At 35.8% G+C, this 114052-nt stretch carries 134 protein-coding genes, 2 pseudogenes, 3 riboswitches and 1 other annotated feature (2 of these 140 only partly in view); of the genes and pseudogenes, 42 read left to right on the forward strand and 94 right to left on the reverse strand.

The features are described 5' to 3' along the window. The 3 genes from AC3WTA_RS07745 to AC3WTA_RS07755 all read right to left on the reverse strand — a co-directional run. A protein-coding gene (locus AC3WTA_RS07745; RefSeq protein WP_000552069.1) for an acetyl-CoA C-acetyltransferase crosses the window boundary here: on the reverse strand, positions 1-923 show its 5' portion. The gene continues 253 nt to the left of window position 1, outside the view; only the first 923 of its 1176 coding nucleotides appear in the window; it begins with the start codon at positions 921-923; its stop codon lies off the left edge, out of view. Between the two features lie 139 nt (positions 924-1062). Continuing rightward, entirely contained in the window at positions 1063-1512 is a 450-nt protein-coding gene (locus AC3WTA_RS07750; RefSeq protein WP_000540530.1) for an NUDIX hydrolase, read from the reverse strand. 110 nt (positions 1513-1622) lie between these two features. Next, positions 1623-1916 (reverse strand): DUF3928 family protein, encoded by a 294-nt coding sequence (locus AC3WTA_RS07755; RefSeq protein WP_000288329.1) that lies wholly within the window; start codon positions 1914-1916, stop codon positions 1623-1625. 160 nt (positions 1917-2076) lie between these two features. Here AC3WTA_RS07755 and AC3WTA_RS07760 point away from each other — a divergent pair, with 160 nt between their 5' ends. Continuing rightward, positions 2077-2694: an ImmA/IrrE family metallo-endopeptidase gene (locus tag AC3WTA_RS07760; protein ID WP_000371616.1), complete on the forward strand. Its 618-nt coding sequence runs from the start codon at positions 2077-2079 to the stop codon at positions 2692-2694. Between the two features lie 15 nt (positions 2695-2709). Here the strand turns inward: AC3WTA_RS07760 and AC3WTA_RS07765 are convergent. The 4 genes and pseudogenes from AC3WTA_RS07765 to AC3WTA_RS07780 all read right to left on the reverse strand — a co-directional run. After that, positions 2710-2846, reverse strand: a pseudogene (locus AC3WTA_RS07765) (DNA-binding protein); the annotation flags it as partial. A gap of 8 nt (positions 2847-2854) precedes the next feature. After that, positions 2855-3619, reverse strand: coding sequence for a DUF1129 domain-containing protein (locus AC3WTA_RS07770; RefSeq protein WP_001167270.1), 765 nt, complete (start codon positions 3617-3619; stop codon positions 2855-2857). Positions 3620-3632: 13 nt separating this feature from the next. Next, a complete protein-coding gene (locus AC3WTA_RS07775; protein WP_000952900.1) occupies positions 3633-4400 on the reverse strand; it encodes a DUF1129 domain-containing protein in 768 nt (255 codons plus the stop codon). Continuing rightward, positions 4400-4732 (reverse strand): PadR family transcriptional regulator, encoded by a 333-nt coding sequence (locus AC3WTA_RS07780; protein ID WP_000107987.1) that lies wholly within the window; start codon positions 4730-4732, stop codon positions 4400-4402. The genes AC3WTA_RS07775 and AC3WTA_RS07780 overlap by 1 nt, the downstream gene beginning before the upstream one ends. A 195-nt stretch (positions 4733-4927) precedes the next feature. On the opposite strand from AC3WTA_RS07780, the gene AC3WTA_RS07785 reads away from it, so the two are divergent. Beyond that, positions 4928-5704: a 3-hydroxybutyrate dehydrogenase gene (locus AC3WTA_RS07785; protein ID WP_000258444.1), complete on the forward strand. Its 777-nt coding sequence runs from the start codon at positions 4928-4930 to the stop codon at positions 5702-5704. 94 nt (positions 5705-5798) lie between these two features. Here the strand turns inward: AC3WTA_RS07785 and AC3WTA_RS07790 are convergent, their stop codons facing one another. The 4 genes from AC3WTA_RS07790 to AC3WTA_RS07805 all read right to left on the reverse strand — a co-directional run bounded on the left by AC3WTA_RS07790 (position 5799) and on the right by AC3WTA_RS07805 (position 9412). Further along, positions 5799-5936, reverse strand: a complete 138-nt coding sequence (locus AC3WTA_RS07790; protein ID WP_000393342.1) for a YvrJ family protein — start codon at positions 5934-5936, stop codon at positions 5799-5801. Between the two features lie 67 nt (positions 5937-6003). Then, positions 6004-7065 (reverse strand): S-methyl-5-thioribose-1-phosphate isomerase, encoded by a 1062-nt coding sequence (gene mtnA / locus AC3WTA_RS07795; RefSeq protein ID WP_492332858.1) that lies wholly within the window; start codon positions 7063-7065, stop codon positions 6004-6006. Then, positions 7062-8243 (reverse strand): S-methyl-5-thioribose kinase, encoded by a 1182-nt coding sequence (mtnK, locus tag AC3WTA_RS07800; protein ID WP_000542694.1) that lies wholly within the window; start codon positions 8241-8243, stop codon positions 7062-7064. Before mtnK ends, mtnA begins: the two co-directional genes overlap by 4 nt. Positions 8244-8334: 91 nt before the next feature. After that, positions 8335-8477: riboswitch (SAM riboswitch) on the reverse strand. A 71-nt stretch (positions 8478-8548) separates the two neighbouring features. After that, entirely contained in the window at positions 8549-9412 is an 864-nt protein-coding gene (locus AC3WTA_RS07805; RefSeq protein ID WP_000869877.1) for a carbon-nitrogen family hydrolase, read from the reverse strand. 14 nt (positions 9413-9426) lie between these two features. Between AC3WTA_RS07805 and AC3WTA_RS07810 the strand changes: the two genes are divergently transcribed. The 6 genes from AC3WTA_RS07810 (at position 9427) to AC3WTA_RS07835 (ending at position 14446) form a co-directional block, all read left to right on the forward strand. Then, entirely contained in the window at positions 9427-10605 is a 1179-nt protein-coding gene (locus AC3WTA_RS07810) for a pyridoxal phosphate-dependent aminotransferase (protein ID WP_000765522.1), read from the forward strand. Positions 10606-10669: 64 nt separating this feature from the next. Next, a riboswitch (SAM riboswitch) is annotated at positions 10670-10775 on the forward strand. Positions 10776-10839: 64 nt separating this feature from the next. Next, a complete protein-coding gene (gene mtnW / locus AC3WTA_RS07815) occupies positions 10840-12084 on the forward strand; it encodes a 2,3-diketo-5-methylthiopentyl-1-phosphate enolase (RefSeq protein WP_070169105.1) in 1245 nt (414 codons plus the stop codon). Continuing rightward, the gene (mtnX, locus tag AC3WTA_RS07820) at positions 12081-12740 is read left to right on the forward strand and encodes a 2-hydroxy-3-keto-5-methylthiopentenyl-1-phosphate phosphatase (RefSeq protein ID WP_000027482.1); all 660 of its coding nucleotides are present in this window, start codon (positions 12081-12083) and stop codon (positions 12738-12740) included. Before mtnW ends, mtnX begins: the two co-directional genes overlap by 4 nt. Further along, the gene (locus tag AC3WTA_RS07825) at positions 12737-13375 is read left to right on the forward strand and encodes a methylthioribulose 1-phosphate dehydratase (RefSeq protein ID WP_000811321.1); all 639 of its coding nucleotides are present in this window, start codon (positions 12737-12739) and stop codon (positions 13373-13375) included. The genes mtnX and AC3WTA_RS07825 overlap by 4 nt, the downstream gene beginning before the upstream one ends. After that, positions 13353-13865, forward strand: a complete 513-nt coding sequence (locus tag AC3WTA_RS07830; protein ID WP_000057317.1) for a 1,2-dihydroxy-3-keto-5-methylthiopentene dioxygenase — start codon at positions 13353-13355, stop codon at positions 13863-13865. Before AC3WTA_RS07825 ends, AC3WTA_RS07830 begins: the two co-directional genes overlap by 23 nt. A 305-nt stretch (positions 13866-14170) precedes the next feature. Further along, entirely contained in the window at positions 14171-14446 is a 276-nt protein-coding gene (locus AC3WTA_RS07835; RefSeq protein WP_000054671.1) for a hypothetical protein, read from the forward strand. A gap of 51 nt (positions 14447-14497) precedes the next feature. Here the strand turns inward: AC3WTA_RS07835 and AC3WTA_RS07840 are convergent, their stop codons facing one another. From AC3WTA_RS07840 to AC3WTA_RS07855, 4 genes are all read right to left on the reverse strand, one after another. Next, the gene (locus tag AC3WTA_RS07840; protein ID WP_070169106.1) at positions 14498-14830 is read right to left on the reverse strand and encodes a DUF3909 family protein; all 333 of its coding nucleotides are present in this window, start codon (positions 14828-14830) and stop codon (positions 14498-14500) included. A 5-nt stretch (positions 14831-14835) separates the two neighbouring features. Continuing rightward, positions 14836-15714, reverse strand: a complete 879-nt coding sequence (locus AC3WTA_RS07845; RefSeq protein ID WP_098828591.1) for an NAD(P)-dependent oxidoreductase — start codon at positions 15712-15714, stop codon at positions 14836-14838. Positions 15715-15718: 4 nt separating this feature from the next. Beyond that, positions 15719-16855 carry a serine hydrolase gene (locus AC3WTA_RS07850; RefSeq protein WP_000591954.1) on the reverse strand — a complete coding sequence of 379 codons (1137 nt, stop codon included), beginning with the start codon at positions 16853-16855 and terminating at the stop codon, positions 15719-15721. Between the two features lie 90 nt (positions 16856-16945). Further along, complete coding sequence (locus AC3WTA_RS07855) at positions 16946-18238, reverse strand: GGDEF domain-containing protein (protein WP_001023200.1); 1293 nt, start codon at positions 18236-18238, stop codon at positions 16946-16948. A gap of 330 nt (positions 18239-18568) precedes the next feature. On the opposite strand from AC3WTA_RS07855, the gene AC3WTA_RS07860 reads away from it, so the two are divergent. The 3 genes from AC3WTA_RS07860 (at position 18569) to AC3WTA_RS07870 (ending at position 20251) form a co-directional block, all read left to right on the forward strand. Next, positions 18569-19186 (forward strand): nitroreductase family protein, encoded by a 618-nt coding sequence (locus AC3WTA_RS07860; protein ID WP_000180385.1) that lies wholly within the window; start codon positions 18569-18571, stop codon positions 19184-19186. Between the two features lie 290 nt (positions 19187-19476). Then, complete coding sequence (locus AC3WTA_RS07865) at positions 19477-19695, forward strand: hypothetical protein (RefSeq protein ID WP_000100492.1); 219 nt, start codon at positions 19477-19479, stop codon at positions 19693-19695. Between the two features lie 196 nt (positions 19696-19891). Further along, positions 19892-20251 (forward strand): DUF3915 family protein, encoded by a 360-nt coding sequence (locus tag AC3WTA_RS07870; protein WP_000468021.1) that lies wholly within the window; start codon positions 19892-19894, stop codon positions 20249-20251. An 85-nt stretch (positions 20252-20336) separates the two neighbouring features. Here the strand turns inward: AC3WTA_RS07870 and ptsP are convergent, their stop codons facing one another. The 4 genes from ptsP to glcT form a co-directional block, all read right to left on the reverse strand. Continuing rightward, complete coding sequence (gene ptsP / locus AC3WTA_RS07875; protein WP_000174214.1) at positions 20337-22049, reverse strand: phosphoenolpyruvate--protein phosphotransferase; 1713 nt, start codon at positions 22047-22049, stop codon at positions 20337-20339. After that, the gene (gene ptsH / locus AC3WTA_RS07880; protein ID WP_000411080.1) at positions 22049-22312 is read right to left on the reverse strand and encodes a phosphocarrier protein HPr; all 264 of its coding nucleotides are present in this window, start codon (positions 22310-22312) and stop codon (positions 22049-22051) included. The genes ptsP and ptsH overlap by 1 nt, the downstream gene beginning before the upstream one ends. Before the next feature lie 136 nt (positions 22313-22448). After that, positions 22449-24512 carry a PTS glucose transporter subunit IIABC gene (gene ptsG, locus AC3WTA_RS07885; protein WP_000473170.1) on the reverse strand — a complete coding sequence of 688 codons (2064 nt, stop codon included), beginning with the start codon at positions 24510-24512 and terminating at the stop codon, positions 22449-22451. A gap of 339 nt (positions 24513-24851) precedes the next feature. Then, positions 24852-25700 (reverse strand): glucose PTS transporter transcription antiterminator GlcT, encoded by an 849-nt coding sequence (gene glcT / locus AC3WTA_RS07890; RefSeq protein WP_001067320.1) that lies wholly within the window; start codon positions 25698-25700, stop codon positions 24852-24854. Positions 25701-25865: 165 nt separating this feature from the next. Here glcT and AC3WTA_RS07895 point away from each other — a divergent pair, with 165 nt between their 5' ends. After that, the gene (locus AC3WTA_RS07895) at positions 25866-26672 is read left to right on the forward strand and encodes a Cof-type HAD-IIB family hydrolase (RefSeq protein WP_000594232.1); all 807 of its coding nucleotides are present in this window, start codon (positions 25866-25868) and stop codon (positions 26670-26672) included. 70 nt (positions 26673-26742) lie between these two features. Here AC3WTA_RS07895 and phnF read toward each other — a convergent pair whose 3' ends face one another. From phnF to AC3WTA_RS07925, 6 genes are all read right to left on the reverse strand, one after another. Continuing rightward, complete coding sequence (phnF, locus tag AC3WTA_RS07900; RefSeq protein WP_002194085.1) at positions 26743-27474, reverse strand: phosphonate metabolism transcriptional regulator PhnF; 732 nt, start codon at positions 27472-27474, stop codon at positions 26743-26745. Next, positions 27404-28192: a glucosamine-6-phosphate deaminase gene (gene nagB / locus AC3WTA_RS07905; protein ID WP_001024217.1), complete on the reverse strand. Its 789-nt coding sequence runs from the start codon at positions 28190-28192 to the stop codon at positions 27404-27406. The genes phnF and nagB overlap by 71 nt, the downstream gene beginning before the upstream one ends. Before the next feature lie 4 nt (positions 28193-28196). After that, a complete protein-coding gene (gene nagA, locus AC3WTA_RS07910; RefSeq protein WP_002096336.1) occupies positions 28197-29339 on the reverse strand; it encodes an N-acetylglucosamine-6-phosphate deacetylase in 1143 nt (380 codons plus the stop codon). Between the two features lie 207 nt (positions 29340-29546). Continuing rightward, a complete protein-coding gene (locus tag AC3WTA_RS07915; RefSeq protein ID WP_001257291.1) occupies positions 29547-30449 on the reverse strand; it encodes a ComEC/Rec2 family competence protein in 903 nt (300 codons plus the stop codon). Between the two features lie 78 nt (positions 30450-30527). Beyond that, positions 30528-31100 carry a segregation/condensation protein ScpB gene (gene scpB / locus AC3WTA_RS07920; protein ID WP_000375162.1) on the reverse strand — a complete coding sequence of 191 codons (573 nt, stop codon included), beginning with the start codon at positions 31098-31100 and terminating at the stop codon, positions 30528-30530. Between the two features lie 158 nt (positions 31101-31258). Further along, a complete protein-coding gene (locus AC3WTA_RS07925) occupies positions 31259-32002 on the reverse strand; it encodes a segregation/condensation protein A (RefSeq protein WP_001199757.1) in 744 nt (247 codons plus the stop codon). Between the two features lie 169 nt (positions 32003-32171). On the opposite strand from AC3WTA_RS07925, the gene AC3WTA_RS07930 reads away from it, so the two are divergent. Further along, positions 32172-32267 carry a YjcZ family sporulation protein gene (locus AC3WTA_RS07930; RefSeq protein ID WP_000510194.1) on the forward strand — a complete coding sequence of 32 codons (96 nt, stop codon included), beginning with the start codon at positions 32172-32174 and terminating at the stop codon, positions 32265-32267. Between the two features lie 97 nt (positions 32268-32364). Beyond that, on the forward strand, positions 32365-32883 hold the full coding sequence (locus AC3WTA_RS07935; protein ID WP_000283580.1) for a DUF309 domain-containing protein: 519 nt from the start codon (positions 32365-32367) through the stop codon (positions 32881-32883). Between the two features lie 20 nt (positions 32884-32903). Here the strand turns inward: AC3WTA_RS07935 and ribT are convergent, their stop codons facing one another. The 3 genes from ribT to AC3WTA_RS07950 form a co-directional block, all read right to left on the reverse strand. Next, on the reverse strand, positions 32904-33272 hold the full coding sequence (gene ribT, locus AC3WTA_RS07940; protein ID WP_000908397.1) for a GNAT family N-acetyltransferase RibT: 369 nt from the start codon (positions 33270-33272) through the stop codon (positions 32904-32906). Between the two features lie 67 nt (positions 33273-33339). Then, complete coding sequence (locus tag AC3WTA_RS07945) at positions 33340-33522, reverse strand: hypothetical protein (RefSeq protein WP_033657732.1); 183 nt, start codon at positions 33520-33522, stop codon at positions 33340-33342. 222 nt (positions 33523-33744) lie between these two features. Next, complete coding sequence (locus AC3WTA_RS07950) at positions 33745-34182, reverse strand: peptidylprolyl isomerase (RefSeq protein ID WP_000853785.1); 438 nt, start codon at positions 34180-34182, stop codon at positions 33745-33747. A gap of 187 nt (positions 34183-34369) precedes the next feature. Between AC3WTA_RS07950 and AC3WTA_RS07955 the strand changes: the two genes are divergently transcribed. Next, positions 34370-35236, forward strand: coding sequence for a DUF1002 domain-containing protein (locus AC3WTA_RS07955; RefSeq protein WP_000850512.1), 867 nt, complete (start codon positions 34370-34372; stop codon positions 35234-35236). A gap of 31 nt (positions 35237-35267) precedes the next feature. Here the strand turns inward: AC3WTA_RS07955 and AC3WTA_RS07960 are convergent, their stop codons facing one another. The 14 genes from AC3WTA_RS07960 to dacF all read right to left on the reverse strand — a co-directional run bounded on the left by AC3WTA_RS07960 (position 35268) and on the right by dacF (position 45889). Next, complete coding sequence (locus AC3WTA_RS07960; protein ID WP_002096335.1) at positions 35268-36071, reverse strand: Cof-type HAD-IIB family hydrolase; 804 nt, start codon at positions 36069-36071, stop codon at positions 35268-35270. A gap of 95 nt (positions 36072-36166) precedes the next feature. Continuing rightward, positions 36167-37639: a spore germination protein SpoVAF gene (gene spoVAF, locus AC3WTA_RS07965; RefSeq protein ID WP_000165598.1), complete on the reverse strand. Its 1473-nt coding sequence runs from the start codon at positions 37637-37639 to the stop codon at positions 36167-36169. Then, positions 37626-38195, reverse strand: coding sequence for a stage V sporulation protein SpoVABEA (gene spoVAEA, locus AC3WTA_RS07970; RefSeq protein WP_001254417.1), 570 nt, complete (start codon positions 38193-38195; stop codon positions 37626-37628). The genes spoVAF and spoVAEA overlap by 14 nt, the downstream gene beginning before the upstream one ends. 5 nt (positions 38196-38200) lie before the next feature. Beyond that, positions 38201-38551, reverse strand: coding sequence for a stage V sporulation protein AE (gene spoVAE, locus AC3WTA_RS07975; protein ID WP_000345909.1), 351 nt, complete (start codon positions 38549-38551; stop codon positions 38201-38203). Positions 38552-38554: 3 nt separating this feature from the next. Then, on the reverse strand, positions 38555-39571 hold the full coding sequence (gene spoVAD, locus AC3WTA_RS07980; RefSeq protein WP_001241142.1) for a stage V sporulation protein AD: 1017 nt from the start codon (positions 39569-39571) through the stop codon (positions 38555-38557). Positions 39572-39584: 13 nt separating this feature from the next. Then, positions 39585-40043 (reverse strand): stage V sporulation protein AC, encoded by a 459-nt coding sequence (gene spoVAC / locus AC3WTA_RS07985; protein WP_000147732.1) that lies wholly within the window; start codon positions 40041-40043, stop codon positions 39585-39587. Positions 40044-40057: 14 nt separating this feature from the next. After that, complete coding sequence (spoVAB, locus tag AC3WTA_RS07990) at positions 40058-40474, reverse strand: stage V sporulation protein SpoVAB (protein WP_000572950.1); 417 nt, start codon at positions 40472-40474, stop codon at positions 40058-40060. Then, positions 40467-41087, reverse strand: coding sequence for a stage V sporulation protein SpoVAA (gene spoVAA / locus AC3WTA_RS07995; protein ID WP_000438359.1), 621 nt, complete (start codon positions 41085-41087; stop codon positions 40467-40469). Before spoVAA ends, spoVAB begins: the two co-directional genes overlap by 8 nt. A gap of 116 nt (positions 41088-41203) precedes the next feature. Next, positions 41204-41302 (reverse strand): methionine/alanine import family NSS transporter small subunit, encoded by a 99-nt coding sequence (locus AC3WTA_RS08000; protein ID WP_000016829.1) that lies wholly within the window; start codon positions 41300-41302, stop codon positions 41204-41206. After that, complete coding sequence (locus AC3WTA_RS08005) at positions 41302-42828, reverse strand: sodium-dependent transporter (RefSeq protein ID WP_000450093.1); 1527 nt, start codon at positions 42826-42828, stop codon at positions 41302-41304. The genes AC3WTA_RS08000 and AC3WTA_RS08005 overlap by 1 nt, the downstream gene beginning before the upstream one ends. Before the next feature lie 137 nt (positions 42829-42965). Further along, the gene (sigF, locus tag AC3WTA_RS08010; RefSeq protein ID WP_000350733.1) at positions 42966-43724 is read right to left on the reverse strand and encodes an RNA polymerase sporulation sigma factor SigF; all 759 of its coding nucleotides are present in this window, start codon (positions 43722-43724) and stop codon (positions 42966-42968) included. A gap of 12 nt (positions 43725-43736) precedes the next feature. Continuing rightward, positions 43737-44177 (reverse strand): anti-sigma F factor, encoded by a 441-nt coding sequence (gene spoIIAB / locus AC3WTA_RS08015; protein WP_001243399.1) that lies wholly within the window; start codon positions 44175-44177, stop codon positions 43737-43739. Beyond that, complete coding sequence (gene spoIIAA / locus AC3WTA_RS08020) at positions 44178-44528, reverse strand: anti-sigma F factor antagonist (protein WP_000059133.1); 351 nt, start codon at positions 44526-44528, stop codon at positions 44178-44180. 170 nt (positions 44529-44698) lie between these two features. Then, complete coding sequence (gene dacF, locus AC3WTA_RS08025) at positions 44699-45889, reverse strand: serine-type D-Ala-D-Ala carboxypeptidase DacF (RefSeq protein WP_000831989.1); 1191 nt, start codon at positions 45887-45889, stop codon at positions 44699-44701. Between the two features lie 166 nt (positions 45890-46055). Between dacF and AC3WTA_RS08030 the strand changes: the two genes are divergently transcribed. Genes AC3WTA_RS08030 through AC3WTA_RS08050 form a run of 5 tightly spaced genes read left to right on the forward strand, consistent with a single transcriptional unit; the run spans position 46056 to position 50556 of the window. Further along, positions 46056-46475: a GntR family transcriptional regulator gene (locus AC3WTA_RS08030; protein WP_000548040.1), complete on the forward strand. Its 420-nt coding sequence runs from the start codon at positions 46056-46058 to the stop codon at positions 46473-46475. Next, positions 46441-47322 carry an ABC transporter ATP-binding protein gene (locus AC3WTA_RS08035; RefSeq protein ID WP_000922145.1) on the forward strand — a complete coding sequence of 294 codons (882 nt, stop codon included), beginning with the start codon at positions 46441-46443 and terminating at the stop codon, positions 47320-47322. Before AC3WTA_RS08030 ends, AC3WTA_RS08035 begins: the two co-directional genes overlap by 35 nt. Next, entirely contained in the window at positions 47312-48376 is a 1065-nt protein-coding gene (locus tag AC3WTA_RS08040) for an ABC transporter permease (protein ID WP_492332859.1), read from the forward strand. The genes AC3WTA_RS08035 and AC3WTA_RS08040 overlap by 11 nt, the downstream gene beginning before the upstream one ends. 12 nt (positions 48377-48388) lie before the next feature. After that, positions 48389-49453, forward strand: coding sequence for an ABC transporter permease subunit (locus tag AC3WTA_RS08045; RefSeq protein WP_000486554.1), 1065 nt, complete (start codon positions 48389-48391; stop codon positions 49451-49453). Positions 49454-49491: 38 nt separating this feature from the next. Then, positions 49492-50556, forward strand: a complete 1065-nt coding sequence (locus AC3WTA_RS08050; RefSeq protein WP_000499417.1) for an ABC-2 transporter permease — start codon at positions 49492-49494, stop codon at positions 50554-50556. A 17-nt stretch (positions 50557-50573) separates the two neighbouring features. Here AC3WTA_RS08050 and AC3WTA_RS08055 read toward each other — a convergent pair whose 3' ends face one another. Both AC3WTA_RS08055 and AC3WTA_RS08060 read right to left on the reverse strand, forming a co-directional pair. After that, positions 50574-51119, reverse strand: a complete 546-nt coding sequence (locus tag AC3WTA_RS08055; RefSeq protein ID WP_000820923.1) for a hypothetical protein — start codon at positions 51117-51119, stop codon at positions 50574-50576. A 102-nt stretch (positions 51120-51221) separates the two neighbouring features. Beyond that, the gene (locus AC3WTA_RS08060; protein ID WP_001003312.1) at positions 51222-51641 is read right to left on the reverse strand and encodes a MarR family winged helix-turn-helix transcriptional regulator; all 420 of its coding nucleotides are present in this window, start codon (positions 51639-51641) and stop codon (positions 51222-51224) included. Positions 51642-51801: 160 nt separating this feature from the next. Between AC3WTA_RS08060 and AC3WTA_RS08065 the strand changes: the two genes are divergently transcribed. After that, positions 51802-52473 carry an SIMPL domain-containing protein gene (locus tag AC3WTA_RS08065; protein ID WP_001161444.1) on the forward strand — a complete coding sequence of 224 codons (672 nt, stop codon included), beginning with the start codon at positions 51802-51804 and terminating at the stop codon, positions 52471-52473. Positions 52474-52607: 134 nt separating this feature from the next. Continuing rightward, the gene (locus tag AC3WTA_RS08070; protein WP_000676235.1) at positions 52608-53897 is read left to right on the forward strand and encodes an NCS2 family permease; all 1290 of its coding nucleotides are present in this window, start codon (positions 52608-52610) and stop codon (positions 53895-53897) included. A gap of 32 nt (positions 53898-53929) precedes the next feature. Here the strand turns inward: AC3WTA_RS08070 and corA are convergent, their stop codons facing one another. The 9 genes from corA to spoIIM form a co-directional block, all read right to left on the reverse strand. Then, complete coding sequence (gene corA / locus AC3WTA_RS08075) at positions 53930-54892, reverse strand: magnesium/cobalt transporter CorA (RefSeq protein WP_002008459.1); 963 nt, start codon at positions 54890-54892, stop codon at positions 53930-53932. Positions 54893-54954: 62 nt separating this feature from the next. Next, the gene (locus tag AC3WTA_RS08080) at positions 54955-56259 is read right to left on the reverse strand and encodes a pyrimidine-nucleoside phosphorylase (RefSeq protein WP_001243077.1); all 1305 of its coding nucleotides are present in this window, start codon (positions 56257-56259) and stop codon (positions 54955-54957) included. A gap of 7 nt (positions 56260-56266) precedes the next feature. Then, a complete protein-coding gene (locus AC3WTA_RS08085; protein WP_001078443.1) occupies positions 56267-57088 on the reverse strand; it encodes a purine-nucleoside phosphorylase in 822 nt (273 codons plus the stop codon). Between the two features lie 12 nt (positions 57089-57100). Continuing rightward, on the reverse strand, positions 57101-58285 hold the full coding sequence (gene deoB, locus AC3WTA_RS08090) for a phosphopentomutase (RefSeq protein ID WP_492332860.1): 1185 nt from the start codon (positions 58283-58285) through the stop codon (positions 57101-57103). A gap of 442 nt (positions 58286-58727) precedes the next feature. Continuing rightward, positions 58728-59468, reverse strand: coding sequence for a FixH family protein (locus AC3WTA_RS08095; protein WP_000733672.1), 741 nt, complete (start codon positions 59466-59468; stop codon positions 58728-58730). A 146-nt stretch (positions 59469-59614) separates the two neighbouring features. Beyond that, positions 59615-60505 (reverse strand): site-specific tyrosine recombinase XerD, encoded by an 891-nt coding sequence (gene xerD / locus AC3WTA_RS08100; protein ID WP_000390083.1) that lies wholly within the window; start codon positions 60503-60505, stop codon positions 59615-59617. 6 nt (positions 60506-60511) lie between these two features. Next, a complete protein-coding gene (locus AC3WTA_RS08105; protein WP_001250432.1) occupies positions 60512-60742 on the reverse strand; it encodes a YqzK family protein in 231 nt (76 codons plus the stop codon). Positions 60743-60845: 103 nt separating this feature from the next. Beyond that, positions 60846-61301, reverse strand: a complete 456-nt coding sequence (gene fur, locus AC3WTA_RS08110) for a ferric iron uptake transcriptional regulator (protein ID WP_000392657.1) — start codon at positions 61299-61301, stop codon at positions 60846-60848. Between the two features lie 106 nt (positions 61302-61407). Further along, a complete protein-coding gene (gene spoIIM, locus AC3WTA_RS08115) occupies positions 61408-62025 on the reverse strand; it encodes a stage II sporulation protein M (protein ID WP_240515220.1) in 618 nt (205 codons plus the stop codon). 155 nt (positions 62026-62180) lie between these two features. On the opposite strand from spoIIM, the gene AC3WTA_RS08120 reads away from it, so the two are divergent. Further along, on the forward strand, positions 62181-62732 hold the full coding sequence (locus tag AC3WTA_RS08120) for a GNAT family N-acetyltransferase (protein ID WP_000803489.1): 552 nt from the start codon (positions 62181-62183) through the stop codon (positions 62730-62732). Positions 62733-62756: 24 nt separating this feature from the next. On the opposite strand, the gene AC3WTA_RS08125 is transcribed toward AC3WTA_RS08120, so the two are convergent. Continuing rightward, positions 62757-63296, reverse strand: a complete 540-nt coding sequence (locus AC3WTA_RS08125; RefSeq protein WP_000067040.1) for an NUDIX domain-containing protein — start codon at positions 63294-63296, stop codon at positions 62757-62759. Positions 63297-63370: 74 nt separating this feature from the next. Here AC3WTA_RS08125 and mciZ point away from each other — a divergent pair, with 74 nt between their 5' ends. Further along, positions 63371-63499, forward strand: coding sequence for a Z-ring formation inhibitor MciZ (gene mciZ / locus AC3WTA_RS08130; RefSeq protein WP_000870295.1), 129 nt, complete (start codon positions 63371-63373; stop codon positions 63497-63499). 53 nt (positions 63500-63552) lie between these two features. After that, a complete protein-coding gene (gene lolS, locus AC3WTA_RS08135; protein ID WP_000747222.1) occupies positions 63553-64467 on the forward strand; it encodes an aldo/keto reductase in 915 nt (304 codons plus the stop codon). 29 nt (positions 64468-64496) lie between these two features. On the opposite strand, the gene AC3WTA_RS08140 is transcribed toward lolS, so the two are convergent. The 3 genes from AC3WTA_RS08140 to AC3WTA_RS08150 all read right to left on the reverse strand — a co-directional run bounded on the left by AC3WTA_RS08140 (position 64497) and on the right by AC3WTA_RS08150 (position 66304). Next, complete coding sequence (locus AC3WTA_RS08140) at positions 64497-65324, reverse strand: aldo/keto reductase (RefSeq protein WP_000548002.1); 828 nt, start codon at positions 65322-65324, stop codon at positions 64497-64499. A gap of 121 nt (positions 65325-65445) precedes the next feature. Beyond that, positions 65446-65970, reverse strand: coding sequence for a GrpB family protein (locus tag AC3WTA_RS08145; RefSeq protein WP_001227181.1), 525 nt, complete (start codon positions 65968-65970; stop codon positions 65446-65448). 70 nt (positions 65971-66040) lie between these two features. Then, entirely contained in the window at positions 66041-66304 is a 264-nt protein-coding gene (locus AC3WTA_RS08150) for a YqkE family protein (RefSeq protein WP_000727565.1), read from the reverse strand. A gap of 202 nt (positions 66305-66506) precedes the next feature. On the opposite strand from AC3WTA_RS08150, the gene AC3WTA_RS08155 reads away from it, so the two are divergent. Further along, positions 66507-68096 (forward strand): bifunctional metallophosphatase/5'-nucleotidase, encoded by a 1590-nt coding sequence (locus tag AC3WTA_RS08155; RefSeq protein WP_000265544.1) that lies wholly within the window; start codon positions 66507-66509, stop codon positions 68094-68096. A 122-nt stretch (positions 68097-68218) separates the two neighbouring features. On the opposite strand, the gene AC3WTA_RS08160 is transcribed toward AC3WTA_RS08155, so the two are convergent. Next, positions 68219-68695 (reverse strand): ribbon-helix-helix domain-containing protein, encoded by a 477-nt coding sequence (locus AC3WTA_RS08160; protein ID WP_000151919.1) that lies wholly within the window; start codon positions 68693-68695, stop codon positions 68219-68221. Between the two features lie 121 nt (positions 68696-68816). Between AC3WTA_RS08160 and AC3WTA_RS08165 the strand changes: the two genes are divergently transcribed. Together AC3WTA_RS08165 and AC3WTA_RS08170 are read left to right on the forward strand one after the other, a co-directional pair. Next, complete coding sequence (locus AC3WTA_RS08165; RefSeq protein WP_000898977.1) at positions 68817-69815, forward strand: alpha/beta fold hydrolase; 999 nt, start codon at positions 68817-68819, stop codon at positions 69813-69815. A gap of 131 nt (positions 69816-69946) precedes the next feature. Beyond that, on the forward strand, positions 69947-71266 hold the full coding sequence (locus AC3WTA_RS08170) for a Na+/H+ antiporter family protein (RefSeq protein ID WP_000994824.1): 1320 nt from the start codon (positions 69947-69949) through the stop codon (positions 71264-71266). A gap of 23 nt (positions 71267-71289) precedes the next feature. Here the strand turns inward: AC3WTA_RS08170 and AC3WTA_RS08175 are convergent, their stop codons facing one another. After that, positions 71290-72153, reverse strand: coding sequence for a LacI family DNA-binding transcriptional regulator (locus tag AC3WTA_RS08175; RefSeq protein WP_000201359.1), 864 nt, complete (start codon positions 72151-72153; stop codon positions 71290-71292). A gap of 99 nt (positions 72154-72252) precedes the next feature. After that, entirely contained in the window at positions 72253-72735 is a 483-nt protein-coding gene (locus AC3WTA_RS08180) for a GNAT family N-acetyltransferase (protein WP_000262552.1), read from the reverse strand. An 81-nt stretch (positions 72736-72816) separates the two neighbouring features. On the opposite strand from AC3WTA_RS08180, the gene AC3WTA_RS08185 reads away from it, so the two are divergent. Then, positions 72817-73740, forward strand: a complete 924-nt coding sequence (locus tag AC3WTA_RS08185) for an alpha/beta hydrolase (protein ID WP_000819227.1) — start codon at positions 72817-72819, stop codon at positions 73738-73740. A gap of 10 nt (positions 73741-73750) precedes the next feature. Here the strand turns inward: AC3WTA_RS08185 and AC3WTA_RS08190 are convergent, their stop codons facing one another. Then, entirely contained in the window at positions 73751-73996 is a 246-nt protein-coding gene (locus AC3WTA_RS08190; RefSeq protein WP_000360793.1) for a DUF2552 family protein, read from the reverse strand. A gap of 286 nt (positions 73997-74282) precedes the next feature. Between AC3WTA_RS08190 and AC3WTA_RS08195 the strand changes: the two genes are divergently transcribed. The 5 genes from AC3WTA_RS08195 to ribH all read left to right on the forward strand — a co-directional run bounded on the left by AC3WTA_RS08195 (position 74283) and on the right by ribH (position 78556). Beyond that, positions 74283-74489 carry a CDGSH iron-sulfur domain-containing protein gene (locus AC3WTA_RS08195; RefSeq protein WP_001151582.1) on the forward strand — a complete coding sequence of 69 codons (207 nt, stop codon included), beginning with the start codon at positions 74283-74285 and terminating at the stop codon, positions 74487-74489. Positions 74490-74678: 189 nt separating this feature from the next. Next, positions 74679-74822, forward strand: a riboswitch (FMN riboswitch). A 309-nt stretch (positions 74823-75131) separates the two neighbouring features. Then, the gene (gene ribD, locus AC3WTA_RS08200) at positions 75132-76244 is read left to right on the forward strand and encodes a bifunctional diaminohydroxyphosphoribosylaminopyrimidine deaminase/5-amino-6-(5-phosphoribosylamino)uracil reductase RibD (RefSeq protein WP_000131967.1); all 1113 of its coding nucleotides are present in this window, start codon (positions 75132-75134) and stop codon (positions 76242-76244) included. After that, a complete protein-coding gene (gene ribE, locus AC3WTA_RS08205) occupies positions 76226-76870 on the forward strand; it encodes a riboflavin synthase subunit alpha (protein ID WP_000493850.1) in 645 nt (214 codons plus the stop codon). Before ribD ends, ribE begins: the two co-directional genes overlap by 19 nt. 12 nt (positions 76871-76882) lie before the next feature. After that, positions 76883-78076 carry a bifunctional 3,4-dihydroxy-2-butanone 4-phosphate synthase/GTP cyclohydrolase II gene (gene ribBA, locus AC3WTA_RS08210; RefSeq protein ID WP_000468993.1) on the forward strand — a complete coding sequence of 398 codons (1194 nt, stop codon included), beginning with the start codon at positions 76883-76885 and terminating at the stop codon, positions 78074-78076. 18 nt (positions 78077-78094) lie between these two features. Next, the gene (ribH, locus tag AC3WTA_RS08215; RefSeq protein WP_000230900.1) at positions 78095-78556 is read left to right on the forward strand and encodes a 6,7-dimethyl-8-ribityllumazine synthase; all 462 of its coding nucleotides are present in this window, start codon (positions 78095-78097) and stop codon (positions 78554-78556) included. Positions 78557-78585: 29 nt separating this feature from the next. On the opposite strand, the gene AC3WTA_RS08220 is transcribed toward ribH, so the two are convergent. From AC3WTA_RS08220 to AC3WTA_RS08255, 8 genes are all read right to left on the reverse strand, one after another. Further along, positions 78586-78906, reverse strand: a complete 321-nt coding sequence (locus AC3WTA_RS08220; protein WP_000549778.1) for a hypothetical protein — start codon at positions 78904-78906, stop codon at positions 78586-78588. Between the two features lie 181 nt (positions 78907-79087). Then, a complete protein-coding gene (gene bioB, locus AC3WTA_RS08225; protein WP_000815839.1) occupies positions 79088-80086 on the reverse strand; it encodes a biotin synthase in 999 nt (332 codons plus the stop codon). A gap of 1 nt (position 80087) precedes the next feature. Further along, entirely contained in the window at positions 80088-80897 is an 810-nt protein-coding gene (gene bioC / locus AC3WTA_RS08230) for a malonyl-ACP O-methyltransferase BioC (protein ID WP_000608936.1), read from the reverse strand. Further along, positions 80863-81603 (reverse strand): alpha/beta fold hydrolase, encoded by a 741-nt coding sequence (locus tag AC3WTA_RS08235; protein WP_000661270.1) that lies wholly within the window; start codon positions 81601-81603, stop codon positions 80863-80865. Before AC3WTA_RS08235 ends, bioC begins: the two co-directional genes overlap by 35 nt. Beyond that, positions 81600-82787: an 8-amino-7-oxononanoate synthase gene (gene bioF / locus AC3WTA_RS08240; RefSeq protein ID WP_492332861.1), complete on the reverse strand. Its 1188-nt coding sequence runs from the start codon at positions 82785-82787 to the stop codon at positions 81600-81602. Before bioF ends, AC3WTA_RS08235 begins: the two co-directional genes overlap by 4 nt. Then, positions 82753-83481: a dethiobiotin synthase gene (gene bioD, locus AC3WTA_RS08245; protein ID WP_001013034.1), complete on the reverse strand. Its 729-nt coding sequence runs from the start codon at positions 83479-83481 to the stop codon at positions 82753-82755. The genes bioF and bioD overlap by 35 nt, the downstream gene beginning before the upstream one ends. Beyond that, positions 83481-84869 carry an adenosylmethionine--8-amino-7-oxononanoate transaminase gene (gene bioA / locus AC3WTA_RS08250; protein WP_000217829.1) on the reverse strand — a complete coding sequence of 463 codons (1389 nt, stop codon included), beginning with the start codon at positions 84867-84869 and terminating at the stop codon, positions 83481-83483. Before bioA ends, bioD begins: the two co-directional genes overlap by 1 nt. Positions 84870-84991: 122 nt before the next feature. Continuing rightward, positions 84992-85348, reverse strand: a complete 357-nt coding sequence (locus AC3WTA_RS08255) for a hypothetical protein (protein WP_000726893.1) — start codon at positions 85346-85348, stop codon at positions 84992-84994. A gap of 142 nt (positions 85349-85490) precedes the next feature. After that, positions 85491-85711 (forward strand) — a binding site (T-box leader). A gap of 277 nt (positions 85712-85988) precedes the next feature. On the opposite strand from AC3WTA_RS08255, the gene nhaC reads away from it, so the two are divergent. Next, positions 85989-87362 (forward strand): Na+/H+ antiporter NhaC, encoded by a 1374-nt coding sequence (gene nhaC, locus AC3WTA_RS08260; protein ID WP_000253740.1) that lies wholly within the window; start codon positions 85989-85991, stop codon positions 87360-87362. 50 nt (positions 87363-87412) lie between these two features. Here the strand turns inward: nhaC and cpdB are convergent, their stop codons facing one another. Continuing rightward, a complete protein-coding gene (gene cpdB, locus AC3WTA_RS08265) occupies positions 87413-89737 on the reverse strand; it encodes a bifunctional 2',3'-cyclic-nucleotide 2'-phosphodiesterase/3'-nucleotidase (RefSeq protein WP_000748626.1) in 2325 nt (774 codons plus the stop codon). 362 nt (positions 89738-90099) lie between these two features. On the opposite strand from cpdB, the gene AC3WTA_RS08270 reads away from it, so the two are divergent. Beyond that, positions 90100-90879: a GDSL-type esterase/lipase family protein gene (locus AC3WTA_RS08270; RefSeq protein ID WP_000755831.1), complete on the forward strand. Its 780-nt coding sequence runs from the start codon at positions 90100-90102 to the stop codon at positions 90877-90879. A gap of 74 nt (positions 90880-90953) precedes the next feature. After that, positions 90954-91400, forward strand: coding sequence for a MarR family winged helix-turn-helix transcriptional regulator (locus AC3WTA_RS08275; RefSeq protein WP_000445818.1), 447 nt, complete (start codon positions 90954-90956; stop codon positions 91398-91400). A 24-nt stretch (positions 91401-91424) separates the two neighbouring features. Here the strand turns inward: AC3WTA_RS08275 and AC3WTA_RS08280 are convergent, their stop codons facing one another. The 7 genes from AC3WTA_RS08280 to argC form a co-directional block, all read right to left on the reverse strand. Beyond that, positions 91425-91631 (reverse strand): hypothetical protein, encoded by a 207-nt coding sequence (locus AC3WTA_RS08280; RefSeq protein WP_000291951.1) that lies wholly within the window; start codon positions 91629-91631, stop codon positions 91425-91427. A gap of 58 nt (positions 91632-91689) precedes the next feature. Further along, positions 91690-92250, reverse strand: a complete 561-nt coding sequence (locus AC3WTA_RS08285; protein WP_033657731.1) for a DUF2062 domain-containing protein — start codon at positions 92248-92250, stop codon at positions 91690-91692. Positions 92251-92429: 179 nt separating this feature from the next. Continuing rightward, the gene (gene argF / locus AC3WTA_RS08290; protein WP_000108893.1) at positions 92430-93380 is read right to left on the reverse strand and encodes an ornithine carbamoyltransferase; all 951 of its coding nucleotides are present in this window, start codon (positions 93378-93380) and stop codon (positions 92430-92432) included. Between the two features lie 12 nt (positions 93381-93392). Further along, complete coding sequence (gene argD, locus AC3WTA_RS08295) at positions 93393-94553, reverse strand: acetylornithine transaminase (RefSeq protein ID WP_000200520.1); 1161 nt, start codon at positions 94551-94553, stop codon at positions 93393-93395. Continuing rightward, positions 94550-95317, reverse strand: a complete 768-nt coding sequence (argB, locus tag AC3WTA_RS08300) for an acetylglutamate kinase (RefSeq protein WP_001286780.1) — start codon at positions 95315-95317, stop codon at positions 94550-94552. Before argB ends, argD begins: the two co-directional genes overlap by 4 nt. An 11-nt stretch (positions 95318-95328) precedes the next feature. Then, entirely contained in the window at positions 95329-96552 is a 1224-nt protein-coding gene (gene argJ / locus AC3WTA_RS08305) for a bifunctional glutamate N-acetyltransferase/amino-acid acetyltransferase ArgJ (protein WP_000598466.1), read from the reverse strand. A gap of 10 nt (positions 96553-96562) precedes the next feature. Further along, positions 96563-97600, reverse strand: coding sequence for an N-acetyl-gamma-glutamyl-phosphate reductase (gene argC / locus AC3WTA_RS08310; RefSeq protein WP_000861234.1), 1038 nt, complete (start codon positions 97598-97600; stop codon positions 96563-96565). A 224-nt stretch (positions 97601-97824) separates the two neighbouring features. On the opposite strand from argC, the gene AC3WTA_RS08315 reads away from it, so the two are divergent. Then, positions 97825-98010: a YqzH family protein gene (locus AC3WTA_RS08315; RefSeq protein ID WP_001003210.1), complete on the forward strand. Its 186-nt coding sequence runs from the start codon at positions 97825-97827 to the stop codon at positions 98008-98010. Positions 98011-98040: 30 nt separating this feature from the next. Here AC3WTA_RS08315 and AC3WTA_RS08320 read toward each other — a convergent pair whose 3' ends face one another. Further along, a complete protein-coding gene (locus AC3WTA_RS08320) occupies positions 98041-98835 on the reverse strand; it encodes an SDR family oxidoreductase (RefSeq protein WP_000147808.1) in 795 nt (264 codons plus the stop codon). A 9-nt stretch (positions 98836-98844) separates the two neighbouring features. Next, the gene (locus AC3WTA_RS08325) at positions 98845-99798 is read right to left on the reverse strand and encodes an MBL fold metallo-hydrolase (RefSeq protein WP_000125143.1); all 954 of its coding nucleotides are present in this window, start codon (positions 99796-99798) and stop codon (positions 98845-98847) included. A gap of 165 nt (positions 99799-99963) precedes the next feature. Between AC3WTA_RS08325 and proI the strand changes: the two genes are divergently transcribed. After that, positions 99964-100803, forward strand: a complete 840-nt coding sequence (gene proI, locus AC3WTA_RS08330) for a pyrroline-5-carboxylate reductase ProI (protein WP_000027261.1) — start codon at positions 99964-99966, stop codon at positions 100801-100803. A 52-nt stretch (positions 100804-100855) separates the two neighbouring features. Here proI and sdaAA read toward each other — a convergent pair whose 3' ends face one another. From sdaAA to rnz, 4 genes are all read right to left on the reverse strand, one after another. Further along, positions 100856-101734, reverse strand: a complete 879-nt coding sequence (gene sdaAA, locus AC3WTA_RS08335) for an L-serine ammonia-lyase, iron-sulfur-dependent, subunit alpha (protein ID WP_000489470.1) — start codon at positions 101732-101734, stop codon at positions 100856-100858. A gap of 18 nt (positions 101735-101752) precedes the next feature. Next, on the reverse strand, positions 101753-102412 hold the full coding sequence (gene sdaAB / locus AC3WTA_RS08340; protein ID WP_000877441.1) for an L-serine ammonia-lyase, iron-sulfur-dependent subunit beta: 660 nt from the start codon (positions 102410-102412) through the stop codon (positions 101753-101755). 45 nt (positions 102413-102457) lie between these two features. Beyond that, positions 102458-102595 (reverse strand): hypothetical protein, encoded by a 138-nt coding sequence (locus AC3WTA_RS08345; RefSeq protein WP_164083070.1) that lies wholly within the window; start codon positions 102593-102595, stop codon positions 102458-102460. A 561-nt stretch (positions 102596-103156) separates the two neighbouring features. Further along, on the reverse strand, positions 103157-104080 hold the full coding sequence (gene rnz / locus AC3WTA_RS08350; protein ID WP_000397450.1) for a ribonuclease Z: 924 nt from the start codon (positions 104078-104080) through the stop codon (positions 103157-103159). A 189-nt stretch (positions 104081-104269) separates the two neighbouring features. Here rnz and AC3WTA_RS08355 point away from each other — a divergent pair, with 189 nt between their 5' ends. Beyond that, positions 104270-104521, forward strand: coding sequence for a DUF3932 family protein (locus AC3WTA_RS08355; protein WP_000656495.1), 252 nt, complete (start codon positions 104270-104272; stop codon positions 104519-104521). Positions 104522-104610: 89 nt separating this feature from the next. Here AC3WTA_RS08355 and AC3WTA_RS08360 read toward each other — a convergent pair. Together AC3WTA_RS08360 and AC3WTA_RS08365 are read right to left on the reverse strand one after the other, a co-directional pair. Next, positions 104611-104688, reverse strand: a pseudogene (locus tag AC3WTA_RS08360) (DNA polymerase IV); the annotation flags it as partial. Positions 104689-104778: 90 nt separating this feature from the next. Beyond that, positions 104779-106017, reverse strand: a complete 1239-nt coding sequence (locus AC3WTA_RS08365) for a DNA polymerase IV (RefSeq protein ID WP_001208848.1) — start codon at positions 106015-106017, stop codon at positions 104779-104781. Between the two features lie 143 nt (positions 106018-106160). On the opposite strand from AC3WTA_RS08365, the gene AC3WTA_RS08370 reads away from it, so the two are divergent. Continuing rightward, positions 106161-106361, forward strand: coding sequence for a hypothetical protein (locus AC3WTA_RS08370; RefSeq protein ID WP_000843272.1), 201 nt, complete (start codon positions 106161-106163; stop codon positions 106359-106361). A gap of 44 nt (positions 106362-106405) precedes the next feature. Here the strand turns inward: AC3WTA_RS08370 and AC3WTA_RS08375 are convergent, their stop codons facing one another. Both AC3WTA_RS08375 and AC3WTA_RS08380 read right to left on the reverse strand, forming a co-directional pair. After that, entirely contained in the window at positions 106406-107524 is a 1119-nt protein-coding gene (locus AC3WTA_RS08375; RefSeq protein ID WP_000609806.1) for a tripeptidase T, read from the reverse strand. A gap of 127 nt (positions 107525-107651) precedes the next feature. Beyond that, positions 107652-108197: a GNAT family N-acetyltransferase gene (locus AC3WTA_RS08380; protein WP_033657628.1), complete on the reverse strand. Its 546-nt coding sequence runs from the start codon at positions 108195-108197 to the stop codon at positions 107652-107654. Positions 108198-108386: 189 nt separating this feature from the next. Between AC3WTA_RS08380 and prli42 the strand changes: the two genes are divergently transcribed. Then, positions 108387-108479, forward strand: a complete 93-nt coding sequence (prli42, locus tag AC3WTA_RS08385) for a stressosome-associated protein Prli42 (protein ID WP_000549038.1) — start codon at positions 108387-108389, stop codon at positions 108477-108479. A gap of 77 nt (positions 108480-108556) precedes the next feature. On the opposite strand, the gene AC3WTA_RS08390 is transcribed toward prli42, so the two are convergent. The 7 genes from AC3WTA_RS08390 to AC3WTA_RS08420 all read right to left on the reverse strand — a co-directional run. Continuing rightward, positions 108557-108796, reverse strand: a complete 240-nt coding sequence (locus tag AC3WTA_RS08390) for a DUF3894 domain-containing protein (protein ID WP_000281162.1) — start codon at positions 108794-108796, stop codon at positions 108557-108559. 133 nt (positions 108797-108929) lie between these two features. Continuing rightward, entirely contained in the window at positions 108930-109490 is a 561-nt protein-coding gene (locus tag AC3WTA_RS08395) for a L,D-transpeptidase (protein WP_001146549.1), read from the reverse strand. Positions 109491-109505: 15 nt separating this feature from the next. After that, entirely contained in the window at positions 109506-110474 is a 969-nt protein-coding gene (locus AC3WTA_RS08400; RefSeq protein WP_000472675.1) for an aromatic acid exporter family protein, read from the reverse strand. A 324-nt stretch (positions 110475-110798) separates the two neighbouring features. Then, a complete protein-coding gene (locus tag AC3WTA_RS08405) occupies positions 110799-112217 on the reverse strand; it encodes an RNA-guided endonuclease TnpB family protein (RefSeq protein ID WP_241043315.1) in 1419 nt (472 codons plus the stop codon). A gap of 344 nt (positions 112218-112561) precedes the next feature. Beyond that, complete coding sequence (locus tag AC3WTA_RS08410) at positions 112562-113284, reverse strand: amino acid ABC transporter ATP-binding protein (RefSeq protein WP_309529196.1); 723 nt, start codon at positions 113282-113284, stop codon at positions 112562-112564. Then, entirely contained in the window at positions 113277-113936 is a 660-nt protein-coding gene (locus tag AC3WTA_RS08415) for an amino acid ABC transporter permease (RefSeq protein ID WP_001046922.1), read from the reverse strand. The genes AC3WTA_RS08410 and AC3WTA_RS08415 overlap by 8 nt, the downstream gene beginning before the upstream one ends. Before the next feature lie 36 nt (positions 113937-113972). Next, a protein-coding gene (locus AC3WTA_RS08420) for a transporter substrate-binding domain-containing protein (protein ID WP_000735469.1) crosses the window boundary here: on the reverse strand, positions 113973-114052 show its end. 700 nt of this gene lie beyond the right edge of the window; only the last 80 of its 780 coding nucleotides appear in the window; its start codon lies off the right edge, out of view; the stop codon is at positions 113973-113975.

Raw genomic sequence — 114052 nt, forward strand, 5'->3', positions numbered from 1 at the left:
TCTTCTAATGACCAATCTACTTTTTCTAACCCTTTACGAATTGCTGGTGCTGGCCCAATACCCATAATTTTCGGATCTACTCCAGCTACTGAATATCCAACAATTCTAGCTAACGGTTGTAAGCCTTTTTCTTTCGCTTTTTCTTCGCTCATTAATACTAGAACCGCACTTCCATCATTAAGGCCAGATGCATTCCCTGCCGTTACAGATCCATCTTTACGGAAAGCTGGTTTTAATCCTGCTAATTTTTCCGCTGTAATATCTGCACGTGGATGTTCATCCTTCGAAAATACTATTTCTTTTCTACGTTCTTTTATCGTAATAGGAACAATTTGCTCGTCAAAATATCCAGACTCGATTGCTTGCAGTGCCAATGTATGACTACGAAGCGCAACTTCATCTTGTTCCTCTCTTGTAATTTCATATTGGTCAACTAAATTTTCAGCCGTTTCACCCATCATAATATGGTGAATCGGATCTTCTAGTACTTCCCACACCGTATCACGAATTTCTCCGTGCTGTAGACGTTGTCCCCAGCGGTGCTGTTTTAATGCATAAGGGCTTGAACTCATTGCTTCTACTCCACCTGCAATAACAACATCACTTACACCTAATTGAATTTGCATTGCAGCTGACATAATTGCTTGCATACCTGAAGAACATTGGCGTTGGATTGTATAACCCGTAACTGTGTCAGGAAATCCTGCCGCTAATGCAGCTGTTCTTGCAGTATTTGCTTCATCAGTTCTTTGAATACAATGACCTAAAATTACTTCATCAACTTCGTGTGGTTCTACCCCGCCTCGTTTTACAGCTTCCTGAAGTACAGGAACCGCTAATTCTACTGGCGTTACATTTTTTAGCGCTCCTCCAAAAGTTCCAATTGGCGAACGAACTGCAGCTGTAATAACAACATTATGCATTTTGCACTTGCCCCTCTCTTATGTACCCTAGTCAGTTTTTAGGTGAAATTCCATAAGATGTATGTCTACATCTATCATACTATAAACATACTAAAAAATCAAAATATTTAATATAATAAAAATAGAAGGAATTAACCTTCTATTCTGTTAATGCGTATAAAAATTTTTGTAAAATTTTCTCTGTCGTTTCATTCAATTTCGGTAACTTATCTACTGGAAAATATTGAAGCTTCAACCCTTCATGATCGAGCCTTAATTCTCCACTCACATGATGCCCCTGATACAGATGAATGACATTAAAAATTTCATCTCCATTTGGATAACGGAAATATACTTCCTTTCCTGAAAGGACACCAAGAAATTGCATTATTTTTGCAGTTAACCCCGTCTCCTCGAATAATTCTCGACGAGCAGTTTCTTCCGTCGTTTCTCCTAGTTCCATCGCGCCGCCAGGTACACCCCAATCATATGTATCTGAACGATATTGAAGCAATACTTCTTGATTATCATTTAATATAATTATTGCTGACCCAACAAGAATAAGTGGTCTTGTACCAACGACTTTGCGTAACTCTTCAATATACCCCATTATGTAAAATCTCCTTTCCTCACCCTCCCTTATCATAACAAAATTTTTCTCCTTTTGTTGATGTAATTTCCAAGAAAAAAAAGGAAGCTTTCGCTTCCTTTTTTTCATTCTTATTTCTTAAAACTTTCATATTTTACAGCTTCAAAAGCTTCTTCAATTTCATCATTACGATAATGCACGTATGTAAAACGCCCTAATTCTACTAATCTTGCTATTTCTTGTAACGCTTTATGTTGCTCATATGTTTCCCCCAGCTTAATATGTACATAAAACTTCATTAATGGATGTTCATATAAAGGTTCTCCCACCTCTACATATACATCTTCCACACCTTGCACAACTCTTACATAACTTGCAAATTGATAAAGAGCTTCTCTGTCTGAAACGATTTTTAATGTATACATATATTCTCCCCCTTTTCTTTACTATATCAAAAAGATGATCACACCATGTTATAGAACTATGAAATTTTTTCGACTTGTAATAAACAAGGCGTTTATCCATACATAGGAGCTTTTTTCCACATATATTATAAGAAGAATTTTTTCAGTTGAGGTGTTCCTTATGGATCCATACGTCAATATATGTATTTGCATTACTCCAGGCGCCGATATTTCTGATGACCGTATCGCAAAAGATTTAGCAGTTGCAGAGTCAATTTGGCACCCGATTACATTTCAAATTACAGACGTAATTATTTTAAATGAACTTTTCCGTTTTTCTGACCGTGAAATTAGTTATAAAAATTCTATTCAAAGTCAGGAAAAATTAGCATCCTTTTTCCAGACTTGTGTAAATGAAGCACCTGAATGCGACCTTTACATTTGTTATATTGGCAGTGATTATTTCAAAGAAACAGCCGTAATTGCCTGCGCTTACTCTTTAGCAAAACAACAGCAACTTACTGGTTATATCGTTTTAACAAATTCGGCTGCCCCCATGAAAAATATATATACGCTCGCTCACGAAATCGGTCATATTTTATTTACAAGACGTGTTCACGGAAAACTTACTCACGCAGATCCTCATTCTCCAACTGGCTCGGAGCACCATCCCTCTCCAACAAATCTTATGTATCCGATAGTCCCACGCCCTGAAAATGTCCATATTCAGTCACTATTAACGAACGAACAAAAAGCACTCTCTTTACAAAGTGCTTTATTGCAAAGAAAAAAACAGTAACCGTCACGTTACTGTTTAAAACAACCTATTCCAATCAACAAACGAAAGCCCGGCTGCAAAGGATACACTATACACCAAAACGGCATCCCTCTAAAAATCAAAATATAGTATTTCTTTGGAAATAATTTTTTGTATATCCAGAGCAGCCACTTTTTTTGAACTACTCGTTTACACTTTTTCTCTCTTCAATTTTTAAAGACCATCTCATTAATCCATATATACTTCCATACATAAGTAATATCTTTGCAATTCCCCAAAATACATTTTTTTCTTCTAATTCTTTAAATATAAACATAATCGTTAAAGGAACAATTAGCACCAAAACACCCATCCAACCAAGGACATACACTTCACCAACGAAAAGTAATAAAAAGATACTTGCTGCTAATATATATGTTTGTATTGTCGACAATTGCAAAATAGGTGTCCCGTACCATTTATCAATAAACATCAATAATACTAATAATAAGATGGGAACCATTACTATTACGTAAATAATTCCGAACTCTACAAACTTATTTTTAAAAGAAGACATTCTAAATGCAACAATGGTTCCAATAATCGTAATGATTAAGACGATAGGATAGCCAATTAACTGTATATTCGTTAGTGTAAATTGCTGATTCGGATTATTAAATAAAATATGAGTTAATATCCAATACCCGCCAATACCAATTATCATGGCAAGAATACTCTTTATACTCCCGCCTTTATCCTTATCCATTTCTTTCGCTAATTCTTCCGCATATTCTTTTGGTGAATCACCGAATATATCACTTACCGTCTTTCCCTCTTTCTCGCCTTCTATTAAATGAAGTTCTGCATCTTCTAGAAAGGCGTCCACATCTTCTTCTTTCATTCCTTTTGTTATTAAATACACTTTCGTATCGATTAAAAACTTTTCTCCTTCTTTAGAAATCTGCATGATAACCCCTCCCTCATTTAACCGTTACTCTTCTATTCGTCTTCATCATAATTTCAAGGAAAATTAAAATAAACAAACTTCCGTATAAACATATAATTTGAAATAAAATTGGCACGAGATCCTCTGATGTAAATGTTTTAAACAGTAACATAATCGAAAGCGGAATAATTAAATATAAGTTTTTAAACCATCCTTCAAAATACATATTTATCGCTACTGTGATAAGAAAAATAGCTCCAGCTAATATATAACTTTGCGTTTGGGTGAATGTAAACATTTTTGTAGGATATATTACATCTAATATCGTAACAACCCCTATTAAAAACATCGGCGCAATCATAACTAAAAACCACATAGAAAACCACGTTTTTGTAAAACTTGTTACGAATGTCATTTTACGAAGTAAAAAATTGGGACCCATTACAGCTACGATCAATGTAAAACTATACCCAACGCACTGAATAAGTGAAATCTGTAACATTCCGTTATTCACTATTAAAATAGAAGCAATAATCCAAAACGATACGATATTCATTACTGTAAAACCAATTTGCTTCCACGTTTCCTGTCTATCCCTTTCCATTACTTTTACAAGTTCATTTGCATATTCTTTCGGTGAGCTTCCGAAAATATCTTCTACACTTTTCCCATCACTCTCACCCTCAATTAAATAGAGTTCCGCATCTTCTATAAAATTTTCAATATCGCTTTCTTTCACACTCTTTGCCGCTAAAAATAATCTCATTTCTAATAAAAAATTTCGTGCTTCACTTGATAACATTATTTTTTTCTCCCCTTCCCTTCAAGTAGACGCTCTACACTACTTTGCATCGCTTCCCAGCGATCCATAAATTCATTAAGTGCTTCCTCACCTTTTTCTGTTAATGTATAATATTTCCGCTTTGGACCAGATGGAGATTCCTTCATTACACTTGTTATTAATCCTTCCTTTTGCATTCGTATTAATAACGGATAAATACTTCCCTCACTCGCCATAGTAAAGCCATACTTCGCTAGCTTTTCACTCATTTCATAACCGTATATTTCACCTTCAGAAATAATAGCAAGTAAGCATCCTTCTAAAATCCCTTTCAGCATTTGACTTGTCGACATAATTCAAATCCTTCCACTATCTTGTTTTACAAGATAGATAAGTGTAAGTATCTTGCTTTACAAAATAGTATAGCAGAGACTATTTTGCAAAACAAGATAGCTAACGATATTTTTCCAAATCTTTGCAGGATTTTTATAAACCACTCTCTAAATAGAGCAATATGAGAATTTTATTATGAAGGGATGTTTTTCATCATGGTCACAAATCGAGTTGTTTTTTTAACAGGCGCTGCAAGTGGCATTGGTTATGAAATGGGAAACGCTTTTGCAAAAGAAGGTGCAAAAGTTGTGATTACCGATCGTCTTGAAGAACGTGCAAAAGAAGCTGCTGAACAATTACAAAAAGAAGGCTATCAAGCTATCGGTTTAAAATGTGATGTTACATCTGAAGAAGAAATTACCGCTGCAATTTCTCAAACCGTTACGCATTTCGGTTCATTACATATATTAATTAACAACGCAGGAATGCAGCACGTTTCACCAATTGAAGATTTTCCAACTGAAAAGTTCGAACTACTTATTAAAATTATGCAAATCGCTCCTTTTATCGCAATTAAGCATGCCTTCCCAATCATGAAAAAACAAAAGTATGGCCGAATTATTAATGTAGCCTCCATTAATGGCCTCGTTGGATTTGCAGGAAAATCCGCCTACAATAGCGCGAAGCATGGCGTAATCGGATTAACAAAAGTTGCAGCTTTAGAAGGCGCTACTCACGGAATTACCGTTAATGCGCTTTGTCCTGGTTATGTCGATACCCCACTTGTACGTAATCAACTACAAGATTTAGCTACTACACGAAATGTACCACTTGAAAATGTTTTAGAAGATGTTATTTATCCACTTGTACCACAAAAACGCTTATTGCAAGTACAAGAAATCTCTGATTATGCTATGTTTTTAGCGAGTGAAAAAGCAAGAGGTATAACTGGACAAGCCGTTGTTATCGATGGTGGTTATACTGCTCAATAAAGTGAAGGCTTTTACTTCCCATTAATGCGAGGTAAAAAATAAAGTTTGCTCACGAAGAGCAAACTTTATTTTACTTTCTATCGCGAGGACCTTCCTACTTTAGTAATTGTTTAGGGAGTTTCTCGATTGCAACAATTACCCCATCTAATTTACTTTCAATACGATGGAGTAAATATAATGTTACAACAATCGGAAACCCTACATTACCTATCATCCTGATCCACTCTTCCATCTTTCTCTCCCCCTTTCATTATATAAATAAGAGTACGAAATACATTTAGGCATAAAAAAACAAGCTATTATGTATTAGCTTGTCTTTCAAATAATGATGCAATTTCCCGTTTATAATCTCCATGTATGATGCCTTTTTCAGTAATAATACCTGTAATTAATTCATTCGGTGTTACGTCAAATGCAGGATTATAAACATCAGTTCCAATTGGCGCCACTTGTTTTTCAAAAATTTTCGTAACTTCGGTTTCATCTCTTTCTTCAATAACAATTTCTGTACCTATTTGTTTCGTAATATCAAACGTAGATAACGGAGCTGCAACGTAAAATGGAATATCGAAATACTTTGCTAATATAGCTAAATTCATTGTTCCGATTTTATTTGCTGTATCTCCATTTGCGACAATTCGGTCCGCTCCTACAATAATTGCGTTTATTTCTTTCGTTTGAATAGCATGCGCTGCCGTATTATCTGTAATAAGTGTTACATCAATATTTGCCTGTTTTAATTCCCATGTCGTTAAACGCCCGCCTTGTAAAACCGGTCTCGTTTCACACGCATACGCATGTAAACGTACACCTTTTTCTTTCCCAATATAAAACGGTGCTAATGCAGTACCATATCTAGCAGTTGCAATACTTCCAGCGTTACAAATTGTTAAAATGTTATCACCGTCTTTAAAGCATGTTAATGCATGTTCTCCAATACTCCGGCATACCGCTTCATCTTCTTGCTGAATGAGAAGTGCTTCTTCTTCTAATATTTTTTGTGCTTCTTTTATTTTAGTAATTTCTCGAATGGATTCTCTCATACGATCGATTGCCCAAAATAAATTGACTGCTGTCGGGCGTGACGTTCCTAAATAATTACAATCTCTATTAAACTTCTTTTGAAATTCTTCCATATGTACAGTATTATATTTTTTTGATGCAAGCGCCAAACCAAATGCAGCTACAATTCCAATTGTAGGTGCTCCTCGTACTTCTAGCATGACAATACTTTTCCATACCTCTTCAATCGTCGTTAATGTTTTGTATTCTGTACTATGCGGCAACTTTGTTTGATTTAATACTGCAATGGCATCACCTTTCCAACTGACAGACCTCGGAACAGTAACAATTGTACTCATGCTTTTACCCCTCCAGAAACTGTCTGTTGAAATAACGTTCGGAACAGTTGAATGTCAGCGCTCTTAGATTCATATTTTATTAGTTCTTTACCTAAGGATAGCGCTTGTTTTTTAGCTTGGATTCTCGTTTCTTTATTTGCTATTTCATCTAAATCAGCTACATGTGCTAAACCAATTGTTCTACGTATAAGCTCACATCCAGCAAATCCAACGGCATCCGTAAAAATATTTTGCAAAATAATTGGCAACCATTGTTTCTCTTTCGTATATGCTTCTACGCCTTCTCCAATCCATAATTTCGTAAAAGCTTCTACAAAATAACTCCATGTTTTCTCAATATGGAAAAATAGCACACTTCTTTTTTCCTCTTCACGGGATAGTGCATTTAATAATAAATTTGCAATAAATTGACCAAGGTCAAATCCAAATGGACCGTATGTTGCAAATTCTGGATCAATTACTTTCGTTTCAGCAGGTGATGAAAAAATACTACCAGTATGTAAATCACCATGAATAAGCGCTTCTTTTCTTGTTAAGAACTTATATTTATATTGCGCGACTTTTAATTTTAAATTTTTGTCACTCCACAGTTCATCCACCGCTAGTTGTAACTCTGGTTCATAATCATTCGTATCATAATGACTAAACGGATCTGTAAACACTAAATCTTCCGTAATTTTACTAAGATCTGGATTAACAAATTCACTATCTAACACTCTTTTCTCTTCTGATTGTAAACCGAAATCTGAAGTATAAAACAAAACATGTGCTAGAAAGCGACCAATATGTTGGGATAAAAGTGGGTACTCCTCTCCATCTATTAATCCTTTTCTTGTAATTGTTAGCCTTGATAAGTCTTCTATGACCGTTACTGCTAACTCTTCATCATGACTGTACACTACCGGCACATATTCCGGCACATACTTCGCAAAAATTTGTAATGCTTTACTTTCAATCGTCGCTCTTTTTATAGACAGTGGCCAGCTCTCACCAACTACTTTCGCATATGGCAGTGCTTGTTTTATTATAATAGACTTCTCTCCATCATCTAATTTGAACACGTAATTTAAATTTCCATCTCCAATTTCATGACAAACTACATTTGCTTTCTTTTCAAAATAACCGTGTTCTTTCGCATATTGTATAGCTGTTGTTTCAGTTAATGAATAATATCCCATCGTCTTCTCCCCCTTTTTTAAATTCAGAGGTTTTTCTGACGTAGAAAAACCTCTTTCCACAAAGAAAGAGGTTTGAAGTTTATCTTCTCCCCTCTTATCTGCCAGAAAGGTTTACTTTCTGCTGGAATTAGCACCGTGCCTTTTGGCGTAAATAAACGCCCCATTTCACAATGGTATTACGGTCGGTTGCTGGGCTTCATCGGGCCAAATCCCTCCACCTGCTCTTGATAAGAGTTGTATAATTTTTTGAATTTTTAACTTTATGTTGAAGACTATACCAAGAATAAAAATCACTTGTCAATATTTTATTTGTATAATTCTGGACGACGATCTGCAAAAACTGGAATTCCTTTGCGTACTTCTTTAATTTTCTCAAAATGAAGCTCTCCAAATAAAATTGATTCTTCTTCATTCGCTTCTACAACAACTTCGCCCCAAGGATCGACAATTAAAGAATGACCGGCAAACTCATTATTCGGATCCTTTCCTGCCCTATTACATGCAACAACATAACACTGATTTTCAACTGCTCTTGCTTGCAATAGCAAACGCCAATGAGCTAAACGAACCAATGGCCATTCTGCTACAACAAATAAAACTTTTGCACCTTTAGCAGTATGAACACGCATCCACTCCGGAAAACGAATGTCATAACAAATTGTACCGGCGCACTCTACATCATCTAGCTTAAATTCACCTGTACTATTTCCAGCGATTAAATATTTATGTTCATCCATAAGCTGAAATAAATGTACTTTACTATATTCATTGACTAGTTCTCCTTCCTTGTTTACCACATACATTGTATTTGTAACACCTTGCTCTGTTTGCTTCGCTATAGACCCACCGACAATATGTACACCATATTGCTTCGACCATTCTTTCAGCTTTTCTTTCGTTTGCAATCCATCCCTATCTGCAATTTCAGTAAGCCTCGTTAAATCATATCCCGTTGTCCATAGTTCTGGTAAGACAATAACGTCTGGTCTTTCCTTCATCGCTTCGCTTATTTTATTTTTAGCATTCTCAATATTTTTTTCTACATCTCCAAAGACAATGTCCATTTGAATACATGCGACTTTCATTTTGTCAGCCCCATTCATAATTTTTTCTTTACAAAATACTGGAAAGATTATATCATTTGTCACTAGAATTGTAACAACTTTCAAAAGAGGTGGAAAGTATGAAATTATTTCAACCTTCTGAGATAGTAACATCATTGCCAACACAATTTTTCGCTTCACTTGTTGCAAAAGTTAACAAAGTCGTAGCAGCTGGTCACGATGTTATTAATCTTGGTCAAGGTAATCCAGATCAACCAACACCGCAGCATATCGTAAAAGCTTTACAAGATGCTGCTGAAAAGACCATTCATCATAAATATCCGCCATTTCGCGGACACGAAAGTTTAAAAGAAGCCGTGGCAACATTCTATCAACGCGAATATGATGTAGTAGTAAATCCAAAAACAGAAGTTGCTATTTTGTTTGGTGGAAAAGCTGGATTAGTAGAATTACCACTTTGTTTTACAAACCCTGGTGATACTATTCTCGTTCCAGATCCAGGCTATCCAGATTATTTATCAGGAGTTGCTTTAGCAAAAGCACAATTTGAAACAATGCCGCTTATTGCAGAAAATAATTTTTTACCAGATTATACAAAAATTGATGCCACTACCGCTGAGCGTGCAAAGTTAATGTTTTTAAACTATCCAAATAATCCTACCGGTGCTACTGCATCAAAAGATTTCTTTGATGAAACCATTCATTTTGCTAATAAACATAATATATTAGTCATTCATGATTTTGCTTACGGTGCTATTGGATTCGATGGTCAAAAACCTGTTAGTTTCTTGCAAGCAGACGGTGGTAAAGATACAGGTATTGAAATTTACACTCTATCGAAAACTTTCAATATGGCTGGATGGCGCATCGCTTTTGCTGTAGGGAATGAAAGTGTGATTGAGACAATTAACTTATTACAAGATCATATGTATGTTAGTATTTTTGGTGCAGTTCAAGATGCTGCCCGCGAAGCACTATTAAGTTCACAGTCTTGCGTAATAGACCTTGTAAATAGTTACGAATCTCGAAGAAACGCTCTTGTTTCAGCTTGTCACTCAATTGGTTGGAATGTAGATATTCCAACAGGCTCATTCTTTGCATGGCTTCCTGTTCCGAAAGGATATACATCTGAGCAATTTTCTGATATTTTACTAGAAAAAGCACACGTTGCAGTTGCTCCTGGTGTTGGATTTGGTGAACATGGCGAAGGATATGTCCGTGTTGGTCTCTTGCATACAGAAGATAGATTACGAGAAGCCATTAATCGAATTGATAAATTAAATTTTTTCAAAAAATAATTGACAACATGAAAAATATCTGACAAAATTCAGTTATCTTAAAAATTTAAACATTTCTAAATACTTCTTATCAAGAGCAGGTGGAGGGACGAGCCCGACGAAACCCGGCAACCGATCTACAATTGTAGACACGGTGCTAATTCTCGCAGCATTATGCTGACAGATAAGGAGCTGGTTGTAAAAAAACCTCTCCTTAGCTGAGAGGTTTTTTTATTTAACTAGGAGGTTTTAACAATGAGCGGAATTATAGCAACGTATTTAATCCATGATGATTCACATAACTTAGAAAAAAAGGCCGAGCAAATTGCACTCGGTTTAACAATTGGCTCTTGGACTCATTTGCCACACTTATTGCAAGAACAATTAAAACACCATAAAGGCAACGTCATTCATGTTGAGGAACTAGCTGAACAAGAACATACCAATTCGTATTTACGTAAAAAAGTTAAACGCGGGATTATTAAAATCGAATATCCGTTATTAAACTTCAGTCCGGACTTACCAGCAATTTTAACAACTACATTCGGAAAGCTATCACTTGATGGTGAAGTGAAATTAATCGACTTAACATTTTCAGACGAGTTAAAACAATATTTCCCTGGTCCAAAATTCGGGATAGATGGTATTCGAAATCTTTTACAAGTGCATGAGCGTCCCCTTTTAATGAGTATTTTTAAAGGAATGATTGGACGAAATATTGGTTATTTAAAAACGCAATTACGCGATCAAGCAATTGGTGGTGTAGATATAGTAAAAGATGATGAAATATTATTTGAGAATACATTAACACCACTTACGAAACGCATTGTATCTGGAAAAGAAGTTTTACAATCCGTATATGAAACATACGGACATAAAACGTTATATGCCGTAAATTTAACAGGACGAACTTTTGATTTAAAAGAAAATGCGAAACGCGCAGTGCAAGCTGGGGCAGATATTCTATTATTTAACGTATTTGCTTACGGACTAGATGTACTACAATCACTTGCAGAAGATGATGAAATCCCAGTTCCTATTATGGCACACCCTGCTGTAAGTGGTGCTTATTCAGCATCCAAGTTATATGGAGTTTCCTCTCCATTATTACTAGGAAAGCTACTACGTTATGCTGGGGCTGACTTTTCATTATTCCCATCTCCATACGGAAGTGTTGCTCTAGAAAAAGAGGAGGCTCTTGCTATCTCAAAATATTTAACTGAAGACGATGCATTTTTCAAGAAGAGTTTTTCTGTTCCGTCTGCTGGTATTCACCCTGGTTTCGTTCCCTTTATTCTACGAGATTTCGGTAAAGATGTTGTTATTAATGCTGGCGGCGGGATACATGGACATCCGAGTGGAGCGCAAGGGGGCGGTAAAGCTTTCCATACTGCAATTAATGCTACTTTGCAAAATACACCACTCCATGAAGTAGATGACATAAATTTGCATAGTGCACTTCAAATATGGGGAAATCCCTCTCATGGGGTGAAATTATGAGTATTCAAGTATTTTGTGATTTCGATGGCACGATTACAAATAATGATAACATTATGTCCATTATGGAAAAATTTGCACCACCAGAAGCCGAAGAAGTAAAGAATAGAATTTTATCACAAGAGCTGTCTATTCAAGAAGGTGTTTCTCAATTATTTCAATTAATACCTACTAGTCTACACGATGATATGATTCAATTTTTAATAGAAACTGCTGAAATCCGTAGTGGTTTTCATGAATTTATACAATTTGTAAATGAAAATAACATTTCTTTTTACGTTATATCAGGTGGAATGGATTTCTTCGTCTATCCACTCTTACAAGGAATCATTCCAAAAGAGCAAATTTACTGTAATGAAACAGACTTTTCAAATGAATTCATTACAGTTAAGTGGCCTCATCCTTGTGATCATCATTGTCAAAATCATTGCGGATTATGCAAATCATCTTTAATCCGTAAATTAAGTGATACGAATGACTTCCATATTGTGATTGGAGATTCAATTACTGATTTACAAGCTGCGAAACAAGCAGATAAAGTATTTGCTCGCGACTTCCTTATTACAAAGTGTGAAGAGAATTATATTGCTTATACACCGTTTGAAACATTTCACGATGTTCAAACCCAATTAAAACATTTGTTGGAGGTGAAATCATGAAACAACTTTTTCGTCAATGGTATGACTTAAGCGAGATAAAAAAAGAATTAACAACACGAAATTGGTTTCCAGCAACGAGTGGTAATATTTCTATAAAGGTTAGTCATGAGCCACTTACTTTTCTTATTACAGCAAGTGGTAAAGATAAAACAAAAACTACTCCAGATGATTTTCTATTAGTAGATCATCTAGGGCTTCCCGTATTAGAGACTGAATTACGCCCTTCAGCAGAAACAATATTGCATACACATATTTATAACAATACGAATGCTGGGTGCGTACTTCATGTTCATACAACTGATAATAATGTCATCACAAATTTATATAGTGATGCAGTCACCCTTCAAAATCAAGAAATTATTAAAGCTCTCGATATTTGGGAAGAAGGTGCAACAATTCACATTCCTATTATCGAAAACCATGCCCATATCCCAACGCTTGGAGAAAACTTCCGAAAACATATACAAGGAGATTCGGGAGCAGTATTAATCCGTAACCACGGTATTACCGTATGGGGCCGAGATAGCTTTGATGCAAAGAAAAGATTAGAAGCTTATGAGTTTTTATTCCAATTTCATATAAAACTATTATCAATTCAAGGAGGCGTTTCTAATGGCGCAAATTCGTATTCATGAAGTAAATACTCGCATCGAAAATGAAGTAGAAGTATCTAAATTTCTACAAGAGGAAGGCGTTTTATATGAGAAATGGAATATTTCTAAGCTTCCTACTCATTTAAATGAAAATTATTCGTTAACAGATGAAAACAAGGCTGAAATATTAGCTGTGTTTTCAAAAGAAATCGCTGATGTTTCAGCGCGCCGAGGCTATAAAGCACATGATGTAATTTCACTTTCAAATAGCACACCTAACCTTGACGAATTATTAATTAACTTCCAAAAAGAACACCATCATACCGATGATGAAGTTCGCTTTATTGTTAGTGGTCATGGCATCTTTGCTATTGAAGGAAAAGATGGGAAATTCTTTGACGTTGAACTTGAGCCAGGCGATCTCATATCTGTTCCTGAAAATGCAAGACATTATTTTACCTTGCAAGATGATCGTCAAGTTGTAGCTATTCGTATTTTTGTTACAACTGAAGGCTGGGTTCCAATTTATTAAGGTAGTTAGTTGAATAAAAGGACTTGGATCCCCTTTTCCAACCTTTTATTCACTCTACATATATACATCCTCCTATGGAACAGGCTTATTTCAAAAAGTGAAATAAGCCTGATTTTTTATTTTCTCAAACATATGAGTCCTTCTATGCCAAAACAATCTCCCCTTCTATTTTTTAAGCAAATTTTTCAACACTTTTTGAACATTTATTGAACTTTTTTTGATTTTTTCTGAAAATTCTGTTTTGTGTATGATATACTACAATTAAATAAAAAGGAAAAGAATATCGCAAACAGAGGGGGATAATCATGAGTTTACTTATCGCACTTATACTAGGGGTTACGTGTGGAGCACTTCCTGTTATTCTAGGAGCTATTATGGAAGAGTTGGAAGTTGGTGTTTTAGGTTTTGTCGCATCTTGTGTAAGCGCTTTATTTTTTGGCTTATTCGGTGCTATTCCTGTTTCAATTCTGTGTGCATTTTATATAGTACGCCATGCTCGTGCAAAACAATTCGGTCCTAATCACATCGCGCAAGTTATTCCATTTCCAATCGAACGATGCCGCAGAGCTTCTAGCTTATAATTATAAAAATTAAATATACCTAAATAAATAAAAGTCCTCAAATGAGGACTTTTATTTATTTTCTTCTAGAAATTGAAACAATTCTTGTAAGTGCAAGGCGTCTTCACTATAGCTAACAGATACGTGACATATACCGTCAATCTCTGCTTGCATATAAAGATCAACCCCATCTCGATCATATTTCAATGCCAAATAAAACTCCATTTCTTCTAACATCTTTTTTGAAGTTCGAATAACATAATGCCCCTTCTCATCTCTTCCATATTCGAATTCCGGCCCAAAATCATATTTTTGTTTAAAAGCTTCTTTTTGTTTTTCACTAATTTGTATACAAGTTGCTCGTTGTACATTATCAATCATCTCATCAAATCTTTGTAGATCCATCTCATTTACCCCTTTATGTATTTTTTGTATAACACTTGTGTTCCGCTATTCTCTTCCCCATCTTTTATTAACTCCTCATACAATTGCTTCGCCAAACTTAAACCTGGTACTGGTAATTGCAATTTTTCAGCCTCATCTAAAGCTATCTTCATATCTTTCATAAAGTGCTTTACATAAAACCCTGGTTCAAAATCTCCCTTTAACATTCGAGGAGCTAAGTTACTCAATGACCAACTACCTGCTGCTCCCGTTGAAATACTTTCTAATACTTTATCCGGATCTAGTCCAGCTTTTTTTGCATAAGCAACAGCTTCACATACTCCAATCATGTTAGAAGCAATCGCAATTTGATTGCACATTTTCGTATGTTGTCCACTTCCAGCTGGTCCTTGCAACTGAATGTTTGTTCCTAGTTTTTCAAATAACGGTAAACATTTTTCATATATTTCTTTTTCACCACCGACCATAATTGCGAGCCTTGCTTCTTTCGCACCAACGTCTCCTCCAGATACAGGCGCATCTAACGTATATACATTCTTACTTTTACCGGTTTCATTAATACGTTTTGCCAATGTTGGTGTAGATGTCGTGAAATCAATTGCTATCGTACCTTCATTTGCATTCTCCAAAATCCCATCTATCCCAAAGTACACTTCTTCTACATCATGTGGATATCCAACCATAGTCATTACAACATCAACTTGCTTCACTAACTCTTTCGGTGTATCACACCAATTCGCACCATCTTGCACTAAAGAGTCTGTCTTCATTTTCGTTCTATTATATACATATACTTGATAGCCGTCTTGCATTAAATGACGCACCATACTTTTTCCCATTACACCAATACCGATGAAACCTATTGATACATTTTTACGTTCCATTTTCTCATCCCCTTTGTTCTAATAAATCACTTACCATCTTTCGAAACTCATTATTAAAATCATCATCTATACTATTTTTCACATTTGAAAATAATATAACAAAAGTGCCTTTTTCTTTATTAAAATTATTGAAAGTGTTCCAACCAGATAGTACACCATGATTATGAAAATAATCCGGATATATGTAAAAACTATATGCATATTTTCGTTCTGTTGAAGGTGAAAACATCGCTTGTCTACTTTGTTCAGAAAGAAGTTTCCCATTTATAATCGCTTCGTCTAACTTCTTCATATCGCCAACTGTCGTATACATCTCACCGCATCCGTATAACCACTCCATTAACAATTTTTGTGCAGGTTCAAGTACATTCTCTTTCTTTACATATCCTTTAGTAAAATGCTGATCTCCCTGAGCCATATTTCCCATACCAGATTCATGCATTTCTGCTTTAGTAAATATATTTTCTTTTATGTAATCTCCTAAAGGTTTTTTTGATATGCTTTCTATAATATAGGCAAGCACCATATAATTATAATCTGTATATCTCCAACCTGCGCCTGGTGGAAATTCTAACTTTTGACTTCCAATCCAATTTACTAAATTTATACGAGAAGCTGCATTCACTTTCCCTTTTCCGCTTTCTGGTAAACCTGATGTGTGTGTTAACAAATGATATAAGGTGATATTTTTATCTACCGGAAAAGAGGGAATATATTTATTTACATTATCTTGAATATTTAACTTCCCTTGTTCCTGCAGCTGTAAAATAGATGTGGCCACGACTGTTTTCGTAATAGAACCGACACGATATTTTGTTTGAGGCGTATTTTCTATCTTATTTTGAACATCAGCATATCCATATCCTTTATTCAATATAACATGCTCTTTATCTGTTACTAAAACTGTTCCATTAAATTGCTTTCCTATTAAATATTGATCTAACTTTTGAGATATACTAGCATAATCAATTTGTTGTTCTTCTTTTTCTTCTATATTCTCTTGTACTTCTGATTCAATAGTAGGATTCACCTTAGTTGTTAATACAGTGCTTTCCTTTATATTGGGATTATAGAGAAAATAGTATACTCCACCACAAACTACAGCAGACAGCGAAGCCATCGTCATTATTTTTTTTATCATGTTGTTCCTCCATAATTCCTTCGTCCAAAATCCCCCCCACATTCTATTATCAAACAATAAAAAAAAATCGCAACAATTTGTTGCGAAAAATCACTTTTTTTCTTTTCTATATACACACACTTGATTTTTTCCATTTTTTTTCGCTTCATATAATGCGATATCCGCTCGTTGCATTAATTCTTCTCTTGTAATCCCTTGTTCATATAACGCGACTCCAAAACTCGCTGTTAATTTCGAAATTCCGGAGAAATGCTTTGTTTCAATGAAAAATCGTAATGATTCCGCAACCTGAAATGCTTCTTTTTCTACTGTATTCGTTACTAATATAATAAATTCTTCTCCTCCCCACCTTGCAAATACATGTTGCTGCTCCACTTTAGATTTCATAAGCTCTGCAAGCTGAATTAGTGCTAAGTCACCAAAATCATGGCCATATGTGTCATTTACTGTTTTAAAATTATCTATGTCAAATAAAATAAGTGCTATTTTTTCATCGTTACGCATTGCATTATCCCATTCTGCCTCTAGTATTTGTTGGAACTTCAAACGATTATAAATCTCTGTTAACGAATCTATCATAGCAAGCCTTTCTTGTTCTTGATAGATTTCATCTAATTCTGTAATCTCTGTACACTTCACAATAAATCTTGATAAATCTTCTGGCAGTGGTGTCGCACGCAATAAAAAAGTTGACACTTCCCCTTCATAATTAGACATCTTAATTCTTCTATCATATGATAATGTATCATCTAACCATGTTATATCATGAGTTGTTGAATAGTATCCGTTTTCTCTAATAAAATGTTCAGCAAATACTAAATGTTGCTCACGATAGGCAAATAAATTTTCATATCCGAAAAACTCTAAAAAATTTGTATTACAATCAACAATCTCATCGTCTTCTACTATAAATAATAGATCATTTTGAAAATCAAACATCGTTTGAAGTAGTTCTTGTTGCAAACTTACTTGCCGCACTAAAGAAAGCTGATACAAACTCTTATTCACTTCCTCTAACACCATTTGTGGAGTCACAGGAGCTATCACAATATTACGTATTCCTAACGTAAGCACCTCTGTAAACTCACTGGTTATCTGTTGATCCCAAATGACAATAAAAGTACTCTGTGGATTATACATATTCTTTATATATTTTATTTGAGAAAAATCTGTTACATACATAATTACAATATGTGGTTTTGTTCTCTGAAACAATAATTCTCCTTCTTCAAAACTATTTGCTATAAACATACATTTTGGATGAATATTTTCTATCGTTTGTTGATGTGTGCATCCATTTTCTATATAAAGGACATTTAACTGAAGATCTTGTAATACATTTTGGAAAACCGTATTCTCTAATAAAAAATGTAGTATGTTCATCACTAGTCTTCACTCACTTCATATATCTTGTTCTACTGCATTCCTCACAAACATTTTATAAAAAGACTGTTCTCTAAATACTTTAATGAGTGAGGGATACATATTAACAAGCTAATTGAGAATGCTCTCTTCGCTTTTTCTCTATAAATTCCTTTTTTAGTGTATGATGATAGGAATTGTATCGTTTGTATGAATGCCCTAGCTTCCTCTTTAAAACTTGACAATTAAAATAAAGATATTATATTCTTAAATTCGACAACTTACAAAATGTAAGTAGAATATATTACATGTATTTTTTTATAATTTGATATGTTACTTGGAGGATATATAATGACAAACGACAACTTTTTTAATGTTCTATACGAACGCACATCTACACGTGCATTCAACCCAGAGAAAGAAATTTCATCTACAGAGTTACACGAGATTTTAAAGGGAGCTGCTCAAGCACCTTCTGCTTGGAACTTGCAGCACTGGAAATTCCTTGTATTCCAAGGTGAAGATGTACAGAAACGATTGCATCCAATTGCTTATAACCAGCAACAAATACTTGATGCTTCTGCTGTAGTCGCTATTTTAGGTGATTTAGAAGCTTATAAAAACGTTGAACCCGTTTATGGTCCAATTGTAGAACAAGGATTTATGAAAGAAGAAGCAAAAGAGCGCTTAGCTAAAAATATTGAGTCTGCATATGCTCGTGAGCAATTCCCAAGAGATGCAGCCTTTTCAAATGCATCTTTAGCAGCAATGCAACTTATGCTTGCGGCTAAAGCAACTGGCTGGGATACTTGTGCTATTGGTGGTTTCAACCCACAAGCACTTACAGAAGAATTCAATGTTTCATCTCGTTACGTACCAATTATGCTTATTACAATTGGTGAATCAACTTTAAAAGGTCATCCTGCACCACGAATGAGCGTAGAACAAGTGAGTGAATGGGCAAAATAATAAAGTGAACCTTTAATCAATGTGAGGGGCTTACTGCCTGTTAATACGGGATAAAAAAGAAACGAAGGTAATTTCATTACCTTCGTTTCTTTTTCTTCTGTCACACACCCGTAATATTACAATGTATTATTCGACATCTATACATAAAAAAATAGTAAATTTCATGCTATTCCCATACACATAAATGGCGTTTCGTGTCGAATTTTGTTAAAGCATCGAAATATAACCGTGTGTTTTTGTTACAATTATGATACAATGATAACAAATAGATAACAAGAGAGGGATTTTCATTGAGTTCATACGGAAGCTTTATCGCACTTTTAAGTTACATAGTAACTGTACTACTGTTATATTTTATTGGCGATGCTACAAACATATCAGTGTTACAATTCCCAAAAGAAGAAACGTTCCAATTAGACGCAGAAAAACATACTGCAAGATCCATTGCACCACTACTCTTAGCTCTCCCTGTATATATCATCGTTTTATATAAAAGTAAAAAAGTGTAAAGCCTACCTATTTCATTCATTTCGGTGGTCTTTACACTTTTTTGTGATATTCCCCCTATTTTAAACATCATTCCGTACTAAACACCCAGCTATTCTTTTAAAATGAGAAAATCCCCCAGAAAAAATTCCACTCTCTGTCCAGTCACTCACTACCGAACTTACATAGATTATAAGTGTGAAGGGGGTGATGAGGATTATGTTTGGATCATTTGGATGCTGTGATAACTTTAGAGACTGTCATCATCATGAAAGAGAGCACAACCATCGTGAGAAAGAGAGAGAAGAAATTAGACCACAACGACCTGCTGTATGTAACGTACTTGCAAATCTTTCTATAGGCACTGAAATTTCACTTCTTAAACTAAAAGGAAATGGAACATTCCGCAATTTAGTTTTTGAGGGGTTCTGTAACGGTATTGCTCTATTCTCTGCATTAAGAAGAGATAACGACAAAGACAACAACAAAGATGATAAGAATGGAAACAATCGTAATGACGATAGATTTGAAGGGATTCTACGTGTTTGCCCAGAAGATGTTATCGCGATTGCTCTTTAAGAGAAGTTTAATCAATAAAATCACCTAAGGTATGTGTAATAAAAAAACCTGAGACCGATTTCAAATCGGCTCAGGTTTTTTACTATTATATACTTTTAACTAATTCAACAACTTCTTCAGCAGTTGACATCATTAATGCTTTTTCTGCTAATGTTTCCATTTCTGCTTTTGACAACTTGCTTAGTTGTGTTCTTGCAGGAAGAATAGATGTTGCACTCATACTGAACTCATCTAAACCTAATCCTAATAATAATGGGATAGCAAGTGAATCTCCCGCCATCTCACCACACATACCAGCCCATTTGCCTTCTTTATGAGCCGCATCAATAACCATTTTTACAAGACGTAAAATAGATGGGTTATATGGTTGGTATAAGTAAGCTACTTGTTCGTTCATACGGTCTGCAGCCATTGTGTATTGGATTAAGTCATTTGTTCCGATAGAGAAGAAATCAACTTCTTTTGCGAATTGATCTGCTAATACTGCTGAAGCTGGGATTTCAACCATCATACCCACTTCAATAGAATCAGAAACAGTTGTACCCGCTTCTACAAGTTTCGCTTTCTCTTCTAATAAGATTGCTTTCGCTTGACGGAACTCATCAAGAGTTGCAATCATTGGGAACATAATTTTTAAGTTACCGTATACGCTAGCACGAAGTAATGCACGAAGTTGTGTACGGAACACATCTTGCTCATCAAGGCATAAGCGAATTGCACGGTATCCTAAGAATGGGTTCATTTCTTTTGGTAAATGTAAGTATGGAAGCTCTTTATCTCCACCGATGTCAAGTGTACGAACAACAACAGGTTGACCTTCTTTTACACCTTCAAGAACTGCTTTATACGCTTCGAACTGCTCTTCTTCTGTTGGAAGATTGTCACGGCCCATGTATAAGAATTCTGTACGGTATAAACCAACGCCTTCTCCGCCATTATCGATAATACCTTGTACATCATTTGGTGTTCCGATATTTGCAACAAGCTCAACGTGATGTCCATCACTTGTTACAGTAGCTTGGTCTTTTAATTTTGCCCATTCAGTTTTTTGCTCTTCAAATTTCGCTTTCTTTTCTTCAAAAGAACGAAGAGTTTCTTCTGATGGATTTACAATTACTTCTCCATCTAAACCGTCGATGATTACGATATCGCCGTTTTGGATTTTCTCCATAACAACTTTCGTACCAACAACTGCAGGAATTTCCATAGAACGAGCCATAATTGCAGAGTGAGATGTACGTCCACCGATATCAGTTGTAAAACCTTTTGCATACTTACGGTTTAACTGAGCTGTATCAGATGGTGTTAAATCTTCAGCAATGATGATTACTTCTTCAGAAATTGTACCAGGGTTTGAGAAGTTAATTCCTAGTAAATGTGCAAGAACGCGTTTTGTTACGTCACGAATGTCCGCAGCACGTTCTTTCATATATTCGTTATCCATGTTTTCAAACATAGAAATAAACATGGATGCAACTTCATCCATTGCAAATTCAGCATTTACTTTTTCACTATTTACTTTATCTTTTACTGGGTTTACTAGTTCTGGATCATTTAACACTAATAAATGTGCTTCAAAGATCGCAGCTTTATCAGCCCCCAGCTCAGCAAAAGCATGGTCCTTAATTGCTTCTAATTCAGTTTTTGCTTTCTCAAGCGCAGCGTCTAAGCGTGCAATTTCAGCAGCTTCGTTTGTAATTGATTTCTTTTCGATGTTAAATTCAGGATTCTCAAGTCTGAAAGCCTTTGCAATAGCAATCCCACTTGATGCAGCGATCCCTTGAATGTTAAGAGTCATTATTCTCCTAATCCTTCGTTTTTCATAGTTTCTTCGATAGCTGCTAGTGCTTGAGCTGCATCATCACCATTTGCAGTGATTTTAATTTCTGCGTTTTGTTGAATGCCTAAAGACATAACGCCCATGATTGATTTTAAGTTAACGTTTTTTCCGTTATACTCTAAGTTAATGTCAGAACCAAATTTGCTTGCAGTGTTTACAAGTAGAGTTGCTGGACGAGCATGAATTCCTGAGTCGCTAGTTACTTTAAAGATTTTTTCCATGATAATTTATCTCCTTTAAATTACAGTATTTTTTTAGTTGTATAGACGTGAGTACTACATCATCTATTGTATATAATAGGCGATGTTCGGTCAACCACATCGCCTATTATAATTATAAACATTTTGCGTCAAATTCCTACTGAATGTCAATAATAGCGTTTTCGCCCTTCTTAACATTTCCATCTTTTTTCAATTCGACTTGTTGTCCTTGTTGTAAATTCGTAAAGACAATTGGTGTAATGATAGATGGTGCATTTTCTTTTACAAATGCAAGATCTACTTTTAATAATGGTTGTCCTTGTTTCACTTTGTCGCCTTGTGCTACAAGTGCTTCAAAACCTTCACCATTTAATTTTACAGTATCAATACCGAAGTGGATTAAAATTTCTTTTCCACCTTCAGATTGAATACCAATTGCATGCTTTGTAGGGAATACGTTGACGATCTCACCGTTAACTGGAGAAACTACTGTTCCTTCTGTTGGCTCGATTGCAAATCCGTCTCCCATCATTTTTCCTGAGAATACTTGATCAGGTACTTCTGTAATCGATAAGATTTTCCCTTCAATTGGTGATACGATTGTTTCGTTTTCATCAACTTGTTTAGGAGTTTCTTCTACCTTTACAGGCTCTTCTTTTTCAACATGAGGTGTACGACCTGACATAATATCATGAATTTGTGATTTTAATGTGTCAGATTTCGGTCCAAAAATAGCTTGAATGTTATTTCCAACTTCAAGTACACCAGCTGCTCCAAGCTCTTTTAAGCGATCTTTGTTTACATTCTTTTGTTCGTTAACTTGAACACGTAAACGAGTAATACAAGCGTCTAAAGAAGCAATGTTTTCTTTACCACCAAGTGCTACTAATACTTCACGTGGAAGTTCTCCTGCTTCTGTTTTACCTGCGCCGTCATTCGCATTTGCTACTTCACGACCAGGTGTTTTTAAATCCCATTTACGGATTGCAAAGCGGAATCCGAAGTAGTAAATAACTGCTAGTACAAGACCAACAATAATTACCCACCACCATGCTGTACGGCCTGGTAGTACACCGAATAACATAAAGTCGATTAAACCACCAGAGAATGTCATACCAATTTTAACACCTAAAATTTGCATTGTCATAAATGATAGACCAGCGAATACTGCGTGAATTCCGAACAGTACTGGTGCTACGAATAAGAATGAAAATTCAAGTGGTTCTGTAATACCTGTTAAGAAAGATGTTAATGCAGCAGAGCCTAAAATACCAGCTGCTAATTTTTTATTTTCAGGACGTGCTTCATGGTACATTGCTAATGCTGCTGCTGGAAGACCGAACATCATGAACGGATACTTACCAGTTGTAAATGTACCTGCTGTTAATTCTACACCGTCTTTTAACTGTGCCATAAAGATTTTTTGGTCACCACGGATTAATTCGCCAGCTGCATTTGTATACTGACCGAATTCGAACCAGAACGGTGAATAGAAAATGTGATGTAATCCAAATGGAATTAATGAACGTTCAATTAAACCGAATATGAATGCTGCTAATGTTCTATTTGCATCAATCATTTGATGTGAGAACGTATTTAAGCCACCTTGAATGTATGGCCAAATGAAACACATGATTATACCTACTACTAAAGAGAATGTTGCAGTCGCAATCGGTACGAAACGCTTACCTGCGAAGAAACCTAAATATGATGGTAATTCAATGTTGAAGTATTTATTGTAGCAATATGCCGCTACTATACCGACGATAATACCACCAAACACTCCCGTTTGTAGCGTTGGAATTCCTAATACGTTTGCATATGCTGGATCTGCAAATCCAATTTTTACTGGATCTGCTCCAGAACTTGTTACTTTCACTAGCTTATCTACTTCTAAGAACACACTCATCGTTTTGTTCATAATTAAGTAGCCGACGAATGCTGCTAATCCAGCTACTCCGTCTCCACCAGCTAAACCAATTGCTACCCCAACTGCGAATAATAATGCAAGGTTAGCGAAAATAATATCACCAGATTGTTCCATAATTTTTGCTACCATTACGAACCAATCTGCTTTTAAAGCAGGAATAACATCTGTTAACTGTGGATTTTGAAATGCATTACCAAATCCAAGTAAAATACCTGCTGCCGGTAAAATCGCTACTGGAAGCATTAACGCTTTTCCGACTTTTTGAAGAACACCAAAGATCTTCTTAAACATGGAAACCCTTCCTCTCTTATCTATATTGATACCTTCCGACAAACGCCAAAAAGACATGAGGAAAAAAAGATAGAACGATAGCTATACAAAGGGTAGTATAACCCTTTCTCTAGCTTACATTCCTTACTTTTCTCCACTCATGCCTGATCGGATCAGTAACACGTGTCAAAAATAGGTTTACGTATAAGTTCACTATAATTAAGGCAAACGTTTTCGTTACTTACCTTAATGTGTTTGTCGAAATTTGTATAACTTTGCAATAGTTATTATACATAACTATTGTAAGCGATTCAATGATTTTTTTTAACGTTTTCATTTTAGACAAAAATATATGTCTTTTTACACATGCTCTGCTTTTACTAAGCGCTGCAGGTGCATCGTTAAATATATGCTCTCTGCTTCATACACAGGAAGTTGCAATTCTTTTTGCATGACCTTAACTAGCTTCCAAGCTAAATTATAACAGACAGGATATTCTGCCTTTAATAAATCAGCAAAACTTTGTGATTCCTCTACTTTTTCCCCTTTTTTTACCCGTTCAATTGCATATTGTAAATGACGGATAAGGCGTAAATAGTGAATACTTTCTTGGTCTAATGTAATTAGTAAGTTTGTCTCAATTAAAGATACAAGTTGTGCAATGAGACGGGAATTTTGATTAACTGAAGATAAATCTGAATTTGTAAGCGAACTGTAAATATGGAGTGCAATAAAACCAATTTCTCCTTCTGGCAATGTAATTTGTAAACGAGAATTTAAAAGGTCTACAACACCTTCAGCAATTTCATATTCCTCTGGATAGAGCATTTTCGTTTCAACTAAAAAAGGATTATCAATTGTAAGTCCTTGTTTTAACCGCTTAATCGCAAAAGAAATATGATCTGTTAAAGCGATATGAATATGTTCATTCAATGGTGATTTTGCTTTTTCTTGAATGTAGAACATAATATCATTCATTAATTCAATTAGTTTTTCACTCACATGCGGCACTAACAGTTTGTATTGTTCACGATCACGTTCATTTTTTAAAACAAACATTTTTTCAATTTGTTCTTGCTCCAATACATCTTTCGCTTTTTTCCCAAATCCAATTCCTTTACCGATCACTACTACTTCCTCATGTTCAGGATGGCTAGCAATGATGACATTATTATTTAAAACTTTTTTAATTTCTAGATAATTATTCATATAACACCACCCTCGTACTTAAATAGCCTGCTTTTATGTTACAGAACATTCTTCTTTGTCGTCAATGTAAAACATCTACCATTTCATAAAAATTCGTTTTTTAGACATGTTTATATATGATGCGTATAATGTAAGAGCAACTGTACATAGAAAGGAGATAACAACATGATTAAAATGTTTGTAAGTGATATCGATGGTACAATGATGCAACACGGAGGGTTAATTGACGAACAGGATATTGTAGCACTTCGTAGTCTTGCTGAGCAAAATGTTATTCTTTGTTTCGCTTCTGGCCGATTGGATAATGAAATTGCAGACTTAATGAAAGCTGTAAATACAAATTTCCATCGTATTAGTGTAAATGGTGTTTTCGTGTACACACATGAAAACAAGCAACTATTATCCGCAACATTCGATTCGAGTATTCTACCTGATCTGTTAGCAATGACAAATGAAGATCCTTATTTTCGTTATGTAAGTGATGAGCATAATTATTACATTGAAGAGAAAACACCGTTCATTCATGAGCTTGAACAACAAGTAACGATGACTTCTGTTGAAGAACCGCATCTATTACAGAAAATTGATGATACAATTTTCCCAAATAAAATCTCTGTCGGTGGAACAAAGGAAAGCTTACAACTCCTTCAGAAAAAAATTGATGAAAAATTCCACGGAAAAGTTAGTACATTCATTTCAGCAGAACAATGTTTAGATGTAATGCCACCTAATATTAGTAAAGGGGCTGCTATTTCTGTTTTATTAAAAGAGTTTCAACTACAACCAGAGGAAATTGCTTGCATAGGGGATTCTTATAATGATATCCCGATGTTTTCTTTAACTCCTCACAGTTTTGCTATGTCTCAAGCAGATGAAGCAGTAAAAGAACACGCTCACTATGTAGTAAATACAGTTAAAGATGCTGTTAACCACGTAATTACTCATAATAAAAATACGACTCACTCCTTGTAAGGATGAGTCGTATTTTTTCTTTACATGTTAAACAATTTGACATTAACTGTACTTCACAAACTGAAATATATTATTTGTTACGTGCGATGTTTGTAATAAACTTATAACGATCCCCACGATAAATACATTTCACATACTCTAACGGTACTTCACCTTCTGAATATGACCATTGACGCATTACAAGCACTGGCGCCTTTTTAGGAATATGCAGATGTTCAGCTTCATTATCCGTTGCAATTGAAGCTTCAATTGATTGAGTAGCGCTAACAAGTTTAAAGCCCAGTTTTTTCTCTAAATGTTCATATAAAGATTGTTGCAATATTTCTTCGTTAATATCTTTTACAAGAGCTGGCGACAAATATGTCGTCTCAAAAGCAATCGGTTCATCATCAGCTAAGCGTATACGCCTCACTTCATAAACCGACTCTCCCTCCTGTATTCTCAACCGGTCTGCTATTTTCGCAGTAGCTGGAACTAGGCGGAAACTAAGTAATTGACTACTTGGGTTCATCCCACGAGAAATCATATCTTCTGTGAATCCCGTCATTCCTTGCAATTTTTGTTCCACTTTCGGAAGTTGGACAAACGTACCAATTCCACGTTTCCGATATAAATAACCTTGTTCCACTAAATTATTAATCGCCTGTCTGATTGTCATACGACTCACTTCGAACTTATCGCAAAGTTCATTCTCAGATGGGATTTTATCTCCCGGCTTCCATTCGCCGTCCTCAATTAGCTGTTTCACCCACTCTTGAATCTGATAATAGATCGGAAATGGTGAATACTTGTCGATGTTCATCAGCAATCGCCTCACTGCATAAAGATAGAGCTTCTTGATCAGCGATTACGGTTACATTCGGATGACGTTGTAAAACTGTAGCAGGACACGCTTCGCTATATTCACCTTGCAATAATTCTTTCACAGCTTCTGCCTTTTTAGAACCGATAGCAACAAGTAGAATTTGTTTCGCTTTCATAATGCTTCCAATTCCCATTGTAATCGCATGCGTTGGCACATCTTCTTCTTTTTCGAAGAAGCGAAGGTTTGCTTGGCGTGTAGATTCTGTTAATTCAACAATGTTTGTTGGAGAATTAAACAGTGTTCCTGGTTCGTTAAATCCGATGTGACCGTTTTCACCGATTCCAAGAATCTGTAGGTCAACTGGGTTAGCAGCTAGAATGCCCTCGTAACGTTTGCACTCTACCTCTAAATCACTTGCCATCCCGTTTGGTACATAAGTTTGTTTAAATGGAAGATGATCAAACAACTGTTCTTGCATGAAATAGTGATAGCTGTTTTTATCTTCATGTGGTAAATTTACGTACTCATCTAAGTTTACAGTGGTTACACGGCTTGTATCAAGTTTATTTTTTCGCATTTCTGCATAAATACCTAATGGAGAGCTTCCTGTAGCCATTCCTAATGTTGGATTTTCTTTTGTTTTTACAACTTCTTCAATTAATTTATAACCTGCTTCTGCTAGTTCTTTTGGAGTTTTTACAACAAGAATATTCATTTAATTACTTCCCTTCCTTCATATGAATTCCTAAACGAACCGTATCATATACATGTAAATCTTCATTCATCACAACAAAGTCTGCATCTTTTCCTACCGCTAATGCACCTTTATGATTTAATCCAAACTCTTCTGCTTGGTTAATTGATGTCATCAGTACTGCATCTTCGATTGAACAACCTGTAAATTCAATTACATTTCGGAAAGCTTGATCCATTTTTAGAATACTACCAGCTAACGTTCCATCTTCTAATCGAGCACTACCATCTTTTACATGTACTGGCTGTCCGCCAAGCTCATATAATCCATCTTCAAGACCTTTTGCACGCATTGCGTCAGTAATAACACTTACTTTTTTCGGTCCTTTTAATTTATATGCTAATTTCACCATATCAGGGTGAATATGAATACCATCTGTAATTACTTCAACCATTACATCTGGATTTAATAACACATGACCAACAACTCCTGGTTCTCGGTGATGTAATCCACGCATTTGATTGTATAAATGCGTTGCATGTGTAATGTTTCTATTTTTTAGTTGCGCATCAATTGCATCTGTATGCCCCATTGTGCCAACAACACCAGTTTCAGCAAGATACTGCTCAAACTCTAACGCACCTTCTTCTTCAGGTGCATATGTTACTAATTTAATTAGATTCCCGCTTGCTTCCTGCCATTGTTTAAATTGTTCAATATTCGCAGGAACAATATGTTCAAGTGGTTGTGCACCTGCACGTTTTTTAGAAACATACGGTCCTTCTAAGTGAATATATTCGAAATGTGCTCCTTTTTCTTTCGCTTCCTTCGCCGCATGTAGTGCCGCTTCGATTGCTTCTGGAGCTTGTGTCATTGTTGTTGGAAAGTAAGTTGTAACTCCTTCTTTTAACATTTCTTTACCTAGAGTTACTAATCCATCGCTATTTGCATCCATCGCATCAATATCGTACCCACCATGAATATGAACATCAATCATACCTGGAATCACAATCTTCCCTGCCGCATCTAAAACCGCTTCATTTTCTTGTGATACATATTGAGCCATCAAACCAATTTCTTTAATTGTTTCTGCGTAACGAATAAATCCGTTTTCCACTACTTCTTGACCTGTATAAATTTTGGCATTGATGACAACTTGCGTTTTCATTTTCATCGATCCTTTCCCATGAAATACCTACTTGTTATTATTACCTTATTCGCCTAATTCCATCTTAATATATGCACGAGTAGTTGTCTAGACATTCGAATAAAATTTCCTCTTTGTTTAACAAAAAGGAAACTTAGTACGTCTCTTGCAATTATAATATATGTTATTCAGTTTTCCAAAAAGGGAGAATATCCCCTATCATATTTCTCACTTAAGTAATGGCATTAATCCACTAGAGCCTATTGTAATATGCTCGCCGTCTGTTTCCATTTCTACTGTACGTTTGTTTGTTCCATATATCATTATACCATGCTGTTTTAAGCGTCTTACTACACTTTGATGCGGATGTCCATACGGATTTCTGCTTCCATATGAAAGAATTGCAAACTGTGGTTCTACTTTCTTTATAAACATTTCACTTGTTGAAGTATAGGAGCCATGATGTCCCACCTTTAACACATCTGCATGTACATCAAATTGCTTTAATATTTCAGTTTCCGTCCGCACATCAGCATCACCCATTAGTAAAAAATCCGCTTTTCCGTATCGTACCTTTAACACAATTGAAGATTCATTATTTTCGTCTTTTGATTTCCCATTGTTTAATACTTGTATGGAAACATGCGGATCTAGCGGTATGTATTGTCCCTCTTTTACTGAAACGAAAGGAATTCCTCTTTTTTTAATATGATTCCGGTATGTGTGATACGTAAAAGAACTATATGTTTTTCCACTATCTAATATAAGTGCTACCGGCATTTGCTCTACAATCGGAATGAGTCCTCCAATGTGATCCATATCAGGATGCGTACTGACGATAGCATCTAAATGGTTAATCCCTTTTTCGATTAGTTTTTGAATGATAACCTCACCTGCTTCATAAGGTCCCCCATCAATTAACATCGTTTGTCCATTTGGCAATGTAATAAGTGTCGCATCACCTTGCCCAACTTTAAAAAAACTCACTTTCATTTTACCAAAATGTTGCCGCTGCATATGTAAAGGAGACGCGGTATGAATAGACATCATATATCTTTTGGCCGATGCACTATTTAAAGAAAAGCATAACAAAACAGAAACTAACAATAAAATACTTCGCATACTTCTCATAACTCGTCTCCTTTTTTCAATTAGTATGGCACGGTATATAATTGATATACAAAAAAAGCTTAGCAAAATGCTAAGCTTTTATTTCGATATCTCCTGTAAAGAACCAAAGAATAAATCTGCTTCATTCATTTGTTCATTCTCTTCAGAAAGTGCCGGTAAATCATCTAATGTTTTCAATCCAAATGTATCCAAAAATTCTTTCGTTGTTCCATATAAAATAGGACGCCCTGGACCTTCTGCTCTTCCCATTTCTTTTATAAGTAAGTGTGAAACTAACGTTTGTAACGCCTTATCGGTTTTCACCCCTCTAATCTCTTCCATTTCAGTCCTTGTAATAGGTTGACGATATGCCACAATCGCTAACGTTTCTAAAGCAGCCTGAGAAAGTGAAGCAGCTGTTGGGATATCTATTAATTTTTGATAGTACGAAGCATGTTCTTTCTTTGTAGCAAAACGATATACTTTTGCATACTGTACAATTTGCAAACCGCGGTGTGCACCTTCACATTCTTTTTGCATTTCTTCTAAAATATCGATTACTTCATTTCCTTCAATTTCAAGCACTTTCGCTATTTGTTCTGGATAAATCCCTTCATCACCAGAAACAAATAAAAGCCCTTCAATGATTGATTTCTGTTCTTTTCTATCCATTTTACGAGCTCCTTCCTCCAATTTTCTCCATAAAAATACACATCAAAAAACCGAATCACAATTAATGCGTTCGGTTCAATATTTTTTCTCTTGTTCCAAACGATACATTCAAACCTAGCATGAGATATATTATTTCCATCCCATTTTCCATACTAAATCTATGCAGATTTAGTAGAGCTTGATACGAAAATTTCATCAAAATTATGTTCTTGTTCAATTATGATTTGTTGATTTTTCATAAGCTCAAGAACCGCTAAAAATGTTACAACCATTATTTCCCTTTCATCATCAACAAACAAATCATAAAAACTTTGACGACCACCTTGTATTTCTAACTGTTTTAAAATATCAATCATGCGCTTTTCAATTGGTATTTCTTGACGAGTAATACGTGTTGTTACAGGTTTCTTTGCTTTTTTACGGCGCATTAATTTTTGAAATGCCGCTAGCATATCATATAACGTAACATCAAGAGGCAAGTTTGTCTCCTCTTCTTGTTGTAACGATGTAAAATCAATTGGCGGACGTGTATATAGCTGTGCTCTTTCTTGTTCTCTTTCTTTTAGCTCAGTAGCAACTTGCTTATATTTCTTATATTCAATTAACCTCTCCATCAATTCTTGACGAGGATCATCTATAAAGTCATCACCGTTATCAAGTACATCTTCTTCATGTTTCGGCAACAACATTTTACTTTTAATTTGTAATAAAGTCGCAGCCATTACTAAATACTCACTTGCAACATCTAATTGTAGTTCTTTCATCGTATGAACATAAGATAAATATTGCTCTGTAATTTCCGCTACAGGAATATTATATATGTCAATTTCATAACGATGTATTAAATGTAACAATAAATCTAAAGGCCCTTCAAAAGCCTCTACTTTAAAATTATACTGCACAAAGCATCCCACCACATTTTTTCTATAACAACATAAGTATAGAGCATACTCATGTTCTATCCAACCTTTTTAAGAAATTTAATTAAAAATAGACCTATGCCTATATCATCATGCCCACCGCTTCATATGATAACAGTGTAGTAAGAACAATGTAGGAGGTCAAAAAACTATGGGTCACGTTGATTGCGGTTTTAGCGGTGGGTTCGCATTACTTGTTGTATTGTTTATTTTACTAATTATTGTAGGGGCAGCTTGCTTCTGCTAATATGAACAATAACGACTAGGGACAATTCCCTAGTCGTTTATTGTTTATATTTCTATGATACACTTGTATTTATAACCGTTAAACAGGGGTGAAGAAAATGTATCCTACCGAATACATCCAATTTTTAATTCATTTTCACGGAGATTATGATTATTTTGAGTGCCACGAAATACTGGAAGAATATTGGAAAACAAAACCGAGAGAAAATCGTGATAATTATTTAGTCGGTCTTATTCAAATTGCAGTTTCTTTATACCATCAAAGACGCTCTAACTGGAATGGCGCAGAGAAAATGATGAAAAGCGCCATAAAGATTTTAGAAATAAACAGTGCACCTTTACTACGTTTGGGAATAAATCAGACACAACTTCTATGCTTACTCCAGGATAGATTGCAATCTATACAGAAAGAAGAGAGTTTTACACCGTTATTTTTACCATTATCGGATACAGCATTAGAAAAGCACTGCATGGAATTATGTCAGAAACAAAACCTTCCTTGGAAAGACGTGAATGCTACTTCTAATGAATATATAATACATAAGCACACATTACGTGATCGAACAGAGGTCATCGCTGAACGAAACGAACAATTACAAAAAAGAAAGCAGAGATAATAAACTACTTATCTCTGCTTTCACGAATGTATATTTTGTTCTAGCCCTTTACACTTTTTGCAAAAACTTGCTGTTTGCTCATTTCCGCAAATTGTAAACTCAAGAAATTTACTCTTTAACTCTTGAACCATCTTCGTCCCAATACCCATATGACGGTGAGACGGGTTCACACTCAAATGCTGAATTTCCAACACTTGATTCTCTTTTTTTACAATCCCCATTATCCCAACAAAATCTTCGTTTTGTTTCCACAAATACAATTGCCAATCATCCTTTGCTTCATAATCTTTCATAGTCAATTGTAATGTTTTTACATCTTTTTCAGTTGGCATAAATGAAAGAAGCCCCATTGCAATCTTTTCATAACTTTTTTTAAAACGAATTAACATAACCCTTATCCCTTCTTACAAAAGTTACAAACTATTAATCCCCTCAACCACTCTTTTCATATCACATTCATTTTACAATATTTTCAACAGAGTGAGAAGGGCCTAAAACAACTTGATAATCATACAAAGCCAAAAGAAGAAAGTCAAATATATGTTTCAGTACTATTTTTTCTAAGTAGATTAAAGAAGAAACGCTGTTATATGAAAGCAAAAAGAAACATCCACCGCTCATTACCACTTCAATATTCATCACCTGAGAGCAAATGAATTCTAGCAAAATTAATGTAATAAAAATATTTCTTGAAACATGTAATTTAATGTATTCTATGTAATTTGTTAAAATTTTGTTCTTATAGGCGCCATATTTTCTCTTCAATACAGTCAGTACTACTTGTATCATGTACTGCAAACGAAATACCCATTCCTATTAAAAAAACAAAAAAGAGAGCCATAGCTCTCTTTTCCCATTAACTTATTCTTCCCAAACTTTAACTTCTTTCATTACATCGCCTTGACGCATGTTTAATACTGTTTCAATACCGCTTGTTGCTTTACCGAATACAGTATGTACACCATCTAAATGCGGTTGTGGCTCATGAACAACAAAGAATTGGCTACCGCCTGTATTACGGCCAGCATGAGCCATAGAAAGTGAACCTACAAGATGTCTATGAGGATTTCCATCAGTTTCACATGGGATAGAGTAACCTGGGCCACCTGCACCTGTTCCTGTTGGATCTCCACCTTGGCTTACGAAGCCAGGAATAACGCGGTGGAATGTCACACCATCATAAAATCCTTGCTCTGCTAGTTTTTTAAAGTTTTCTACTGTTTTTGGTGCCTCTTCTGGGAAAAATTCTAAATCGATTTTTTCACCATTTTCCATTAATATGTATCCTAAAGTTTTCATACGTATATGTCTCCTTTCAACTATCTCAGCACTATATTACCACATTCATGACTAGAAACAAAAAGAATCCGACAATCTAGATACTTCTTTTTCGAAATGTGGAAAAAGCTAGGTGACAAATAAGAAATATATACTATAATAACTGTGTTGCCCGAAAATTTTAGAAAGAGAAAGGGAGCGATTTTTCGTGAAAACGAAATTACTAGCTCTGCTATTGGCTGTAACGGTATTTATGATGCCAACAGCTTCGTTTGCAGACATCATCGAAGGAGAATCAATTGTTACACTAGGAGAAAACTTGTCTGAACAACAAAAACAAGATCTGTTAAAAGAAATGAAAGCACCAAAGGATGCTACAATCATTACTGTGTCTAATGCGGAAGAACATAAATTTCTAGAAGGGATTGTTCCAAAAGCGCAAATTGGTACGAGAGCAATTTCCTCTTCTATGATTACATACACAAAACCAGGGTCTGGTCTCATTGTACGTTCAAAAAACATTAATTCGATAACAGATGCAATGTACACAAACGCACTTATTACAGCAGGTGTGAAAGATGCAGAAATTCAAATTACTGCACCATTTAAAGTTTCAGGAACTGCTGCTTTAACCGGTTTAATGAAAGCCTATGAAACAACATCGAACAAAGCAATTCCTGAGGAAGTAAAAAAAGTAGCCAATGAAGAAATGGTGCAAACAGCCCAGCTCGGCGATAAAATTGGTGAAGAAAAAGCAGTTCAACTTGTTGCAAAAATTAAAGAAGAAATTGCCAAAGAACAGCCAAAAACGACTGAAGATTTACGTTCATTAATTCAAAAAATTGCGGATCAACTTGGCATTACATTAACGGATGAACAGTTAGATAACTTAGTTGCGCTATTTGATAAAATGAAAAATCTTAATATCGATTGGAATCAAGTTGGCAGTCAGTTAAATAAAGCAAAAGAACACGTTTCTGCCTTTTTAGGATCTGAAGAAGGGCAAGGTTTCCTAGATAAAGTTAAAGATTTCTTCTCAAGTATCATTGATTTTGTTAAATCGTTATTCAAGTAAAAAGAAGCTCGTCAGTGACGAGCTTCTTTTTTTATACAAGTAATGGCAATTTCATAACAGCTTCTTCGACCGAACGAACAATATGATTTGCCTTCTCCTTCACATATGGATGAGCATGATGTAGAGTAAATGAATGCGGAGTTACTTCAAACATAGAAATATCATTGAAAGAATCTCCAATGCATGCAACTTCATTTGCTTCAATTTGTAAATGTTCCATTAGTCGCCTTAAAGCACTCCCTTTACTTACTCCCCTTGGCATAATGTCAACATAGCGTTTACCCGACATAAAAACTTCCGCTTCGCTCTGAAATGTATCTCGTAACTCTTGATCTAATGCTGCAATTGTCTCTTCTTCCCCAAAAACAAACAATTTCGCAGGATGTACAGTCTTACCAAATTCCTCTTCTAATGCTTCTATTTCAGCAATATGCACGCCCATATACGTTTCAAAAGTATGATGATGTTCATTCTTTCTTTTTGTATACCGTTGCTCATTTGCACAAACAATATCTGCTAGTCCCTTTTTATGGATATATCGATATATTTCCTGGGCAATCCCATCTTCAAAACTTGATTCATGAAATATTTTTCCATCCGGCAGTAACATCGTTGCTCCATTTAAACTAGTTGTGTAATACGGGAATGCAAACCTATTTACGACTTCATCAATTCGATGAGTAAAGCGGCCAGAGGCAAAACAAATATTTGTCCCTTTTTCAGCTAACCAACAAAGTGCACGTTCATCTTCTTTTTGCATATGATTCACATTGTAAACGAGCGTATCATCTAAATCACTTACAAATAATTTAATCATGTCCTCTTCCCCTTCCATACACAATATCTACTCTAAGTGTACACAAAAAATGTTTGATTTTTGTTAAAAAACAATAAATTTTCGATAAAAAATAAGCAGGAGATTAATCCTGCTTATTTTTGCCTTCTTACATTTTGAGGTTTTACAATACTTGGGCGCACTTTTAAACTAGACATCGTTGGACGGAGTAGAATTTTTGTTAACGCTCCCCAATCAAATGGTAAAAACGGCCATAAATACGGTGTTTGTAAACTTTTTATAGACGTTAAAAATAAAATCAATATCGTCATTCCAACCACAAATCCCATTTCATGAAATATACCTGTCAAAATAATGACAAATAGCTTTCCGACTTTATTCCCAAGCCCTAATTCATAACTCGGTGTTGCATATGCTCCGATCATAGAAACTGCTACGTATAAAATTACTTCTGGTACAAACAAACCTACATCAATGGCAATTTGACCAATTAATATGGCAGAAATTAATCCTGCTGCAGACGACAATGATGTCGGTGTATGAATGGCAGCCATCCTTAAAAATTCGAGTCCGATTTCGGCCATCAAAATTTGTAATAAAATTGGTAAATGCGTCATCTTGTTCGGTCCAATGAAAGCAAGACTTTCCGGTAAAAGAGTTGGATCAAAAACAAACACTAACCAAAATGGCAATAAGAACAGTGAAAATATAACACCTAAAAAACGTACCCAACGTAAAAATGTACCTACAGCTGGATTTTGCCTAAACTCTTCTGCATGCTGTAAATGATGAAAATATGTTGTCGGTGTAATCATAGCACTTGGCGATGTGTCAACGAGTACTAACACATGTCCTTCTAATAGATGATTTGCTGCTACATCTGGTCTTTCTGTATATCGAATAAGCGGGAAGGGATTATAGCCTTGTTTAACTACAAATTCCTCTATCGTTTTATCCGCCATCGTAATCCCGTCTACTTCAATGTTATTTAATTCTTGTTTTATAATTTTAACTAAATCCGGATTTGCAACATCTTGTACATATGTAATACAAATATCCGTTTGTGATCTATCTCCTACTCGAATCATTTCATTTCGAAGACGTGGGTCACGTATCCTTCTACGAATTAACGCTGTATTTACAACGATATTTTCAACAAATCCATCCCTTGCACCACGTACTACCTTTTCTGTATCTGGTTCTGTCGGCGTCCGGCCCGGATAACTACGAACATCTATTGCAAACGCTTCTGTTTCACCTTCCACAAATATAACGATGAGTCCTGATAATACTTGAAGCATTACCTCATCCATCGTTTTCACTTTGCTTACTTGTTGATGGATTAAACGATTCTCTAAAAGCTTCACTGTATCTTCTTCTACATCCCTTATCTCATTTGTATCCACCGCTTCTTCTAAAATAGGGATAATATAATTTGTATCACAAAGTCCATTTACAAATAACACACCAATTTCTTTATTCAAAATTTGAAATTTACGAATGCCAACGTCGTATGTAACACCCAGTCCAGCTGTTTGCTTTAAGTAATTTTCATTATCACTTATGAAAGATGAAATAGGGATTTCCACTTTTTTAGGTTTCGTCATAAAAACCACTCCTTTCCAAAATTAATTGAATCGCTTTTCTAGTAATAGGTGATCCTCTCTCCCATTCATCGTTTCCACACATCTTACCAATATCACCAACTCCCACAATGACAGGAACATTCAGATCATCTAAACAATAAATTGTATCTCCGCTAATTCTGCCAATTTCACCATCTGGAAGTCCAAATTTATCAACACCGTATTCGGTTAAATTCCCGTTCCGATCTACACTGACATCTACACGTGCCCATTCCCAATGATGTGTATTAGACGCTACTGCCAAAATCCCCAGTACATCAATTTGTTTATGTGTGGCTACATATTTTAAAGCCTTTTCACCAGATCCTTCTCCAATAAATCCACTGTCATCAAACATGACAAATACAGGGTCATATGGCGTTTGCATAATAAGCTCAACAACTTTCTTCCCTGTCAATTTGGTTGGATTACTTTGTGATGCTGAAATACACCTTCCCCCAAATTCCTTCGTTAAAAGCTCAATTGTCCGCTTTGCATATTCATCTCCATCTGTGACCAAAACAACCCTTCGTCTCATTTGATTTATCCTTTCGGTTTACATATAAGTGCTACAAAAAATGAAAATAAAATCGCTGCAGAAATGCCTGCAGACGTTAAACTAAACATACCCATACCAATCCCAATATATCCGTGTTTTTCTGCCGCATGCATTGCCCCATGTAATAGTGAATGTCCAAAACTTGTAATAGGAACTGTCGCACCAGCACCAGCAAACTTTATAAGCTTATCGTACAATCCGAATCCATCTAAAACTGCTCCTATAACTACAAAGGTAGCCATTAAATGGGCTGGTGTTAACTTTGCGAAATCTAACAATACCTGTCCAATTACACAAATGGCACCTCCTACAAGAAATGCATATATAAAATCCACAATTCACTCTCCCTTCACTCTCTCAAATACGACACCATGTGCAATTGTTGGAATGGTTTCTTTCTGCTGCATCATCATCGGACTTAATAACGCGCCAGTAGCAACGACAAAAATTCGTTGTAAATTCCCTTTTTGCATCTCGCTTAATAAATGACCATATGTGACAACAGCTGAACAAGCACAACCACTACCACCGGCAAATACTTCTTCTTGACCGGAATCATAAATCATTAATCCGCAATCATTATATATATGCCCAAGATCATAACCTTCTTCCAGTAACAGTTGTTTTGCGATTGGTGTCCCAATAGCTGATAAATCACCGGTAACAATCAAATCATAATCTGCTGCACTCCTCTTCAAATCTTCAAAATGTTGTTGAATTGTATGAGCAGCAGCAGGTGCCATCGCCGACCCCATATCTAAAGGATTCGCAATCCCTAAATCTTGCACTTTTCCAATCGTAGCTGCCGTAATTTTAATGGCACTTTTTTCTTTACTAATTAATATGGATCCCGCACCTGTAACAGTGGAATTTGCTGTTCCTGGTTTTTGTCCCCCATACTCTGTTGGATAACGGAACTGTCTTTCAGCCGTTGCATTATGACTACTTACCGTCGCTAAAACACGATTTGCGAATCCACCATCTATAAAGGCTGATCCAACCGCTAAAGTCTCCATCGAGGTTGCACAAGCGCTAAACATCCCTAAAAAGGGAATCCCCCACTTACGCGCAACATAATTTGCTGTCACTGTTTGATTTAATAAATCACCTGCTAAAAAGAAATCAATTTGTGATGTCTTTACATTTCCTTTTTGCAAGACTTGTTGAATTGAATCTGACATTAATCTTCGTTCAGCAAGTTCCCAGTTTTCCTCTCCGCAATGTAAATCATCATATGAAATATCAAAATCCTTCCCAAGAGGGCCTTCAGCTTCTTTTGGACCAACAGCAGTACCGGTTGCATTCACATAAATATCATTTTGAAATACCCACGTTTGTTTTCCAGTCAACCTCATACTAGCCCCTCCTTTAAGACATAAAAATGTTAAAAGTATATCTTATTAATCCAATAACGTATGCACCAACGACCCCAAAAACGATAACACTTCCCGCTAGCTTAAACATATTTGTAGCAACTCCAAGCACAATTCCTTCACTCTTATGTTCTAGCGCAGCGCTCGCCATAGAATTCGCAAATCCCGTAACAGGTACGGCCGATCCCGCTCCAGCAAATTGACCGATTTTATCATATACACCACAACCTGTTAAAATCGCCGATAATAATACAAGCGTTGCAACTGTCGGATTTCCTGCCTCTTGTTCACTGAAATGAAAATAATGTATATAAAATTTCATTAATACTTCTCCGACAGTACAAATGAGTCCACCTACAAGAAATGCCTTGACACAATTTAGGAAATAGTTTGGTTTTGGATGGTACTCCTTCACTTTATTTATGTAATCATCCTTTAGTTTTCGCCCTGTCATTTATATATTGCCTCCTACTTTACGAAATAAATCCAGTGAAACAATGAGCCTATTACTTTGCCAAGTACAAGAGCAACGAGTAAAACAACGATTTTCCCTTCTACCCCTACTCGTTTCGCTAAAATAGGTAAAACATTTAACACTTCTGTTAATGCAGCTGCAAGCATTCCAATGAATGTGCCACAAAATAGTCCTAATATAACAAGCCAATATTGCGATGTTTGAAATGTAATGTTTTTCAAACTACACCAAGCTCCTGTTAACGTACCTGCAATAACTGCCCACTCAAAATATTGAATGTGCTTTCCACTTCTCGTTAATTGAGCTAGTCGGGGGATTATACCAAGTACAGCTAAAAATGCGACATATCCGCTACCTACTGCAATTCCTCCCGCTAAACCAATTAAAATAACAAGCCCAGACTCAATCATCGGCAAGTTGTTTCATATTGTCCTTGTTTTCATGAACAATTACATATTGGTCAAGTGACTGCTGGTATTGGAACATCTCCACTTCTAACGGACTCGGCTCTTCATTAATTCGCTTTTGAAATACATGATTAAAAAATAAAACCATACCTAACCCAAGACCTACTGAATAAGGAATTTGAAATAGAAGTGGTTGTGCCTTAAATTCTCCCGTAATCATGTAATATAACCGCTGGTGTACTTGTTGCATACTTACATCTTCATGGAAATAAATGATCGCAAGAGCCGCTCCAATAAAAAGTAACAACCATACAAGTCCGAAGAAAATCGGATGTACTTTCTTTTTTTCATATATAATTTCAACAAGAGTTTGTCCAGAACCGAGTAAATTAATTTGTATATGAGCCGCTTTTTGTTGAATAATCTCAATAATTTTCATAACATCAATTACAACATGCGTCTTATCATGCGCTGTTATTTTGTAAACTACCTCATTCTGTAATGACTCAACTACCATAGCATCTCCGGCAAGTTGAGCGACATCACCCAGTTTCACTTCATACGTAGGAGAAACTTTTAATCGATTACGCATTTTAATATAAATTGTTTGTTCCAATTTCCATTCACCTCTTCACTCTTCCTCGTAGTTGTAGTATGGTTATTGAATTTTTTTCTAATACAATTTTTTCATAAAAAAACATCTGTACCGTTTCGGTACAGATGTTTTTTAGTTTATGCCTTTTTCTTAAATAAATTTGCAATACTTAATGCGAGTCCTCCCCAAATGACTACCATACCAATAACCATCATCATAATCGCTGATCCGCTCATTATGAAACACCCCGATCTTTCCATTCTTTTTCAAGCTTAGCAGAATCTGAATGTATTTGTGCATTCCATTTCTTTATACTAATGATTAGTGCAACGATAAGGAACGCTGCTGCAATTGACCAACCATATGTTACGATAAACTCCGTTGGATAATCTCCGTAGTTCTTTTTAATATTTTGGATTGTCCCATCAATTAACATGTATCCTAACATAAGCGGGGTAATAACGAGTAAACTCACTCTCCAAAACGTCCCTAACTTAATATCAGATACGAAGTTTGCGTGATTTTGATAAACTGGTAAACGGCGTAGAATGAGCCCTATCGTAACTACTTCCACTAATGCAATTGAAATTAACCCGAAGTTATTAGCGAAATAATCAACAACATCTAGGAACATAAGCCCACCACGTGTTGCAAAAACAAGAGACACTAGTACGAGAAGCGTTCCCATAATTCCAATTGTTTTTTGGCGGCTTAAGCTGAACTTTTCAGATACGGCCGCAAAACATACTTCCGCAAGCGAAATGAGGGATGTAATTCCGGCAACCGTTAATGATAAGAAAAACAATACGCCAAATAACGGTGACATCGGTAATTCATTAATAATTTGCGGGAATACTACGAATGCAAGTCCTACACCAGCACTTGCTACTTTATCAACTGGTACTCCCATATTGTTTGCCATAAATCCAAGAGCTGCAAAGACCCCAATCCCTGCTAATAATTCAAATCCTGAGTTTGCAAAGCCAGTAATAAAGGCATTATTTGTTGTATCTGAGTTTTTCGGTAAATAACTAGAATACGTAATCATAATTCCAAATGCTAAAGATAAGCTAAAGAAAATTTGACCATAAGCAGCAAGCCATACCTTCCCATCAAAAATACGACTCCAATCTGGTTTGAAGAATGCATCTAATCCTTGCATCGCACCTTCCATCGTCACTGCACGAACTACGATAATAAGGAACATAACAACTAGTAAAGGAATGAAAATGCGGTTAACCACTTCGATTCCTTTTTTAACTCCTTTGAATGCAACACCAAGCACAATAATCCAAACGAGAGCTAATGGAATCAATACTTCCGGCACAAGCCCCCCAAACTGCCCTGGCTTATCTGCAACATGTAAGTACTCTTTAAATAAAAATGATTGCGTGTCTTTCCCCCATGCTCCAGTAATTGCAAAGTACGTATATGAAATAGACCAAGCAATAATTACTGCATAATATGTTGAAACGATAAATGTTACACACATTTGCCACCATCCGATGAATTCAGCACGCGGACTAATACGGAAGAACGTAAGTGGCGCTGAACCACGGTGACGATGCCCAAGAGCAAATTCAAACGCCAATAATGAAATACCAGTCGTTAATAATGCGAATAAGTACGGTAAAAAGAATGCGCCTCCCCCATTTTCATACGCTGTATAAGGAAAACGCCATATGTTTCCTAATCCAACGGCAGAGCCGACCGCTGCGAAAATAAATCCAGCCCTCGTTCCCCATTGTTGCCTCGTTTCCATATTTTCTTCCCCCTTTGTGACAAGTTCATACTTGGATTATATTTTAAATTTACTATACCACCAATAAATTCTGTTAATTTTTACAAAAGTTTACAATCCCTACTAAATTAAAGTCATAAAAAAAATCGAATAGATAGCTATTCATCTATTCGATCTTTCATCTGTTTTAATATTTTCTTTTCAAGTCTTGAAACTTGTACTTGCGAAATGCCTATTCGTTCCGCTACTTCTGATTGGGTTTGATCTTTATAGTAGCGTAAATACACGATTAAACGTTCTCTATCATCTAATTCTCTAATTGCTTCTTTTAAAGCAATTTTATCAAACCATTTCGTTTCAGATTGATCTGCAATTTGATCTAAAATAGTGATTGGATCCCCGTCGTTTTCATACACCGTTTCATGTATGGATGAAGGAGCTCGACTCGCTTCTTGCGCCAGAACAACTTCCTCTGGCGTTAGTTCTAACGCTTCGGCTACTTCATTAATCGTTGGGGCCCTTCCAAATTCTTTCGAAAGCTCGTCTCTCATCTTTCGAATTTTATTTCCTGTTTCTTTTAAAGATCTACTTACCTTCACTGATCCATCATCACGTAAAAATCGTTGTATTTCTCCAATAATCATTGGAACTGCATATGTTGAAAATTTCACGTCGAAAGATAAATCAAATTTATCTACCGATTTTAATAGCCCAATACATCCAATTTGAAATAAATCGTCTGGTTCGTACCCTCGATTAAGAAAACGCTGCACAACCGACCATACGAGACGCATATTACTTTGAACGATTGTATCTCTCGCTTGTTGATCTCCATCTTGACTTTGTTGAATTAACGCTTTTAGCTCGTGGTCCTTTAACTGAGGTTTCTTCTTCTCATTTTTGACCTCTATGTCCATAGGCTATTCTCCTTAATTGCATAGAGCGTTACTATTTGATAAGTATTTTGTCAAATGGATTGTTGTCCCGAAAGATTCGTTTGAAATAACTTCTACTTCATCCATAAAATTTTCCATGATAGTAAATCCCATTCCGGAACGCTCTAATTCAGGTTTAGTTGTAAAAAGGGGTTGCCTTGCTTCATCTAAATCAAAGATGCCAATCCCTTCATCTCGAATCGTGAGTTTCACCATTGCTTCTTCCAAAATTACAGAAATATAAACAACACCTTCTGCATTTCCTTCGTACCCATGAATAATTGCATTCGTAACTGCTTCTGACACAACTGTTTTAATCTCCGTAAGTTCTTCCATCGTTGGGTCTAGTTGCGCAATGAAAGCAGCTACTGTAACGCGAGCGAACGATTCATTTTGACTTAATGCTGAAAATTGAAGGTTCATTTCATTTCTCATTTATGCCACCCCCAACGTCGCGAGCGCATGCGCTTCACTTTCTTCTAAACGAACAATTTTAAATAAGCCCGACATTTCAAATAAACGTTTAACAGGCGGTGAAATTGCACAAACAACCATTTCTCCACCTAATCCCTTTACATGCTTATATCGGCCTAATATAACACCTAAACCAGAACTATCCATAAACGATAAGTTCTCTAGGCTCAAAACAATATGATGAACACCATGTGTCTCAATCATATCTGTTACTTTCGTTCGCAACTCTTCAGCAGTATGATGATCTAATTCACCCGCTAGTCTCACACATAGGACGTCACGTTTTACTTCTAATTGCATGGAAAGACTCACACGATTTCCTCCTTATGCTCAAACTTTACTCATTTACATACATAAAGATTTTCGTGATACAACATAAGAATCCTTCCTGCTGACAAAAGAAGAACTATTTCGCCATAAAGTGAAACGATTCAGCAATTATTTACTTTCATACGAATAGAAAAGCGGCAAAATATTTGCCGCTATTTTGATGTTGAAAACATCCCAAAACTTCTTTTAAATAACTCCCACCAGCTCGCTGCAGCAACATCTTCTTTTGCTACAATTGTTTGTTTTAATAAAACATCTTTATCTTTTTTAATAACTAGTGTACCGAGCGCGTCACCTTTTTTAATCGGCGCTTTCACTTTCTTTTCAGCAATTACTTCTTGCTTTACTTTGTCCATATTTTCGCCCTTCTTCATAAGAAGAGACACATTGTCTGACGCAACTAAATCTACTTTTTCTTTTTTCCCTTTTCCTACTTGTACAGTCTTAATTTTTTCGCCTCGTGTATACATTTTTTTTGTCATATATTGTCCAAATGCGTAGTCAAGAAGCTTTGTTACTTGGTTGTTCCGTTCTTTCGATGTAGGTGCTCCCATAACAACTGAAATAACACGCATCCCATTCTTTTCAGCCGATGCTGTTAAACAATATTTTGCTTCTGTCGTAAAGCCCGTTTTCACACCATCTACTCCAGGATAAAAACGTACTAACTTATTCGTATTCACGAGCCAAAACTTCTTATCCGTATCTTCACGTAAATAGTCTTCGTATTTACCTGTATATTTGCGAATAAGTGGGTACTTCATCAATTCTTTTGCCATTATAGCCATATCATTTGCTGTGGAATAATGCTCTTTAGCCGGAAGACCTGTTGGATTTTGAAAATGAGTGTTTTTCAGTCCTAAGTCTTTCGCTTTTTTGTTCATCATATTTACAAAACCTTCTTCTGAACCAGCGATATGCTCTGCTACTGCAACAGACGCATCATTTCCAGATGCAATGGCAATACCCTTTAGCATTTCATTTACAGTCATCTCTTCCCCAGGCTCTAAAAAGATTTGTGATCCACCCATTGAAGCCGCATGCTCACTTGCTCTAACTTTATCGGTCAGTTTTAGTTTTCCTTTTTCAACTTGTTCCATAATTAATAGCATTGTCATAATCTTCGTCATACTAGCAGGTGGTAATTTCTCATTTGGATTTTTATCAAACAAAACTTTACCTGTATCTTGTTCAATTACAATTGCTGACGACGCTTGTTCCGCTAACTTCGGCGCTGTTTCTTCTGTTTTCTCCTGCTTCGTCTTCTCAGATTGTGCGAAACTAACTGAAGTACCAGAAAGCAATAACATGAAACAAACAAGTATTCCAAAAACTCGCTTCATGACTAACCCTCCATTCTATATCAGACCTATTTTTTCCAATTTTTTATTTTTTAATACCATATTTTTCTAATATTTTCAGTTGACAAATACATTCACCACCTATATTGTATTAATTGTATTACATACAGTAGTACACTTAATACAAGTCAGAAAGGAGACATTGCTCTTGCATATTCAACTTGATCCAAGAAGCAACACTCCGATATGGGAACAAATTGTTCAAAATATAAAAGAACTCGTATTGAAGAACATGTTAGCTCCAAGTGACAAACTACCTTCTGTACGCGAACTCGCTTCTTTACTCGTTATAAACCCAAACACAGTGAGTAAAGCGTACCAAGAGTTAGAGCGACAAGGGATTATTGAAACATTAAGAGGAAAAGGAACATTTGTATCCCAATCGATTACCCCAACATTAGACGAAAGGAAAATCGCTATGGTTGAAAAGCAATTTCATCAATTACTATTAGAAGCCTCTTATCTTGGTGTTACGAAAGATAAAATTCATGATTGGATAGATTCATACTATAAAGAGATTGGAGGAAATACGGATGCTGAAAGTGACAAGCTTGAAGAAAACAATTGATAATCAAACGATTTTAGATGATGTTTCTTTCACATTACAAAGAGGAAGTATCATCGGATTACTCGGAAGAAACGGTGCAGGGAAAACAACTTTATTACGAACGATGGTCGGTATTTTAGACCCTGATGCCGGGACTGTTACATATGAAGATACAAACATTCATCAGTGTCCTGAAATAAAGCAAAAAATTGTATATGTCCCTGATTCTACTAACATACTAAACGGATATACGGTAAAAGAAATTGTAAAGTTTTACAAGCAAGTTTATACCGCATTTGATGAAGCGTATTTCTATGAACTGTTAGAACGTTTTAACTTACCAAACAAACGAATTCGTAGCTATTCAAAAGGAATGAAAGCATTGCTTGCCATCATTTTAGCCGTTTCTACAAAAGCAGAATATATCATTTTAGATGAACCGACAAATGGACTTGATCCTATCGTTAAACGGCAGATTCTCCAATTTCTCGTTGGAGAAGTTGCAGAAAAAGAGATTACCATTTTTATCTCAACTCACCATTTAGATGAAGTGGAACAAATTGCGGATACAATTATTATATTAAAAGGCCATACTATATCTTCTATTACATCACTAGACGATGCCAAATCACGATTTGCAAAAATACAAGTAGCTTACGAACGTTCATTACCTCAAAAACTAGAAAACTTAAGCAATATTAAAATATTAAATCAAACAGGTAAAGTATTTACAATCTTAATTGAGGGAAATGTGGCTACAACACTGGAGAAGTTTTATAAAGAACAACCTATACTCATTGAAGAATTAACAATGTCACTTGAAGATGTCTTCGTTACGACACTGGAGGAGGATGGGTATGTTTCATAAGGCGTTGTGGACGTGGAATTGGAAGCGCGGGAAATATGCTGTGTTGCTATTCTTCTTTAGTTCGCTTTACCTTTTATCTTTAGGATACTATAGAAGCGCTCAGATGGAACTCGATAAATATTACGAATTACAAGAAAAAGGGAAACAGTATTATTATTTTTATACCTTTTCTTCAGGAGAAGGTAATAGTTTTTTGTTAACTGTTCTTATCATTGCTTTAGCCTGCTTATTGATAGGATGGGAACGTAGCAACCAATCTAATACACTACTTATGACGATGCCGATTAAAAGAAAACATGTTTTCTTATCTAAATGGGCTTTCGGTTCCTTTTGTATTGTAAGCTCGTTACTTATAAATTGGATTCTTATGTATGTTATTTATAGAACAACCATTCATTTTGATTACCAATCATTCAGTCCGTTTCATCGATACTTTCTTTATGCAATTGTTTCTTATGTTGCAGTCTATACAGCTGCTCTATGTATCGGTACTTTTACTGGAAGCATTGTTTCGCAGGTCATTTTTTGCATTCCATGGCTACTAATGGGGCTTACATTTATTCCACTAGTGTACACTTTTACGCTAAACCATTTAGAGGCTACCAATACTAAAAGTAATAAATTAGATCAACAACTTTATGAATTCAATCAAAAAACAAATATAGTTGCACCAATTTATCGCTTTTCTATTGATTATAACTATCATCCAGAACACCTTGAGAAGGAAAACGATCCAGCTACTTTAAGAAATCCAGTATCTCATAAATATTATTCAGCCAAATCGATGTTTGTCCCTATTCTCTATACGATTTTTTACTTACTACTTGGAACATATTTATATATGCGATCACCAAATGAAAACAGTCAAAAGATATTTATTTTCCAAACACATTTAAAAATATGGATATGGGGGACAACCATTTACTTTTCACTACTAGGTGGCTATAAAATCAATCAATTTTATTTCTTACCTAACTACTATATCAGTTTGTTTCTCGCTGGAATCATTACTTATGTTGTATTATCACGCCTAACAAATTATAAAGTTTTTTAAAGGAGAGATCCTATGTTTCAAAAAGCACTATGGCTAAGAACATATCAACAAAGTAAATATGTTGTATGGTTATTTTGGCTCGTCAGCTTCTATACTTTGTCATATTACTACTATATGACTTCTATTCAACAGCAACACTTTCTAAATGACAATAAAAAATGGAACTATGTATATCATTATCACTTTGATTTAACACTTCTAGATCCTGTCATGCTGTTAGGTAGCGTACTGATCATTCTAGCTTGTACGTTAATTGGATGGGAAAGACAAAATAACGCTAGCGACTTGTTATGGTCTATGCCCTTTAAGCGTTCACACCTTTATATAACAAAGTGGTTGTTTGGAATCTGTAATATTGCCGCTGTTGTCATTTTAAACTGGGGGCTATTTGCTATTATGAAAAGGTTGACTTTTCATAATAAATATCAAGTATTTTCCCCGTTTCATAGTTACTTTATATATATGTTAATTGTATTAATCGCTATTTATACACTCGCATTATGCGTAGGAACAATAACTGGGAATATTATCTCGCAAGGATTTCTCACTGCCGTTATATTCATCTTCCCATTATTACTTCCACCACTTATATCAGGAGTCATCGCTGTTCACTCGAATGTCGACTTTCATGAGAAGAATGGCCGTATACATGATGTTATGGAAAACATACGTATTTCTGGTCCAGCAGAAGATTTTAATATTAACTTTAATTATGATCCACAAAGCGCTTATACCGATCAAAATGGAGTACGTCATAACGAACCAAACTTTACAAAGATTCCGCCGGCAAAAACATTGATTGCACCTATCGCACATATCATTATTTTATTACCACTCGGTATATATTTATATGCCCGTTCAGTCAATGAGCGAAATGGTAACTACTTATTATATCCAAAACTGCAAAAAGTAGTATTGACTTGTGCAATTTTCTTTGGTGGGACCATTGGAGGTTTAATGTTAAGTGGCGCGCAGTCATTGCCTAGCTTTTACATCGGATTTTTAGTTACTAGTTTAATTATGTATTTCTTCCTGCCAAAAATATTAAAATGGAAGTTTACTTGGAATATTAACTAAATTCAACATAATCACATGTTGGGCATTGGAGGAATAACATGTTTTATAAGGCTTTATGGTTACATCATTACAAGCAAAGTAAGTACATTCTTTTACTCTTTGCTTGTAGTAGTTTTTGGTTTTTACCTATTAGCTATTTTAATGATTTACAGATTCAACTAACAAGTCTTTCAGCAAACCAAGATAACTATTTCAGCTATAGTTTAAATGGGGATACTCTTATCATCCCCTTCATTCCAACTTTCATATTACTCGCTTGTTCATTAATAAGTTGGGAAAAACGAAATCAAACAGATCATCTGTTATTCGCAATGCCATTCACGAGAAAAGAACTTTTTCTTTCTAAATGGCTGTTCGGGACAATTGTAATTATATTCATAATGAGCCTTAATATCATCTTAATGTATTTTATCCTAACGGTTAATCTGTTTAACCAATATCAATCCTTCGGGCCAATACTTACATTATTATGTTATGTTACCATTACATGGATTGCGATTTTTACAATAGCAATTTTTATAGGAACAATTGCTGGTAATGTCATTTCACATAGTATATTAAGCTTAGTTTTTATTATATTACCATCTGGACTAAGTATGTTGCTGTTTCATTTCACTTGGATTCACACAAATATATCTACAACTGAATTTTTCCTTAAGAAGGCGAATTACACATCATATGTAGAGAACATTGAAGTTTTTGCACCTACTAATAATACTTATATATCTTATACATTTAATCCAAAAGTAAAAGAAGTAAACATTAATAATCTAAAAGAATCCGTTACGGTGCAACACCAATTCCAGCCCATCTGGAAACTTATCACTCCGATTCTATATATTCTTTTTCTTTTACCATTAGGAGTATTTTTCTATAATCGGACAAAAAATGAAAATAACGGTAAACTATTATTATTCACTAAACTACAACGTCTATTTATACCGTGTGTCACGATATGTTTCGCACTATTAGGAGGCTGGTTAACAGGTGAAAAAAATGATCCAATATTAAGTTATTACGCTGGATTCCTAATAATAGGAGTATTTAGCTATGTAGTACTTAACTATTCCATAAATAAAAAATTTTTACTTCGCACGAAATAACCTCCTTCAAAAGGAGGTTATTTCACATTCTCTCTTCTTTTCCCATACTCTTTTTCTTGCTTCGTTCCAAATCCATCACCATTTGCCACGATTTGATCTGTTGGAGCAACTATGCTTTCAGCAATTCTCCATTCTCCCCCTTGTTGAATAAACACTTGCATAAAATAATTCATGCCATTTAACTGATATGGATTTTCCTTTTTCACTTCATAACGTGCTGCAACATAATACACTTGCACATTCTCAGCCTCAAACTTAGAAATATATTGTGATAATCTAGGGATGTACTGTGATGCTTTCTGAAGTGGAAGCTGTTTTACTTTTATAAGAGAAGACTTTGTCACATTGCTTATCGTATCTTCATGCCGAATGTTATCACTATGATGAAATAAAATAGCATTCTGCATTGAACGGATCCATAGCTTTGAATATAAAACAGGTTGCTTATTTGAAATATGTTGTAATTCTTTTTGAACGACTTGAAGAGGCGTAGCCGCATCCGCGAACTGATTAAAGCAGAAAAAACTTCCAATCATAATGAAAAGCGTACAAATACGTTTCATAATTTTTCACTCCGATTCTTTTTAATTAAAGTATTGGAGTTTCAAAATATTTTTATTCAAAAGAAAAAGGATAGGAAAGCTTTCGCTTCCTATCCTCATTTATTATAATACGCGGCCAAATAAATCTAAAACCATTTCGATTTCTTGGTCGCTCCAACCTTTAAATCTCTCTTTATAATATTCTTTACGCACAGCTTCAAGTTTTTCAGTTACTTCTCTTCCGTGTTCTGTAATTTCTAGGTACACGATACGACGGTCTGAATTTGAACGCTTTCTTTCTACAAACCCTTTTCGTACGAGACGATCAGTAACAGCTGTAATATGACTGGAGGTTACGTTTACTTCACTCGCAATTTGCGAAGCCATCTGTGGACTGTTTAAAAATAACGCGCGTAATACAGAAAATTCATTGTATGGCATATGTTCTGCAAAACGTGTATTAATATCATTTTGTAATAAACGTATCATCTTTCGGAATGATCCGGATAACTCTAAAATCAGTGTTTCTCTTTTTTCGTTCACTAGCCTCGTCCCTTTTTTATCATATTTACACATATTATAATCTATAAATACCTATGTTGTATATGCTTTCTTCCCTCAACATTCTCATTTATGTAACTTTTTTCATATAAATTTCTTTTTTGTTCACACATATACATATAAATAAGGATGGTGATGGAAGATGCAAGGTGGAATGAATCCTTATTTACACAACGTACGCACAGCTAATACTGGTAAAGAAGCGACTATTACTGTACAAGGTGAAGGTGTTGTCAAAGCAAAACCCAATGTTGTTATATTAACGATTGGTATTCGTACAGATCATAAAAATGTAAAACAGGCACAAGAAGAGAATGCAGTGCAATCAAAACAATTATTGGATGCACTAAAACAACTAGGTATTGCCGACAAAAATATAGAAACCATTTCATATACAATTACGCCCCAGTACGAATATGTAAATGATAAAGCATTATTACAAGGATATCGTGTGGAACATTTGTATGAAATTACCGTTTTAAATGTACAAAAAGCAGGGGAAGTATATGATATAGCCGTTTCAAATGGAGCAAACTTAGCAAAAGGGTTACGTTTTCGAATATCTCATCCAAATAAATATTATGAGCAAGCTCTCATTCAAGCTCTGCAACAAGCGGTAGAAAAAGCTCGTGCTATTGCGAGTACATACAATTTAAACATTAATCCTGTTCCACTCTCATTCGTTGAAGAATCTGCCCAATTACCACGGGAAGTGACGTCCTATGCTACTTTACATGCGCAAGCAGCTCCGCCCATTCAATCAGGAGAATTAGAAATCATTTCAACAATACGAGCGATTTTTACGTATTTATAAATAATTTCTTTTATAAGTAAACGTTATCATTTTCCTTGTTGTAAAAACATGATGTTCTGATATAATAAAGGACGGTGAGCTCTTACGAAAGAGATATCACGGGTGGGAGAGGGATATGAAAAAGAAGGTTTAACATGAAAGGAATACTTGAAAGAACATTTAAATTAGGTTTACACGAAACATCACCAAAACAAGAAGTTTTAGCTGGAGTTACGTCATTTTTCACGATCGTATATATTATGATTGTAAATGCATCAATTTTATCGGATGCTGGCATTCCTCTTGAAGCTGGAATTTTAGCAACTGTTTTCAGTTCATTTGTCGGATGTCTGCTCATGGCATTTTGGGCAAATGCACCTGCTATTCTTGTCCCTGGTATGGGCGTAAATGCATTCTTCACGTACACTGCTGTGCATACGCTCGGATTAGCTTGGCAGGAAGCATTAGCAGCTGTCTTCATCTCTGGTATTATTTTTGCAATTGCTGCGTTTACACCAATCGCTCGCGTGCTTTCAGTATCGATTCCAAAGTCATTAAAGGAAGCTATTACTGTCGGCATCGGATTATTTTTAGCATTTATCGGATTGCAAAAAGGTGGTTTAGTCGTTTCGAATCCAAATACTGCTGTTGCAATGGGTAAATTAAGTAACCCTGTCGTTCTTGCGACACTACTTACTCTTATCGTTGCACTTGTACTATTTATTCGTAACGTACGTGGAAACTTTTTATGGACGATTGCAATAGGAACTGGTATTGCATGGCTATTTGGTCTTGTTGATACAAGTCAAATCGGAAATAGTTCATTCTCATTCGCTAATTACGGCGATGTGTTTGGAGCTATGTCATTTGGCAAACTTTCTTCCTTACCGTTTTGGATTGCAACATTCTCCTTAAGCATGGTGCTTATTTTTGAGAACATGGGACTTCTGCACGGTTTATTAGAAGATGACCGTAAATTCCCACGTGCTTACCAAGCCAATGCAATTTCAGCAATGACATGTGGTCTATTTGGCACAAGCCCTACTGTATCAACAGTAGAAAGTGCCGCAGGTATTACTGCAGGTGGAAAGACAGGTCTGACGTCTATCGTTACAGGGTTGTTATTCTTTGCATCACTGTTTGTACTTCCGTTTGTGAAACTAATTCCTGATAGTGCCATTGCACCAATATTAATTATTATTGGCGGCCTGATGATTACAAGCATTCAACAAATTCCTCTGAACGATTTTTCAGAAGGATTTCCAGCGTTCTTAATTATCGTCATGATCCCGCTCACATATAGTATCGCTGATGGCATTGCGTTCGGATTTATTGCTTATCCTATCTTAAAAATTGCTCTTGGAAAGCGTAAAGAAGTCGCACCGTCTATGTATATCGTTACATGCTTATTCTTAGCCATGTTTGTATTACATGCTATTGGTTAAGTAAAAACACCGAGGAATTTTCCTCGGTGTTTTTACTTAAACCACCCTTTTTTATAAAACCAAGCCATCATCCCACCGCCAATTAGCGCCATTAGAAGTAGACAAATAAAATAACTATATTGTCCACCAAGCTCTGGCATATGCGTAAAGTTCATTCCGTATACTCCCGCAATAAATGTTAATGGCATGAAAATAGTCGAGAATACAGTTAATGTTTTCATAATGTTATTCATATGATGTGAGTTTAATGAAAAATAGCTATCCCGAATATCTGCCGTTAACTCGCGGCTTGCCTCAATCATTTCTGTTAGTTTAAGCAAATGGTCATGTATATCTTTAAAGTAAATCTCATGATCACTTATACCGTAAAAACGAGTCGAATTTAAAATACGATACAATAAATCACGCATCGGAATGATTGTGCGCCTTAGCTTCGATAAATCTGCACGTATATCAAATACTTCTTCTAATACACTTCCTGCTGTCTCACCCGTTAAATTATCATCAATTGCATTTAAATGATCCTCAATGTAATATACAGGCGCAAAATAGTCATCTACAATTTGGTCGATAATTGTATGAGCTACGTGTAAAGGACTATTTTTAATACGCTTCTTTTCTCCAAGTGTTTTCCATACTCTTTCGATTGCATTGTTATGAGAAAAGTGGAAAGAAACAATAAAACGATCACTAATAAATAAATCGATCTCGTGCGGTTCTAATCCATCCTCACCAAATGCATGAAGAACTAAAAAGTTATATCCATCATAAAAATCAACTTTTGGCCTCTGTACATATTCTATACAGTCTTCAATTGCAAGGGGATGGAACTTAAAATGATCTTGCAAAATGTATGTATACTCTTCTTTCGTTGGCTTATATAAATCTAGCCAATACCATACAATATGGTCTTTCGTTGTTTCTTCTAGCGAAACATCATATAATACTTCATCTGTTTTTGTTATTGCACAAATTCTAATCATAATTTCACCCATTATTATTATAAACAAAAAATAGCAAAAAAAGCCAAGGAGAAATACTCCTTGGCCCTTTTTTATTATTCAGTAACGATGCCGTGCACTAATGTTGGTGCATCTACATGTTCGTTAGCAATCTTCATGTTCTCATAAATTTTTGCTTTTACATCTTCCACATTTTCACGGTTTGCGTAAATTGTAACAAGGGATTCACCTTTTTTCACGCTGTCCCCTACTTTTTTGCGAAGCATTAAGCCAACTGCTAAATCAATTTCAGATTCCTTCGTCGCACGTCCTGCTCCTAAAAGCATTGCTGCTGTTCCGATTTCATCTGCAACGATTTCTGATACATAACCGTCTTCCTTCGCTTCTACTTCAATTTTAAACTGTGCTTGTGGTAATTTAGAAGGATCATCAACAACAGAAGCATCGCCGCCTTGCGCTGATAAGAACGTTTTAAATGATTCTAGCGCTTTACCGTTGTTCATTACTTCAATTAATTTCTCACGTGCATCTTCTAAAGATGAAGCTTGTCCAGCAAGGTATACCATTTGACTTCCAAGTGTTAAACATAACTCTTCTAAATCTTTCGGCCCCTTACCTTGTAATGTATCAATTGCTTCTTGTACTTCAAGTGCGTTACCAATCGCCTCACCAAGTGGTTGACTCATATCAGAAATAACAGCCATCGTATTACGACCAACGTTATTACCAATGCGCACCATTGCTTCTGCTAAACGTTTTGCATCTTCATCTGTTTTCATAAATGCACCTGCTCCAGTTTTTACATCAAGAACAATTGCATCTGCACCAGCAGCAATTTTTTTACTCATAATCGAGCTTGCAATAAGCGGAATTGAGTTTACTGTTGCCGTTACATCACGAAGTGCATATAACTTTTTATCGGCAGGTGTTAAGTTTCCACTTTGACCAATAACTGCGATTTTGTTTTCATTTACAAGTCGCATGAATTCATCATTTTCGATTTCAACATGGAATCCTGGAACTGCTTCTAATTTATCAATTGTACCACCAGTATGTCCTAACCCACGTCCAGACATTTTTGCAACCGGTACACCTAAAGCGGCTACTAATGGACCTAACACAAGTGTTGTTGTATCACCAACACCACCTGTTGAGTGCTTATCTACTTTTACCCCTTCAATAGCTGATAAGTCGATTGTATCACCGCTATTTACCATTGCCATCGTTAAATCAGCACGTTCTTGATCGTTCATATCTTGGAAGAAAATTGCCATTGCAAGTGAACTTACTTGATAATCAGGAATATCACCATTCGTATATCCTTCAACAATAAAGTTAATTTCTTCTGTCGTTAATGCATGTCCGTCACGTTTTTTTGCAATTAGGTCCACCATTCTCATTGTGAGGTCACCCCTTCATTTGTTTTACGATTGCTTTTACTAATGCTAAGAAGTTAGCTTTAACACGTTCTGTCGTTTCAATTACTTCATCGTGGTGAAGTGGCTGATCTAAAATACCAGCTGCCATATTTGAAATACAAGAAATACCAAGTACTTTCATACCAGCATGACGCGCTACAATTACTTCTGGTACTGTAGACATACCAACTGCATCTCCGCCAAGTGTACGAAGCATACGAATTTCAGCAGGTGTTTCATATACAGGACCTGTCATTCCAACGTATACACCTTCTTGTACTTTAATATTTAAGTCCGCTGCAACTTGTTTCGCCATTTCACGAAGTTCTGGTGTATATGATGTAGACATATCAGGGAAACGCACACCCATTTCAGAATCATTCGGTCCGATTAATGGATTTGTACCCATGAAGTTAATGTGATCTGAAATTAACATAAGATCGCCTGGCTCAAATGATGTATTTACACCACCAGCTGCATTTGTTACAACAACTGTTTCTACACCTAGTTCTTTCATAACACGAACTGGGAATGTTACTTTTTGCATGTCGTATCCTTCATAGAAGTGGAAACGTCCTTGCATTGCTACTACTGTTACACCTTGAAGTGTACCGAATACTAGTTGACCTGCATGACCTTCTACAGTTGATACTGGGAATTCAGGGATTTCACTGTAAGGTACTGTTACTGCGTTCTCGATTTCATCTGCTAATACACCTAGTCCAGATCCAAGGATTAGTCCTACTTGTGGCGTTTCTTGAAATTTCTCTTTTAAGTATGAAGCTGATTTTGTAATAAGTTCACGATTCATTTGTTTATCCCCCTATTTCTTTAGCTCGTTTAAGAAGCTTGTTCCGTGTTCTGGCATTTTCACGCCGAAGTTTTCTGCTACCGTTGCACCAATATCAGCAAATGTTTGACGAATTGATAATTCTTGTCCGCCATCTTTCATGCTTGGGCTATATGCTAATAACGGTACATATTCACGTGTATGATCAGTACCGTGGTGAACTGGATCATTACCGTGGTCTGCTGTAATTAATAATAAATCATCTTCTTTTAGTTTTTCGAATACTTCTGGAAGACGTGCATCATAGTCTTGCAGTGCTTCTCCATATCCTTGTGGATCACGGCGGTGACCGAATAATGCATCAAAGTCAACTAAGTTTAAGAAGCTAAGACCTGTAAAGTCCATGTTTAATGTATCTACAAGCTTATCCATTCCATCCATGTTAGACTTCGTACGAAGTGATTCAGTTACACCTTCACCATCATATATGTCAGAGATTTTACCGATAGCAATAACATCGTAGTCACTATCTTTTAATTCATTCATTACCGTACGGCCGAATGGTTTTAACGCATAATCATGACGGTTTGGTGTACGTGTGAATTTCCCTAGTTCTCCAACGAATGGACGAGCGATAACACGACCTACCATGTACTTCTCATCTAACGTTAATTCACGTGCAATTTTACAAATTTTATATAACTCTTCAAGTGGCACTACTTCTTCGTGTGCTGCGATTTGTAATACGCTATCAGCAGAAGTGTAAACGATTAAAGATCCTGTTTCCATTTGTTCTTGACCAAGTTCATCAAGAATCTCAGTTCCAGAAGCTGGTTTATTACCGATAATTTTACGACCTGTTTTTTCTTCTAATTCATCAAGTAATTCTTTTGGGAATCCTTCAGGGAACACTTGGAATGGTGTATCAATGTAAAGACCCATGATTTCCCAGTGTCCTGTCATTGTATCTTTACCAGTAGATTTCTCTTGCATTTTTGTATAATATCCAAGCGGTTTTTCTACTTTAGAGATACCTTTCATTTCACGAATGTTACCAAGACCTAACTTCACCATATTTGGCATTTGTAATCCATTCATATGTTCAGCAATGTGACCAATTGTGTCAGAACCTAAATCACCAAATTGCTCAGCATCCGGTGCTTCGCCGATTCCTACAGAGTCCATTACGACTAGGAATATACGTTTATATTTATTCATAACTGCGACCTCCTATAAGTTCAGTTCTACTTCTTGTAGTATGTTCAAAACGCTATAAAGTGAAACTGTTCTCCATAAGAATTCTCTTTCGTTCTCATTGTCAAACAGTACTTCTTTAATTGATTCTCTAACCTATTTCGTTTACTTTGAAACGACTCAAAAACATTTCTAGTTTTTTCTAAGTCAGATGTCAGACATCTGATACTGATATCATAACATGTTTACGCTTTCTTTTTAATACATTTTCGTAGAATTTCTCATTTTCTTCACACTTCTATTGTAATCCATTATGCAAATAAGTGCTAATTATTTTATGATTTATTTCTTCATATAAAGTGAAACTTTGATTAGCAGGAGTTTAGTTCTTCTCCACTGATTATTAGCCCTCATCAATTGGATGTTTACAGAATAAAAATAAAAAGCAGCTCTAAAGAGCTACTTTTTATTTTACTTCTACTGTTTCTTCTTTATGTTCATGTAGTTCGCCTTTTTTAACATGAACTTTCACTTTGTAAGAACCGTTTTCTTTGAAAGTATGTTTCGTTTCATACTCTCCTTTATTTCCTTCTTTCGCTGGAATAAATTCGTGTTTTTCAACACCATCTTTCCAAATCTCAAGTTGTACTTCAGCACCAGTTAACGCTTCTTCTTTTTGTTTTAAATGAACTTTCATAGTTGATTCAGCATTTGCTTTTATATCACCAGCCATAAGATGGATCATTGTATCGCTTTTATGATCGCCATGCCCTGCACCGTGATCACTATTTTCTTTTTTCGCATCTTCTACTTTCGCATTTCCTACAGCCACTTTTACTTCTGGCATAACATGCATTTCACGTGCATTTGTGTGAGCGATAATATGGTATACTCCATCCGTCTCGAACGTTTTCTCTACTGCATAAACACCTTTTCCTTTATGCTTCCCATCTAACATCTCGTGATTTTCGTCGCCATCTTTCCAAATTTCAAACTTTACATCATCAGCATCTGTTACTTTTTCTTTTCCTTGTGTAACAAGTGCTTGTACTTCTGTTTTTTCACCAGGTTTAATTTCTTTCGGATTTGTTTGAACTGCTACTTTTACAGCTTCTAGTTTCTGTTCTTTTTTCGGTTCTTCTTTGTTTGTATTACAGCCAGCCAATGCTAGCATCGCGATAAATAAAGTCATAATAAGTTTTTTCATCATCATTTCCTCCTTCATATCTTATTTAGTATAGAGGAAATACATTGTAATATTCTAGTCTTCTGCTGAAAACAATGTACGAAATGTTTGTGAAGTTTTTGTGAAGTACTATAGCCTTTTGAATCTATGAAAAAAGAGCATAGTAACTATGCTCTCGGATGAAACTGTTTATATACATCTTTTAATCTAGCTTTTGAAACATGCGTATAAATTTGCGTCGTTGAAATATCTGCATGTCCTAGCATTTCTTGCACAGCACGCAAGTCTGCTCCATTTTCTAATAAATGCGTAGCAAAAGAATGGCGCAACGTATGCGGTGTAAGCTCTTTTTCAATATTTGCTTCTTTCGCCAATCGTTTTAAAATTTTCCAAAATCCTTGTCTTGATAATCGATTCCCATGATGGTTTAAAAAGAGTGCATCTACTACTTTTTTACCCATCAATTCTCTTCTTCCCTTTTCAATATACTTTTGAATCGCTTCCGTCGCTAAACTTCCTAGTGGAATAATTCTTTCTTTATTCCCTTTCCCTATGCAACGAACAAATCCCATCGTTAAATGTACATCTTCTAAATTTAAGGCAATTAATTCCGAAACACGAAGTCCTGTTGCATAAAGTAACTCTAGCATCGCTTTGTCACGAACCCCAAAAGCACTCGTCATTTTTGGCGTCTGAAGTAACGCCTCTACTTCATCGATTGATAGTACTTTCGGTAATTTCCGTTCTCCTTGCGGCGTTTCAATATGTACGGATGGGTCGTGCTCTACCGCTCGTTCACGAAGTAAGAATTGGTGAAACGAACGAATCGATGCAATATGACGTGCTAATGTTTTCGAAGATTTTCCGTTTTCTTTTAAGTGCTGCAGAAAATTAACAATGTGCAAGCGTGTCACTTCATGAAAGCTTTTCGCCTGTTCTACATTTTGCAAATACTTTACATAACTTTTTAAATCACGTTCATAAGATACTACTGTATTTTTCGCTAGCCCTTTTTCGACAACCATATAATGAATAAAATCTTTTAATTGATCTTCCAATCTACACTACTCCCCATTTTCATAGAAAAACATCATTCTATTTACGAAAGCATCCTTTGCCGGCTCTTCATTCCCTGATACTTTTTCTACAGTCTCTTCTTTTGGTTTTTCATAACGATGATAACTTTCATATTCTTCATTTATCCATAGTATAGCGAAATAAAACAAAATCGTACAACTTGTAAATAATAAAAATACTTTTATCCCATCAAAAGTTAATTTTAAAGCTCGGCGCATTGTAAATTCCTCCAAAATATAAGTTATTACAACATATGCCAAGCTTTCACCAATTTATACCTTATTCAAATAAAAAACCTCTTCCTAGATAAATAGGAAAAGGTTATTTTTCATCCGTTTCATTTTCTTGACAATTTTTACAAATCCCATGGAATGTTAAACGATGATCTTTCACCTTAAAGCTCCAGTCACGTTCTACTTTCCTTTCCACTTCACCAAGTAAATCTTCTTGTATTTCTTGTACAGCACCACATTGTGTACAAATCAAATGATGGTGAAAACGCTGCGCACCTTCTTGGCGTAAGTCATAGCGTGAAACACCGTCTCCGAAGTTAATCTTATCGACAACTTTTAACTCAGATAATAGTTCTAAAGTTCGATAGACGGTTGCTAATCCGATCTCTGGCGACTTTTCTTTTACAAGGAGGTAAACATCTTCTGCGCTTAAATGATCTTCTTCATTTTCTAGCAGCACACGAACTGTTGCTTCACGTTGCGGTGTTAATTTGTAGCTCGCTGCATGTAATTGCTTCTTAATTCGTTCAATTCTTTCTTCCATTCGGTACTACTCCCTCCTCGCCACTCTTACACCATTATATCAGAAGAAGGGCTTCTGTCAAAAGAAAAACAATAAAAACAAATTGATAATTATTCTCAAAAAGTATTTATTGTTTATTAATAGCCTCAACGACTTCTTTCATTAAAACTGGTGATGCATAAGCTTCTACACTAGAAGCAAGAGCTAACACCGCTCCAATTACAAGAAAGAAGCATGTATAACGAATTAATAATGGTAATAATGGCTCGGTTATTTTCCTGATAAATTGATGCCTAATCATGCGTAAGGAAAAGCTTGCGGCAATTGTTGTCATAACGAGAAATACTGGAATAATAATGAGGTTTTGTGGCAATACAGAAACGAATGATAATAATAATCCATTCCATCCATGCTGACTGACTAAAAAACCTACTGTAAATCCGACAACTACTCCTTTTACAAATAATAAAATAAAAATAAGTGGCAATCCAATAATTGAAATCCCCAAAATCCAAATAAATCCAATGTATTTTAATTGCGAAAAGTAACTTTCTCGAAACATTTCGCTCGCAATAGCAAATTCTCCTTTAGAAACTTGTCCAAAAAAACGTTGTAAATAAAATGATAAATCTTGTTTTTGATTTAATTGTAAACTATTTACAAGAATGGCCCCAAATATTACTCCCATCAATAATAAAACAGCGTTAAATATATATAATGAAGAGTTTTCCTGTATGTGAGACATTACACGGTCTTGCCAAGTTTTTCTCCACATTTTTCTTCCCTCCGTTCACACTCTTACTAAAAATGTATGAAAGAAAGAAAAAAGTATGACGAATTAACATTGAAATTCCGCTCTACTTTGCTAAACTAAAAAGTAGAGAATAGGAGGGATTTCTCTTGAAACCATTATTATTAGATTTTCCAACATTATTTCAAACTGAACGCTTACAAGTTCGTAAGCCATTTCCAGGTGATGGTGCAGAAGTGTATGAAGCAATCCAAGCTTCTCTAGAAGACTTAGTACCGTGGATGCCAATTAACGCTGAAACAGAAGAAAGTGCTGAAGAAATCGTTCGTAACGCTCACGGGCAGTTTTTACTTCGTGAAACACTTGATTTTCACTTATACGATAAAGTATCTGGTACATTCATCGGAGCTATAACGCTCAAGCCTGAAAACTGGGATATTCCAAAGTTTTCACTTCACTTCTGGCTGCATAGCGCTTATACAAAACAAGGCTATATGACTGAAGCCATTAAAGGTGCCATTCAATTTGCCTTTGATAAGCTAAGTGCTAGAAGAATTGAAATTCGTACTGATGCAACAAATGCAAATGCATGTAACCTAGCAGAACGTTTAGAATTTATTCTAGAAGGTACAATGGAAAATGATTTCATAGCACCAGATGGTAGCTTACGTGATGCACGCGTATACGCAAAAATCAATTAAAAAACACTCGCCTTTGGCGAGTGTTTATTTTTGTAGTTGTAAGTATTGTACTGCAAACATCGTCTTCGCATCATGAATACGAAGATCTTTCATAAGAATAATCGCTTCTTCTAACGATACTTCCATCAATTCCACGAATTCATCTTCATCTAACTCGGCTTTATTTTCTTTTTTCGTCAAACCTGTCGCTTTATATACATATAAAATTTCATCTGCAAATCCTGGAGATGTATAGAAAGAAGTAATAAGCTCCATATTTTCACATACATATCCTGTTTCCTCTTCTAATTCACGAACTGCTGTCACCTCAGGTTTTTCACCAGGTTCTAACTTGCCGGCCGGAATTTCTATAATCGCCTTTTCAAGCGCTTTACGATACTGCTCAACAAGCACAATTTTCCCCTCATCAGTAATAGCAATAATAGCAACTGCACCAGGGTGATTTACAATTTCACGTTTACTCATTGCTCCATTTGGTAATACTACATCATCAACACGAACTTTTATAACTCTACCATCAAAAATCGGCTCAGTTTTTACTGTTCTCTCTGCAAGATTACTCATACTACTTCATCTCCCTGTTCTATTTCCTATTCTTTCCTCATACATTTTACCACATTGAAAGGAGCGTGATAGAAATGAAAGTTTATATTTTACCAAATCGCGTCACTTTAGTCGGAAAAGCATGGCAAATCCGCCATAAACTAAAACAATATGGCAAAGAGTATACAACTGTACAAGAGTGGATTACAGCAAATAAAAAGTAAACGTTTGTCAACCTCTTTTTCCTTTCGTACAATAAAGGTAAGGAGGTTGACCTATGAAAAAACGTCAATTAGGAAACTCAGATTTGTTTGTTACAGAAATGGGCCTTGGCTGCATGTCTCTTGGTACATCTGAAACAGAAGCTATGCGTATTATCGATGAAGCAATCGATTTAGGAATCAATTTTTTTGATACAGCGGATTTATATGATTATGGATTAAACGAAGAATTTGTTGGAAAAGCCTTAAAAGGGAAACGAGACCAAATTGTTCTTACAACAAAAGTTGGAAATCGATGGACAGAAGAAAAAAACGGGTGGTCTTGGGATCCTTCTAAAAATTACATAAAGGCTGAAGTGAAAGAAAGTTTACGTAGACTTCAAACTGATTATATTGATCTTTATCAACTTCACGGCGGGACGATTGAAGATCCAATAGATGAAACAATTGAAGCCTTTGAAGAATTAAAAAAAGAAGGTATTATTCGCCATTACGGTATTTCTTCTATACGTCCAAACGTTATCCGTGAATATGCTAAACGTTCAAATATCGTTAGTGTGCTAATGGAATATAGCCTTTTAAATCGTCGCCCTGAAGAATGGTTCCCACTTCTAAGTGAACATCAAATTAGCATTATTGCTCGTGGGCCACTTGCAAAAGGAATTTTAACTGACAATAATGCAAGAAAGATAGAAAGAGTAAAAGAAAAGAATTACCTTTCTTATTCTTACGATGAATTATATGCGACACTCGCGAATGTAAAAGAAATAATCGGAGAAAGCTCTTTAACAGGAACAGCTATTCAATATTGCTTACATAACGAAACTGTTGCAGCTGTTATACCTGGTGCAAGCTCTATCCAACAATTGAAAGAAAATGCCCAGGCTAGTAAACAAACACAGTTAACAACAGCTCAATATATACAACTTCAGCAAATTGCTAAATGTGATACTTACGCTTTACATCGTTAAAAAGACGCTACCATACTGGTAGCGTCTTTTTATAGCGTATCATATTTATCCGGATTCGTTCCTACATGTAAATTACGATTTAACGTATTAATTTGAGTCATCTCTTCTTCTGTTAGTGAAAAATCAAAGATAGAAAAATTCTCCTTAATGCGAGATGGTGTAACAGATTTAGGAATCGTCACTACCCCGCTCTGAATATCCCATCTTAATATAACTTGCGCAGGTGTTTTTTCATATTTCGTAGCAATGGCCTGAATAATCGGGTTCTCGAATACTTCCCCGCCTCTCATTAATGGGCTCCATGCTTCCATTTGAATTTGCTCACCTTGACAGAAATTACGCAATTCAAATTGCGCTAACATCGGATGAAGTTCCACTTGGTTAACCATCGGCTTCACTTTACAATTTGGTAATAACAGTTCTAAATGATGTTTATGAAAATTTGAAACACCAATCGAGCGCACTTTACCTTCTTCATACAGTTTTTCTAGCGCTCGGTACGTATCGACATACTTCCCTCTAATTGGCCAATGTATTAAATATAAATCTACATAGTCCATTTGTAATTTCTTTAAGCTTTTTTCAAACGCCTCAAGTGTTTCCTCGTATCCTTGATCGTCGTTCCAAACTTTTGTTGTAATAAATATGTCTTCTCTTGGAATTCCTGATTCACGAACCGCTTCTCCGACACCGCTTTCATTTTCATATACAGTTGCTGTATCAATCGAACGGTATCCAACCTCTAACGCTGTTTTTACTGCTTGTTTTACTTCGTCGCCTTCTTTCGCTTTATAAACGCCTAGACCAATCATCGGCATTTTTACGCCATTATGAAGTGTAGTTGTTGGAATGTGCACAGTCGTCTCCCTTTCATTCTTACATTTTTTATAAGCCACCACTTTATTTCAACAAGATTCAACCAAAAAGTCAAAACATATGTACAGTTTACATAATAATTTTATACACTAAAACGCAAACTCAATTATTCATATTTCCTTCTCTCCATTCTTTCGCTTTTTCATCAACACTACGTACAAACTCATTTTTTCCTTCCGTATATAACGTGCCATCATATGTATATTTTTCGGCTAATTCTTTCTTTAAGGTTGCATATGCCTCTGCTTCTTCACAATGAGCCATCATATAATCACGAAACGCTAAATGCCTTACTATCTCAGGATTTCCTTTTTCAAAAACGTGTAAGTGATACGAGCGTTTTTCCTCCGTTCCATGAATAAAATAACGACGTCTTGAAATACCATTTTCCCCTTTTACGATGTAACCAAGCTCTTCAAAACGTTCATTCCAATGATCTACTCTGTCGATACTCTCTACTTCCATAATCATATCTATAATTGGTTTAGCTGCCAGTCCTGGCACTGATGTACTTCCAATATGATGGACTTTCACCATTTCTGGCATCGCCGATTTTAATCGTTCAGCCTCTATTTGAAATTTTTCGTTCCAATGATTTTCATGCGGAACGACTACAATTTTTCTCATTTTACACTCCCCTTTTCTTACAAGCTCGTCAAAAAAATGATCAGCGGTATGCACTGATCATTTTTTTATATTATTTAAAGTCTTTCCAAGTAAGGCTACTTTCACTTAACAGTTCTTCAAATGATTTATTCTTTTCACGTTCTTTTTGTTCTTGGCGCTTTCTTTCCAGTTCAGCTGCCTCTTTTTTCTCTTCTCTCACTTGCAATTCTTTCTTCTTATTCTTTAATTGCTGCATGAGTGAATCATTTAATTGATCGCCTAATGTAAGCGACTCTTTCTCTGGTCTATTCACTTGCGATTGTCTTTGCATTTGTCTTTGTTTCTTTTTCTTCATGCTACTCACCTTTTACTTTTTTCTCCATTATAGTAGATACACAATGAAGTCGACAATAAAAAAGGTTCTTTACTCTATTATTCACCTTTTGTAAATATGTTAATTTTTCGAAAAAACTAAATTTTTATATAGATATAATCCTATGAATCTATTAAAATTATGTCGTATGATGTCAGATTATAAAAAAAAGGAGAAATGAATTATGTGGAAAAAAATCATTCCTGCTGTTGCCGTTTTAAGCACCATAACTTTTTCAAGCGTATTTGCCGCTCCCCCATCCCAGATTCCAGCTGAACAAAACCGCTACGTAGACGTACAAATGCTTGGTATTAATGATTTCCATGGACAACTAGATACTGTTAAAAAAATTAATAACAAAGAAGCTGGTGGCGCTGATTACTTAGCTACTTATTTAAAAGAACGTAAAAAGCAAAACCCTAATACACTTCTCGTACATGCTGGCGATATTGTCGGAGCTAGTCCACCAGTTTCAGCGTTGTTACAAGATGAACCAACGATTGAATTTTTAAATGACTTAAAATTCGATGTTGGTACAATTGGAAACCATGAATTTGATGAAGGTATCGATGAAATGAAACGCCTCATTTACGGTGGATATCACGAGAAAACAGGTAATTTCAAAGGTGCTAACTTCCCTTATGTCGCTGCTAACTTCTATAACAAATCAACTGGTCGCTTATTTTTACCACCATTTACTGTAAAAATGGTAGATGGTGTTCCTGTAGGATTCATTGGCGTTGTTACAACTGATACGCCAAATGTCGTGATGCCTACTATGCTTAAAAATGTACAGATCACTGACGAAGTAGAAGCAATTAATAAATCAGCGCAACAATTAAAGCGTCTCGGTGTTAAATCCATCGTCGTCCTTGCCCATGTCGGCGGAACAACTGATGAGTCTGGCGTGACAAATGGAGACCTTACTCGAATTGCAAATGAAACAGACTCGGAAGTTGATGTTATTTTCGGTGGACATAGTCACACGTATGTAAATGGTACTGTAAATAATAAACTAATCGTCCAAGCGAACTCTTATGGAACAGCTTTCTCAGACGTAGATGTAACAATTGATCGTAAAACAAAAGATATTGTAAAGAAAAAAGCTGAAGTGATTACAACATATCATGAAGGTGTGGAACCTGATAAACAAGTAAAACAAAAAATAGATCAATATAAAGAAACAATCGCACCACTTGTAAATGAAGTTGTAGGAAAATCTACAGCACCTATCGACCGTAAACAAAATGATGCTGGTGAATCTACTCTTGGGAATGTAATTGCCGACGCACAGCGTCAAACGATGCAAGCTCAAATCGCACTTATGAATCCTGGTGGCATTCGTAATGACTTAGATGCTGGCGATATTACTTGGGGCGAATTATATGGCGTTCAGCCTTTTGGAAACCAATTGATTAAAGTAGATTTAACAGGTCAAGATATTCGCGACATTTTAAATCAACAATGGCAAAAAGGAACAACGAGAATGCTTCAAATTTCAGGTATTCAATATACGTGGGATGCAAATAAACCAAGCGGTGAAAAGGTTACGAATATACGCTTAACAAATGGCGAAGAGTTATCTCCATCTAAAACGTATAGCGTAGTTGCGAATGCTTTCTTAGCTTCTGGCGGTGACGGATTCGTATCATTTAAAAATGGAAAGAATTCAGAAACTGGTCCAAACGACTTTGAAGCGCTAGTCAATTATGTAAAACAATTAAAAGAACCAATTCAGCCAGTTATTGATGGAAGAATTCAAAAGGTAAATTAAGTATTTCCCTAATATGCGATCCAGATTTTTATTGTAAAGGATACGCACTTATACTTAATCCACAATATTAGTAAAACCTAAAAAGGATACTCGTTCTTACAATGAACATAGTATCCTTTTCTTTAGTTATCAAAATGTGATGTTTTGTTAACATCATATTGTTGTAAAAATTGTTGTAACGCCTCTTCTACAAGTTTAGATTTTCGAATTCCTTTCGCTTCTGATATAACGTCTAGTTTTGCTAATATTTCTTTATTAATAGAAAAGGTACGTTTCTTTTTTTCTGTACTTATACTCATAGTGGGCACAATTACTTCTTCTCTCTTTCTTAATAACTCATAAATACTTTGTAATTGCTCATAAATTAATAATTGATAATCCGTTGTCGCATATTGAAGGGCTGTCGCTTCTTGGAGTTGTAAGTGACGCGGTTCTTCTCCATCTCCTACAAAAATACGTTTCTTCTGTTCTCCATCATATTCATATCCAATCAATCTTAATTTCTTTGATAATGTATATGGGCTTATTTCAAGACGTTTTGCTATAATAGCGATGGATTCACGTCTATTTAAGCAATCTATAATTTCTCCAATCGTCACAATTTCCCTCCTCCCGTGTTGAAATGACACTAGTATGGTATGTTACAATGATTTTCTAACAGTATATGCAAAACGAATAGCCTGTGCGATTCATACGATTTCAGAAAAGGAGGTTTTCCATATGCTTTTTCGTAGCTATACCCCACAGTTTTATAATGAAAATAAACAACTCATTCCTAATAGTATTGCTACGATGGAAGGCGTTATGATTCATAATCGAAAACAAACTCTCCTTATGCGCGGGCAAAACATAGAGCAGCCAATTTTATTATGCTGTCATGGCGGACCTGGCATGGCACAAATTGGATTTATTCGTCATTTTCAAAAAGAATTGGAGAAACAATTCATCGTTATTAATTGGGATCAGCGCGGGGCAGGTAAATCCTTTTCAATGAAAGATTTCGGAGCAAATTTTACAATCGAACAATTCGTTTCCGATGCAAAAGAAGTGATTCAATATGTACTTAAAAAGTTCAATAAACAGAAACTATTTCTCGCTGGTCATTCTTGGGGAAGCATTATTGGGCTTAACATAGCACATCAATATCCACAGTATATCGAGGCTTACATCGGTATTGGGCAGATTGTACATATGAAACAAAACGAAGAATTGCTATATCAGCATTTAATTCGTTCTGCAAAAAAACATGATCATAAAAAAGCATTAGCGTCCCTTTTAAAATTAGGCAAACCACCATTTTTAGATACGAGACGCCTTATTATTCAAAGAAAGTGGCTTGGCACATTCGGCGGAGCAATCCAAAACGGATCTTCCTTTTCTTTCATACGAAAAGGCTTCTTTTCCCCTGAATATACGCTATTAGATTGGTTCAAGTTTCTCGCAGGAAATTTAAAATCTGGCGTTTTATGGGAAGAAATGTTGACAATCGATTTCTTTTCTTCTATTTCAAGCTTATCTATTCCGATTTATTTTTGTTCTGGTCGCTATGATTATCAAACTCCTTATGCTCTCGTTCAGGAATATTGTGATGTGATAGAAGCCCCCATAAAAAAAATGATTTGGTTCCCAAATTCAGCACATTCTCCTGATTTAGAAGAACCAGAATTATTCGCCAATTCTTTACAATCAATTAAACAAGAGCTAGCTTTTCAGCATTAGTAACAAAAGGCTCTTTTACATTTCATAGAAAACAATTTATAATAATATGTCGCAACTATGTATAAATATAGCAAAGTGCTTCATATTTACTTGCCTTAGCACAATAAAATTTTAGGGAGATTACATTTATTATGAATGCTGTACTCGTCGCAGTAGCAGTTATGCTATTGCTTAGTTTGTTACGTGTCCAGGTCATTGTCGCCATCATTGTTGGAGCTTTAACAGGCGGAATTATCGGTGGACTCGGTATTTCAGAAACTATTAACACTTTTACAACTGGCCTTGGAAACAGTGCTCCAATCGCTTTAAGTTATGCAATGCTTGGCGGTTTCGCTATTTCCCTTTCCAAAACAGGACTTCCAGATGCCATGATTCAAACTGCACTAAAATGGATTGGCAATGAACAAGACACGAAAAAACAAGTTTATTCTAAAATACTTATTTTATTCATCATTTTAACGATGGCTTGTTTCTCACAAAATGTGATTCCTGTTCATATCGCTTTCATCCCCATCCTAATTCCAGCACTTTTAAAAGTATTAAATGAGCTGAAAGTGGATCGCAGACTTGTTACATGTATTATTACATTCGGATTGATTACTCCTTATATGTGGATTCCAGCAGGGTTCGGAAAAATTTTTCATGACGTATTGCAAACAAATGCTGCGCAAAGTGGTCTTACATTTGATGTCGCACTTATTCCAAAAGCAATGACTATTCCAGCAATCGGTATGATTATTGGATTATGTGTAGCGGTATTCATTACGTACCGGAAACCTCGTACGTATGAAACAGAACAAGTTCATACTACCGCAAATGAAATCGTTCCCTATACAAAACGTAGCATTACTTTCGGATTGTTATCTATCATAGCCACATTAACTGTTCAATTAGCAACAGAATCAATGATTTTCGGTGCTTTAGCGGGGATTATCGTCTTATCAGTAAGTGGTAGTCTACCTCTTAAAGAAGCAGATGCGATATTAACAAGCGGAATGCGCATGATGTCCTTTATCGGTTTTGTTATGATCGCTGCCGCTGGATTTGGCGCTGTTCTTCGAAAAACAGGACATGTTGAATCTCTTGTGCAAACGAGTGCACATATAATTGGAAATAACAAACCACTCGCTGCATTTCTTATGCTTGTGATTGGACTTCTCGTTACGATGGGAATTGGTTCATCCTTTTCAACCATCCCTATTTTAACAACAATTTTTGTGCCTCTTTGCATGCAGCTTGGATTTAGTCCAATGGCCACAATTGCAATTATCGGTACAGCTGGAGCGCTAGGCGATGCGGGATCTCCAGCATCAGATAGTACACTTGGGCCAACATCCGGTTTAAATGCTGATGGTCAACACCATCATATATGGGATACATGTGTACCAACTTTTCTGCATTATAATATACCGTTACTTATATTCGGCTTTATTGCCGCAATTACATTATAAAAGGTGCGTTTTATACGCACCTTTTACTTTTTTATTTTTTCTTTTAATTGTTGTAAAGCTATTTTCCCATTTTTTTCGGTGCAACTTTCAATTTTCATGAGTGACGGGCCTATCCATTCACTGTCTATGCTCCCGTTCGGTCCGATAATTTTCAACTTATCCGGTATACGGATATTTAAATTTTTCGCTGCTTGAATTAACTCAAAAGTAACCTTTTCACTTGAAGTTACAATTCCATCTATATACGGGTAAGTTTGCAAGAATGTAATAAACTGTTTATTCGTATACCCTTGTACACATACTTCTCGATAAGAGATCCCTTCATCCCAAACAGCGTCTAAAAATCCTGATATGTGCTCTTCCATTTCTTCACTATCTTCTCCCTCATCGAAATAAGCAAGAAATTGACAGCCTTTTTCTTTTAATAAAGAAACCGTTCTTTGTCCACTTTCATAATAATTTGCATGGGATTTTTTTTCATCAATCACAACAAACGGAAGTGGAATTTCTCCTATACTTTTAAAAACGGATCTTGTTAAAATAACACCTGCAACGTTATTTCCCTTCAACATATGTATGTATCTATCTTTATTCTCTATATTACAAACAATGATTTGATATCCTTCTTTATATGCTATTTCCTCAATACAATGTAGCAAAGTGATGTTTGATGGTTCATATAGATTATCTACAAGTAATGCAATTATCGTTGAATTCTCTTTAAATAATGGCTTTGCTGCACTATTTGGCCTATAACGTAATTCCTCAATTGCTTCCTTTACTTGTTTTACTGTGTCCTCATGAACGTATCCTTTTTCATTAATAACTCGTGAAACGGTTGCGACTGAAACACCTGCCAATTTTGCAACATCACGTATAGTTGCCACATCGTCACCCCTTAATATGGTAATAGATTACAATTTTACGGTAACCTAAATTACAATATTCGTCAAGGTTACTAACTTATATTTCTGAAAATTGTTACATCAATTTATTAAACGATACTCCAACTGTATTTCATGTAAAATTTGGATATTATCATATCCGATACGCGGAATTTCTTTCTTTATTTTTCGTGCCTCTTCCACTGCATTCACATATAAATTAGTCATCACAAAATTACGTTTTTGGTAAAAACGTAACGCATTCATATTATCATTTGTTGTTATGAGCCAAACCCGCCCACACCGTTTTTCTTCTGCAACTTGTAATACACAATCTACAAGTTTCGTCCCTATTCCTTTTCTTTCTTCAAAGCTATCTAACGATACAATTTCACACATATTTCCGGTCACTTCATACGTTATAATTCCGATTATTCTGTCATCCGAGAGCGCAACAAATCCTGGCAACTCTTCTAACTGATGCCCCTTACCACGTGAAACCATCAATGAACTCCCCCAGTTCTCACACATGAACATTCGGATTGTTTCTTTCATCGCTGGCGTAATTTTTTGTATATACACCATTTCCTATTTCTCCCCTTTTCTATCATTGTGATACAATGTAAGTGTATCACATGTAACGGTATTTGGAGGATGAGGTAAAGTATGAAACGTTTTTTTGCAGCATTGTTTACTATACTAGGTGCGATAACTGCCCTTGGGATTTTCTTTACAAATAAAGTGATGTACTTAAAGAAAAAAACAGAGGAAGAAGTACTCGAAAGAGAAACGAAAAAACATTTTCGTATAGAGGATTTTGATGCTCTTCATAAAGAAGAAATTCATATTCCTTCGCAATTCGGATATGATCTTCACGGCTATTACATTCCTGCTGGTCATTCCAATAAGTTTATGATCTTTTGTCACGGCGTAACTGTAAATAAAATGAACTCTGTAAAATATGCAAGGTTATTTTTAAACAGAGGGTATAATGTCGTTATTTATGATCATCGTCGTCATGGTAAAACTGGCGGAAAAACAACAAGCTATGGATACTATGAAAAACATGATTTAAAATCTGTAGTTGACTGGCTAAAAAGTCGCTTTGGAACAAATATAACACTCGGTATTCATGGTGAATCTATGGGAGCTGCAACACTTCTTCAATACGCAGGACTTGTAGAAGATGGTGCTGATTTCTATATTGCAGATTGTCCTTTTTCTGATTTCTACGGACAATTACAACACCGTTTAAAGGTTGAATTCCATTTACCTAAATGGCCCTTATTGCCTTTAGCAAATGCTTTTTTAAAAGTGCGTGACGGTTATACGATTCGCGAAGTTTCACCAATCGATTGTATAAAAAATATTAACAATCCCGTCCTCTTTATTCATAGTAAAGATGATGATTATATTTTAGCTGATATGACGAAAGCACTATATGAAGCAAAAGGAAACAATAAACAACTTTATATTGCAGAACGCGGTGCACACGCTTGCTCTTATAACGAAAATAAAGAAGAGTATGAAGCAGCCGTTGATCAATTTTTAAACTCATATGTAAAAGAAACAAAAAACAGGCTTGCATAAGCCTGTTTTTTTATTGCGCTAAAACGTCTGTAACTTGTTCCATGTTTTCAGAAATCCATTGCATTGCATCGTCTAACGTTGGAAATTCTGTCGTTTGAAATGTTACTTCATCTTGAAGTAACCAAACATCCTTTGCCTCTTGCCCTACACCTGCAATGGACCAATGTAACAAACTATATGGATGATTATCATTCAAAAATGATGCCCACGTGCGCTCATTTGCAATGTTTCGTAATGTATGTAATTGTTTATCCATCTCTCGTCACCTTACTCTAGTCAGTTATGAAAACTATTATAACACTCTCTTCTTTCTCAAACAAAGTGCTCTTTTTACCCCGCATTAACGGGCAGTAAAACTCCCACCTCAAAACTCAGCTAAAACAAAGAAGTTAGGTGGGAGATTAACTGCCCCTAAAAGCCCGATTGGTTCAACTAATAATTAGTGGGGGATACCTCCCCACTAATTAAAGTTTCACTTTATATTGTCAAGTACTTCTCTTAATTATATGATGAAATTAAGCGTTTGGGAAGGAGGGATAGCGTTGGCGAAAGTACAAATTAAAGTAAATGATAATGGCTCTTTTCGTGTTACAGGGGACGTGGAATTAGTCGATTCACAAGGGAATGTATTCCCAGCAAAACCGGCATTTTCTTTATGCCGTTGTGGTTTATCAAAAAATATGCCTTATTGCGATGCTTCGCATAAAGGGAAATTCGAGTCTGTTGTTAGAGCACCAGAGGCAGAATAATTTCACATGTGACATGCACATTTTTTTGTGCATGTTTTTTCTTTTCATTAACTCTCGTCCCCCCTTTTCCTTACAACATTCCTCATACTTTTGTCCTCATTCCAACTTACATATATTTTCACACAATTCTTCACATTCGAATATTTTTTACTAGCCTTTTGTCTTTTTTGTGCTATAATTTGAGCAAACAACATCCTTCGGGGTCGGGTGAAATTCCCAACCGGCGGTGATGAAGTGCAAACTTCTAAGTCCGTGACCCGTTTTCAACACGAAAACGGTGGATCTAGTGAAACTCTAGGGCCGACAGTATAGTCTGGATGGGAGAAGGATATGTTTTCTAGTAATTTTATATAGCGAATACACTTTTATTTCAGTATGCATATTTTTAAAGTTTCATTTTGAATCTTTATATATGTTTTATTTTGTATACTTATGTTTCTATACTGGAATAAAAAGATACGACTAGCGTTTGAAAAATTTGATATTTTGCTAGTTTTTTTCCTTATGCCAAAATATCAATCATCGTTAGGTTTCTTTCCTATACTTTCGTATTCGAACTATATTTCTAGAAATCACGTCTCCCAAACCCCAAGGATATAAAATCCTTGGGGTTTTTTGATTTTTTCAGGAGAGGTGAAGAAAATGACAGATCAAGAATATATGAGGATTGCCCTGCAGTTAGCAGAAGGAACATCCGGACAAACAAGTCCAAATCCTATGGTTGGTGCTGTTGTTGTAAAAGATGGAAACATCGTCGGTATTGGCGCTCATTTACGTGCAGGTGAAGAACACGCAGAAGTTCACGCTCTTCATATGGCTGGTGAAAAAGCAAAAGGAGCTACCGTTTATGTAACACTTGAACCGTGTAGCCATTTTGGAAAAACACCACCTTGTTGTGAATTGCTCATCAAAAAAGGAGTCAAACGGGTTGTAATTGCTACTCTTGATTGCAATCCTCTCGTTTCTGGTACTGGAAAAAGGAGATTAGAAGAAGCTGGCATCGAAGTAACTACCGGTGTTATTGAAACAGAAGCCACCTTATTAAATCGTTTCTTTTTTCACTACATGAGAACGAAACGTCCATTTGTAACAATAAAAACAGCGATGAGCTTAGATGGAAAAACAGCAACTGTCACTGGTGAAAGTAAGTGGATTACAGGTGAAGAAGCACGAGCTGATGTTCACCAATATCGCCATACACATGATGCGATTCTCGTTGGAGTAAATACAGTTATAGCTGATAATCCGCATTTAACGACAAGAATTCCTAACGGGGGTAAACATCCTATACGCGTCATTTTAGATACCCATTTACGAACACCACCATCTTCTCATGTCATAACAGATGGTTTAGCACCGACATGGATTTTTGTCGGTAAGGATGTAAATAAAGAGAAAATAGCTTCTTATGAATCTGAAAATATAGCTATATTCCAAATGAAAACAAAACATATAGAAATCAAGGACCTCCTTTTCTTTCTTGGAGAGAAGCAAATTCTTTCTCTATTCGTTGAAGGTGGTCAAACAGTTCATGCAAGCTTCTTACAAACAAAGCATCTCAATGAAATTGTAACTTATATAAGCCCCAAATTAATTGGCGGGAAAGATGCCCCTACTTTATTTGGTGGAAATGGTTTCGCAGCATTGCAAGATGCACTTTCCTTGGAAATTCAAGAGATGAAACAAGTTGGTGATGATATAAAAATTGTTGCGAATGCCCGAAGTGAGGTGACGGAATGTTTACAGGAATTATAGAAGAATTAGGAACGATTGCAAACATGCAACAAAGCGGAGAAGCGATGAAGTTAACGATCCATGCGAATAAAATTTTATCAGATGTTCACTTAGGTGATAGTATCGCGGTTAACGGTATTTGCTTAACTGTAACGAGTTTCACAACAACTTCATTCACAGTGGACGCAATGCCTGAAACGATGCAATCAACATCACTTCGCATGCTTAAACCACGCTCTAAAGTAAATTTAGAGCGGGCGATGGCTGCAAACGGACGATTCGGTGGACATTTCGTTTCAGGACATATTGATGGCATCGGAACGATATTAAACAAAAAACAACACTATAATGCCGTCTATTACAAAATAGCTATTGCTGATGAATTGCTGCGCTATTGTTTGCATAAAGGATCCGTTGCTGTTGATGGAACGAGTTTAACGATATTTGATATAGACGAATCTTCCATCACAATCTCACTCATCCCGCACACAGTAAGTGAATCTGTTATCGGAGAAAAGAATGCCGGTGACATAGTAAACATTGAGTGTGACATGATCGGTAAATATATCGAACGCTTTATTTCTAAACCTGTAAAACGAACAGGTTCAATGAGCGAAAGCTTTTTACAAGAAAACGGATTTCTATAAGGGGGAAGCATTATGTTTCATCGTATTGAAGAAGCTCTAGAAGATTTAAAACAAGGAAAAGTCGTTATCGTATGCGATGATGAAAACCGTGAAAATGAAGGCGACTTTATCGCTTTAGCAGAGTATATTACGCCAGAAACGATTAACTTTATGATTACACATGGGCGTGGTCTCGTTTGTGTACCGATTACGGAAGGGTACGCAGAGCGTCTACAATTAGAACCAATGGTAGCTCATAATACAGATTCGCATCATACTGCATTTACAGTGAGCATTGATCATGTTTCTACAACAACAGGGATTAGCGCTCACGAACGGGCGACTACGATACAAGAATTGTTAAACCCTGCATCAAAAGGTGCTGATTTCAATCGTCCTGGACATATCTTTCCATTAATCGCGAAAGAAGGCGGTGTACTGCGCCGTGCTGGTCATACAGAGGCTGCCGTCGATTTAGCACAGCTTTGCGGAGCAGAACCAGCTGGAGTCATTTGTGAGATTATCAATGAGGACGGTACGATGGCTCGCGTACCTGATTTACTACAGTGCGCAAAACAATTTGATATAAAAATGATTACAATAGAAGATTTAATTGCTTATCGCCGCCACCATGAAACATTAGTGACGAGAGAAGTGGAAATTACATTACCTACAGATTTCGGTACTTTCCATGCAATTGGCTATTCTAATTCATTAGATACGAAAGAGCATATCGCACTCGTAAAAGGTGAGATTTCAACAGGAGAGCCTGTACTTGTACGCGTTCATTCAGAGTGCTTAACAGGAGATGTATTTGGCTCATGCCGCTGTGATTGTGGACCACAACTCCATGCTGCACTTGCTCAAATTGAACGTGAAGGAAAAGGCGTTCTTCTTTATATGAGACAAGAAGGACGAGGCATCGGCCTTCTTAATAAGCTTCGCGCTTATAAGTTACAAGAAGAAGGATTCGATACGGTAGAAGCAAACGAAAAACTTGGATTCCCAGCTGATTTGCGTGATTACGGTATTGGCGCTCAAATTTTAAAAGATTTAGGTTTACAACAGTTACGATTATTAACGAATAACCCGCGAAAAATTGCTGGCTTACAAGGTTACGATTTAGAAGTAATCGAGCGTGTTCCATTGCAAATGCCAACAAAAGAAGAGAATAAAACGTATTTACAAACGAAAGTAAACAAATTAGGACATTTACTAAACTTATAATAAAAGGAGAGATTCATTATGGTATTCGAAGGTCATTTAGTTGGTACAGGATTAAAAGTTGGGGTTGTTGTTGGACGTTTTAATGAATTTATTACAAGTAAGTTACTCGGCGGAGCTTTAGATGGATTAAAGCGTCACGGTGTAGAAGAAACTGATATCGATGTTGCTTGGGTTCCTGGCGCATTTGAAATTCCTTTAATCGCTAAAAAGATGGCTAATAGCGGGAAGTATGATGCTGTTATTACGTTAGGTACTGTAATTCGTGGTGCTACAACACATTACGATTACGTTTGTAATGAAGTAGCAAAAGGAGTTGCATCTTTATCCCTACAAACAGACATCCCAGTTATTTTCGGTGTATTAACGACTGAAACGATCGAGCAGGCGATTGAACGCGCGGGCACGAAAGCTGGTAATAAAGGCTATGAATCCGCCGTTGCTGCGATTGAAATGGCTCATTTATCAAAACAATGGGCATAAAAAATAAAAAAGAGGCTGCGGCCTCTTTTTTATTTTTTTACTTTTTTCCGTACATCTTTTATTAATTCATCCATTGTTTTTCCTTCTGTTTGTATACGAAGCGTTTGTGCTGTTCTCCATACATTCTCTCTTTTCTTCGCTTCTTCTATAATAGTAATTTCTTTTCGCACTTCCTTTAAGTCTTTTCCTTCTGTTTTCAATCCAAAATGTTCAGCTTTCGTTCGAAAATGTTGTTCAATTCGTTGTTGCATCTCTTTTTGTTCAGGATTTTCGGCGGCCTTAACTGGATCAGCACTTATTGCTTTTAGTAAAATTAGACAAGTCATAATCGCTAATATATATTTGTGCATGTAAAATCCTCCAACCCAATATAAATTACATATTTACTATGTACAATTGGGGCTTGGAAAATTCGTCCACCAAAATTCTTTTTTTCGCTCAAAAACCAATAGTATCAAGCTTTCACAACTATTTATTACATTTTATTTACAAAAAAAGCAAACTCTTTTACAAGTTTGCTTTTTATCTATCTTATAATGCACATTCTTCAATCTCAAACCCTAAATCTTCAATCATACCCCAGTCTGCAGTCGGTTCTTGTCCAGCTGTCGTTAAGTAATCTCCAACAAAAATAGAGTTTGCTGCAAATAAACCGATTGGCTGTACAGAACGTAAATTGATTTCACGTCCCCCTGAAATGCGAATTTCTTTCGTTGGGTTTACAAAACGCATCATCGCCAGCACTTTTAAACATTCTACCGGCGTTAATTCTTTTTGTCCTTCAAGCGGCGTACCCTTTACAGCAACAAGGAAATTACATGGAATTGAATCTGCGTCTATACGTTGTAATTCAAATGCAATTTCAGCACGTTCTTCTATTGTCTCCCCCATTCCAAAAATTGCCCCAGAGCATGGTGAAATGCCCGCTTGTTTTGCTTTTTGAACTGTATCAACACGATCGTCATACGTATGAGTGGAGCAAATGCTTTCGTAATTATTTGCATGTGTATTTAAGTTGTGGTTATAACGATGTACACCCGCGTCTGCTAAACGTCCTGCTTGATCTTCGTTTAAGAAACCTAAACAACAACAAATCTTTAAATCTGTCGTTTCACGAATCTCCTTAACTGCTCCAATTACGTGATTCACCTCTTTATCCGTCGGACGACGACCAGATGCCACAATACAATATGTACCTGCTTTACGGCGAATTGCTTCGTGTGCTCCTTCTACAATCTTTTCCTGCGTTAGCCATGCATATTTATCAATCGGCGCCTCTGAAATAATAGACTGTGAACAATATCCGCAATCTTCAGGACATAATCCAGATTTCGTATTAATAATCATATTCAATTTTACTTTCTTACCAAAGTAATGATGGCGAATGATGTAAGCTGCATTCATAATTTCTAACACTTCTGTATCATCAGCTTCTAATATCGCAATTGCATCCTCTTTCGTAATCATTTTCTCTTCTACTACGTCATGTGCAAGTTTTTTCCAATCCCTTTTTGTTTGTACTTGTTTCATTTCATCTCTTCCCCTCTTTTGTTATATGCATAAATAAAGCATGATACGTCGCCACTATCCCTTCATTTTCCGTGAAGTCTCTTTCGTATATGCGAAGCATCGCACGAAAGAGTGAGGGACTTTGACAATATGATTCTTCATTACTATTAGTCGCTCCTACTTTTCGAATAGAGTGTAGAAACTCCCTAACTTCTGTAAATCTCTCTATGTAACATGTTTCAGAAACATGCACATCCCCTGTTTCTATTTCGCACATATGGCGCAACTGATTTTTTGAATAAAAACGTTGCCCAATCGATGTTTCATTTTGTATATTTTTTTCTTCTTTCGCCCGCTGGAACGAAGCATGCAATTCTTGAAATGTTTCATGTCCAAACGTTGAAAAGAGTAATATCCCATCTATAGACAAATGATGAAATAAATTTCTTATCACTTGTTTTAAATCATTTAGCCATTGAAATGTAGCATTCGAAATAATGACATCATACGTTCCTTCTAATCGTAATCTTTCGATATCCTCACAGTAAAACGTTACATTTTTCACATTTTGTCTAGTTTTCGCAACCTCAATCATACTTTCAGCAAAATCAATGGCTGTAATATGCGCTTTCGGAAATAAGTTTGACAATTGCTCTGTAACATATCCTGTCCCGCATCCAAGTTCTAAAATACGTATCGTTGAATTTGCACTATATCGCCGATTCAATGTAGAAAGTAATGAATGTGCCATCTTTTTTTGTACATTTGCATATTGATCGTAGGATACAGCTGCCACGTTAAACCGTTTTTGAAGTAACGTTTTGTTGATCATGTCGTATCCCCTCTACAAATTGAATTATCTCACTTCCACAATATTCGAAATTTGTTACACATAATGCATGTCCAGCCTCACTTACTATCTTGAGCGTGGCAGTCTCATTCTCAGACATAATACGTGCTGCAGACAATGGACAAATTACATCCTGCTCTCCGTGAATAAGTAGTATAGGGACTTTAATTTCTTTCAGTTCTTCTCTCATATCTGCTTCTATTAAATACTCCAAACCTAATTGCAAAGACTGAATAGAATCACCTTTAAAGCGTCTTATCATATCTTCAAACCTTGTATTCTCTTTCAGCTCATCTTTTGTAAACATATTTTCATAAAACCGCTTGAGCGTATCTTCTTTCTTTCTCGCTACATTCTTTTTCAGCCGTTCTACATGCAAAGCATTCCATCCACTCGTATAATCGCTCGTATTTGTAAATTTGGCAGTACCACCAATTAGTACGATACCTTTTGCCTTAACCTTTTTATGAGCTTGAACTGCTGCTAACGCTCCTAGTGACCATCCAACTAAAATTACATTTTCATCTTTTGCTACATCTATTATTCGCCCCGCAAATTCACTTTGTTCTTTCACATTACGCCAATTGATACATTGAACAGAATATCCTTTAAAATACGGCAGAACTAAAGTCCAAACACCTTCTTCCATTCCCCACCCAGGAATAAAAATAATCTTTAGCTCTTTCATACGAAAAACCCCTCTTCTTTACCAATGCGTATAATATGCTGAATAGCCCATTTCAAATCAGCTATTGTATGTTGAGACGTAACCGCAAAACGGACCCGTGAACTATTAACTGGAACCGTTGGTGGACGAATTGCAATTGCTGCAATACCTACCTCTTGCAACCTTTTACTAAACCGTAAAGCTGTTTCATTTGAACCGACTACAATCGGTACAATATGAGTTGAGCTATCCCCAATATCAAAACCAGCTTCTTGCAAATGTGTCCTAAAATATGCTCCATTCTCTATAAGTCTCTCTCTTCTTTCATTATCTTCTCTCACAATTTCAATTGCTTTTTGTACCGCCCCTAACATTCCTGGTGGTAAAGCAGTAGTAAAAATAAAGCTTCTCATCATATTTTGTAAATACTCTATATACATTGCATCACCTGTCAAATACGCACCATAACACCCTAAAGCCTTGCTAAACGTCCCCATATGTATATCAATATTTTGAGCAATATTTTTTTCTATATGGGACAATCCTGCTCCATCAATTCCATATATCCCACTCGCATGTGCTTCATCAACTATAATCATTGCTCCATATTTCTCTTTCATTTGCACTAAATCTCTTAAATATGCAGTATCACCGTCCATACTAAAAACAGTATCTGTTACGATTAATTTCTTCTTTTTTGGCGGTGCTACTTGCAACAGCTTCTCTAAATGATCTAAATCATTATGACGATACCTTTTATGCTCTGCTCCGCTTAATATAATTCCATCAACGATGCTTGCGTGATTTAATTTGTCACTAAACACAATATCGTGACGACAGGCTAATGAAGAAATCACTCCAATATTTGCGGTATATCCGCTATTTACAACTAAGGCTTTTTCAGTGCCTTTCCAATCGCATATACTTCTCTCAACCTCTTCATACAGCGAATAATTTCCTACAACGAGCCTTGATGCCGTCGCCCCAGTTCCATATTTTCTTGTGCATGCAATAGCAGCTCCTTTTAACCTATCATCTCCAGCTAACCCTAAATAATTATTTGACGCTAAATTTAGCATCCTTTTTTCATCTCGAATAAGCCATGTCTCTTCTGCTTGTTCTGTTACATGCAAATTGCGATACTGCCCTTGCTCATTTAATTGTTGCAATTTAGATTGAAGATGTGTGCGCCACGTTTGATTCATTTCGGATGAACTCCTCTAATTTTGAAATCATTATATACTCTTTTGCAGATTCCAAGACTTCTTCTTTTGTAAACGCACCTTCAAAGAATGGTAATAAACCTAAAACCGGTACCCCACTTAGCTCTTCAATCATTTCTTTATTTTCTTGTACTCTTTCCATTTCACATTCTTTGCAGCCGGATAAAATTACACCTGCTACTGTTAAGCCCTGTGCCTTTGCATAAGCAATCGTTAAAACTGTATGATTTACTGTTCCTAATGTAGGGCGTGCGACTATAATAAGGGGAAGCTGTAATTCCTTTGCGAAATCAATTACTAAAGCGTCTTCTGTATATGGAACAGCCAGTCCACCTGCTCCTTCTACAAATAGGCTATTAAACTCTTTCAAGAGTTCATTATAATGATCAGTAATGTCTTTTAAATGTACTACTCTTCCAGCTCTTTTCATGGCAAGTCTCGGAGCAAGAGGCTCTTCAATAGAATAAGGGCAAATTTCATATTCTTTTGTCGGTACCCCTGATAATGCTTTTAACCTTGCTGCATCTCCCTCTGGATTTGATGCAACATGTCCACTTTGCAACGGTTTATATACCCCGATGTTATATCCCAATTCTCTAAATACACCTACTAATGCACCGGCAACTACAGTTTTCCCCACTTCAGTATCCGTTGCTGTTACAAAAAAACCGTTCATTATTCTCCCTCCGTAACATCCGAGATTGCTTTATACAAAATATGTAACATATCATCAATCTCATCCATTGTAGAAGCAAGAGGAGGCATAAATACAATCGTATTACCGAGTGGTCGCAAAATCATGCCCAGCTCTCTTGAACGTTTACACACTTGAACACCGACTCTCTCTGTCCATTCAAATGCTTCTTTCGTTTCCTTATTCTTCACAAGTTCAATTCCAACCATTAACCCGCACTGACGAATATCCCCTACATGTTTATACGCAAAGAGCGATTCTAATTGCGTCGCTACATATTCTGTCTTACGTGCCACTTCTTCTATTAAATTTGTTTTCTCGTATAGCTCTAGATTCGCAATGGCTACCGCACACCCTAACGGATTCCCTGTATAACTATGACCGTGGAAAAACGTTTTTTGTTCTTCATAGTCTCCTAAAAAGGCATTATAAATTTCATCTGTCGTTACGGTGATTGCAACTGGTAAATATCCACCTGTTAAACCTTTTCCGGCTGTTAAAATGTCTGGCGTTACATTTTCATGTTCACATGCAAACATTTTCCCGGTACGCCCAAATCCAGTCGCTACCTCATCTGTAATAAATAAAACGTTATATTTTGCACATAAATTACGTAGCCCTTTTAAATATCCTTTTGGCATTGTAATCATACCGCCAGCACCTTGCATTAAAGGCTCTACAATAATCGCCGCAATTTCTTCATTCTTTTCTTTCAGCAGCTCTTCCATTTCTTCTAAATGTTTTTTCACAATTTCCTCCTTATTATTTCCATAAGGAGAACGATATGTATATGGATACGGCATTTTAATTGCCTCAAATAAAAGTGAACTATACACTTGGTGAAACAAGTCTATCGCTCCTACTGAAACAGCTCCAATTGTATCACCGTGATATGCTTCTTTTAATGTAACAAATCTTTGTTTCTTCGGTTTTCCTTTATGCTGCCAATATTGAAAGGCCATCTTAATTGCAATTTCAACGGCGCTAGAACCGGAGTCTGAATAAAATACTTTCTTCAAACCTTCTGGCACAACTTCAATTATTTTTTCTGCTAATAAAATAGATGGAACGTTAGCAAGTCCTAGCATAGTAGAATGGGCAATTTTATTTAATTGCTCACGAATTGCTTCATCTAATTCTGGTACTTGATGTCCGTGAACATTTAACCAAATAGATGAAACACCATCCCAATATTCATTTCCATTTACATCGTATAGCTTTCTTCCCTCTCCACGTTCAATAATGACAGGATCTTCTTCTAAATAATCTTTCATTTGTGTAAACGGATGCCATACATAAGCTTTATTTTTCTCCGATAATTCTTCATATGTATAAGACGATTTTTCAGTCGTATTACTATTAACAGTCACAATTGTCACCCCTAATGTTAACTAATTTATAAATAAAGTTAACATTAAATTTAAATGACTGTCAATTATTTTTAAATCAAATAGTTCTTAAAAAAGAACAACTTATCATACGATAAGTTGTTCTACTTTCCGTGTTGTAACTTTCCGATTTCTAAAATAATCTCTTCATCTTTTTTTCCTTCTGTATCAATTCCAAGTTGCTTAGCGTGCTCAATTAATAAATCATGACGCTGCTCAAATCTAGCCTTATCTACTTCTTTCGTAACTTCTTCTTTTGTTTTCCCATCAGTAGAAACTCCTAGTTTCTCAGCTGCTTTTTCCATCGACTTCTTCTCTTCCGTTTCTTTCACTTTCTTCACTTCTGACTGCTGTATTTGCTTTTGCTTCGCCTGCTCTGATTCAGCTGCAAAAGCTGTGTAAATTCCAGCGCTTCCGCCAATGACTAGTAAGGTGGTAAAAAGAATTATTTTTTTCTTCACTCTTTCCTCCCCTTTCAAATTCATTATAACGTACAAATTTAGAACATTAAAAACATTTAACCTTTATTTCCCTAAAAAAATATTGAACATTTTTATTGACATATAAGATGAAAATGTGATAAAAATTTAATTAACATCATATGAATCGGCATTGATAGGATTTAGTAGTATTTCGATTTCTGATTTCAGAGAGCTGGTGGTCGGTGCGAACCAGTACAGAGCGAATTATGAATTACCCCCTGGAGCTTCTTTTGCGAAACGTAAGGAGTAGTGAAAGACGGTTATAGACCGTTATATCTAAAGAGTGGTGAAACGAAACTGTTTCACAATTTAGGGTGGTACCGCGAATTTTTCGTCCCTGCATATATTGCAGGGGCGTTTTTATTTTATTGGCGCATATCATACGACCCTTTATTTTGTGATACATTCATTTCACAAGCTAGGGTGGTACCGCGATTTCTTCGTCCCTGCATAATTATATGCAGGGACGTTTTTTTATCCAATCATTTCCGTATCATATTGAAGGACCAACAATTACCGGTAATTTGTCACAAAATTCTAAATTTTAGAAGGAAATACACAATATTGGCGAATTTTATATAAAAAAGAGCTATTTTAGATTACTTAGGAGGGAAAAACAATGGTTTCAAAAATTGAATCTGTTCTTTTAACATTATTTATCTTTTTCTGTATTGGCTTTAGTGTTATCCAATTAGAAGTTTCACCACACATCCCAATTTTATTTGGTATCGTTCTTTTATTAGCATTTGGATTTATGAAAAAAATCTCTTGGTCTACTATGGAAAAAGGGATGATCAGTAGTATTTCAGCTGGTATTCCATCTATTTTTATTTTCTTACTGGTAGGCGTATTAATTAGTGTTTGGATCGCTGCTGGAACAATTCCAACTTTAATGGTATACGGCTTCCAGATTGTATCTCCTAAAGTTTTCGTTCCAACTGTTTTTGTAGTTTGTGCAATTGTTGGAACAAGTATCGGTAGCGCCTTTACAACTGCCGCAACTGTAGGACTTGCCTTTATGGGTATGGGTAGTGCTCTCGGATACGATCCGGCTCTAATCGCTGGTGCAATTATTTCTGGCGCATTCTTTGGAGATAAAATGTCTCCTTTATCTGACACAACAAACTTAGCTCCTGCTGTAACGGGTGTAGATTTATTTGAGCATATTCGTAACATGCTTTGGACAACAGTTCCAGCTTTCATTATTGCTTTTATCGCATTTTTCATTTTAGGAAGCGGTACGAGTGGAGACGTTGACTTCACAAACTTTATTAGCACATTAGAGAAAAATGCAACGATTTCTATCGTTACACTTATTCCAATTTTATTACTGTTCCTATTCGCATTTAAAAAAGTTCCAGCTGTTCCAACATTGCTTGCAGGAATTGTGGTAGGAATTATTATTCTCTTTATTTTTAAACCTAGCACTTCTTTAGCTGATTTAATGAAAATTATGCAAGACGGCTACGTTTCTAAAACTGGTATTAAAGACATTGATAGCTTACTATCTCGCGGTGGTCTACAAAGCATGATGATGTCGATTGCCCTTATTTTCCTAGCTCTTTGTATGGGAGGATTATTACAAGGAATGGGTATTATCACGCAACTAATGAATATCATCTCTAGCTTTGTAAAAAATAGTACACGCTTAATTATTTCTACTGCTTCAACTGCAATTGGTGTAAACTTCTTACTTGGTGAGCAGTACTTATCCATCGTTTTAACAGGACAAGCATTTGCTAATAAATACGATGAAGTCGGTTTAGAGCGTCGTAATTTATCACGCGTATTAGAAGATGCAGGTACAGTTATTAACCCGCTCGTACCATGGGGTGTAAGTGGTGTATTCTTAACAAACGTCCTTAGCGTTCCAACATTCGATTACCTTCCATACGCAATTTTCTGTTTAGCTTGCCCAGTCTTAACGATTATCGTCGGCTTTACTGGATTTGGCCTTTCATGGAAGAAAGAAAAAGCAGTAACAGTTTCATAATATACTAAAAAGGATTACCTGAATCGGTAATCCTTTTTTATATTTCTCGACTATCTATTTGCTTTCTTTCTTCTAAATAACAGAAGTAATCCCGCTCCAACAAACGCCAAGCCTGCTCCAATTGTAGAAGCAACACTTGTACCTGTTTTCGGTAAATCACGTTCTTCTTTCTTTTCACTTACAGTTGTTGTTGTTTCTTTTGAGTTTTGATTATCCGTTGTAGTTTGTCCAGATCCTGGCGGTGTCGTTGGATTTTCTCCATTACTGCCTTCACCTGTTGGTGGTGTCGTTGGATTTCCTCCATTATTTCCTTCACCTGTTGGTGGTGTCGTTGGATTTCCTCCATTATTTCCTTCACCTGTTGGCGGTGTTGTTGGATTCTCTCCACCAGTTTCCTTATCATCATCGTTCTTCTTCGTTATATCAATTGCATATTTAGCAAATTCATTTTCAGATGGTCCAACATATGATATTTTCCCATCTTTCTTTATATACTTTTGTGCATTTGGTGAAGAATCGAATGTTGTATGTAATTTATCTGCAACAATCGGTTTAAACGTCCAATTTTTATCTGCTGCTGGATCAATAACTGGTGTTTCTTGCATATACTTCACAATGATTTGACGTGTTTCATCTTGTGATTGGTATACAACTTCTCCTTTACTTACACCTGGGAACGTTTGGCTACTTCCGCGATAGTTATTTGTAGCGACGATGAACTCTTGATTGTCAGCTACTGGCTTACCTTCATATGTCATATTTATAATACGATTCGTATTTGCATTTACAACTTTTCCATCTTTATCGTATTTCGTTGGTTGTGTTACATCAATTTCGTATTTTAAGCCATCTAAAATATCGAAGTTATATGTAGGATAGCCTATATTTACTAACGGCTGTTCTTCTGTTTTCTTTGGATCAATTTGATTAAACTGACCTGCAGACATTTCAAGCCATTCTTTCACTTGTGCACCATTTACTTTTACAGCATATAACGTATTTGGATATACATATAAATCTGCAACGTTTTTAATCGCTAACGTTCCAGCTGGAATATCCGTATAATATGTAGCACCGTTTCGGCCACCTGCTTTAAATGGTGCGCCTGCAGATAAAACTGGAATTCCTTTATATTTGCTATACTGTCCATTTTCAGCTAATAACTTTTCTACATACCATTTTTGTGCATTTGTTACAAGTTGTACAGAAGGATCATCTTGTACTAATGAGAAATAACTATTAATTGGCGCTGTCGTTTTTCCTACAGCTGTATTGACATAATCAATTGTCGCTTGGTGATCATCTTTAATTTCATTAACTAATTCTTGATTGGATTGTACTAATGAATTCCCTTTACTATCAGCAATCGGACGCAGTTGCGGCTTCGATTGCTCTTTTTGTATTTCCCATTTTCCGTTTACCTTTTTCAATTGCATATCAATAATACCTAGGTTACTTCCAAAGACACCAGGCATTACAACTGGAACACCATTAAATACATCCTTCATTTCAGTATGTGAATGTCCCATTAATACTGCATCTACACCAGGAACCTCTGTTAAATAATACGACGCGTTTTCCATGCCAACGTTGTATCCACTCTTATCAACACCGGAATGCGCTAGTGCAACGATAACATCTGCACCTTCTGCTTTCATTTTTGGCACCATTTTCTTCGCTGTTTCAACTATATCTTTTGCTTTCACTTTTCCTTCTAAATTCGCTTTATCCCAGTTCATAACTTGAGGTGGAACAAATCCCATTACGCCAATTTTCACTTTTTGCTTTTGACCTGATTCATCTTCTACTTCTTTTTCAAAAACATGATATGGTTTAAAGTAGTTTTTGTCGTTCTCTTCATTATTATCTTTATCATCCTTATAGACGTTCGAGTTAATAACCGGGAACTCTGTTTTACTAATTACTTTGTTTAAATAGTCTAAACCGTAGTTAAATTCATGATTCCCAAGAGAGATGACGTCATACTTCATTAAATTCATTACACGATATAATGGATGTGTATAACTAGGATCCACAGGCTTCTTCGGATCATTTATTTTATTAGCTACATAATCTCCAAGCGGTGTCCCTTGTAATGCATCCCCATCATCAAATAGGACAGAATTCTTCGCTTCTTCACGTGCTTTATTAACAAGTGTTGCTGTTTGCACGAGACCTACTTTATTATCTGTTTTCGTTTGATAATAATCGTAATTCATTAAGTTAACGTGAATATCTGATGTTTCTAGAATTCGTAAGTTAACCGTACTCTCCCCGTTGTTCTCATCCGCATGAGCTGTTGTTGGCAACACTTGTGGTGCTATTACACCAATAGCAAGAGTTGCTCCAGCTAGCATTTTTTTTGACTTTTTCACAAAAAATCCCCCTTATACAATTACCAAAAATAATGAAATAAACCTCTATTTGCCTCTAACCACATACCTTTTTTCTTCTATTAGAGACAAGATTTTCATTTCATCCTGCGCTAATGAGTAGTCCCCTTAAACGCCCGATTAGTGAAACTTTAATTAGCGAGAAATAAAGCCCTACTCATTAAAATTTCACCTTATCTGACATTATCATATATAATGTACTTTCATATCGTCAATATTTTTTGACATACTTCTACAAATTTTCTGTAAAGTTGTTGTAAACTTTTCATAAACATATAATATGCCCTTACATTGTTAATACTGCTGAATATGATACAATTACCAATTACAAGGAGGATGAATTTATGAAAAAAGTCATCTTAACAATTGTTTGTCTCCTCCTTCTAATCATTTCTTATTCTTATTTTGAAAAGAACGATGAGACAAAAAAAAATGAACCCGAAGAAAATACAGAAAAAACATCTACTCCAAGTTGGATTGATAAGCAAACAAACGATTCCTTTTATCATCTCGTACTAGGTGATTCGCTCGCCAAAGGATATGGATCGACACAAGGGGGATTTGCTGAATTAGCTTCTAGACAAATAGAAGCACAAATTCATAAACCAATTACCGTAGAAAACCTTGGGGTAAACGGCCTTACAACAGATCGTCTCGCTAAAAAAGTGCAATCAGAAGATGTAAAGCAAAAAATTAAAGCTGCAAATATCATTACAATTAATATTGGAGGAAATAATTTATTCCGTTTAAATCGTGATGTCGGTGTTATAGATGGTATTAAAATGTTAAATAAAGAAAAAGCTCATTTTGAAGCGGATATAAAAAATATTGTAAAGACAGTTCGAGATCAAAATCCGAACGCTTTACTCATTCTCTCAGAACTCTATAATCCGTTACAACTCGATGACTCCATCTCCAGTTATGCAGATATGTTTTTAGATGGCTGGAATGAATCCGTTTATTCCATTTCAAAAGCAAATCAACCATCTATCGTTTTACCAATTCGTAAATTAATATCAAATGATAAAAAAGATTTACTCTTTGACCAAGTACACCCAAATGATAACGGCTACACGATTATTGCTAATACGTTTACAAAGCAAGTGTTATCCTACAAATATTAAAGCGTCTATGAAACAATTCTATTTTTATACCATGTCTTTTTTGTTACAATGATAGTGTGGAAGGGGGCCTTTATATGGAATCACGCGAGTGGGAACGTATTGTTGATCATCTTCTTTCGCTAGTGCCTCTTTTTTATCGCAAATTTATGCTTCCTGGAGAATTTTCTTCTCAAAGACATATGCCGCCATCACATACACAAGTATTGCTACTTCTGCATGAAAATGGCACATTAGCAGTTTCCGAAATCGGCAAGCGGCTAGCGATTTCACGGCCTAACATGACACCTCTATTAAACAAACTAATTCAAGAAGAACTAATAGAGCGTCATTATAGCGAAAAAGATCGACGGGTCATTTTAATTTCCCTAACAGCTGAAGGGAAATTGTTAGTAAATCAGTATCAACAATTCATTTTAGACAAATTAAAAGAAAATTTCCAAACATTATCTGAGGAAGAGCGCGAAAAGCTCATTCACTCTCTTCAAACCATTCAAAATTTAATTTTGAAAACAAACGAATAAAGCTGCTTCTACATAGAAGCAGCTTTATGATTCGTAATAATTACCATAGTACACATTTGAATATGGCCATGTCGTTAAATATGGTTTTTGTTCTTGCGTAGGCTGTTGTTGTGGTATTTGTGGTAATTGCTGTAATTGTTGTTGTCGATATAATTCGTATTGTCTACTCATATCATAAACAGGATAATAATTTACATATGGGTATACTTGCGGTACGTAATAATAATACATTCATTCTCTCCCCCTTTTTCTTAAACATATTCAAAGGAGAAAATGAATGTGACACTCTTTATATTTGCACGAGTGGTTCTCTCACTCGTTTCTTTCTATTCTTCAAGCGTAGCTTACGGTTCTTTTCATATAAATAATGCACAACGAAATATGAAATTCCCCCAAACACAACTCCTAAAATTGTCATTCCAATTAATACATACACTTCACTCTGCACTAAACCCTTTAATATCGTAAAAATATGACTCGAAAACAAGTCAGATATCGTAAATGGTTCATGATGTATTTTTTGTACATGAAATGGATATATCATTTTTCCTAACGCATAAGCAAATGGAAATAAAAATATCGGTAGAAACGATATTTTCCCAATAATATTGCCAATAACCGCAGCAGGAAAAGATCCCTTTGCTAATCGGACGATCGGATAAAATATTACATATACGAGCGATGCCGTATATATAACCAACATCTCTAAACCAAAACCAATCGCAAAACCTAATGATACTTTCTTTGCTCCTTCTGGTGATCGAAGCAACTTATAATATTGAAACTTTAATATTCTCCACATCCGCTGAAAAAACGAATATGTTTTCTTAGTTGTTTTCAAATTCATCATCTCTTTAACTATATTTTTTCTATCTAGTATGTCCTTACATGATATGAAAAACAAATGTAGTTTACTCTTTTTATTATAAATGATATAGAGATGATTAACCAAATATACATACGACATTTCAATATAAAAAAGCACACCTCCAATTGTTATTCGTACCTAACAATTGGGGTGCACATCATTCAGGAAAGTTCTTCTATATTTTTAAATAAACTTACTAATAATGCTTTTTGCGCGTGCAATCGATTACCAGCTTGCTCAAATACGATAGACTGTGTTCCATCTATAACTTCTCCTGTTACTTCTTCTTCACGATGGGCAGGTAAACAGTGTAAGAAACGATATGTTTGCTTTGCATGCATAACAAGTTCTTTATTGATTTGGTAAGGTTGAAATAAAGTATATTTCTCTTCTTCTCCCTCTTGCCCCATACTCATCCAAACGTCAGTATAAATGAAATCTGCTTCACTCACTGCTAATTCAGGGTTATGCAAAATTTCAATTTCAGCTCCTGTTTCTTCAGCGATCACTAACGCTTTTTTTACAATTTCCTCATTCGGTTCATATCCTACAGGCGTCGCAACAGTCATATTCATTCCAACTTTTGCACTCGCTAACAACAATGAATGACATACGTTATTCCCATCACCTACATAAGCCAATTTTATTCCTTTAAATGTATTTGTTTCTTCATATATTGTCATTAAATCTGCCAACGCCTGACAAGGATGGTGATCGTCCGTTAATCCATTAATAACAGGAATGCTCGATTCTTTTGCAAGCTCTTCTACATCGGCATGTGAGAATGTACGTATCATGATCCCATCAATATAATGAGATAATACTTTCGCAGTATCTGAAACGCTCTCTCCTCTTCCAATTTGCATCTCTTTCCCACTTAAAAACATGCCATGTCCTCCGAGCTGTACCATTCCTGCTTCAAAAGATACGCGAGTACGAGTTGAATGTTTATCAAAGATAAGCCCTAATATTTTGCCTCGTAATAAAGGCTCCTGCTTATTCTTTTTTAAATATATAGCGAACTCAATTAAAGAAATGATTTCTTCTTGCGTCAGTTCTTCTAGCGTTAAAAGATCTTTCGTATTTAATTTCGGTACTTGTACAGTTGACATGAAACTTCCCCCTTATATGATTGATACGTTTTTTGTACAAACTACTTTTTTTATCATATATACTGCCTGTTCTAACTCTTCATTCATTACAATAAGTGGCGGTAATAGTCTTATCACATTAGGCCCTGCTTGTAATACGAGAAGTCCTTCTTTCTCTAGTTGTTCTATAAAACTTGCAACTTCATGCTTACACTCAATCCCAATCATAAGCCCCTTACCACGTATATTTTGAATATATTCAACATGTCGTAATTCCTCTCGCAACTTCTCTAATACGTACTCACCCTTTTCCTTTACCTCTTTTAAAAATGATGGATTCTTACTTACTTGCAATACTTCTTTCGCTGCAGCCATTGCAATATAATTTCCACCAAACGTTGAACCGTGTGATCCTGCAGTAAACGATGTTCCAAGTTCTTTCTGGCCAATCATCGCTCCAATGGGAATGCCATTGCCAAGCGCCTTAGCGGTAGTAACGATATGAGGATGTATTCCCATTTGTTCATAAGCAAATAATGTCCCTGTTCTTCCAATCCCTGTTTGTACTTCGTCAATAATAAATAAGGAACCGAATTTATTGCATAATGTTTCAATTGCTTTCAAAAAAGATAGATTAGCAGGTATGACTCCTCCCTCTCCTTGAACAACTTCTATCATAACTGCCGCGACTTCTTCATTCATTACTTCCTCTAACGCCTTTATATCGTTAAAAGGGATATGTAAAAAAGACGGAAGGAGCGGACCAAACCCTTCTTTCACTTTATTTTGTCCCGTCGCACTCATCGTTCCGAATGTTCTACCGTGAAAAGACTGCTCACATGTTATAACGAGAGATTTTCCAGTATGCTTACGGGCTAGCTTCAAAGCTGCCTCATTCGCCTCTGCCCCGCTATTACAGAAAAAAACAGAATCTAATGCTATATTTTCTGTTAATAATGACGCGACTTCTTCTTGTAAGCTATTTGTAAACAGGTTAGATATATGCCATATATCATGAAGTTGCTCTTGTACAGCTTTCATAACAGTAGGGTGACAATGACCTAAATTACATACGCCAATTCCTGATGTGAAATCTAAATATTGCTTACCATTTTTATCAATGACTTCCGTTCCACTCCCCTTTACAAACTCAATATTTCTTCTCCCATACGTTTGAAAAAGATGACTTGTCATACGATACTTACTCCTTTCGTTACCGTCGTTCCGATACAATCTCCCGTAACTTCAGTAAAATCTTTTGTACCGTTCACAATACTTATCTTTTGCACTCCCATTTTTAATGATGCTAGTGCCGCCTGTACTTTCGGGATCATCCCGCCTGTAATAACTCCTTTTTCTATAAAAGTAACAATTTCAAATTCATCCGTTTTCTTTACTAACTTTCCTTCATGTAATATCCCATCTACATCCGTAATAAAAATGAGTTCTTTTGCGGATAACGCGGCTGCAATTCCAGCTGCAGCGGTATCCGCATTTATGTTATAAATCTCATTATCATTTATCCCAACCGGAGCAATGACAGGAATATAATTCAAATTTATTAACCCTTTTAGTAAGGCTGTTTCAACATAACTTACTTCTCCCACATATCCTATTTCTTCGCTGACAGGTTGAACTTGAAGTAAATTGCCGTCACACCCTGAACAACCTACTGCAAGTAAATTATGCCTTTGCAACTTCATTACGAGTTTTTTATTCGTACTTCCGCATAGCACCATTTGAACAACATCCATAACTTCTTTTGGTGTTACTCGTAACCCATCTCTTTTTTCTACTTTGATGTTACAATCTTTTAATTGCGCATCAATTTCTGGGCCGCCACCATGGACAATCACTACTTTATACTTCTGTTGCAATTTCTTTATACAATCAAAAAACACATCATTTAATTGATCCAACATACTACCGCCGCATTTCACTACAATATAATCGCTCATCTTCCCTCTCCTTATGTACGATAACAAGCGTTTATTTTCACATATTCATAGCTTAAGTCACAGCCCCAAGCTGATCCGGTTTCTTCTCCTAAATGTAAATACACGTCAATCATAATTTCATGTTCTTTTAATTTCTTTTTCATTTCCTCTTCAGAAAACATTTGAGGTTCACTATTTTTTAACACAGCGATAGATTGAAGTGTAATATCAATTGTATTTGGATGAATCGCTACTTCACTTTGTCCCATACTACTAATAATTCGCCCCCAATTTGGGTCTTCACCATGTATTGCTGTTTTCACAAGACTCGAACCGACTATTTGCTTTGCAATTTTCTTTGCCTCTTCATTCGTTCGAGCCCCTAGCACATTTACTTCTATTAACTTCGTAGCACCTTCACCATCTTGTGCAATTTTTTTTGCTAAATCTTCACATACCTTCTGTAAAGCAAATACGAAAGTTTCCCAATCTGCATGTTCCATATTGATTGGTTTCGTTTCTGATAATCCACTTGCCATAACGATAACCATATCATTCGTAGAAGTATCTCCATCCACCGTAATTTGATTAAATGTATGATTCGTTATTTGTGATAATGCTATTTGCAATACATCATGCTCTATATGAGCGTCTGTCGTAATAAAACTCAGCATCGTTGCCATATTCGGATGAATCATCCCTGAACCTTTAGCAACACCAGCAAGCACCACTTTCTTCCCATCAATCTTCATCTCATAGCACGTTTCTTTCGTTATAAGATCCGTCGTTAAAATCGCTTCAGCAAAAGAACGTGCTTTACTTACTTCCTTCGTCGGGATAAGATTTGCAACTCCCTTTCGGATTATATCCATCGGTAAAGGAACACCAATTACACCTGTTGAAGCTACTGCAACGTAATTTTCTTTCACTCCAAAATGTTCGGCCCCTAATGCACGTATCTCGTACGCATCTTGTAATCCTTTCATTCCTGTACAAGCATTTGCATTTCCACTATTGACGATAATCGCTTGTAATTTCCCTTCAGCTACTATACTATCTTTCGTTACTTGCAGCGGGGCTGCTTGTATTTGATTCGTTGTATAAACGGCGGCACATGATGCTGGCACTTCACAAATGATTACACCTAAATCCTTTTTTTCTTTTTTTAAACCATTTGCAGTACCGATTGCCGAAAAGCCTTTTGGCGTTACAATTGAACCATTTTCTAATTTTGTTATAGACTCTACTTTAATCATCATGTCCCCCTTATAGATAAAGCGGCATATGTTGTAAACCTGTTGTTTCTTCTAGTCCCGCTACTATGTTTGCATTTTGAATCGCTTGCCCAGCCGCACCTTTCATCATATTGTCTATAACAGAAACGACTGTCACTCTTCCTGTTCTTTCATCGTAAGCTATCCCCATATCACAATAATTTGATCCCCTCACTTCTTTCGGACTTGGAAACTCTCCTTGCGTGCGAATTCGAATAAAAGCCGATTGTTCATATGTTTCTTCATATAATTTTTGAAGTTGTTCTATTTCCATTTCTCGTTTTACTTTCGCATAAAGTGTAACCATAATCCCTCGTGATATCGGTATTAAATGTGTACTAAACGTGATTGGCTTCGTTTCCCTATTCCACTCTGCAAGCATTTGCTCAATCTCAGGAATGTGTTGATGCTCATTTACTTTATAAATGTGCAAGTTATCGTATAACTCAGGAAAGTGAGTCATTGTTGTTGGCGTTTTGCCCGCTCCAGATACTCCTGATTTCGCATCAATAATAATGGAATCTTCTTCAATCATGCCGCTACGTACTAACGGCAATATCGCTAATAATGCGGCTGTAGCAAAACATCCTGGGTTTGCAATTAAATTTGCATTTTGAATCTCGGACCTTTTCCATTCACTTAACCCATATACAGCTTCCTTAAGAACTTTTTCTTTTGCAGCTCCCTTTTTATACCACTGTTCATATGTCGAAGGATCTTTCATACGAAAGTCTCCAGATAGGTCAATTACTTTTAAACCTACTGCTAATAATTTTGGAGTTAACTCTGCCGACACTCCTGCTGGGGTTGCTAAAAATACAATTTCTGCTTTCTTCTCTATCTCCTCAACATCAATTTCTTGTAACGTATAGACAAGAACATTTTGAAAATGCGGATATACATTTGTTATACACTCGCCAACTTGCGAAAAAGAATGGAGAGAGGCTATCGAAAAATATGGATGTTGCTCTAATAACCGAATTAACTCAATACCTCCATACCCAGTTGCTCCAATAATTGCGACTTTCATATGCTCCTCCTCATATCGATTCTTTAAATTAAGTATGATTATAATATTGTATATTTATAGAGTCAATTAAATATTTATAAATTTTACAAACTTAAAAAACTTAATTTTACTAGAAAAACAATATACACAAACGAATTTTTATACAGAAACAGTGTATAGTAGTTTTTTCATTTCACTTCAAGTACAATAAAACAATACATGTATACATACAGGCGGGGAAAAACATGAATGAGAAATTAATTGAGAAAATGATCATAAAAAGTTTTCAACAATATCAATGTAATCCTATGTCAAATGAGGATCAGGAAATGCTAATTAAACATATTCAAACGATAATTCATTCAAATACTGAAATTGATGTATACGAGGCAGTTGAAGATATCGTTTACGATTATGTGACTGGAAAATAAAAAAATAGGAGATTTCCATATGGAAATCTCCTATTTTTTACTTAATGATTTACCTGCAACACGCTCAAATAAACCTGGGAATAGAGCATACAATTTCGGACCAATGCCCATCCATTTCGGTAAGTTTACTTCACGCTTTTTCGTTTGCATCGATTTTACAATTTGCTCTGCTACATACGTCGGCTTTAACATATAACGTCCCATATTTTTCACATATGTACCGGATTGATCCGCTATTTCAAAAAAGTTTGTATCTATCGGACCTGGATTAATCGCTGTTACGAAAATATTTGTACTAGACAACTCCATGCGTAAACTATTCGTAAATCCTAGTACTGCATGTTTCGTCGCTGCATACGCACTCGATTTCGGAGTTGCAATTTTCCCAGCAAGTGAAGCAATATTAATAATATGTCCTTCGTTCCTTTTCACCATATAGGGTAGTACCGCTTTCGTACAAGCTACTAATCCAAATACATTTACTTGGAACATATCTTTCACTTCATCCATTGACGCATCTTCAAATGTTTTAAAAATACCAAATCCCGCATTGTTTACTAATATATCAATACGTCCCACTTCTTGTAATACCTTTGAAAAAACAGATTGTACTTCCGTCTCTTCACTTACATCTAATACATAATAATAGCAAGGCGTATTATAAGTTTCTTTAATTTTCTCTGCTAACGCTTTTAATTTCTCTTCTGTTCTAGCCATTAATACTGGAGTCGCCCCCTGCTCTGCAACTTGCATTGCAACTTGCTCTCCAATTCCACTAGAAGCACCTGTAATGACGATTACTTTATTTTGTAAACGTCCCGTCATTGCTGTCACCTACTTTGCATAATAAATCAATTGTTGCGAAGATTCATCAATCATCACTTGTTGATTATATGCTAAAAAGTCTAATTGTCCAACAGTTTCTGAAATAGTAAGCGGCAATTGCTCCTTATATAATACCGGAAATAGTTTTACACATACTTCAAATGCTGTCATTGGTTTTTCCTTTAATAACTCAAGCACTTTAAACGCACGTGTTTCTTGCTTTTGTAATCTCGTTTCAATAAGTTGTTTCACATTTAGAACATCTTCTCCATGTCCTGATAAAATGCGCGAAATATTCATTTCACTTAAACGCTTTAATGTTTGATTATATTGTAATAACGGGCGCGCCCTTTCTGTTTGTCCTTCATATGGTGGTTCTAATATGGGATTCGAAGAAATATGACTAATGAGAGCATCCCCGCCAATTAATATTCCATCAGATTCTCTATATAATGAAATATGAGTGGAAGCATGACCTGGTGTTTCGATTACTGTAAATCCAGGTAAAGAATCAATACGATCTCCCTCTCTCACAGTATGCGTTAACGATCTATTACAAGAATATTTAAGTGTCTTCGTCGTCAATAACGCCTCGTCTTTCAAAAATGCCGCTGGAACACCAAATTGCAAAGCTGTCTCTCTAAAAAACTCATGATACCACTTTAAAAATTTTGGATTTTGCGTGATCCAAGGCTCATTCCAAGGATGTCCAATAATGTTCGTTTTCTCAGAAAATATATTTAAAAGCCCACAATGATCCGCATGATGATGCGTAATGACTACTGTTTTAATATCTTCTATCGCATATCCTAATGTACCTAATTGCCTTTCTAACGCACTTCTTGCCTCTTCTGTATTCGTCCCTGTATCAATTAATGTTAATGTCTCCCCCTCAACTAAAAACACATTCACAGTTTCAACTGCAAATGGCACAGGAATCTCCATTCGGTGAATCGCCGTCATGCTTAGCCCCCCTGTCTCTTTCCGGTTCAAAAATGAATACTTCTTCAGTTTACAACTTCTATATATATTTGTCATTATTTTCAGATAAAAAGAGGTGTTTCCTATAAAAAAACGAATGTATGTACATTTATAAGAATTTCTAACCAAACTTAAAGGAGGAACATCATGTCTATTCAAAACATTTCCTTTCTCGGTGCAGGCTCTATTGCTGAAGCTATTATTGGTGGCTTGTTACATGCAAATGTTGTGAAAGGCGAACAAATTACCGTAAGTAATCGTTCTAACGAGACAAGATTGCAGGAGCTACATAAAAAATATGGCGTCAAAGGTACGCATAATAAAAAAGAGCTACTTACTGATACAACTATTCTTTTTCTAGCAATGAAACCAAAGGATGTTGCAGAAGCACTTACTCCTTTTAAAGAAGATATACATAATAACCTGCTTATTATTTCCTTATTAGCAGGTGTTTCTACTCACTCGATTAGAAACCTGCTTCAAAAAGATGTTCCAATTATTCGTGCGATGCCAAATACATCTGCAGCTATTTTAAAATCAGCTACTGCTATCTCGCCTTCAAAACATGCAACAGCGGAACATATTCAGACTGCCATAGCTTTATTTGAAACGATCGGTCTCGTCTCTGTTGTAGAGGAAGAAGATATGCATGCTGTCACTGCATTATCTGGAAGTGGGCCTGCTTATATTTATTACGTAGTGGAAGCGATGGAAGAAGCCGCAAAAACAATTGGTTTAAAAGAAGATGTTGCAAAGTCACTTATTCTTCAGACGATGATTGGTGCTGCTGAAATGCTAAAAGCAAGTGAAAAACACCCTTCTGTTTTGCGAAAGGAAATTACTTCTCCTGGCGGAACGACCGAAGCAGGCATTGAAGTATTACAAGAACATAAATTTCAACAAGCACTTATTTCTTGTATTACACAGGCTACACAACGATCACATAATCTTGGGAAAACATTAGAACAACTAACAAAAGAAAAATAAAAAATGGAGCTCAATTTTACTTTAGCTCCATTTTTTTATTAACATATATTGTTTAGTTATTAGTCTTCCCAAAAATCTCTTCCTGCAGACGGCGACCAGTTGGTGTTGCTGCAAGTCCACCTTCAGCTGTTTCACGAAGTGCTACTGGCATCGTTTGTCCGATTCTAAACATCGCCTCAATCACTTCATCACATGGAATTGTACTCGTTACGCCAGCTAATGCTAAATCAGCTGAAATCATCGCGTTCGCAGCTCCTGCTGCATTACGTTTTACACAAGGTACTTCTACAAGCCCTGCAACAGGATCACATACTAAACCAAGCATATTCTTTAATGAAATCGCCATCGCTGTAGCTGCTTGATCTTGTGTTCCACCAGCCATCTCAACTGCTGCTGCTGCTGCCATTCCACTTGCTGAACCTACTTCAGCTTGGCAACCTCCTGCCGCGCCGGAAATACAAGCATTATTCGCAACAACCATACCGAAAGCTCCTGCTGTAAATAAAAATTCGATCATCTCTTCGCGTGTCGGCTGTAATTTTTCTTGCAGTGCAAACAGTACACCTGGCACTGTTCCAGCAGACCCTGCTGTTGGTGTTGCACAAATAATTCCCATCGCTGCGTTTACTTCATTTGTTGCAACAGCTTTACTCACCGCGTCCAAAATCGTATCTCCAGATAAGCCTTTTCCGCTATTCATATACGCCTGAACTTTTACAGCATCTCCGCCAGTTAAACCAGTTGGTGATTTCACTCCGCGAATACCACGTTCTACTGCTTGCTCCATCACGACTAAGTTCTTTTCCATACCAGCAATTACTTCTTCACGTGAAATACTTCTTGTTTTCATTTCACATTGAATCATAATTTCTGCGATTTTTACATTTTGTTCTTTAGCTTGCGCCACTAGTTCCGCTGCGTTCCGAAACATGGTGTGTCCCCCCTGCAATTATTCCATAATAGTTACTTGACAAATATTTTGTTGCGCGTTTATTTCTTCAATCACTTCATCTGCTAATAATTCATCTGTTTCGATAACCATAAGCGCTCTTCTTCCTTTTTCTTTACGAGAAACACTCATTGTACTAATGTTAATTTCATGTTTCGCAAGGATTGAAGCTACTGCTGCAATAGCACCGAAGCGATCGTTATTTACAATAAGTAGTGCTGGACTCGTGCCTGTTAATTGAAGATCGAATCCGTTTAATTCTACAACTTCAATTTTACCGCCACCAATTGAGCAAGCAACAACTTCAATTTCTTCTTCACCTTTATACAAACGAATTCTCGCTGTATTTGGGTGAGGTGCATTTGCATCTTCTTCAATGAATTCTACTTCGATTTTGCGCTCTTTTGCTATGTCTAGCGCCTCTGGAATACGTAAGTCATCTGTTTCAAACCCTAATATTCCACCGATCAATGCTACATCCGTACCATGCCCTCGATACGTCTTTGCAAATGATCCATATAATGAAATGCTTACTCTTTCTGGTTCATGACGAAACAGCTGGCGAGCAACTTGCCCCATTCTTGCTGCGCCTGCTGTATGTGAACTTGATGGACCAATCATAACTGGACCAATAATATCAAATACTGAGCGATACTTCATCATAACTCCCCCTAAACCTCTATGCAAAAATTTTTTACTATTCTATTAAGCTACCGAATCGGTTGCTTTTCCAGTTGTACGACGAATTTGTTCCGCTATACGAATTGGATAGTTTTTGAATAACAGTGAAGCAATATATCCTGAAATAATACCAATTATCATAATAAATAAGAAACTTAGCATTACCTTCATTTAAAAATAATATAAGCTAATCCAGAATAAAGTCTGGTAGCAATCCAAAGTTTAACACAGAACCCCTTACAAGGATAGCATAAACAAGTGAAACGCCCATTGCTTTCATACCTTTTAGTGCTTTAAGGCTAAAAAGTAAAAAAAGACTTCATACAAATAATAGTAATATCTTTCCTATTATAAATTCCATGTTGCTCTCTCACGATTTAGTCAACTTCACTTATTACGACAAATGGCTAAAATGCATGTAGCCTACAATAAATTTTGATCTGCCCTCATTATAGCTCGTTTTTAATAAAACGCTTACTTTTAATGAATTTTAAAAGTTCTGAATAACGATCTGTTTTTGCTATTTGTACCACTCGTATGTCATCTGACTTATATAACAGTTTTTCTAAACAATCGGTACTATGCATTTTTATCCCATCTCTTCACATCATTAAAACTTTCTGTTCCATCCAATATAAACATAAAATGATAACAGTTTTATTTTAAAATTTTTTTAGAAATAAAAAAATGGCAACCTTTCGTCACCATTTTTTCACACCATTATTATCTTTCTACCGGAAAAATTTTTAAGTCCGTAGCTATTTCTGTATTAGAAAATAGCTCTCTTGCCTCTTTCCATAATTCCTTATATGTATCCCCTTGATAACGAGAACTAATATGAGTCAATATTAATCGTTTTGCATTTGCCTGAAGTGCAATACTCGCAGCTTGCTTAGATGTGGAATGAAAATAATCATACGCTTGTTGTTCATCTTCTGCTGCAAAAGTTGCTTCATGAACAAGTACGTCAGCGTCTTGTGCCAGCTCTCTACTCGCTTCACAATATCTTGTATCACCTAAAATGGTAATAATTCTTCCCTTTTGAGGTGGGCCAATAAAGTCTTTTCCATTTAATATCGTACCATTTTCTAATTCAACTACTTCTCCATCTTTTAAACGTTTAAAGAGCGGGCCCGGTTTCACACCCATCTCCAGCAATTTATCGACTAAAAGAGCACCTTGTATATCTTTCTCTACAATACGATACCCAAAACATTCAATACCGTGTGACAATCTTTTCGTTTCCACGTGAAATTCATTATCTTCAAATACAGTACCTTCTTCTGTTATCTCCACAATTTCAAGTGGATATTTTACATGTGTCGTACTGACTGATAATGCCACTTCAATAAATTGTTTAATTCCTTTTGGTCCATACACTGTTAAAGGTGTAGTCCCTCCTTGAAATGAACGGCTTCCTAATAAACCAGGCAAGCCAAAAATATGATCACCATGTAAATGCGTAATAAATATTTTTTCAATGCGGCGTGGGCGTACTGATGTATGTAATATTTGATGTTGCGTCGCCTCGCCACAATCAAATAACCAAGTCTGTCCTCGTTCTTCTAACAATTGCAAAGCAATTGCCGAAACGTTCCTTCCTTTCGAAGGAACACCTGCACCAGTTCCTAAAAATACAAATTCCACTTTCTTTCCTCCAGCTCTTTATATAATCTACCTTTCATCTTACGGAATGTTATTTCAAATGGCAAATCGAATTTACATAACCAATCATCTAGACAACTATATAACACGAACGTTATACTCGAAAAACTTAGCAATTGTTCGTGTTTTATGCTAAAATGATTATACTACATTTTAAGGGAGCGTTTTATTATGAAAGAAGCATTTCGTTTACAAACTGATTTTTCATCTTCATTTGATCGCTGGGTAAGTTCTTTCGTGTCTGATCACCCAGCACAATTAGAATGGACGACTTTGAAAGAATTAATCCATGAATATACAACAACACATACAAATGATTCATTACCAACATATATTTCTTCAGCTTTAACATATTACGCACAACGCGTTTCAACAACAAACAGTTCAGAAATTGTTATTTTTGAAAATGCTACAATCTCATAATCTATAATAAAAAGCACTGGTTACAGTGCTTTTTATTTATACTTATTTAGCAAATCGGCATATTCCGTCCAAAAATTTGTATACATACTTCAATCAAATTCATCTAAATTTATCCTTTCACTTTATTTATTAAATAATTCTTTTGCTTGTAGTGCAAAAGAAACAATTTATTTTCTATAAAAACTTTATAGTAAAAAATTTCATAGTTAATTGTAAAAATAAAAGGTGTCATGATATTTACTACGTCATGACACCTTCTACATAAACTTATTTTCTAACTTTTGCTGAAAAGACTTTTCTTGCTTACGTAATACTTGACTACCTCGTTGTAAAATCGGCATTCCATACTTATCATTAATTTGATCGATGACAGCAAGTAGCGGCTCTTCTTTCGCATCTTCTTCAAATGAAAACAAATCTAATTGTTTCACCGATTCTGTCTTCCACTCTATTTCAGTAGCTGTAACACCTAATAAACGAACGGAATCACCGTCCCAATGTTGCTTCCATAAACGAGAGGCTGCCTGAAAAATATCTCGTTCTTCCCAAATGGCATTTTTCAGTTGCTTACTCCGCGTTACTGTCCGCCTATCATGATATTTAATCATAATTTGAATATTATAGCTGACAAGAGTTCGCTTTTGTAATCTTTTACTCACTGATTTTGATAGCCGTTCTAACATATCAAGTAATTCTTTCTCTTCATCCATATCCTTTGAAAAAGTCATCGAATTACCGACACTTTTATGTTGTCCCATTTGACTCGGATCAACTTCCCTATCATCCATACCTTTTGCCCGCTGTTGTAAATCAACACCATGCTTTCCAATTTTAGCGCGAATGATATGTTCGTTTCCTTTTGCTAACTGCTCAATTGTTTGTATATGAATATCATTTAATTTTTCAGCTGTTTTTTCTCCAATTCCATGCATCGCTCCAACCGGAAGTGGCCAAATCATTTCTGGAATATCTCGTTTTCGAAGCACCGTAATACCGAGAGGCTTTTTCATATCAGAAGCTGTTTTTGCTAGGAAAAGATTTGGAGCAATTCCGATGCTACATGGAAGTTGTAACTCTGTTAATAACGCCTGCTGAATCATCTTTGCTATTTCAAGAGGTGAACCGAGTGCGTAGCAATCTGTAATATCTAAATACCCCTCATCTATAGAGACTGGTTGTATTTTTTCCGTAAAACGGGAAAGAATTTGAAACATTTGAAATGAAGCTTCACGATATAATGTAAAATTAGGACGCATTACAACTAATTGCGGGCATAACCTTTTTGCTTCCCAAAGAGGCATCGTTGTACGTATTCCATAGTCTCTTGCCTCATAACTACATGTTATGATAATTCCTTTTCTTTCTTTTTCATTCCCGGCAACTGCTAACGGCTTCCCTTGTAATGATGGGTCATGAGCAATTTCAACAGATGCGAAAAAACAATTCATATCTACATGCAAAATAACACGACCATTTTTCGGATACATTTCTCGCATAATACTCACTCCTAATCAGAACGTTCGTTCTTTCATTATATCAAATTTTGCATAATAGTTATAATAATTGCTTATTCTTTTCCTTTTATACATTTGATATAATTTACATAAAATGTATAAAATCACAAAAAGGGGTGATTATGATGAAATCAACTAATAAACTCAACTATACGTTCCTTGTGATTATATTACTCATAGCCATTAATTATTTACTGCTTCCTATTTTTAATATTAATACGTTTGGGTTCTTCCCTCGCCTAGTACATATAGCAACAACTTATATATTGCCATGGATTTTCTTATATTGGCTGATCCGCCTTGTAAAAGCAATTGAATCAAAATAAAAAGCGTGTAAATCAATTGTGATTTACACGCTTTTTCTATTACATTACTTCGCTACTTCTTCAATAATTGCTATAACTAATTCTGCTGTTTTCGCTAATTCTTCAACAGGAATCTTTTCGTTTGTTGTATGAATTTCTTCATAACCAACCGCTAAGTTAACTGTTGGGATACCGTGTCCTGCAATTACGTTTGCATCACTTCCGCCACCACTTTGGTGAAGAGAAGGTGTACGACCAATGTTTTCAGCTGCACGTTTTGCAACTTCTACAACGTGATCCCCATCAGCAAATTTAAATCCTGGATACATAACGTTTACTTCAACGTCTGCTTGACCGCCCATTTCTTTTGCAGTTGTTTCAAATGCCTCTTTCATTTTCGCAACTTGTACTTCCATTTTCTCATTGATTAAAGAACGCGCTTCTGCAAAGATTTGTACATGATCGCAAACGATATTTGTTTGTGTACCACCTTCAAAACGTCCAATATTTGCAGTTGTTTCAGAATCAATACGACCAAGTGGCATCTTCGCAATTGCCTTCGCTGCGATAGTAATTGCAGATACACCTTTTTCTGGTGCTACACCAGCATGAGCTGTTTTCCCACGAATAATTGCATTCACTTTCGCTTGTGTTGGAGCTGCAACAACGATTTCACCAACTTTTCCATCGCTATCTAATGCGTAACCGTATTTCGCTGTAATGCGCTCACGATCTAATGCTTTTGCACCAACAAGACCAGATTCTTCTCCAACTGTAATAATAAATTCAATTTTACCATGAGGGATGTTTTTCTCTTTTAAAACACGAATTGCTTCGAACATTGATGCTAATCCAGCTTTATCATCCGCACCTAAAATCGTAGTACCATCTGATACGATATATCCATCTTTAATAGAAGGCTTAATTCCATTACCAGGAACTACTGTATCCATATGAGAAGTAAAGTAAATTGTATCAACACCATCTTTTGTTGCTGGTAAAGTACAAATTAAATTACCTGCACCATGCCCAGTAACAGCCATTGTGTCATCTTCAAATACTTCTACACCTAAATCTGTAAATTTCTTTGTTAATACTTTGCAAATTTCTGCTTCAAATTTCGTTTCAGAATCTACTTGTACTAATTCCATAAATTCATTTACTAAACGTTCTTGATTAATCATAAGACTGCGCCTCCTGCACTACCATTATGTATGTAACACTATTAATTATAACAGAATTTCGCAAAAGTTTCGAAATACAAGACAAAAAACAGACGGTTTATATGTCTAGATAACCATCTGCTTTCTATTACTCATTTAACAATACCCAGCGCATATGATCTTCCCATACTCCATTTACCATTAACATCTTCCTAGACACGCCCTCATATTGAAAGCCTATCTTCGTCACTACTTGTATAGATGCTAAATTTCGTGGCATAATTGGTGCTTCTATACGATGTAACTGAAATTCTTCGAAAGTAACTTGAATAGCTTTCCTAAGCGCTTCTGTCGTGTAACCTTTATTCAACTCTGCCTTATCTAATTTATAGCCGAGCACACAAGATTGATAAATACCGCGAACGATTAGATTAAATGAGATACACCCGATAATTTTTGTATCATCACCCTTTTTAAAAATCCAAAGCCTGATGATTTTACCTTCTGCAAACTCTTTTCTATCCTTTTGTAACTTTTTCTTCTGATAATCTAACGTAAAAAAATCATCCGGTCTATACTCTTCCCAAGCTTTTAAAAATTCACGATTTCTGTCGTAATATTGAAGAACTTTTTCAGCATACGACTCATCAATTTCCCTTAAATGTAAACGATTTGTTTCATATATTTTCATCATCGTATCTCCATTCTTCAGCTTGCATAACAAAAAAATTATACTCTATCATTATTATATATTCTCTACATACATACAAATTTCCTGTTATACTTTACACGCACTTCTCGAATTTTGTCACTTCTCTCCCCTTGTCCACAATATCATTTCTCGTTACAATGATATTGTACTGATTTGCAAGGAGGTTTAACGATGCATAAAAAAGCTCAAAAAGTTATGATTTATGTAATGCTAATTTCTATGCTTGTAACAACATTACTTGCTGGCGCAAGTATGTTTTGGTAAAAAGGACGATCTGTTCGTCCTTTTTTTACTTTTTACACATAACATAATAAAATAAACCATCTCGATATCGAGATGGTTTATTTTATATAAAGCACAATCGCTACAATACTAAAGGAAAATGACATTACAAGTGCTGTTATAAAACTTGTATATTGTTTCTGCTGAAATGCTCCAATAACAAAAGTAAGATTGAGTAATGCCATACATACAATTGCTACAAGATAAGAACATATATTAAAAGTTGCCAATATGAATGTAATAACAAATAGAAATCCCATAAAAAATTGCATATACGAAATTTTTGGATTCAAGTACATATGAGCAACCCCTTTATCTAATTTTTTATCCCGATTGGTGAGGGCTGATAATCCGCGGGTAAAAAACCTCCCACTAATTAAAGTTTCACTTTATCTTTCTATACTCTCATTAACTCATGGTTATGTACACATGTCAAGACAACTTATTACAATAGAAAAAGCCAACCTTTTCGTTGGCTTTTTCATATGCAATGGCTCCTTTTTGTTTTGCCAATTGCTGAAATGATTTTTTCGACTTCACAATCCATACTTTCGTTCCAATTGGAATGCGATCAAATAAATACTCCACATCGTTTTTCTTCATTCTTATACATCCTTGTGAAATATACTTTCCAATTGAACTAGGTTGGTTTGTTCCATGTATTCCATATTTACTTCCATCAGTTCCTCTTGCATTAAATCCAATCCACCTTGACCCAAGTGGATTTTTCGGTGACCCACCTGGAATATCCTTCGCAATATAATACGGATCCTTTGCTTTCATTACAACATCAAAAGTTCCCTCTGGAGTTAATTCATTTGTTTTCCCTGTCGCTACTGGAAAAACCTTTTGAATCTTTCCATCGTCAATATAAGCTAGTTTATTCGTCGCTTTATTTACAATAATAAAAGGATCTCCGGCACGTGGATTATCACCAAGAGGCCAAATAGGCGATAAAGAAAGACATAATATGAAAGAGAGAAGATACGGCATAATAATTCCTACCTTCTATATAAGTTCTTTTATATTATCCTTTCCCTTAAAACGGCTTTTAATGAGTAAATATTGTTCCATTTCATACACAAGTTGAACAAGCTTCGCACGTATCTCAAATTCTTCACGTGTAACGGGCAATGGCATGTCTCTAAATAATTCTCTCATTTCTTGAAGCTGTCTTAAGGAAATAACCCCAGTACTCTCAGGGCTAATAGCATTTCCAATGTTTTCAACCACATCCGCAATCATATCAGCTTGTTCATATGTCCATGATAAAGAAGCTGCTAATGGTATCATCCGTTCTAAAATTTCGAATTGTTGCATGCGCATATTAAAATAACGATAGTAATAGCCATCTTCTCGCATAAATGCATTCTCAAGTTTCTTAAACGATAAATCCCTTGCTTCATTTAGCATATTTTCAGTTTCAATAAGTTCTGCCCCGCTCCAGCTACTTTCTCTGTTTCGTAAATACACGACCATTTCAAACAAAATTGTTTTAAAGTTACTTTCTATTGTATCCTGATACTCTTTTAGCTTATTTTCACTACTTGGCATATACATATTCACTAATAAAGCCACGCTAATTCCTATCGTTAATATCGCAATTTCATTCCCAACAATAAGCCATGTAATTTGTTTCAATGAATATAGATGCATCACAATAACTGAACTCGTGACAATACCTTCTTGAATTTTGAGCATAACTGCAGTCGGAATAAATGTAAGTAATAATATACTAATTGCAAGTGGTGTATATCCAATTGTTTCAAAAATACAAAACGCGAATACCATTGATAATACACAAGCTAAAAAACGATGTAGCGATACTTGAAGTGATTTACGTTTCGTATTTTGTACACATAATATAACTAAAATGCCCGCTGAACTATAAAATTCTAATCCTAATAACTGCGCAATAAAAACTGCCGCACCTGTCCCTATTGCTGTTTTTACTGTACGATATCCAATTTTAAACATATCATTACTCCTATATGTATAAGTGTATTTACAGTTAGTGTCAACTACCCCACTGAGATGAAACGCTTCAGTGGGGCTTGAGTTAGAACGCTAGGTCTTTTCATCTATCGCTAGACAGTTGACGCTCTAGCATTCATGCCACCTTACAGTAACACCTCAAGTATGTTTTTGGTTGGTACTAGAAACGAACAATCGTTTTCCCACTTGCACCACCCTTTCGAAAAAGAGCAATTCTTCCTTGCGGAAGAAGCCACCACTCAGATGACTCCGGCGTGTGCTACAAGCCCCGACAAGTCGAGTACACATGGATGGTTGACTCACCCACTAAGCTATGCGCGAAGCAACAGCCTTACGTTTTTGCACTTCTAATAGAATCGGTGTTTTCACTTTGAGATTGTCATCCAATTGTACCACTTTTGATTTTTGCAATGTATTCAATGCACCATTAATATCAGCATGGATACATATTCCTGCTCTACTTTGGTACAGACCACGATTGATTCGTTTGCCACTAAAGCGATAATGCGTCCTATCATCCTTAGACCAAGCTGGAACACTATCTTTATCAAGAAAACTAGCTTTTGAAGTATAGCTTTCTTCTTGTTTTAAAAATCGTATACCTTCTTTTACACATTTATTCTCAATCGCTACAATCAGTTTATGAAATGGGATTTGCACAAATTTTTGATTATTCTTTTTCCCCATATCAGATTTTTGTTTCCAACCAGCGTTATACCCTACGACAACCGTATCTATGTTACATGCTTTCACTTTTTTGAACAACAAGCCTACAGTTTGTGAAATGTAACCATTTATTTGTCTTTCTCTTTTATGCCAAAGTGCAGCCACTTGATTTGTTACAATACGTTTTGAAATTCCATTGTCCATATTTTTCTGTTGTAGATTACGTATCATTTTATTGAAGTACTGGTTAATGGATTTCAATTTTTTTCCATCAATTAAGAATGTATCACCCGTATTTGTTACACAACTTAATAATCTGTCTACACCTAAATCGCAACTCAAAGCGTTACTAGTAGTCGTGGATGGCTTCTTCATTTGAGAAACGTGCATTTCATATGTGTAATGCACCTCAAAGAACCGACCTTTTTGCTTTGGTACAATCTCAATGTAGGAGATTTTTTTATTTCTTAAGTTTTTAGGCATACGTATTTTAATGGAACCGAATTTTTTTCTGAATGCAACATTCATCGGAATCATCCAATACCCGTTATCATCCACTTTTGGAACTTGATAGATTTCAATGATTCGTTTGTCCGTTGAACGAGAATAATTCGGAAACTTAGGACGACCTGTGAAGGTTTCAGGTTTTTTCTTCCACTGTTCCCATGCTTTAAAAAAGCTCTTCACTTCTGTAAATAAGGCTCTACGAATCGCTTGAACAGAGTTTGATTGCATGCCCGAGTAGTTCATATCGGCTTGCATGGCAGTGTCCACTTCTTTTACAGTAGCCATTTTGTTATTGTTCAAGTAACTTTGTTTAATAATGTACAATCCAACATTTCGCAAAGCTTTTGAACTATGCGACATGCGTTGCAGTAAACGAAATTCTTTAGCCGTAAGGCAAGCTCGTCCGATATTTTGTTTCTGCGTGAAGCGTTGCAGGGTTTCTCTTTTCTTTTGTTTTCGTAATACTTTCACTGCTTTCTTTTTAGTCATTGGTTTCACCACCTTTCTTAGAGAAATAATTTTGTAATTGTTAATTACTTTTGACCAATCAATATTTGGAACGAAACGGAACAAAATGTGAACATGGTCTTCATCATAATTACTTTTGGTTCAAGTGACCGAATGATGATTATTATCCAATTTCGTTGCCTTACGATATATTCCCTCCTTATTTACGACAGATTATATCGTAGATAAGGAGGGAATATTCGCCCTCAAAAAATTGTTATGAACGAAACAAAAGTGTTTGGTCTACCTTCTGACGACAATTCATCTCCACCTGAATTGTTGGGTTTCACCCGTAACACAAATCAGATGGAGTCTTCTTGCCGGAAGGGATAAAAAAGGATGACACAATGTCATCCTTTTCTACTTATTATTCACGCAACCTTTACATATTACAATATTTTTTGTAAAAATTGTTGCGCACGTTCACTTTTCGGTGCTACAAAAAATTCTGCTGGCGCACTATCTTCTACAAGCTTTCCACCATCTAAAAAGAGAACACGATCTGCTACTTCTTTTGCAAATCCCATTTCATGTGTAACAATCACCATTGTCATTCCTGTCGTAACTAATGATTTCATAACTTCTAACACTTCTTTTACCATCTCTGGATCTAGTGCTGATGTTGGTTCATCAAATAACATAACTTCTGGTTCCATCGCTAACGCTCTCGCAATTGCTACACGTTGCTTTTGTCCTCCCGAAAGACGATTGGGATACGTATCTTTTTTATCTAATAAACCGACCTTTTCTAAAAGTTTCTCGGCTTTCTTGTCAGCTTCTTGTTTCGTTACTCCTTTTACATTGATAGGAGCATACGTAATATTTTCTAATACAGTCATATGAGGAAATAGGTGAAAATGCTGAAATACCATTCCGACATTTTCACGAACGTGCTTAATATTCGTTTTCGGATTCGTTACTTCTTCCGTTCCAATCCAAATGTGACCATTTGTCGGTGCTTCTAGCACATTCATACAACGTAAAAATGTTGATTTCCCTGATCCAGACGGTCCAATAATTGCTACTACTTCCCCTTTTTCAATCGTTGTTGTAATCCCTTTTAATACTTCGTTTTTTCCAAATGATTTATGAAGGTTTTCAATTTTAATCACTTTTCTTCATTCTCCCTTCAATTGCCTTCCCGACTAATGTAAGAATAATGACTAGCATATAATAAATGAGTCCAACAAAAAGTAATGGTTCAAGATATTTAAACGTCTCACCGCCTACAATGTAAGCACGGCGCATTAAATCGGTCGCTCCTATTACTGTTACTACAGCCGATTCTTTCGTAAGTGTCGCAAACTCGTTCACAAGCGCTGGTAATATATTTTTTAATGCTTGAGGGAAAATGATATTTCGCATCATTTTCCCGTAAGGAATTCCTAAAGCCATCGCTGCTTCTGTTTGTCCTTTATCAACCGCTTGAATGCCGGCACGAATTACCTCTGACATATATGCACCTGAATTTAAGCTAAATGCTAATACAGCTGCTACGAATGCTGGTATTTCATAACCAATTATTTGCGGGACACCGAAATAAATAATCATTAATTGCAATACAAGTGGTGTACCACGGAAAATTGATGTATAAAAATCTGCCGCTATATTTAATGCTCGTATTCTAGCAATTTTGCAAAGCGCTAATAACGTTCCTAAAATAAACCCAACTAACGCTGATACTGCTACAATTTTTAAAGTAACTTCTAGCCCTTTTAAAATATATGGTATCGAAGGCGTAATCGCCGAAAAATCTAAGTTCATTCTTTTCATTCCCCTCACAGAAAAGTGAAAGGCAGCTTATTTTTCGCTGCCAAACCATTTCTTCACTAATTTATCCATTTCTCCATTTTCTTGCATTTTTTTAATTACTTTATTAA

It is taken from the genome of Bacillus sp. EB106-07-01-XG149, assembly GCF_058791555.1.

Bases quoted from the DNA above. Each gene is read 5' to 3' on its own strand.
- sdaAB (WP_000877441.1), bottom strand. From the start codon at position 102,412: ATGAAGTATCGCTCAGTATTTGATATTATTGGTCCAGTTATGATTGGT.
- AC3WTA_RS08155 (WP_000265544.1), top strand. From the start codon at position 66,507: ATGTGGAAAAAAATCATTCCTGCTGTTGCCGTTTTAAGCACCATAACT.
- lolS (WP_000747222.1), top strand. From the start codon at position 63,553: ATGAAAAAACGTCAATTAGGAAACTCAGATTTGTTTGTTACAGAAATG.
- prli42 (WP_000549038.1), top strand. From the start codon at position 108,387: ATGCATAAAAAAGCTCAAAAAGTTATGATTTATGTAATGCTAATTTCT.
- AC3WTA_RS07860 (WP_000180385.1), top strand. From the start codon at position 18,569: ATGACAAACGACAACTTTTTTAATGTTCTATACGAACGCACATCTACA.
- sigF (WP_000350733.1), bottom strand. From the start codon at position 43,724: ATGGACATAGAGGTCAAAAATGAGAAGAAGAAACCTCAGTTAAAGGAC.
- spoVAEA (WP_001254417.1), bottom strand. From the start codon at position 38,195: ATGAGACGAAGGGTTGTTTTGGTCACAGATGGAGATGAATATGCAAAG.
- dacF (WP_000831989.1), bottom strand. From the start codon at position 45,889: ATGAAGCGAGTTTTTGGAATACTTGTTTGTTTCATGTTATTGCTTTCT.
- bioB (WP_000815839.1), bottom strand. From the start codon at position 80,086: ATGAAACAAGTACAAACAAAAAGGGATTGGAAAAAACTTGCACATGAC.
- AC3WTA_RS08185 (WP_000819227.1), top strand. From the start codon at position 72,817: ATGAAACGTTTTTTTGCAGCATTGTTTACTATACTAGGTGCGATAACT.
- AC3WTA_RS08070 (WP_000676235.1), top strand. From the start codon at position 52,608: ATGAAAGGAATACTTGAAAGAACATTTAAATTAGGTTTACACGAAACA.
- AC3WTA_RS07950 (WP_000853785.1), bottom strand. From the start codon at position 34,182: ATGAAAACTTTAGGATACATATTAATGGAAAATGGTGAAAAAATCGAT.
- spoVAD (WP_001241142.1), bottom strand. From the start codon at position 39,571: ATGAGGTTGACTGGAAAACAAACGTGGGTATTTCAAAATGATATTTAT.
- nhaC (WP_000253740.1), top strand. From the start codon at position 85,989: ATGGTTTCAAAAATTGAATCTGTTCTTTTAACATTATTTATCTTTTTC.
- AC3WTA_RS08085 (WP_001078443.1), bottom strand. From the start codon at position 57,088: ATGAATCGTGAACTTATTACAAAATCAGCTTCATACTTAAAAGAGAAA.
- AC3WTA_RS07830 (WP_000057317.1), top strand. From the start codon at position 13,353: ATGGCGCAAATTCGTATTCATGAAGTAAATACTCGCATCGAAAATGAA.
- AC3WTA_RS08380 (WP_033657628.1), bottom strand. From the start codon at position 108,197: ATGATGAAAATATATGAAACAAATCGTTTACATTTAAGGGAAATTGAT.
- AC3WTA_RS07930 (WP_000510194.1), top strand. From the start codon at position 32,172: ATGGGTCACGTTGATTGCGGTTTTAGCGGTGGGTTCGCATTACTTGTT.
- AC3WTA_RS08190 (WP_000360793.1), bottom strand. From the start codon at position 73,996: ATGGATAAACAATTACATACATTACGAAACATTGCAAATGAGCGCACG.
- ribBA (WP_000468993.1), top strand. From the start codon at position 76,883: ATGTTTCATCGTATTGAAGAAGCTCTAGAAGATTTAAAACAAGGAAAA.
- sdaAA (WP_000489470.1), bottom strand. From the start codon at position 101,734: ATGTTTCGGAACGCAGCGGAACTAGTGGCGCAAGCTAAAGAACAAAAT.
- nagB (WP_001024217.1), bottom strand. From the start codon at position 28,192: ATGAATATTCTTGTTGTAAAAACTCCAAAAGAACTAGCAGAAGCAGGT.
- AC3WTA_RS08055 (WP_000820923.1), bottom strand. From the start codon at position 51,119: ATGAAACGTATTTGTACGCTTTTCATTATGATTGGAAGTTTTTTCTGC.
- AC3WTA_RS08320 (WP_000147808.1), bottom strand. From the start codon at position 98,835: ATGACGGGACGTTTACAAAATAAAGTAATCGTCATTACAGGTGCTTCT.
- mtnX (WP_000027482.1), top strand. From the start codon at position 12,081: ATGAGTATTCAAGTATTTTGTGATTTCGATGGCACGATTACAAATAAT.
- argF (WP_000108893.1), bottom strand. From the start codon at position 93,380: ATGTCAACTGTACAAGTACCGAAATTAAATACGAAAGATCTTTTAACG.
- AC3WTA_RS07915 (WP_001257291.1), bottom strand. From the start codon at position 30,449: ATGAGAAGTATGCGAAGTATTTTATTGTTAGTTTCTGTTTTGTTATGC.
- AC3WTA_RS07825 (WP_000811321.1), top strand. From the start codon at position 12,737: ATGAAACAACTTTTTCGTCAATGGTATGACTTAAGCGAGATAAAAAAA.
- AC3WTA_RS08415 (WP_001046922.1), bottom strand. From the start codon at position 113,936: ATGAACTTAGATTTTTCGGCGATTACGCCTTCGATACCATATATTTTA.
- argB (WP_001286780.1), bottom strand. From the start codon at position 95,317: ATGAGCGATTATATTGTAGTGAAATGCGGCGGTAGTATGTTGGATCAA.
- AC3WTA_RS08000 (WP_000016829.1), bottom strand. From the start codon at position 41,302: ATGAGCGGATCAGCGATTATGATGATGGTTATTGGTATGGTAGTCATT.
- spoVAF (WP_000165598.1), bottom strand. From the start codon at position 37,639: ATGACGAAACCTAAAAAAGTGGAAATCCCTATTTCATCTTTCATAAGT.
- scpB (WP_000375162.1), bottom strand. From the start codon at position 31,100: ATGGATAGAAAAGAACAGAAATCAATCATTGAAGGGCTTTTATTTGTT.
- glcT (WP_001067320.1), bottom strand. From the start codon at position 25,700: ATGAATAATTATCTAGAAATTAAAAAAGTTTTAAATAATAATGTCATC.
- AC3WTA_RS07960 (WP_002096335.1), bottom strand. From the start codon at position 36,071: ATGGAAGGGGAAGAGGACATGATTAAATTATTTGTAAGTGATTTAGAT.
- nagA (WP_002096336.1), bottom strand. From the start codon at position 29,339: ATGAAAACGCAAGTTGTCATCAATGCCAAAATTTATACAGGTCAAGAA.
- AC3WTA_RS07835 (WP_000054671.1), top strand. From the start codon at position 14,171: ATGAGTTTACTTATCGCACTTATACTAGGGGTTACGTGTGGAGCACTT.
- AC3WTA_RS08095 (WP_000733672.1), bottom strand. From the start codon at position 59,468: ATGAAAAAACTTATTATGACTTTATTTATCGCGATGCTAGCATTGGCT.
- AC3WTA_RS08105 (WP_001250432.1), bottom strand. From the start codon at position 60,742: ATGCGCCGAGCTTTAAAATTAACTTTTGATGGGATAAAAGTATTTTTA.
- ribD (WP_000131967.1), top strand. From the start codon at position 75,132: ATGACAGATCAAGAATATATGAGGATTGCCCTGCAGTTAGCAGAAGGA.
- ribH (WP_000230900.1), top strand. From the start codon at position 78,095: ATGGTATTCGAAGGTCATTTAGTTGGTACAGGATTAAAAGTTGGGGTT.
- ptsP (WP_000174214.1), bottom strand. From the start codon at position 22,049: ATGACTCTTAACATTCAAGGGATCGCTGCATCAAGTGGGATTGCTATT.
- AC3WTA_RS07840 (WP_070169106.1), bottom strand. From the start codon at position 14,830: ATGGATCTACAAAGATTTGATGAGATGATTGATAATGTACAACGAGCA.
- AC3WTA_RS07810 (WP_000765522.1), top strand. From the start codon at position 9,427: ATGAAATTATTTCAACCTTCTGAGATAGTAACATCATTGCCAACACAA.
- deoB (WP_492332860.1), bottom strand. From the start codon at position 58,285: ATGAATAAATATAAACGTATATTCCTAGTCGTAATGGACTCTGTAGGA.
- AC3WTA_RS07760 (WP_000371616.1), top strand. From the start codon at position 2,077: ATGGATCCATACGTCAATATATGTATTTGCATTACTCCAGGCGCCGAT.
- mtnA (WP_492332858.1), bottom strand. From the start codon at position 7,065: ATGAGTACAATTGTTACTGTTCCGAGGTCTGTCAGTTGGAAAGGTGAT.
- AC3WTA_RS07780 (WP_000107987.1), bottom strand. From the start codon at position 4,732: ATGTCGACAAGTCAAATGCTGAAAGGGATTTTAGAAGGATGCTTACTT.
- bioC (WP_000608936.1), bottom strand. From the start codon at position 80,897: ATGATCAACAAAACGTTACTTCAAAAACGGTTTAACGTGGCAGCTGTA.
- AC3WTA_RS08065 (WP_001161444.1), top strand. From the start codon at position 51,802: ATGCAAGGTGGAATGAATCCTTATTTACACAACGTACGCACAGCTAAT.
- AC3WTA_RS07785 (WP_000258444.1), top strand. From the start codon at position 4,928: ATGGTCACAAATCGAGTTGTTTTTTTAACAGGCGCTGCAAGTGGCATT.
- proI (WP_000027261.1), top strand. From the start codon at position 99,964: ATGTCTATTCAAAACATTTCCTTTCTCGGTGCAGGCTCTATTGCTGAA.
- AC3WTA_RS08220 (WP_000549778.1), bottom strand. From the start codon at position 78,906: ATGCACAAATATATATTAGCGATTATGACTTGTCTAATTTTACTAAAA.
- AC3WTA_RS08080 (WP_001243077.1), bottom strand. From the start codon at position 56,259: ATGAGAATGGTGGACCTAATTGCAAAAAAACGTGACGGACATGCATTA.
- ptsH (WP_000411080.1), bottom strand. From the start codon at position 22,312: ATGGAAAAAATCTTTAAAGTAACTAGCGACTCAGGAATTCATGCTCGT.
- spoIIAB (WP_001243399.1), bottom strand. From the start codon at position 44,177: ATGAGAAATGAAATGAACCTTCAATTTTCAGCATTAAGTCAAAATGAA.
- AC3WTA_RS08045 (WP_000486554.1), top strand. From the start codon at position 48,389: ATGTTTCAAAAAGCACTATGGCTAAGAACATATCAACAAAGTAAATAT.
- AC3WTA_RS07845 (WP_098828591.1), bottom strand. From the start codon at position 15,714: ATGGAACGTAAAAATGTATCAATAGGTTTCATCGGTATTGGTGTAATG.
- AC3WTA_RS08280 (WP_000291951.1), bottom strand. From the start codon at position 91,631: ATGTATTATTATTACGTACCGCAAGTATACCCATATGTAAATTATTAT.
- mciZ (WP_000870295.1), top strand. From the start codon at position 63,371: ATGAAAGTTTATATTTTACCAAATCGCGTCACTTTAGTCGGAAAAGCA.
- AC3WTA_RS08325 (WP_000125143.1), bottom strand. From the start codon at position 99,798: ATGACGGCGATTCACCGAATGGAGATTCCTGTGCCATTTGCAGTTGAA.
- AC3WTA_RS08370 (WP_000843272.1), top strand. From the start codon at position 106,161: ATGAAATCAACTAATAAACTCAACTATACGTTCCTTGTGATTATATTA.
- AC3WTA_RS07775 (WP_000952900.1), bottom strand. From the start codon at position 4,400: ATGTTATCAAGTGAAGCACGAAATTTTTTATTAGAAATGAGATTATTT.
- AC3WTA_RS08355 (WP_000656495.1), top strand. From the start codon at position 104,270: ATGAAAGAAGCATTTCGTTTACAAACTGATTTTTCATCTTCATTTGAT.
- AC3WTA_RS08365 (WP_001208848.1), bottom strand. From the start codon at position 106,017: ATGCGAGAAATGTATCCGAAAAATGGTCGTGTTATTTTGCATGTAGAT.
- AC3WTA_RS07870 (WP_000468021.1), top strand. From the start codon at position 19,892: ATGTTTGGATCATTTGGATGCTGTGATAACTTTAGAGACTGTCATCAT.
- AC3WTA_RS08145 (WP_001227181.1), bottom strand. From the start codon at position 65,970: ATGAGAAAAATTGTAGTCGTTCCGCATGAAAATCATTGGAACGAAAAA.
- AC3WTA_RS07750 (WP_000540530.1), bottom strand. From the start codon at position 1,512: ATGGGGTATATTGAAGAGTTACGCAAAGTCGTTGGTACAAGACCACTT.
- spoVAC (WP_000147732.1), bottom strand. From the start codon at position 40,043: ATGACAGGGCGAAAACTAAAGGATGATTACATAAATAAAGTGAAGGAG.
- AC3WTA_RS08400 (WP_000472675.1), bottom strand. From the start codon at position 110,474: ATGTTTAAAATTGGATATCGTACAGTAAAAACAGCAATAGGGACAGGT.
- AC3WTA_RS08165 (WP_000898977.1), top strand. From the start codon at position 68,817: ATGCTTTTTCGTAGCTATACCCCACAGTTTTATAATGAAAATAAACAA.
- corA (WP_002008459.1), bottom strand. From the start codon at position 54,892: ATGGGTGAAATTATGATTAGAATTTGTGCAATAACAAAAACAGATGAA.
- AC3WTA_RS08270 (WP_000755831.1), top strand. From the start codon at position 90,100: ATGAAAAAAGTCATCTTAACAATTGTTTGTCTCCTCCTTCTAATCATT.
- phnF (WP_002194085.1), bottom strand. From the start codon at position 27,474: ATGAACATCGACAAGTATTCACCATTTCCGATCTATTATCAGATTCAA.
- AC3WTA_RS08235 (WP_000661270.1), bottom strand. From the start codon at position 81,603: ATGAAAGAGCTAAAGATTATTTTTATTCCTGGGTGGGGAATGGAAGAA.
- mtnW (WP_070169105.1), top strand. From the start codon at position 10,840: ATGAGCGGAATTATAGCAACGTATTTAATCCATGATGATTCACATAAC.
- fur (WP_000392657.1), bottom strand. From the start codon at position 61,301: ATGGAAGAAAGAATTGAACGAATTAAGAAGCAATTACATGCAGCGAGC.
- mtnK (WP_000542694.1), bottom strand. From the start codon at position 8,243: ATGGGATATTATTCATTAACTGAAACAACAGCTATACAATATGCGAAA.
- AC3WTA_RS08125 (WP_000067040.1), bottom strand. From the start codon at position 63,296: ATGAGTAATCTTGCAGAGAGAACAGTAAAAACTGAGCCGATTTTTGAT.
- AC3WTA_RS07855 (WP_001023200.1), bottom strand. From the start codon at position 18,238: ATGAACATACTACATTTTTTATTAGAGAATACGGTTTTCCAAAATGTA.
- AC3WTA_RS07850 (WP_000591954.1), bottom strand. From the start codon at position 16,855: ATGATAAAAAAAATAATGACGATGGCTTCGCTGTCTGCTGTAGTTTGT.
- AC3WTA_RS08375 (WP_000609806.1), bottom strand. From the start codon at position 107,524: ATGATTAATCAAGAACGTTTAGTAAATGAATTTATGGAATTAGTACAA.
- argJ (WP_000598466.1), bottom strand. From the start codon at position 96,552: ATGATTAAAGTAGAGTCTATAACAAAATTAGAAAATGGTTCAATTGTA.
- ribE (WP_000493850.1), top strand. From the start codon at position 76,226: ATGTTTACAGGAATTATAGAAGAATTAGGAACGATTGCAAACATGCAA.
- ptsG (WP_000473170.1), bottom strand. From the start codon at position 24,512: ATGTTTAAGAAGATCTTTGGTGTTCTTCAAAAAGTCGGAAAAGCGTTA.
- AC3WTA_RS08285 (WP_033657731.1), bottom strand. From the start codon at position 92,250: ATGATGAATTTGAAAACAACTAAGAAAACATATTCGTTTTTTCAGCGG.
- AC3WTA_RS08040 (WP_492332859.1), top strand. From the start codon at position 47,312: ATGTTTCATAAGGCGTTGTGGACGTGGAATTGGAAGCGCGGGAAATAT.
- AC3WTA_RS08180 (WP_000262552.1), bottom strand. From the start codon at position 72,735: ATGGTGTATATACAAAAAATTACGCCAGCGATGAAAGAAACAATCCGA.
- bioF (WP_492332861.1), bottom strand. From the start codon at position 82,787: ATGAATCAAACGTGGCGCACACATCTTCAATCTAAATTGCAACAATTA.
- AC3WTA_RS08035 (WP_000922145.1), top strand. From the start codon at position 46,441: ATGCTGAAAGTGACAAGCTTGAAGAAAACAATTGATAATCAAACGATT.
- AC3WTA_RS08150 (WP_000727565.1), bottom strand. From the start codon at position 66,304: ATGAAGAAAAAGAAACAAAGACAAATGCAAAGACAATCGCAAGTGAAT.
- AC3WTA_RS07945 (WP_033657732.1), bottom strand. From the start codon at position 33,522: ATGAATATTGAAGTGGTAATGAGCGGTGGATGTTTCTTTTTGCTTTCA.
- argC (WP_000861234.1), bottom strand. From the start codon at position 97,600: ATGAAAGTCGCAATTATTGGAGCAACTGGGTATGGAGGTATTGAGTTA.
- ribT (WP_000908397.1), bottom strand. From the start codon at position 33,272: ATGTTAATTCGTTTTAAAAAAAGTTATGAAAAGATTGCAATGGGGCTT.
- AC3WTA_RS08170 (WP_000994824.1), top strand. From the start codon at position 69,947: ATGAATGCTGTACTCGTCGCAGTAGCAGTTATGCTATTGCTTAGTTTG.
- argD (WP_000200520.1), bottom strand. From the start codon at position 94,553: ATGACAAGTCATCTTTTTCAAACGTATGGGAGAAGAAATATTGAGTTT.
- spoVAB (WP_000572950.1), bottom strand. From the start codon at position 40,474: ATGATTGAGTCTGGGCTTGTTATTTTAATTGGTTTAGCGGGAGGAATT.
- AC3WTA_RS07895 (WP_000594232.1), top strand. From the start codon at position 25,866: ATGATTAAAATGTTTGTAAGTGATATCGATGGTACAATGATGCAACAC.
- AC3WTA_RS08275 (WP_000445818.1), top strand. From the start codon at position 90,954: ATGGAATCACGCGAGTGGGAACGTATTGTTGATCATCTTCTTTCGCTA.
- bioD (WP_001013034.1), bottom strand. From the start codon at position 83,481: ATGAACGGTTTTTTTGTAACAGCAACGGATACTGAAGTGGGGAAAACT.
- spoIIM (WP_240515220.1), bottom strand. From the start codon at position 62,025: ATGTCTCACATACAGGAAAACTCTTCATTATATATATTTAACGCTGTT.
- AC3WTA_RS08005 (WP_000450093.1), bottom strand. From the start codon at position 42,828: ATGGAAACGAGGCAACAATGGGGAACGAGGGCTGGATTTATTTTCGCA.
- AC3WTA_RS07790 (WP_000393342.1), bottom strand. From the start codon at position 5,936: ATGGAAGAGTGGATCAGGATGATAGGTAATGTAGGGTTTCCGATTGTT.
- AC3WTA_RS07935 (WP_000283580.1), top strand. From the start codon at position 32,365: ATGTATCCTACCGAATACATCCAATTTTTAATTCATTTTCACGGAGAT.
- AC3WTA_RS07755 (WP_000288329.1), bottom strand. From the start codon at position 1,916: ATGTATACATTAAAAATCGTTTCAGACAGAGAAGCTCTTTATCAATTT.
- AC3WTA_RS08315 (WP_001003210.1), top strand. From the start codon at position 97,825: ATGAATGAGAAATTAATTGAGAAAATGATCATAAAAAGTTTTCAACAA.
- AC3WTA_RS08345 (WP_164083070.1), bottom strand. From the start codon at position 102,595: ATGCTAAGTTTCTTATTTATTATGATAATTGGTATTATTTCAGGATAT.
- AC3WTA_RS08395 (WP_001146549.1), bottom strand. From the start codon at position 109,490: ATGCCGTATCTTCTCTCTTTCATATTATGTCTTTCTTTATCGCCTATT.
- AC3WTA_RS07770 (WP_001167270.1), bottom strand. From the start codon at position 3,619: ATGCAGATTTCTAAAGAAGGAGAAAAGTTTTTAATCGATACGAAAGTG.
- AC3WTA_RS08050 (WP_000499417.1), top strand. From the start codon at position 49,492: ATGTTTTATAAGGCTTTATGGTTACATCATTACAAGCAAAGTAAGTAC.
- AC3WTA_RS08390 (WP_000281162.1), bottom strand. From the start codon at position 108,796: ATGTACTTGAATCCAAAAATTTCGTATATGCAATTTTTTATGGGATTT.